We start from the raw sequence: 112,817 nt of genomic DNA, 5'->3' as shown, positions 1-112,817 counted from the left end.
GTGGAGCTCGACCTGCGCGACGCCGACGACGCCTTCCGCACCTACCGGGCCTGGTTCTACGCGCTCGCCTACGGCGACCTCGACGGGCTGGGCGCCAACACCGCGTGGAACGTCGAGCAGGGCCGCACGGTGACCGGCGCCGACCTGGCCCGCGCCGAGCGCGCCCGCAGCCGCCTCTACCAGCGGATGGCCGCCTTCTTCGACGACCACGACGTGCTGATCGCGCCCGTCAGCCAGGTGCCGCCGTTCCCGGTCGAGGACCCGTACGTGCGTGAGATCAACGGGATCGAGCTGCCCGACTACCTGACCTGGATGCGGTCGGCGTACTGGGTGAGCGTGCTGCACGCGCCGGCCGCGTCCGTGCCCGCCGGGTTCACGCCGGAGGGGCTGCCGGTCGGGGTGCAGATCGTGGGGGCGCCGTTCGAGGACGCCAGGGTGCTGCGGGTGGCCCGGGCGTTCGAGCAGGCCACCGGCCACGGCCTGCGCCGCCCGCCGCTCTGAGGAGCGGGCGGTCAGCGGTCCGGCGGCGGCAGCGGCGGCGCCAGCCCGTACGGCCGCCGCAGCGGTGAGTCGCGGTAGCCGTGCATGCCCTCCAGCAGCCCGAACAGCCCCACCGCCAGCAGCGGCCAGAACACCAGCACGCCCTTGGCCGTCAGATGCAGCGGCCCCGGCGTCAGCTGCGCGCCCGGGGCCGCCGCGGCCTCCACCGTGACCACGCCGATCGTGAACGCCGACCCCACCCAGAGCGTCACGTACGCGCCGAGGACCCCGCCCGCGCAGAGCCCGAGCAGCGCCGCGAGCTGGCGGCGGCGGCTCAGGAACCAGGCGAGGGCCCCGCACGCGAGCCCGAGCGCGCCGGTCACGGTGGCGAACCAGCCATCGGCGGCGATCAGCGCCTGCGTGGACGGGTCGGCGAGCACGGTCGCCTCCTGCGTGACCAGGTACGGCGGCCGGGGTGACAGGGCCGACCAGACCAGCCCGGCGGGCACCCCCAGTGCGGCGAGGGAGAGGACAGTGACCGCGAAAACGCGTACTTCCCTCGCCACGCCACTCCCCTTCGCGTTCTGAGTCTCTGCCAGACCGATGGTATCTCCCGGTTAGGCTCACTTCGTGATTGAAGAGAAGGTCTGGCTCATCGAACCCTCCGGCCCGCTCCGGGGCGACGTCGTCGTGCGCGGCTCCAAGAACGGCGTGTCCAAGCACATGGTCGCCGCCATGCTGGGCAGCGGCGAGAGCAGCATCCACAACGCCCCCGAGGTGGGCGAGGTCGGCATCACCGCCGACATGCTGCGCGCCCTGGGCATCAGCGTGGAGATCGGCCGGACGGAGATCCGCATCGAGCGCGGCCCGGAGATCAGGCCCCGGGTGCCCGACGCGTTCACGGGGCTGAACCGCATCCCGATCCTCATGCTCGGCCCGCTGCTGCACCTGGCGGGCGAGGCGTTCGTGCCGCTGGTGGGCGGCGACCCGATCGGGCGGCGGCCGGTCAACTTCCACGTGGAGGCGCTGCGCGCGATGGGCGCCGAGGTGGAGGTCGGCGACACCGGCATCTACGCCAAGGCCAAGCGGCTCAACGGCACCCGGCTGGAGCTGCCGTACCCGAGCGTCGGCGCGACCGAGACGATCCTCATGTCGGCGGTGCTGGCCGAGGGCAAGACCGTGGTGAAGAACGCCGCGATGGAGCCCGAGGTCGTGGAGCTGGCGCTGTTCCTGCAGCGGATGGGCGCCCGCATCGAGCTGTCGCCCGACCGGCGCATCGTCATCGAGGGCGTCGAACGGCTGCGCGGCGCCTCCACCTGGCTGGCCGGCGACCGCATCGAGGCGTTCTCGTACCTGGCCGCCGGGCTCGTGACGGGCGGCGAGGTGCGCGTGCACGGCTGCCCGCAGGACCGGCTGGTCACCGCGATCACCACGCTGGCCCGGATGGGCGCCCAGTTCGACATCAACGACGAGTACGTGTGCGCGACCGCCCCGCCCGAGGGGCTGCGCGCGGCGGCGGTGCAGACCGACACCCACCCCGGCTTCATGACCGACTGGCAGACGCCGCTCATGGTGCTGTTCACGCAGAGCCAGGGCATGTCGGTGCTGCACGAGACGGTCTTCGAGAACAGGCTCGTGTACGTGCCCGCGCTGCAGAGCATGGGCTGCGAGATCGAGGTGTTCGACCAGTGCCTGGGCGGTCCCGCCTGCCGCTACCACGACACCAACGCCCGCCACTCGGCCGTGGTGCGCGGCGTGTCGCAGCTCAAGGGCGCCGACGTGGTGCTGCCCGACATCCGGGCCGGCTTCTCCGCGGTGCTGGCGGCGGCCGTGGCCGACGGGCAGTCGACGCTGCGCGGCGTGCACCACATCGAGCGCGGCTACCACCGCCCGTTCGAGCAGTTCGAGTCGCTTGGTCTGAACATCCGCAGAGGAGAGTAAAGAGTTAAGAGCGGGTCGTTTGCCGGTGATCGGGTGGTAGCAGATCATCTGCGTGACTGTGCTCAAATCCATCACCAGGCTCGGGGCGGCGGGGGCGCTCAGCGGGGTGCTGGTCGCGGCACTGGCCGCGCCCGTCGTGAGCGGAGCCGGGATCGGCGCCAAGAGCGTCGCCGACACCTTCAACGACCTGCCGCCCGCGCCCCGGGAGGAGCCGCTGTCGCAGGTCACCCGGCTGGTCGACCGCACCGGCCGGACGTTCGCCCAGTTCTACGAGGCCAACCGCACCGTCGTCCCGCTGGACAAGGTGTCGGCGGTGATGCGCCGCGCCATCGTCGCCATCGAGGACGCCCGCTTCTACGAGCACGGCGGCCTCGACGTCATCGGCACGCTCCGGGCGCTGATCACCAACACCCAGGCGGGCGGCATCAAGCAGGGCGGCTCCTCGCTCACCCAGCAGCTCGTCAAGAACATCCTCGTCGAGAGCGCCCGCACCGAGGCGGAACGCGACAGGGCCCGCGCCCCCAACCTCGCCCGCAAGATCACCGAGCTGCGGCTGGCGCTCGCCCTGGAACGCAAGTACCGCAAGGACGAGATCCTGGAGAAGTACCTCAACATCGCCTACTTCGGCGCGGGCGCCCACGGCGTCGAGGCCGCGGCCAGGCGGTTCTTCTCCACCACGGCCGCCGAGCTGACGCTCACCCAGGCGGCCACCCTCGCCGGCGCCGTCCGCGCCCCGTACTCCACCGACCCGTCCATCGGCCAGGAGCACCGTGCCCGCCTGAAGATGCGCCGCGACCTCGTCCTCGACCGGATGGCCGGGCTCAAGCTCATCACCCAGGCGCAGGCGGCCGAGGCCAAGGCCAGCCCGCTGAACATCCGCCTGCGCCCCGAGCCCGGCGGCTGCGCGCAGAGCGACCACCCCTACTACTGCCTGTACGTGCACCGCGAGCTGATGACGAACGAGGTGTTCGGCGCCACGGCGGACGTGCGTCGGGCGCGGCTCGCCCGAGGCGGCCTCGTCGTCAGGACCAGCCTCGACCCGCGCGCGCAACGGGCCGCCGACCAGGCCATCCGCCAGCGGGTCTCCGCCGAGGACACCGAGGTGGCCGCCGAGGCCATGATCGAGCCCGGCACCGGCTGGATCAAGGCGATGGCCGCCAGCAAGCGGTTCGGCCGCAACCCCGGCAACAAGAAGAACGGGCCGAGGACCACGTTCAACCTGGTCGCCGACGTGCGGCACGGCGGCGGCCAGGGACTCCAGGCGGGCTCCACGTTCAAGGTGTTCACCCTCGCCACGGCGCTCCAGCAGGGCTGGCGCTTCGACGACGGCTTCGACACCCCCGGCGTGATGACGCCGTCACAGGGCTACCGCGACTGCTCGGGACGCCCGGTCAACGACCCCGGCACCGAGATCCACAACGCCAGCGGCGAGGGCAAGGGCGGCCCGCACAGCATCTCCACCGGCACCTGGAAGTCCGTCAACATCTTCTACATGATGCTGGAGCGCAAGGTCGGGCTCTGCAACGTGGTCAAGACCGCCAAGGCGCTCGGCGTGACCCGCGCCGACGGGGCTCCGCTGCGCGAGGTGCCGACCTTCACGCTCGGCGTCAACGAGATGGACCCGCTCACCGTGGCCGCGTCGTTCGCCGCCTTCGCCGCGCGCGGGCGCTACTGCGAGCCGCTCGCCATCACCGAGATCGTCGACCGCGACGGGCGGCGCACCCACGTCTCGCCCGCCTGCGAGCAGGTGATCGACCGGCAGGTGGCCGACGCCGTCAACTGGGTGCTCACCGGCGTGTTCGACAAGGGCACGATGAAGGGCCAGGACCTGGACCGGCCCGCCGCCGGCAAGACCGGCACCAACAACGGCTACACCTCCGCCTGGTTCGCCGGCTACACGCCCCACCTGGCGGCGGCGGTGAGCGTCGGCGACATCCGCGGCTCCTACAAGCACCCGCTCACCGACGTGCGCATCGGCGACCAGTACTACGGCTCCGTCCAGGGCGCCTCGCTGCCGGGGCCCATCTGGGTGGACTCCATGCGCGCCGCCCTGCGCCACACCGAGGCCAAGGGGTTCCCGGGGCCCGACATGAGCCGCTTCGGCGGCGGCAACACGCCTGGCCTGGAGGAGGGCGAGGAGGAGGCCGGCGAGGACAACGGCCGCCGCGGCCGGCACCGCGCGTACGCCAAGCGCCACCGCAAGCTCCTCCGCTGGCTCTTCGGCCACGGCGCCCGCCCCCACGAGTCGCGCGCCCACGAGTCGCGCGCTCACGAGTCGCGCCCGTACGAGGGCCCGCTCCGTGAGGGCCGCCCGCCGGAGGCCCGCCGCCGCCACGGTGACGGCCACCGCCGCGACACCGCCCCCCGCCACCGCCGCGACCGCCACTGACCCGCCCGCTCCGGGGGTCGGGGCCGCGCCCGGTGGCGGGCCGTCATCCGGTGGAGGTCAGGCGCGGACGGGGCGGCCGGGGCGCGCGTCCGGGACGAGGGCGCCGTCCTGGACGACCGGGACGCCGCCCACCAGCACGTGCCGGAACCCCGTGGAGGGGAGCGCCGTGGCCGCGTAGGTGGCCCGGTCGGTGACCGTGTCCGGGTCGAAGACCGTGAGGTCGGCGTCGGCCCCCGGCTGGACCCGCCCCTTGCGTGCCAGCCCGGCGACCTGGGCGGGCACGAGCGTGCACCGCCGCACGGCCTCGGCGAGCCCGAGCATCCCCTGCTCGCGCACGAGCCGCAGGGTGCGCCCGTACGTGCCGGCGGTGCGCGGGTGGGTGACGGCGTCCGGCGGCAGCGGCCATTCCAGCCGCCGGGCCGGGTCGCCGCCGTCGCGCCACAGCAGGGGCACGGCGTCGGTGGCGACCGCCGCGTCCTCGAAGTCGAGCGCCCGCCGGATGTAGGCGAACTCGGCGGGCGAGTCCTCGTCCAGCAGGTGCACGAACGCCGCCGACCCGGGCTCCTCCTGACGGACGCGGCGGAGCTCGGCGGCGTCGGCCATGCGCCGCCCGGTGGACAGCAGCCCGATGGAGTGCGGGGTGAGCCCGCGCCGGTGCAGCAGCTCGGGCGCGAGGAAGGCGGCGCCGACGCCGGTCATGCCGGCGCCGTACGGGTACGCCTCGGTGGTGACCCGTGCCCCTTCGGCGCGCACGCGCTCGACCAGGGCGAGGACCCGGTCGACGTGCCGGATGGAGGTGCTGTTGACGTGGCAGTAGTGCATGTGCGCGCCGGTCTCGACGGCGGCGCGGACGATCTCCTCGGCGCCGTCGACGGGCGTGCCGGCGTCCATCTCGACGAGCTCGCGGGCATGGGTGTACGTGGGCCGTCCGGCACCGGCGGCGAGCGCGGCGACGGCCAGATACTCGTCGGGCCCGGTGCGGGGCGCGTAGCCGACGAGGACGCCGATGCCCAGGGCGCCGTCGGCGAGGTCGGCCTCAAGGAGGCCGACGATCCGCGCGACCTGCTCGGGGGTCGCGGGCCGCTGCCAGGCGTCGACGGCGATGTTGGCGAACAGCGTCTCCAGCCTGCCGGTGGGCTCGACGCCGGCGAGCACGGCCATCCGGGCGGCCGCCCACGAGGTGGCGAAGCCGTAGTTGAGCGGCCGTCCCTCCTCGGCGGCGGCGCGGTAGGCGGCCGACACGGGCAGGCTGCCGGCCTCCAGCTCCAGCACGGTGGTGACGCCGTCGAGCGCCTGGAGCCGGTGCCCGGCGAGGTCGGCGCTGTGGCTGTGCAGGTCGACGAAGCCGGGGCAGACGGTCAGCCCGGTGGCGTCGACGCGGGTGGCGCCGTGCAGCGGTCCGGCCGACACCTCCCGGATCGTGCCGCCGCTGACGCCGACGTCGCGGATCCCGTCGAGCCCCGTCTCGGGGTCGATCACCCGCCCCCGGGAGATCACCAGGTCGTACGTGGTCACGAGGCCCTCCCGAGGGTGAAGCGGTCGGCGCGCTGCGGCACGATGAGCGCGATCAGCGCGCCGAGCACGGTGGTGCCGATGAGCAGCCCGAACGCGGCGCTGTAGGAGTACTGGTCGACGAGCCAGCCCATGAGCACCGGCGCGATCACGCCGGCGAGCTGCCCGCCGACGTTGACGACGCCCATGCCGGAGCCGATCACCTCGGGCGGCAGGGCGCGGACCGGCATGCCGAGGATGCCCATGGTGGACAGCCCGGCCACGGCCATCGCCAGCGTCTGGAAGAGCGTGAACCCGGCGGCGGTCTCGGCGTTGATCATGACGAGCAGCAGCACGGCGGTGCACAGCAGCAGCGGGATCACGTACAGCCTGGCCCGGTCGTGGAAGTAGCGGTCGAACAGCCAGCCGCCGAGCAGCGTCGTCGCCGTCATGACGAGCTGGGGGAGCGCGGCGAGGAAGCCGGTGTTGAGCAGGGAGATGCCGCGGGCCTCCATGAGGTAGCTGGGCACCCAGGTGATCATGCCGTAGCCGAGCATGTTCGTGGCGCAGAACAGCGCGGCGAACTTCCACACGGCGGCCGAGCGCAGCACGGCCGCGAGCGGGATGGCGGGCCGGGCGGCGGGGCCGGTGGCCTGGGCGGCGCCGGTGAGGTGGCCGGGCAGCGCGCGGGGGAGCAGCGACCACAGCAGCACGCCGATCGCGACGCCGGCCACGGCCGCCACCAGGAACGTGTCACGCCAGCCGAACACCAGCAGCAGCGGCGCGGCGATCAGCGGGGCGAGGCCGCCGCCGAGCACGTTGGAGGCGAGCATCGCGCCGGCGGCGGTGGCCCGCCGCTCGGGCGTGGTGCGTTCGGCGATGGCCTTGAACGACGCGCCGGGGAACAGCCCCTGGCCGACGCCGAACAGCGCCCGGATCACCAGCAGCGCGGCCAGCCCCCACGCGAGCCCGGTCAGCGCGGTGAACGCCGACCACAGCACCAGGGAGGCGACGAGCAGCCGGCGCGCCCCGAACCGGTCGGCGAGCATGCCGCCGGGGATCTGGCACAGCAGGTAGACCAGCGAGAAGACGGTGATCAGCCAGCCCTGCTCGGTCTTGGTGAGCGCGAACTCCGCGCCGATGAACGGCAGCGCGACCGCCATCATGACGCGGTCGACGTAGTCGATCACCCACACGCCGGCGAGCAGCGCGATGGTCAGCGTGGCGGTCTTGCGGATCTTGGCGGGCGTCCAGGTGGTTGCCGGGGTGTTTTCGGCCAGTCCCATACGGTCTCCGGTGTTGCGGCGTTTCTGCATTGTTCATACGGAAACGCCGCGACCGCTTGGTGCGTCCGGACGAAAGTCGGCTCAGGTGTTGTGCGCTGCGACGAGGTCAGCCCGTCTTTCCGATGGGCGCGGTCACCGCCCGGGTCAGCGCGATCAGGTTGGCGGGGGCGGTCTCGATCTGCAGCCCGCGCTTGCCCGCCGAGAAGTAGATGGTGTCGAACTCCAGCGCCGAGGAGTCGACCACGGTGGGCAGGAGCTTGCGCTGCCCGAGCGGGCTGATGCCGCCGACGACGTAGCCGGTGACGCGCTCGACCTTGGCGGCGTCGGCCATCGCGGCCCGCTTGCTGCCGGTGGCGGCGGCCAGCGCCTTGAGGTCGAGCTTGCCGGCCACGGGCACCACGGCCACGGCCAGGCCGCTCTCGACCTCGGCGACCAGCGTCTTGAAGATCCGCTCGTAGGGGACGCCGAGCGCGTCGGCCGCCTCCTCGCCGTAGGCCTGCGCCGAGGCGTCGTGCTCGTAGGGGTGGAGGGTGAACTCCGCCTTGGCCTTGTCGAGCGCCACGGTGGCCGGCGTGCCGCCGCCCTTGCTCTTCTTGCTCACGGAGACCCAGTGTAGCGAATCTACATTGTAAAGGCGCGGCCCGGGGTGTACCCGAGCGCCCGCCGGAACGCGTCGATGAACGCGCTGGCCGACGCCCATCCGCACCGGTGCGCCACGGTCGTGACGCTCACCCCGTCGGCGAGCAGCAGCAGCGCGTGGTGCAGCCGGAGCTGGGTGCGCCACTGCGGGAACGTCATGCCCAGCTCGGCCCGGAACAGCCGGGCCAGCGTCCGGTCGCTGGTGCCGGCGTGGGCGGCGAGCCTGGCCAGCGTCCGGTTGTCGGCCGGGTCGGCGTGCAGCGCCGCGCACACGGCCGCCAGCCGCGCGTCACGCGGGGTCGGCAGGTGGAACGGCTGCTCGGGCGCCCGCCGGAGCTGATCGACCAGCACGGCCAGCAACCTCGCCCGCTCCCCTCCCGCCGTGAAGCCTCCTGCCGTGAAGCCTCCGTCCGCGGGGCCTCCGTCCGCGGGGCCTCCGTCCGCGGGGTCCCCGGTCGCGGCGTCGTCGTCCGGCTGGTCGGTGTAGGCGATGATCAGCTCGCGCAGCAGCGGCCCGACCGCGAGCACGGCGGGGCGCGTCAGGCCGGGCGGGTTGCCGGTGAGCCCGATCAGCCGCAGGTCCGTGCTGCCGTGGGCGCGATGCTCGTGGACGGTCCCGGCCGGGATCCAGATCGCCCGGTTGGCCGGGGCGACCCAGGTGCCGGCGTCGGTGGTGACCGACAGGACGCCGTGGCGGGCGTACACGATCTGGTGGGTGTCGTGCCGGTGGGCGTCGATGCCCGCGCCGGCGGCGAGCGGGCGGATGCCGGTGGGCGCACGCGACAGATGGCGGATTTTCATGACTGATTGGCATTTTATCGGAAGCGGGCCACGACCGCCCGGCGGCACGATCGGGGGCGTGCGGGTGAACAGGGTCGCGGTGCTGGCCGCGGGGCATGCGGGCGTGGACGTGTATCAGGGCGCGGTTCCGGCGATGGTGCCGTTCCTGGTGGCCGAGCGGGGTTACGGGTACGTGGCCGCGTCGGGGGTGGTGCTGGCGGCGACGCTGCTGTCGTCGATCGTGCAGCCGGTGTTCGGGGCGCTGACGGACCGGTGGCGGATGCCGTGGCTGATCCCGGTCAGCATGACGACGGCCGGGCTCGGCGTGGCGCTGAGCGGGGTGTCGGAGTCGTACCCGCTGACGTGGCTGGCGGTGGCGCTGTCGGGGCTGGGGGTGGCGGCTTACCACCCGGAGTCGGCGCGGCTGGCGCGGATCGCCAGCGAGGGCAGCGACGTGCGGATGAGCTGGTTCTCGCTGGGCGGCACGCTGGGGTTCGCCTCGGCGCCGATCCTGGTGACGCCGCTGCTGGCGGCGGGCGGGCTGGCGGCGTCGCCGTTCCTGGTGGTGCCGGGCGTGGCCGGGGCGGTGCTGACGCTGGTGGTGATGCGCTCGCTGGCGGGGCCGGGGGAGCGGGGATGCGCGGCCGGGCCGGCGCGGGGGCGTGACGACTGGCCGTCGTTCGCCCGGCTGACGCTGGTGATCGTGTTCCGGTCGGTGGTGTACGTGGGGCTGAGCGCGTTCGTGGCCCTGTACATGGGAGGCGGGGCGGCGGGCGCGGTGGCGCTGTTCGTGCTGTTCGCGGGCGGCGCGGTGGGCACGGTGCTGGGCGGCAGGCTGGCGGCGCGGATGGGGCGGGTGCGGGCGATGCGGCTGGCGTACGCGCTGAGCGTCCCGGCGGTGGCGGGCGTGGTGCTGGCGCCCGGACCGGCCGCGTACGTGTTCGTGGCGGCGGCGTCGATCACCCTGTACGCGCCCTTCTCCCTGCACGTGACGCTGGGCCAGGACTTCCTGCCGCGCCGGGTGGGCACGGCGAGCGGGGTGACGCTGGGGCTGGCGGTGAGCGTCGGCGGGCTGGCGAGCCCGCTGGTGGGGGCGCTCGCGGAGGCGACGTCGCTGCGGCTGGCGCTGGGCTGCCTGATCGCGTTCCCGGTGCTGGCGTGGCTGCTGTCGCTCACGCTGGCCGAGCCGGTCCGGGCCGACGCCCCTGCCGGCGCCCCTGCCGCCGATCAGCGCTGACCGATCAGCGCTGACCGGTCAGCCTGTCGCGGACGCGCCCGGGCTCTCGCCGCCGGGCGCGCGGACCTCGCGGGGCTCGCGGTCGGGGCGCAGGCCGCGCCAGGACGGGTGGCGCAGCCGGTTGTCGCCGGTCATCTCGGCGTACTGGACCTCGCCGACCAGGACGGGGCTGACCCAGTGCGCGTCGCGGGCGTGCTCGCGCGGGACGGGCTCGTCGAAGGGCGGGTCGGGACGTTCCAGCGGGGCGAGCCTGCGGTGCAGGTCGCGGAGCATGGCCTGGGTGAAGCCGGTGCCGACGTGGCCGACGAACAGCAGCCTGCCGCCGTCGTCGTAGGAGCCGAGCAGCAGCGACCCGATCGTCCCGGCCCGGCGGCCGGCGCCGGGCTTCCAGCCGCCGACGACGACCTCCACGGCGCTGACGTTCTTGACCTTGGTCCACTCGGCGGTGCGCCGGCCGGGCCGGTAGGGGGAGGTGAGCCGTTTGCACACGACGCCTTCGAGGCCGAGACGGCGGGAGGAGGCGAAGGCGTCCTCGGCGTGGTCGTGGAACCAGACCGGGACCTGCCAGCGGAAGCCGGGCGTGAGCGTGCTCTCCAGCAGGTCGCGCCGGGCGGTGTAGGGGAGGGCGATGGCGGGGTCGTCGCCGAGGTGCAGGATGTCGAAGGCCAGGAAGGTGACGGGGACGGTGCGGGCGAGCTCGGCGACGCTCAGCGGGTTGCGCTGGTGCATGCGCGGCTGCAGGGCGCCGAAGCTGGGCCTGCCCGCCTCGTCGAAGGCGACGATCTCGCCGTCGACCACGGCGGGCCGGCCGCCGGTGGCCCCGGCCATGAGCTGGAGCTCGGGGTAGGCGGCGGTGATGTCCTTGGCGTTGCGCGACATGAGCCGGACGGCGCCGCCGTCGACGTAGGCGAGGGCGCGGACGCCGTCCCACTTCATCTCGACGGCCCAGTCGTCCTCGTCGGTGGTGGGCAGGGAACCGAGCTGGGCGAGCATCGGCGCGTAGGTGGGCAGCGGCGCCATGCACCCAGGCATACCCCGGCGCGCGCGCCGCCAGTGATCGCCGGGGGTTTACAGATGGTCAAGCCACGGGGTCGGGTTTCTCCTCGACGAGCTGGGCCAGGTCGACGCCGTGCCGGCCGAGTTCGTCGACGGACGAGCAGTAGCCCTGGAGGTAGGCGCGCCCGCCGACCTGGTGAGAGACCCGGAGCACCGGCCGGTCGCCGAGCACGATGGCCTCGACGACGACGCCGTCGGGCCCACGCCAGATTCCCATGCGGGCAAGCGTACGGGAAGGAACATAAAGGACAAGTAATGTCAAAGTACGTTTCAAGTGGTCCGGGTCAGGGAAAAACCCTGGCCAAACCGTGGACGTGTTTGCCCGCGACCCCGCCGGGCAGCACCCGGCCCAAGCTTCACCCCAGCCGTGGATCCACCGCCCACGGCGCCCCGCACTGGCGCTCGGCCCGGGCCAGGGCGGAAACGGTCGTGAGGTCGCGTGCCCCCGTCGCGACCTCACGACCGGGCCACCGCATGCACCCCTGTGCCAGCCCTGTGCCGCCCCTGTGCCGCCACTGTCCCGTCCCCGTCGCGCCACGCGACTGTCCGTAGTGTGGACAGATCCGGATCCGGGGATCGGACTCCGTAGACTGTCAGGGTGATTTCCCGTATCGACATGCGCGGTTCCCTGCCGGCGAACCTGCGCGACGTGCTGCCCCGCGCCGAGCTCGACGTCGAGGCCGCCCTGGAGAAGGTGCGGCCCATCTGCGAGGACGTGCGCCATCGCGGGGCGGCAGCCGTACGGGAGCTGACCGCCAGGTTCGACGGAGTCGAGATCGCCACCACCCGCGTCCCCGCCGAGGCCATCGCCCGCGCGCTGGACGAGCTGGACCCCGCGGTCCGGGCGGCGCTGGAGGAGTCGATCAGGCGGGCCAGGCTCGTCCACCGCGACCAGCGGCGCGGCGACGTCACCACCGAGGTCGTGCCCGGCGGCACCGTCACCGAGCGGTGGGTGCCCGTCGACCGGGTCGGCCTCTACGTCCCCGGCGGACGCGCCGTCTACCCGTCGAGCGTGGTCATGAACGTCGTGCCCGCGCAGGAGGCCGGGGTGGCCTCGCTGGCCGTCACCAGCCCCGCCCAGAAGGAGCACGGCGGCCTGCCGCACCCGACGATCCTGGCCGCGTGCGCGCTGCTCGGCGTCGACGAGGTCTACTCGGCGGGCGGCGCCCAGGCCGTGGCCATGTTCGCCTACGGCACCGAGGAGTGCGAGCCCGCCACCATGGTCACCGGGCCCGGCAACATCTGGGTCGCCGCGGCCAAGCGGCTGCTCAAGGGCCGCATCGGCATCGACTCCGAGGCCGGCCCGACCGAGATCGCGATCCTGGCCGACGAGACGGCCGACCCCGTCCACGTGGCGGCCGACCTGATCAGCCAGGCCGAGCACGACGTGATCGCCGCCGCCGTCCTGGTCACCACCAGCCCCGAGCTCGCCGACGCGGTCGAGAAGGAGCTGCCCGGCCAGGTGGCGGCCACCCGCCACTCCGAGCGCATCACCGAGGCGCTGGCCGGCCGCCAGTCGGGCATCGTGCTCGTCGACAGCCTCGACGACGGGCTCAAGGTCGTCGACGCCTACGCCGCCGAGCACCTGGAGATCCACACCGCCGACGCCGCCGCGGTGGCCGCCCGGGTGCGCAACGCCGGCGCGATCTTCGTCGGCCCCTGGTCGCCGGTCTCGCTCGGCGACTACCTCGCCGGGTCCAACCACGTGCTGCCCACCGGCGGCTGCGCCTGCCACTCCAGCGGCCTGTCGGTGCAGTCGTTCCTGCGCGGCATCCACGTCGTCGACTACACCCGCGAGGCGCTGGCCGGCGCGGCCGCGCACGTGTCGGTGCTGGCCGACGCCGAGGACCTGCCCGCGCACGGCGCCGCCGTGCGCGCCCGCTTCGACGGGCAGGTGCCGTCGTGAACCTCTCCGACCTGCCCATCCGCGACGACCTGCGCGGCAAGTCGCCCTACGGCGCGCCGCAGATCGACGTCCCGGTCCGGCTCAACACCAACGAGAACCCCTACCCGCCCTCTCCCGAGCTGGTCGCCGACCTGGCCGAGGAGGTCGGGCGGGTGGCGGGCGACCTCAACCGCTACCCCGACCGCGACGCCGTCGAGCTCCGCGCCGGGCTGGCCGCCTACCTGGGCCACGGCCTGACCACCGAGCAGGTGTGGGCGGCCAACGGCTCCAACGAGATCATCCAGCAGATCCTCCAGGCGTTCGGCGGCCACGGCCGCACCGCGCTCGGCTTCGAGCCGTCCTACTCGATGCACCCGATCATCACGACCGGCACCAACACCGAGTGGATCAAGGCGGCGCGCGAGGACGACTTCTCGCTCGACCCCGGCAAGGCCGTCGCGGCGATCGGCGAGCACCGGCCCGACGTCGTCTTCCTGGCCTCGCCCAACAACCCGACCGGCACCGCGCAGCCGCTGGCGGTGATCGAGGCCATCCTGGAGGCCGCCCCCGGCATGGTGGTGGTCGACGAGGCCTACGCCGAGTTCGCCCGCGAGGGCACGCCGTCGGCGCTCACGCTGCTGCCGCGTCACCCCCGGCTGATCGTCACCCGGACGATGTCCAAGGCGTTCGCCATGGCGGGCACCCGGCTCGGCTACCTGGCCGCCCACCCGGCCGTGGTGGAGGCGCTGCTGCTGGTGCGGCTGCCGTACCATCTGTCGGCGCTCACGCAGACGGCGGCGCGGGTGGCGCTGCGGCACCGGGCCGAGCTGCTCGGCACCGTCGACGCGCTGCGCCGCGAGCGTGACGACACGGTGGCGTGGCTGCGGTCCAAGGGGCTGGCGGTCGCCGACTCCGACGCCAACTTCGTGCTGTTCGGGCGCTTCCCCGACCGGCGCGCGGTGTGGGAGGGGCTGCTGGCCCGGGGCGTGCTCATCCGTGAGGTGGGCCCGCCACAATGGCTTCGGGTGTCGATCGGCACCGGCGAGGAGATGGCGGCCTTCCGTGCCGCCCTGGAGGGAGTCCTGTGAGTCGCGTAGGCCGCGTCGAGCGTACGACGAAGGAGACGTCGGTCCTGGTCGAGGTGGGTCTCGACGGCACCGGCACGGTGGACGTGTCGACCGGGGTCGGCTTCTACGACCACATGCTGGCCCAGCTGGGCAAGCACGGGCTGTTCGACCTGACGGTCAAGACCGAGGGCGACCTGCACATCGACTCCCACCACACGATCGAGGACACCGCGCTGGCCCTGGGGGCGGCGTTCCGCGAGGCGCTGGGCGACAAGTCGGGCATCAGGCGGTTCGGCAATGCGTCGTGCCCGCTCGACGAGTCGCTCGCCGAGGTCACCGTCGACCTGTCCGGCCGCCCCTACCTGGTGCACTCCGAGCCCGAGGGCATGGCGCCGATGATCGGGCCCGACTACGACACGACGATGACCCGCCACATCCTGGAGTCGTTCGTCGCCCAGGCGGCGATCTGCCTGCACGTGCGCGTCCCCTACGGGCGCAACGCGCACCACATCGTCGAGGCCCAGTTCAAGGCGCTGGCCAGGGCCCTGCGGGCCGCCTCCGAGCGCGACCCGCGCGCCACCGGCGTGCCCAGCACCAAGGGCGTGCTGTGACCGGCAACGTGATCGCCGTCGTCATGGTGTTCCTCGGCATGTTCCTGGTCGGCGGCGTGGTCTCGCTGTACAAGCAGGGGCTCAAGATCGGCGCCGCGATCTGCGGCGTCGGCGCCGCCATGGCGATCACCGCGGGGGTGATGTGGTGGTGAGCCGCGTCGTCGTGCTCGACTACGGATCGGGCAACCTGCGCTCGGCCGAGCGCGCGCTGGCCAGGGCCGGCGCCGACGTCACGGTCACCGCCGACTTCGACGCCGCGCTGGAGGCCGACGGCCTCGTCGTGCCCGGCGTCGGCGCGTTCGCCGCCTGCATGGCCGGGCTCAAGGGCGTGCGCGGCGAGCAGATCATCGGCAGGCGGCTGGCCGGCGGCCGGCCCGTGCTCGGCATCTGCGTCGGCATGCAGATCCTGTTCGCCCGCGGCGTCGAGCACGGCGTGGAGACCGAGGGCTGCGGCGAGTGGCCCGGCGCGGTCGAGCGCCTGGAGGCGCCGGTGCTGCCCCACATGGGCTGGAACACCGTCAAGGCCCCCCAGGGCAGCGTGCTGTTCGCCGGCCTCGACGCCGCCACCCGCTTCTACTTCGTGCACTCCTACGGCGTGCGCGAGTGGGAGCTGCGACCCGGCGACGGGTTCGCCGAGCCGGTGGTGACCTGGGCCGAGCACGGCGTGCCGTTCGTCGCCGCCGTGGAGAACGGCCCGCTCATGGCCACCCAGTTCCACCCGGAGAAGTCCGGCGACGCCGGGGCCGCGCTGCTGGCCAACTGGCTCGGCACCCTTGAGTAAGGAGCGGGCGCGCCGCCGCGCCGAGCGTGAGGCCGAACGGGCCCGGGCCATGCGGATCAACGAGGAGCGCCAGGCCCGCCGGGCGCGCCGCCGCGCCCGCCTGACCCGGCTCGTCCCACGCCCGGTGCGGGTGGCCCGCCAGGGCGGCCTGCTCGCCCGCCGCCACCGCGCGCAGAACGCGGTCGTCGCGCTCGCTTTCCTGCTCGTCCAGGCGCTCGCCTGGCTGCTGTGGGGCTCGCCGTTGCTGAGCTTCGGCGTCCTCGTCTTCTCACTGCTGCTCTTTCCCGTGCTCGTGACCCTCGCTTTCGACCGGAGGACCTGATGTCGCTCGTTTTGCTCCCCGCCGTGGACGTGGCCGACGGCCAGGCCGTACGCCTCGTCCAGGGTGAGGCCGGCACCGAGACCGGCTACGGCGAGCCGCTGGCCGCCGCGCTGGCCTGGCAGGAGGCGGGCGCCGAGTGGATCCACCTGGTCGACCTCGACGCCGCGTTCGGCCGCGGCTCCAACCGTGAGCTGATCACCGACCTGATCGGCCGGCTGGACGTGAACGTGGAGCTGTCCGGCGGCATCCGCGACGACGCCTCGCTCGCCGCCGCGCTGGCGACCGGCTGCCGCCGCGTCAACATCGGCACGGCCGCGCTGGAGAACCCCGAGTGGTGCCGCCGGATCATCGCCGAGCACGGTGACAAGATCGCGGTCGGCCTGGACGTGCGCGGCACCACGCTCGCCGCCCGGGGCTGGACCGAGGACGCCGGTGACCTGTGGGAGGTGCTGGAGCGGCTGGAGGCCGACGGCTGCCAGCGCTACGTGGTCACCGACGTCACCAAGGACGGCACCCTGCGCGGCCCCAACCTCGACCTGCTGCGGGAGGTGTGCTCGCGCACCGACAGGCCCGTCGTGGCCAGCGGCGGAGTCTCGTCCCTCGACGATCTGGTGGCACTGTCTTCTCTCGTTCCCGTCGGCGTGGAAGGTGCCATCGTGGGCAGGGCCCTGTACGCCCGGGCGTTCACGCTGGAAAGCGCGCTGGCCGCGGTGGGCGAGTAGTGACGCCGGGAGGGGGCGTGATGGGCACCATGAGCATGGAAAGCACCGGCATGCGGGTGTTCTCCGGAGGCGTCTGGGAGGAGAAGTACGGTTACGCGCGCGCGGTGGTCGTGGGCAACCGGGTCATCGTCTCGGGCTGCACCTCCACCGTCGACGGCGAGGTCCGTCACGTCGGCGACGCCTACCGGCAGAGCCGCACCGCGATCCAGATCGCGCTGGAGGCCGTGGAGATGGGCGGGCTGGCCCGCCAGGACGTCGTCATGGTCCGCTACTACGTGGTCGAGCACCGTCACTTCGACCTGGCCGGCCAGGCCATCGCCGAGTCGTTCGGCGACGTGCGGCCCGCCTGCACCGGGGTGCGGGTGGCCGGGCTGGTGGACCCGCGGATGCTTGTCGAGATCGAGATAGAGGCACACCGAGCATGACCGTAGCCGTGAGGGTGATCCCCTGCCTGGACGTCGACGCCGGCAGGGTCGTCAAGGGCGTCAACTTCGCCAACCTGCGTGACGCGGGCGACCCGGTCGAGCTGGCCAGGCGCTATGACGAGGAGGGCGCCGACGAGCTCACCTTCCTCGACATCACCGCCTCGTCGGGCGAGCGCGGGACCATGCTCGACGTGGTGCGCCGCACCGCCGAGCAGGTGTTCATCCCGCTGACCGTCGGCGGCGGGGTGCGTTCGGTCGACGACGTCAACCGGCTGCTGCGGGCCGGGGCCGACAAGGTGTCGCTCAACACCGCCGCGATCGCCAGGCCGGAGCTGCTGACCGAGGCGTCGCGGCGCTTCGGCGCGCAGTGCGTGGTGCTGTCGGTCGACGCGCGGCGGGCGCCGGGCACGGCGAGCGGCTTCGAGGTGACCACCCACGGCGGCCGGCGCGGCACCGGCATCGACGCGGTGGAGTGGGCCGCCCGGGGCGAGGAGCTGGGCGTGGGCGAGATCCTGCTCAACTCCATGGACGGCGACGGCACGCTCGACGGCTACGACCTGGAGATGCTGCGCGCGGTGCGGGCCGCCGTGCGGGTGCCGGTGATCGCCAGCGGCGGCGCGGGGCGGCTGGAGGACTTCCCGCCCGCCGTCGCCGCGGGCGCCGACGCGGTGCTGGCGGCCAGCGTCTTCCACTTCGGCACGCTGAAGATCGCCGAGGTGAAGGAGACGCTGCGGACGGCGGGCCACCCGGTCCGCTAGAACACCCGCATGTGCTGGAACAGCTCGTAGGAGGCGTCGCGGGCGGCGAACGCCGCCGCCTCGGACCGTTTGACGGCCAGGTAGGCGGAGGCGCGCAGCGGCCCGAGCGCCTCCATGAGCACCGGGTCGGCCTCCAGCGCGTCGAGGGCCTCGGTCAGCGACGACGGCAGCCGCGGGTAGCGGCCGGGCCGGGTGTCGGGGTCGACGTCCACGGCCTCGCCCGGGTCGAGCCTGCGGCGGACGCCGTCGAGCCCGGCGTGGATGACGGCGCCGAGGGCCAGGTAGGGGTTGGCCGAGGAGTCGGAGGGCTTCAGCTCCAGGTTGGGCTCGCCGCTCTCGCCGAGCGGGGAGCAGATCCGTACGGCGGCCTCGCGGTTGTCGGGGCCGTGCACGGCGTAGGCGCTGGCCCACATGCGCGGCGCCAGGCGGCGGAAGCTGTTGACGCTGCCGCAGGTGAGCGCGGTCAGCGCGGGCAGGTGGGCGAGCAGCCCGCCGACGAACCAGTCACGCACGGCGCCGCCACTGTCACCGTCGCCGCCACTGTCACCGTCGAAGAGGTTACGGGATTCGCGCCACAGGGACAGGTGCAGGTGCGCGCCGTTGCCCGCCTGGTCGGCCAGCGGCTTGGGGGCCAGCGACGCCCACATGGACATGCGCAGCGCCACGCCGCGCACGGTCTCGCGGTAGAGGACGTGGTTGTCGGCGGCCCGCAGCGCGGGCGCGTGCCGCACGGTCAGCTCCTGCTGGCCGGGGCCGAGCTCCGGATGGTAGTGCTCGACCCGCAGCCCCTGCGTCTCCAGGGCGCGGATCAGCTTGATCGTGTAGTCGTGGGCGGTGTCGAAGCCGTGACCGGCGTAGCACAGCGAGTCGTCGAGCGGCACCAGCCGGTCGGGCCCGCCGGACGGGTCGGGCAGCCGCCGCCCCAGCGTGAACTCCGGCTCGAATGCGGCCAGCAGCGTGTAGCCCTCGCCGGCGAGCAGCGCGATCGCGTCCTTGAGGAAGGTGCGCGGGCAGGCCGCCCAGGGCGAGCCGTCGGGAAGGCGCAGATCCGACAGCATGGCCGCGGCCCCCGGCGCGTGGGGGAGCGGGACGTACGTCGACGGGTCGGGGACGATGCGGACCTCGCCCACCGGACCCAGGTGCTCGACCTCCTGCAACTGGTCGAGCATGTTCATCGCCATCATGGCCACCGTGTGCCCGATGCCCGTGTTGAGCCGTTCCGCGAGGCGCGACCGCGAGGCGGCCTTGCCCCGGATGACGCCGCCGTGGTCGGCGTACAGGAACCGGATCAGCTCGACGCCCTCGAGCTCGGTGCGCTCGAGGATCCGCCTGACCGCGGGGTCAGGCTGGACGGGCTTGGCAACGGCTGGGCGATCTCTCATCCTGTCTGCGTAACACGACTTGGCAGCGCGGGGAAGCCAATTGACGCAGACAGGACCGCGCTTCAGGTCAAAACACTGCTGAAGAAGACAGCCAGTTGATTGGCTCCTTGGACGATCCCATCGAACACACCGTTGACCGCGGCGGCGGCTTCGGCCGGCCGGGTGAACAGGTAGAAGATCACGAACGCGACGGCCACGTACGTGATCACCTTCTTGACCTGCATGGGGGGCCTCCTGCAGTCCATTCCCAGCCGTATATACCCGGATCTGGGCGGTCACTAGGCATCTTCTGTGAAGATGTTCATGATCCTAACCGGGGGGCTTGTTTCCTGTGTCATCGTACGGCCTGCGGGCGTGGCGGGGGCGCCATACGGGCCGGTGGTTCGGTGATGTGACGGGAGCGACAGACCCTGGATGGATAGCGGCACTCTCCAATGGCTAGACTTTCCGCAATCCGCGAGAAGGGAGCCGCGAGCGTGCGCATGGCCGGTCTGAGCGCCGCCACCGGGGTGCCGGTGCCGACGATCAAGTACTACCTGAGGGAGGGGCTGCTGCCGCCCGGCCGGCCGCTGGCCCGCAACCAGGCCGAGTACGGGCCCGCGCACGTGCGGCGGCTGAAGCTGGTGCGGGCGCTGGCCGATTACGGCGGGCTGAGCATCGCCGCGATCGCCGGGCTGGTGCGCCACCTGGACGACCCGGGCGTGAGCGCGGGCGAGCTGCTGGCCGAGGCGCAGCCCGCCGTGGCCGCGCCCGAGGAACCCGGCCCCGCCCCGGGCTCCGGCGCCGCGGCGGAGCGGGCGCGGGACCGGGTGGCCGCCCTGCTGGCCAGGAAGGGCTGGGACCGCCTGGCGGATCATCCGTCGGCGGCCACGCTCACCGGCGTCCTGGCGAGCCTCCTGGAGCTGGGGCTCGACGACGTGCTCGACGGACTGGACGACTACGCCGAGGCGGCCGAGGCGGCGGCCTCGGCCGACGTGCGCATCCTGGGGGACGTGACCGACCGGGAGCGGGCGGTCGAGGTCGTGGCGCTCGGCACCCTGCTCGGCGACACGCTCATCGCCGCCCTGCGCAGGCTCGCCCAGGCCCGCCTGGCGGAGGCCACGTACGAGAGCTAGACGTACGGGAGCTAGACGCCCAGGCGGGCGCTGCGCAGCCGCTCGACGGCGCCGGGGTCGCCGGTCAGGTCGACCCTGGCGTGCGCCTGGCGGCCGAAGCAGAACAGCAGCAGCTCGCCCGCGTCGCCCGTCACCTCGACCTTGGGGCCCTCGCCCGCGCCGCCGAGCAGCACCGAGCGCGCCCCGCCGGAGCCGCGCCGGTGCAGCACCACGCCCACGGGGGCGCGGCGCAGCATCAGCTTGGCCATGGCCGACAGCCGCTTCCAGATGTGGTCGTCGAAGTCCGCGGGCAGCTCGCGCGGCTCCCAGGAGGGCTGGGCGCGGCGCACGTCCTCGTGGTGGACGAAGTACTCCAGCGTGTTGACGGCCGAGTCGAGGAAGGGCACCAGCCCGTAGACGCCGCCGGGCCTGCGGACGAGGGCGACCAGCTCGGGGAAGGGGTGGCGGTCCTTCAGCGACTGCTGCACCGAGGCCGTGCGGCCCGACAGCGCCCGGATCGCGATGCCGGGCAGCGCGTCGAGCCTGCGCTCGCGCAACACCAGGTGGGCGGCCAGGTCGTAGGAGTCCCAACCCGCGCAGAGCGTCGGGGCGCCGGGGCCGAGCCGGTCGAACAGATCGCAGAGCGCCGCGCGTTCGTCACGAGCATGAGTCACATGCCAACCTTACGCCAGGGGAATAACGGGATGATCAGACGTGATACTGACTTACGTAGCTATAGCGGGCAGTGAAGGGAAGCTTCAGGAGTGGCGAACAAGGTCACCTCGGCCGTCATGCGTCAAGGGCTGCGTGTCCTTGGGGTGGCCATTCGTACGGAGAAGGCGATGTTCGCCGCCGCGGTCGTGGCGAGCGCGCTCTACGGCGGCATGACCGTCGCCTCGGCCTGGGCACTCGGGTGGGCCACCGAGCACGTCGTGATGCCCGCGTTCACCGCCGGCGAGACCGCGGCGGGCGCGATGTGGACCGGCGTCCTGCTCATCCTCGGCACCGCCCTGCTCAAGTCCATCGGCGTGGCCGGGCGGCGCATCCTGGCCGGCGTCATCCAGTACCGGATGCAGGCCCGCTCCCGCCGCGACGTCACCAAGCAGTATCTGCGGCTGCCGCTCGCCTGGCACCACCGCCACCCCACCGGCCAGCTGCTGTCCAACGCCAGCGCCGACGCCGAGGCCGCCTGGGCGCCGCTCGCGCCGCTGCCGATGGCCGTCGGCGTCGTCGTCATGCTGCTCACCGCGGCCGTCGGCATGCTGCTCACCGACCTCATGCTCGCCCTGGTCGGCTTCCTCATCTTCCCGGCCATCGCCGTGCTCAACCTCGTCTACCAGCGCAGGCTCAGCCCGCTCGCCACCCGGGCCCAGCAACTGCGCGCCGAGGTCAGCGAGATCGCGCACGAGAGCTTCGACGGCGCCCTCGTCGTCAAGACGCTCGGCCGCGAGGACCTGGAGACCGACCGCTTCCGCCGCCGCGCCCACGAGCTGCGCGACGCCAACATCGCCGTCGGCAAGGTGCGCGGCCTGTTCGACCCGCTGCTGGAGGCGCTGCCCACGCTCGGCGTGCTCGCCGTCCTGGCCGTCGGCGCGCTGCGGCTGTCCACCGGCTCCATCGAGGCCGGCCAGCTCGTCCAGGTCGCCTACCTGTTCACGCTGCTGTCGTTCCCGATCCGGGCGCTCGGCTGGGTGCTGGCCGAGCTGCCGCGCAGCGTCGTCGGCTGGACCCGCGTCCAGGCCGTGCTCGACGCCGAGGGCTCGATGGACTACGGCCAGGCCGCCGCCGACCGCGACGAGCCCGCCGCCCTGGCCGTCTCCGGCGTCTCCTACTCCTACGGCGACGCCGAGGTGCTGCACGACGTCACCTTCGACGTGCCCGCCGGGCGTACCGTCGCGCTCGTCGGCCCCACCGGCTCCGGCAAGTCCACGCTCGTCCAGCTGCTCGTCCGCCTCGTCGACCCCGACTCGGGCCGCGTCGCGCTCGACGGCGTCGACCTGCGCGACCTCGCGTACGGCAAGCTCGCCGAGTCGGTCGCGCTGGTGCCGCAGCAGACGTTCCTGTTCGACGACTCCGTACGCGGCAACATCGCGCTCGACCTGCCCCTCGACGACGACGAGGTGTGGGGCGCGCTGCGCGTCGCCCAGGCCGACGGCTTCGTCACCCGCCTCGGCGACGGGCTCGACACCCGCGTCGGCGAGCGCGGCGCCTCCCTGTCCGGAGGCCAGCGCCAGCGCCTCGCGCTGGCCCGCGCCGTCGTCCGCCGCCCCCGCCTGCTCATCCTCGACGACGCCACCTCCAGCGTGGACCCGCAGGTCGAGGCCAAGATCCTGTACGGGCTCCGGGACCGGGCACAGGCCTCGACCGTCGTGGTCGTCGCCTACCGGATGGCCACCATCGCCCTCGCCGACGAGGTCGTCTTCCTGGAGCACGGCCGCGTCGCCGACCGCGGCACCCACGACGAACTGATCAAGCGGTGCGAGGGCTACCGCAACCTGGTGACGGCCTACGAGCGCGAGGAGGCCGAACGGGCCGCCCTCGACCTCGACGCCGGCACTCGACTCGGCACCGACGCCGAAGAGGAAGGGGTCAGCGCGTGACCGCCGAGACCGCCGAGTCCGCTGAGTCCGTGCGCCAGGGCATCGGCGCGAACGCCGACAGCTCGGCCTGGGCGACCATCCGCCGGGGGCTCTCGCTCACCCCCGAGTTCCGCCAGGGGCTGGCGGTCACGCTCGCCCTCGCCGTCGTCGCCACCATCGGCAAGATCATCGTGCCGATCGCCGTCCAGCAGACGATCGACACCGGGCTCAAGGACGGCGTCCCCGACCTGCCCTACATCTACCGGACCGTCGCCCTGTGCGCCGCCGCCGTGCTGCTGACCGCGCTGGCCGCGTACATCATGAACGTCCGCCTCTACAAGGCCACCGAGGCGTCGCTGGCGACGCTGCGGGTGCGCGGCTTCCGCCACGTCCACGACCTGTCGGTGCTCACCCAGAACACCGAGCGGCGCGGCGCGCTCGTCTCCCGCGTCACCAACGACATCGACCAGATCAGCACGTTCATGCAGTGGGGCGGGCTGATGATCATCGTCGCGCTCGGCCAGCTCCTGGTCGCCAGCGTGCTCATGCTCGTCTACTCCTGGCAGCTCACCCTGCTCGTGTGGCTGTGCTTCGTCCCGCTGATGATCGCCCTGCCGCGCTTCCAGCGCTGGCTGTCGCGCGCGTACACCACCGTCCGCGAGCGCACCGGCGACATGCTCGCCGCCGTCAGCGAGTCCGTCGTCGGCGCTGCCGTCATCCGGGCGTACGCCACCGAGCGGCGCACCGCCGAGCGCATCGACAAGGCCGTGAACGCCAACCGCGCCGCCCAGGTCAAGGCGCAGACCATCGTCGGATTCGTCTTCCCGCTGACCGAGATCGTCGCCGCCCTGGCCATCGCCGGCATCGTGCTGCTCGGCGTCCGGCTCGGCCTGTCCGGCGACATCACACAGGGGCGGCTGATCGCGTTCCTGTTCCTCATCACGCTGTTCGTCTCACCCATGCAGACCGCCACCGAGGTGCTCAACGAGGCGCAGAACGCCGTCGCCGGCTGGCGGCGCATCCTCGGCGTCATCGACACCCCCGCCGACGTCGCCGACCCCGGCGAGAACGGCGTCGAGCTGCCGCGCGGACCCATCTCCGTCGCCTTCGAGGACGTCCACTTCGCCTACCCCGGCGGCCCGCCCGTGCTGCGCGAGCTGTCGGTGGAGATCCCGCCGCGCTCGCGCGTCGCCGTCGTCGGCGAGACCGGCTCCGGCAAGACCACGTTCGCCAAGCTCCTCACCCGGCTCATGGACCCCGTCGGCGGGCGCGTCACCGTCGACGGCCACGACCTGCGCGACATCCGCTTCTCCTCGCTGCGCGAGCGGATCGTGATGGTCCCGCAGGACGGGTTCCTGTTCGACGGCACGCTGGAGGACAACATCCGGTACGGCAAGCCGGACGCCACCCGTGAGGAGATCCTGCTCGCGCTGACGGAGCTGGGCCTGGCCGACTGGCTCGACGGCCTGCCCGCCGGCCTCGACACGCCCGTCGGGCAGCGCGGCGAGTCGCTGTCGGCGGGGGAGCGGCAGCTCGTCGCGCTGGCCCGCGCCTACCTGGCCGACCCCGACCTGCTGCTGCTCGACGAGGCCACCTCCGCCGTCGACCCCGCCACCGAGGTGCGGCTCGCCCGCGCCCTCGAAGGCGTCACGCGCGGACGCACCGCCGTGTCGATCGCGCACCGGCTGTCGACGGCCGAGAACGCCGACGAGGTGTTCGTGTTCGACGGCGGCCGGCTCGTCCAGCGCGGCCCGCACGCCGAGCTCGTGACCGAACCCGGCGTCTACGCCGACCTGCACGCCTCCTGGGTGTCGGCCGCCCGCTCCTGACCCGCGCGCTCACCCCCGCGCGACGCTGAAGGTCACCGTCGTGCCGACCGGCCCCGACACGATCGTCACGTGCTCGCACAGCAGCCGCACCAGCCACAGCCCCCTGCCGCCCGCCTCGAACCCCGACGGCGGCGGCAGGGCGCTGCTCCAGCCGCCCATGCCCGGCCCCTCGTCGGCCACCTCGCACCACAGCCGCCCGTGCTGCCACCACACGCGCACCGTCCCGCCGCCCCCGCCGTGCAGCACCGCGTTCGTGATCACCTCGTTGACCGCCACCACGAAGTCCTCCAGGCGGCGCCCGCCCAGCCCCTCACCCGACACCCGCTCGGCCAGCGTGCGGCGCAGCGCCGTGATGCGCCCCCGGGCGAACGAGGCGCACAGCACCTGTCTACACATCGCCGACCCGGCGGACGGTGACGACCGCGTCCCCCTTGATGAGCTGCAGCAGCCGGGCCAGCCGCGCCCCGCACACCACCACCGTCCGCCCCGGCGGCCTGCGCACCGCCATCGCCACCAGAAGCTGCGCCGAGCCCGCGTCGGCGAACGCCAGCCCCGCCGCGTCGATCACCACCTCACCCGGCTCCTCCCGCAACGGCTCCAGCACCGACGCGAACGCCTGCCGGTTCGTCAGATCGACGTCGCCCCACAGCCGCAGCGCCCCTGCCCCGCCCGGCGCCGCATAACGCAGCGCCGCCTGCCCCGGCGTGATCGGATGCGCCGACGCCGCCCGCTCCACCGCCTCCCGCGTGAACACCCGCCGGTCGTACTGGCACACCAGAGCCATCCGATGCCGACCGAACAGCGCGTTGGCCGCCGACTCCAGCGCCACCTGCCCCGGCTGGTCGCAGGCCCCCCACGACGCGTCCACCAGCGCGTAGAGCCCCCGGCAGCCCTGCTTGCCCGCCAGCTCCACCGCCGCCGCCAGCCCGCCCAGCGCCTTGCCCGGATCGAGCCGCCCGTCGGTGAAGTGCGTGCCCGCCCCGTCCAGGATCTCGATCCGCCCCGACGACTCCGCCGCCGCGAACCCCGGCACCAGCGGCCCCAGCCACTCCCGCGTCAGCCCCGGCGAGTCGGCGTGCGTGATCAGCAGCACCTTCGCCCGGCGGCGCAGCCCGTTGAGCGTGAACAGCCGGGCCGCCGCCCGCCGCTCGCCCTCACCGCGCAACGGCAGGCACACATGATCGCCCAGCTCGGGATCGAGAACGGAGCCCGGTGACACGATGGCGCACCCCCTGCCGTAGGTCGCCCCGAAACTACTCTCCGGAGCGTCATCACGTACCGCGTTCTGTGTAAAACGCACGGTGACGACGCGCTGTAAGGTGTACCTTCGTCGCGGGCCGCCTTACGGCGGGGCGTGAGGAGCATGGCGTTGGACATTCTGCAGATGACCCGTCGGCGGCACGGCGAGATGGTGGTCGTCAGCCTCGCCGGAGAGGTCGACGCCGACAACGTGACCGAGGTGCGCGAATGCCTCGACCAGGCCGTCCGGACCCACGGGCCGCGCCTCGTCGTCGACCTCAGCAAGCTCACCTTCATCGACACCACCGGGCTCGGCGTCCTCGTGCGCCAGCTCGCCAGCCTGCGCGACCGCGACGGCACCATGGCGCTCGTCGCCCCCGACGGCCAGGTGCTGCGCCGGCTGCGCCGCACCAACCTGGCGCCGCTGTTCCCCATCTACGACACGCTGTCGCAGGCCCTCGCCTGACCGCCGCCGGGACCGCGCCGGACGCCTGGTTGAATGAGGGCATGTCCCTTGACCCCACCATCGCCGCGCGGCTCAAGCGCAACGGCGACGGGCTGGTGCCCGCGATCGTCCAGCAGTACGACACCGGCGAGGTGCTCATGCTCGCCTGGATGGACGACGAGGCGCTGCACCGCACCCTGACCACCGGCAGGGCCACCTACTGGTCCCGCAGCCGCGCCGCCTACTGGGTCAAGGGCGACACCTCCGGCCACGTCCAGCACGTCAGGTCCGCCGCCCTCGACTGCGACGGCGACACCGTGCTGCTCCAGGTCGACCAGGTCGGCGCCGCCTGCCACACGGGCGACCGCACCTGCTTCGACGCCGCCCCCCTCCCCGTCGCCGAGCCCCAGGCGACCTGATGCCCGCCCCCGACCACCCCACCCCGGACCGCCCCTCCGCCCCCACGGTCTCGCCGCCCCCTGAGGGACCGGGCGCGCCGGCGGGGTCCCCTGCGGCCGGTGACGCCGTACGGGCCGCGTCCCCTGAGGGACCGGGCGCGTCGGCGGGGTCCCCTGCGGCGGGTGACGCCGTACGGGCCGCGTCCCCCGCGGCGGGTGGCACCGTACGGGAGCCGTCGGCGCCGGAGCGGGACCAGCCGGGGGCGGGGTCCGCTTCTACGGGCTCGCCGTCCCCTGAAGGACCGGACGCGTCGGCGGGGTCCCCTGTGGGCGATGGCGCCGGGCGGGCCGGGCGGGAGCGGTGGGTGTGGCTGGCCGTGGCGGCGGGCGGGTGCCTGCTGGTGCTGCTGGCCGCCAGCCGCCCGTGGGCCGCAGGAGTGCGGGAGGCCGGGGCGGCGGCGGAGCTCGTGGCGCCGACCGGCGGCGACCTGGGGCCGGCGTTGACGCCGCTCGCGCTGGCCGGGCTGGCCGGCGTGGTGGCCGTGCTGGCCACGAAGGGAGCGGGCCGCCGCCTGATGGGCGCGCTGCTGGCGCTGTGCGGGCTGGCCGCCGGCGCCGCGACGTGGGCGGCCACGGGCGCCGACGGGGTGGTGGACTGGCTGCGGGAGCGCAACGTGCTCGCCGGGACGGCCGGGCTGACGTGGGACGACGTGGTGGTGTGGCCGGTGCTGTGCGGGCTGGGCGCCGCGCTGGTGCTCGCCGGCGGGCTGGCCGTCGTGGTGCGCGGCGGCCGGTGGGCCGGGATGTCCGCCCGCTACGAGCGCGACCCGGCCCGCGCGCCCCGTGCTGCCGACGGCGACAGAGCTCTGTGGGATGCGCTCGACCGTGGAGACGATCCGACCGAATCGCGCTAGGTTTGCGTTCGTTTGATGGTCGGATTCGTCGCCGCGGGGCGACCACACGAGGAGTCGGACGGATGAGCTACGGGGACCAGGGCAGCGGCTACGGAGCTCAGCCGCCCGGCGGTGGTTACGGTCAGCAGCCCCCCACCGGGGGCGGATACGGCCAGCAGCCGCCCAGCGGCGGCGGTTATGGCCAGCAGCCGCCGAGCGGGGGCTACGGTCAGCAGCCGCCGAGCGGGGGCGGGTACGGCCAGCAGCCCTACAGCGGCGGATACGGTCAGCAGCCGCCCAGCGGCGGCCCGTACAGCTATGGTCAGCAGCCCCCGAGCGGCCCGTACGGCTACGGCCAGCAGCCGCCGCCCGGCCCGGGCTACCCGCCGCCGTACGCGCCGCGGCCGACGAACGGGATGGCGGTCACGTCGCTGGTGCTCGGCATCGTGGGCCTGCTCTTCTGCGGCCTTACGAGCATCCCGGGCGCCATCGTCGGCCACATCGCGATGGCGCGCATCAAGCGCACCGGGGAGCAGGGTCAGGGCATGGCGGTGGCCGGCCTGATCACCTCCTACATCACGATCGTGCTGTGGCTGATCCTGTGGATCTTCTTCGGCGGGATCTGGCTGGCGTTCCTCGGGATCGCCTCGACCGCCACCTACACCAGTTGACGACCGCCTGACCTGGAATAACTTGCGGTAACGCGACGAATGCAGGCAGATTACAAGTTGTCCGCAAGGTGAACGTTGTTGCATGTCGCCGATGGTTTGTCGCTAGGCTGCCGCGCGCAAGTCGCCGCGAACATGACGACATGAGGAGTTCTAAGGATGAGTTACGGAAATCAGGGCGAAGGCGGTTACGGCGCCCAGCCCCCGGGCGGCGGCTACGGTCAGCAGCCGCCGAGCGGCGGCGGCTATGGCCAGCAGCCCCCGAGCGGCGGCGGCTATGGCCAGCAGCCCCCGAGCGGCGGTGGCTATGGCCAGCAGCCGCCGAGCGGTGGCGGTTACGGCCAGCAGCCGCCGAGCGGCGGTGGCTATGGCCAGCAGCCGCCCAGCGGCGGCTACGGCGGTTACGGCCAGCAGCCCCCGAGCGGTGGCGGCTACGGCGCGGGCGGCTACGGCGCGCCGCAGACGCCGCCGGACAACCACCTGGTGGCGGCCATCCTGACCACCATCTTCTGCTGCCTCCCGCTCGGCATCGTCTCGATCGTCAAGTCGTCGCAGGTCAACCAGAAGTGGGCGGCCGGCGACTACCAGGGTGCGGTGGAGGCCTCCGAGGAGGCCAAGACGTGGTGGAAGCGCGCGCTGATCTTCGGCCTCATCGCCGAGGTGCTCATCGTGGTGGCGTACGTCCTGTTCTTCGTCGTCCTCGTTGCCAGCACCAGCAGCAGCTACTACGGATGACCATGCCTGACGCGAACATCGAGCGGCGCGGCGCCGACCGGCTCAGGTCGGTGCTTGCGCCGCTCGGCGTGGCGGCCGCGGCGGGAGCCGTGTTCGGCGTCGTGGGCCTGATCGACCCCAACGAACCGGGGCACTATCCGACCTGCCCGTTCCTGTGGGCGACCGGCCTGTACTGCCCGGGATGCGGGACGCTGCGCACGATCCACGCGCTGGCGCACCTCGACCCGGTGGCGGCGGCGGGGCTCAACCCGCTCGCGCTGGCCATGGTGCCGTTCCTGCTGTTCTGGTGGGGGCGCTGGCTGGTGCGCTCCTGGCAGGGCAGGCCGAGACGCACCACGCTGGCGCATCCCGCCTGGCTGTGGGCGTTCCTGGCGGTCGTGCTGGTCTACTGGGTGGTCCGCAACCTTCCGTTCGGGGCGTTCCTGGCGCCGTAAGGCGAGCCCTGTGACGATGTGGGCCCGCCGGGCCGATACCATCGCAAGACAAGGCAGGGAGCGGACGCGAAGCGAACTCCCGGCCTCCACCCCCACTGCCGACCGGAGGGACCCCAAGCGCGTGAGTGAGCGGACCGAAGGACCGAGTGTCCTCGACGACATCCTCGACGGGGTGCGCGCCGACCTCGCCACACGTCAGCAGGCCGTGCCGCTTGACGAGCTCAAGCAGCGGGCCGAGCGGGCCCCCGCGTCGCGTGACGCGCTCGCCGCGCTCGGCGGCGACCGCGTCTCGGTGATCGCCGAGGTGAAGCGCTCCAGCCCGTCCAAGGGCGCGCTCGCCGCCATCGCCGACCCGGCCGCGCTCGCGGCCGACTACGAGGCCGGCGGCGCGCACGTGATCAGCGTGCTCACTGAGCGGCGCAAGTTCGGCGGCAGCCTGGACGACCTGGCCGCCGTGCGGGCCCGCGTCGACATCCCCATCCTGCGCAAGGACTTCATCCTCACCTCCTACCAGCTGTGGGAGGCGCGGGCGCACGGCGCCGACCTGGCTCTGCTGATGGTCGTCTGCCTGGAGCAGCCCGCGCTGGTGTCGCTGATCGAGCGCGCCGAGTCCATCGGGCTCACGCCGCTCGTCGAGGTGCACACCGAGGAGGAGCTCGAGCGCGCGGTCGCGGCCGGCGCCCGCGTCATCGGGGTCAACGCCCGCAATCTGAAGACACTCGAGGTCGACCGGGATGTCTTCGCGAAGCTGGCGCCGAAGATCCCCGATAATGTGATCAAGATCGCTGAGTCGGGAGTGCGGGGTCCGCACGACCTGCTCGCCTACGCCAGGTCGGGCGCCGACGCCGTGCTGGTGGGGGAGAGCCTGGTCACCGGCAAGGATCCGCGCAGGGCCGTGGAGGCGCTGGTGACCGCCGGCGCCCACCCCGCGACCCGCCCCGACCACGGAGCAGAGGGATAGCAGTGGCAAACGAAGGCTCCATCCTCACGGCCGCCGACCTGGCGGGCAACGGCGTCCACGGCGACGACCCGGACGTGCACGGCAAGTTCGGCATCTTCGGCGGGCGCTACGTGCCCGAGGCGCTCATCCCGGCGCTCGACGAGGTCGCCGCCGTCTACGCCAAGGCCAAGAACGACGCGCAGTTCCTGAGCGAGTTCGACCACCTGCTGCGCACGTACGCGGGACGGCCGACCACGCTGACCGACGTGCCGCGCTTCAGCGAGCAGGCAGGCGGGGCGCGGATCGTGCTCAAGCGTGAGGACCTCACCCACACCGGCGCGCACAAGATCAACAACGTGCTGGGCCAGGCGCTGCTGACCAAGCGGCTGGGCAAGAAGCGGGTGATCGCCGAGACCGGCGCCGGTCAGCACGGCGTCGCCACCGCCACCGCCGCCGCGCTGCTCGGCCTGGAGTGCGTCATCTACATGGGCGCCGTCGACTGCGAGCGCCAGGCGCTCAACGTCGCGCGGATGAAGCTGCTCGGCGCCAAGGTCGTGCCGGTGACCAACGGCTCCCAGACGTTGAAGGACGCCATCAACGAGGCGTTCCGCGACTGGGTGACCAACGTCGACACCACCCACTACCTGTTCGGCACCGTCGCCGGGCCGCACCCGTTCCCGGAGATCGTCCGCGACTTCGCCCGCATCATCGGCGTCGAGGCCCGCCGCCAGATGCTGGAGCTGACCGGCGCGCTGCCCACGGCGGTCTGCGCGGCCGTCGGCGGCGGCAGCAACGCCATCGGCATCTTCCACGCCTTCATCGGCGACCAGGGCGTCCAGCTCCACGGCTACGAGGCGGCCGGCCACGGGCTGGAGAGCGGCGAGCACGCGCTCACCCTCACCGCCGGCTCGGTCGGCGTGCTGCATGGCTCGCGCACGTACGTGCTGCAGGACGACGAGGGCCAGACCATCGAGTCCCACTCGATCTCGGCCGGCCTCGACTACCCGGGCGTCGGCCCCGAGCACGCCTGGCTCAAGGACAGCGGCCGCGCCGCCTACCACGGCGTCTCCGACGACCAGGCGATGGCCGCCTTCTCGCTGCTGGCCCGCACCGAGGGCATCATCCCGGCCATCGAGTCCTCCCACGCGCTCGCCGGCGCCCTGGAGCTCGGCCGCGAGCTCGGCCCTGAGGCGACCATCCTGGTCAACCTCTCCGGCCGCGGCGACAAGGACATGGGCACGGCCATGAAGTACTTCAACCTCTGACGACCCGCAGCGGGGCGGGGCTCGACGACCTGAGAACGGGACCATCAATGACGACTCTCCAGACGGTGTTCGCCAAGGCGAAGGCGGACAACCGGGCCGCGCTCATCGGCTACCTGCCGGCGGGCTTCCCGACCAAGGACGGCGCCGTCGCCGCCGCCGCGGCACTGGTCGAGGCCGGGTGCGACGTCATCGAGATCGGCCTGCCCTACTCCGACCCGCTCATGGACGGGCCCACCATCCAGGACGCCGTGCACCGTTCGCTGCTCAACGGCACCCGCATCGCCGACGTCCTGCGCACGGTCGAGGGCGTGGCGGCCACCGGCGCGGCCACGCTCGTCATGACCTACTGGAACCCGATCGACCGCTACGGCGCCGACCGCTTCGCCCGCGACCTCGCCTCGGCGGGTGGCACCGGCACGATCACCCCCGACCTCACGCCGGAGGAGTCGGAGCCGTGGCGCACCGCCTCCGCCGGGGCGGGGATCGACACGGTGTTCCTGGTGGCGCCCAGCTCCACTGAGGAGCGCATCAAGGCCGTCGCCGCCTGCTGCACCGGCTTCGTCTACGCGGCCTCGCTGATGGGCGTCACGGGCGCCAGGGAGACGGTCAACGTGGCGGCCGAGGACCTGGTCAAGCGCACCCGCGAGCACACCGACCTGCCGGTCTGCGTCGGTCTCGGCGTCGGCACCGGCGCCCAGGCGGCGCAGGTCGCCGGCTACGCCGACGGCGTCATCGTGGGCTCGGCGTTCATCCGCCGCATCCTCGACGCCCCCGACGAGGCCGCCGGTCTCGCCTCGATCGGCGAGCTGGCCCGGTCGATGGCCGAGGGCGTCCGCTCCCGCGTCTGACCACCGGGGCGCCCGCTCCTGCGTCTGACCACCGGGGCGCCCGCTCCTGCGTCTGACCACCGGGGCGCCCGCCTGGCGGTTCGCCGCCTTCGCCGGGCCCGCCTGCCAGGGCCCGGGCGCGTCGACGCCGCCCGGCCCGGTCACGCCGCTCACCACCACCGAGCCGGCCGGTCGCACGATCGGCCGCATGGCCCGGGCGTGCGGCCGGGGCAGCGCCTGCCTGGAGGACGAGACGTACGCGATCTTGCCCGAGTTGCTGGTCGCGCTGCGCCACAGCCGCGCCGACGAGCACCCGCACGGCGACCCGGTGCTGGCCGGGCCGGGCCGCGACGCCTGCCTGCCCGTCTCCGTCGCCGAGCACGCCAGACGCCCCGGGCATGCCGCTCGCCGACCCGCGCCGGGCCGTCCGGCGGCCGGTCGGGTGCAGCCCTGAGGACCATCTGCTGTCGATCCGGCTCAACCGGGCCAAGGGTCTGCTCGCCGGGGCACCGACCCTGCCGGTGGCCGCCGTCGCCCGCCGGGTCGGCTACGACGACGCCGCCTGTTTCACGCGGCTGTTCGCCCGGCGCGCGGGGCAGCCGCCGAGCGAGTTCCGCGCCCAGCGGAATCGGGGTTTCGCCGCAGGTGAACCGCGGGACGGCGGCACTTAGCCGACCCTTATCCCGAGCGTGATCGGATAGGTCCCGGTACTGTGCGCCTTCCGCACGGAGAAAGAGGAGATGGCTCGTGAACGCGTCACAGGCGTCACACACCGCGAGATCGGCGATACCCTGGGTGACGACCGTCGCCCGGCTGGTCCTGGGCGGAGTGCTGATCGCGGCCGGAGGGCTCAAGATCGGCAACCCGGCCGACTCGGTGGTGGCGGTCAGAGCGTACGAGTTGCTGCCCGAGCCGCTGGTCACGACCGTGGGTTACGCCCTGCCGATCGTGGAGGTCGTCGTCGGGGTGCTGCTGATCGTGGGCCTCATGACGAGGGTGGCGGCCGTCGTGGCCGCGCTGCTCATGCTCGCGTTCGTGTTCGGCATCGCCTGGGCGTGGGCCAACGGGCTGCGGATCGACTGCGGCTGCTTCGGCGGCGGCGGCCAGCTCGGCGCCGGGCAGGAACCGACCTACCTGCTCGACATTGTGCGCGACTTCGGCCTCGTGCTGCTGGGCGCCTGGGTCGTGCGTTTCCCGCCGGGCCGCTTCGCGCTGGACCGGCCGCTGGGGCTGGCGGGTGCCGAGCACCCCTTGGACGATGAGGAGAACAGTGATGGGCAAGGCTGAGCGGTCGAAGACGGCGCGGGAGAAGATCAGGGAGCAGCAGGCCGCCGAGCGTGCCCGTGAGCAGCGCAAGAAGGTCGTCACGTACGTCACGGCCGGAGCCGTGGCCATCGCCGCCATCGGCGCGGGGATGTGGTACTCGATGAGCAGGTCCCAGTCGGAGCAGGCCGGGGCCGATCTCGCGCCGGTCACCATCCAGGCCGACGGCAGCGTCATCATGGCCAAGGACGGCGTGACCAAGCCGGTCGTCGACATCTACGAGGACTTCCAGTGCCCGGCGTGCAAGGAGCTGGAGCGGGTCAGCGGCCAGACGTTCAAGAACCTGGCCGCCGAGGGCCTGGCCAAGGTCGTCTACCACCCGATCACGATCTTCGGCCAGGAGCCGACCAAGGGCAACTCGGTGCGTGCCGGGGCCGCGGCCCGCTGCGTCCCCGACGGCAAGCAGTGGGTGGCCTTCCACGACCTGCTGTTCGAGAACCAGCCGAGCGAGACCGTCGAGGGCTTCAAGACCGACCAGCTCATCGAATGGGGCAAGGAGGCGGGCGTCACCGACCCCGGCTTCGAGACCTGCGTCACGTCGCAGAAGCACGCCCAGGCGCAGCTCGACTACAGCGACAAGATCAACAAGCGGGAGAACCTCGAAGGCACCCCGACGGTCAAGGTCGACGGCCAGATGATCGACAACAGTGTGGTCTTCACCCCCAAGGATCTGCGCGATACGGTCACCGAGGCCGCCAAGTAGCCTGACGTCCGCTACCCTCACCTGACATGCCCCTAGCCTCGATTCCCAGCCCCGCCGAGGGGGTCTGGTATCTCGGAATCATCCCGATCCGGGCCTATGCCCTGTGCATCGTGCTCGGCGTGATCGTCGCCGTCTGGCTCAGCGAGCGCCGCTGGCGCGACCGCGGGGGCCAGAAGGGCACGATCATCGACATCGCCGTCCCGGCGGTGATCTTCGGTCTGATCGGCGGCCGCCTCTACCACGTCATCACCGACTGGCAGACGTACTTCGGCGAGCGCGCGATCAAGGAGCCGATCCAGGCCCTGTACATCTGGGAGGGCGGTCTCGGCATCTGGGGCGCGATCGCGCTCGGCGGCGTCGGCGTGTGGATCGCCTGCCGCCGGCGCGGTCTGTCGCTGAGCGCGGTGGCCGACACGGTCGCCCCCGGCATCGCGTTCGCCCAGGCCATCGGCCGCTGGGGCAACTGGTTCAACCAGGAGCTGTACGGCTCGCCGACCACGCTGCCGTGGGGCCTGGAGATCGACCAGGCACACGGCGGCGAGCCCGGCGTCCTCTACCACCCGACGTTCCTGTACGAGTCGCTGTGGAACCTGCTGCTCGGCTTCGCCCTCCTCTACGCGGGCAAGCGGTTCACGCTGCGCCACGGGCGGCTGTTCGCCCTCTACGTGGCGGGTTACACGCTCGGGCGGTTCTGGATCGAGGGGCTGCGCATCGACCCGGTGGGCGGGGTCGACCACGCCGTCGAGCTGTTCGGGCTGCGGATCAACCAGTACACCGCGCTCGCGCTGTTCATCGGCGCGCTCGTCTACTTCTGGGCGACCCGTAACAAGACGGGCGAGGAGGTCGTCGCCTCCCCGGAGGCCGACGCGACGGCCGACGCGACGGCCAGCGCGGACGCCGTACCGGCTTCGGGCGACGGCGGCGGGGACGACCCGGCCGACCCCGCCCACGAGGCCGACCAGGCCGACGACACCCCCGGCGACACTCCCGACGACGGGAAGTCCGACGGGTCCGACGCGGCCCCACGCGACGTCGCGGAGGAGAAGAACGCGCGATGAACGACCGCGCGGAGATCCACCACGAGCATCGCGACGTCAACGGCGGCTGGCTCAGGCCGTCGGTGTTCGGCGCGATGGACGGCCTGGTGTCCAACTTCGCGCTCATCGCCGGTGTCGCGGGCGGCACCGCCAACACCAAGGTCATCGGCCTGGCGGGCGTCGCCGGGCTGGCCGCGGGCGCGTTCTCGATGGCGGGCGGCGAGTACGTCTCCGTCGCCAGCCAGAAGGAGCTCGCCCAGGCCGAGATCCAGGTCGAGGCCCGCGAGCTGGCCCGTCACCCGGAGGACGAGCTGGCCGAGCTCGCCCAGTCCTTCACCGACCAGGGCGTCGAGCCCGCCCTGGCCACCGAGGTCGCCAGGCAGCTCTCCCGCGACCCCCGCCGGGCGCTGGAGGTCCACACCCGCAACGAGCTGGGCGTCGAGCCCGGCAAGCTGCCCTCACCCGTCCTGGCCGCCGTCTCGTCGTTCGTCTCGTTCAGCGTGGGCGCGGCGCTGCCGCTGCTGCCGTACGTGTTCGGCGCGGTCGAGCTGTGGGTGCCGGCGGTCGTGTCGTGCGTGGCGCTGTTCACCGCGGGCGCCGTCGTGTCCGCCGTGACCGCGCGGAGCTGGTGGTACTCGGGGCTGCGCCAGCTCGTCGTCGGCGTGGTCGCGGCCGGGCTGACGTTCGGGCTCGGCAACCTGATCGGGGCGTCGGGGCTGTGACCGAGACCAGGGCCCGCAAGAGGCGCCGCGCCGCGCCCGCCCCCCGCCCGCCCAAGACACCGCGCGCCGGCCGCGCTCCCCGGCCCGACTTCGAGCTCTCGCTGCTGACCCGATGGGGGCTCCGGCCCGAACAGCAGCGGACGCTGGCCGTCATCGCGACCGTGGCCGCCGCCCTCGTGGCCGTCGCCGCGCTGGTCGCCGTCATCGCCTCCCTCGGCTCCTACACGCCCCCGGCGCGCACCGGCGGCTCCGTCCCCGAACGCGACACGGCGCTGCCGCAGGTGTTCCACGGCTGGGCCTCGCCCAAGCTGTTCCAGCCGGTCGCCGACCGCGCCAAGGACCCCAAGCCGCTCACCGCCAAGGAGGTCTTCGGCCAGAAGACGCTCCCCGGCGGCAAGAAGCTCTCGCTCAAACTCGTCGCCAGCCAGGTCGACGCCGACTGCTCGGCCGCGCTGTGGGGCGCCGACCTGCTCGCCCGCGTGGCCGACGCCGGCTGCACCCAGGCCGCCCGCGGCCTCTACACCACCGCCGACGGCCGCTACGTCGGCCAGTACACGCTGCTCAACCTGCGTGACGGCGAGGCGGCCGGCGAGCTCGTCGAGGTGCTGAAGACGCTCTACCGGGGCGGCTGGACCATCCCGCTGGAGAGCACCCAGGCCGCCTACCCGGCCGGCGGCTACACCGAGGCGGGCGGCTACGCCCTCGGCCACTACGTCGGCCTCGTCTGGCTCGGCCGCGCCGACGGAGCCGAGCCCACGGTCAAGGACGACTACGTCTCGCTCGCCCTCACCCTGAGAGGCGCCGAGAAGGCCCTCTACCGGCGCGTGGTCGCCATCACCGGCCCCGGCGGGTGACAGGGCGGCGACCGGGTCCCGTCGTCATGGGGATGGCGACGGGGCGCGGTTGTGTGGTGGCATGGGGCGTACGGGGGCGATGGTGTGGTCTGAGAGAACGGGGGTTGGCGTGAGGTGGGGGATCTGATGCCGGGGCGGGTCGTGATCGCGCTGGTGGTGGCCGGGGTCGCGGTGCTCGGGGCGGGGGCCTGGCTGTGGCTCGGGCGCGACGCGCCCCGGCCCGCCGCCTTCCACGGGACGCCGACGTCGGCCATGTACGCGCCGGTCGACTCCCGGGCCGACGACGCCGCGCCGCTCACCACGGGTGAGCTGTTCCGCGCCGGGGCGCTCGGCGAGCTGGCCCGGGGCGAGGTGGAGGAGCTGGCCGACTGTGACGACGCGCTGTGGGGTGCCGCCGCGTCCGGATGCACGCAGGCGCTGCGGGCCACCTACACGGGCGGGGCGGTCGCCGGGCAGTTCGTCATCTTCAACCTGCCGGACGGGCGCGCGGCCGACGCCCTGGTCACGGCCCTGCGCCGCGACGGGTTCGTCCGGCAGGCGGTGCCCTTCGACCCCGCGCGCAGCCGCGCCGAGGTGCGCGCCCTTGGCCATTACGTGACCGTCAGCTGGGTCGGAGCCCGGGGCACGGCCGACGCCGACCTGGTGCCGCCGCTCATCGCCCTCGACTCCCTCGGCCAGGCCATCCAGTCCCGCGTCCTCGCCGCCACGTAGCCCCTCCGGCCCGTGTGGCCTCTGTGGGCCGTGCGGTTACCCCCGCCGCTGCGGCTCTGTGTCCCCTGCCCCTGCGGTGGTCCTGGCTACCCGCGGGTGCCGCACCTTGGCCGCCCATGCTTGCACCTGGACGGGCCCGCGCCCCTGGCTGTCTGGTCGCCGTCCATTGGAGGCCAGTCTGCGGCCTGCGCCGGCGTCGCAGCCCCTGTGGTGGCTCGCCCGGATGGGTGGCGTCCCTCGGCAGTTCGTTGCGTTTGTCGGGTCCCGTCAGAGGGGGGTGTGGAGGAGGGTGAGGGTGGTGGCGATGTGGGTGGGGAGGGCGGTGAGGCGGTGGAGGGGGGCCTCGACGGGGGAGAGGGCGTCGGACCAGGGGGCGGTCTGGCGGATGAGGGTGCGGGCCTCGTTCTTGGTGAGGGCGCCGTCCTGGGCGCGGGCGGCGGCGATGAGGCCCTCGCGCCAGGAGTTGGCGAGCTTGGCGTGCCCGTTGTCCAGGATGCGCCGCAGGAGCAGCCCCTCGGGGTCGGCGGGGAGGGGTCGGCGGGTGGCGTGCAGGACGGTGCCGGAGGCGGTGAAGTCGTAGACCGGCGCGAGGGCGGCGGGGATGGCGGGCGGGGCGGCGAGGTGGACCTCGACGTGGGCGGCGCGGGTGGCGAGCAGGAGGCGGGGGAGCGCCGCCTCCAGCCCGGCCGGGACGGCGATCGCCACGTGCTCGACGGCGGCGGCGTACGGCTTGGCGAGCCAGGTGGAGAGCTTGACCCGGGTGTGGGGCAGCGAGGCCGGCCAGTCGCCGACGAGGAGGTCGGCGGGGCCCTCGGGCTGGGCGGGGGCGCCGGCGGCGGGGGCGGACTCGACGGACTGGGGGCCCTGGGTGTAGATGGCGGTGGCGGCGCGGTCGAGGCGGGCCGCGGCGGCGGGCCGGGTGCGGGTGGTGGGCCGCAGGATGTACAGGTCGGCGGCTGACCCGATGGCTTCCGCGCCGAAATAGCGGTTGAAGTCGGGATAGATGGCCTCGTAGGCGAGGTTGAGGGCCGACAGCGCGTTCTGCACCTTGAGGGCCAGCGCCGGGGTCCGCTCGCTGGCCCCGTACGCGAGCAGGACGCGCCCGTCGTCCTTGACGCCCTCGACGGCGCGGGCGACGAACAGGCCGATGCCCTCCGGCGTGTAGGGCGGGTCGGTGATGGCCAGGTCGTGGTCGCGGGCGGAGGCGGGCAGGGTGAGGCGCAGGTCGGCCCAGCGGGTGCGGACGCCGAGGTCCTGCTCGTCGATGTAGGCCAGGATGCGGTCGTCGACGTCGGCGACCGTGACGTCCGTCTCGGGGTGCACGAGCTTGACGGCGAGCGAGGTCAGGTCGTGGTCGCCGACGCAGAGCAGGCGGGCGCCCGGCAGCCAGAAGCGGGCCCCGAGGAGCAGGGCCCGGCGCAGGATCGTGTCGGGCGTGGCGGCGACGTGGTCGAGCGTGTGGCGGGCGCGCGGCGCGCCGGCGACCAGCTCGCGCAGCCGTTCCAGCACGGCCTCGTAGTGCGGCACCAGGTGGCCGACCGGGTCCTCGGGCGGCGGCGCGACGGCCAGCAGGTCCTGGAAGGCGGGCCGGTGCGTCTCGGCCACGCGGAAGCGGTCGCCGGAGCGCTCCAGGTCCAGGACGCCGAGCAGCGACTCGATCGTCCGCCGTGAGGTCGCGGTGTGCCTGACCAGCGTGGCGAGGGTCCACCACCGGCCGTCGCAGAGCGACGCCAGCGCGTGCCTGAGCCGCCTGCCGTCGACGCCCGCCTCGGCCAGCAGCCGTTCCACCCCGTCGCGTTCCATGCGGGCAACCCTATCGAGGGCTTCCCCGTGTCCAGCCGCACCAACCCGGCGGCACTGATCCGGCGGGGCCGTGTCCGGAATGCGGGGGAGCCAGAAGCCCCCGCTGTTCCGGGGTTTGGGACATCTCCGCTCGCATACCGGGATGTCATGAATGTTCGCACTGTGGATGCGGTGGGCACCATTCGGGCAGCGTGCGGTAACCTCTATCCACGATATGCAGCAGGGCCAACGTCGTCCCCGCCTGTGGAGCAGTCCAAGACAGACGAAGACGACGGGAGGGATTCAATGCCTGCTGCCCACCTCGGGTTCCCCGAGCCCCAGGGCCTCTACCACCCCGCCAACGAGCACGATGCCTGCGGCGTCGCCATGGTGGCCGACGTGCACGGCCGCCGGGAGCACGGGATCGTGGTCAAGGCGCTGACGGCGCTGTGCAATCTCGATCACCGGGGGGCCAAGGGTAGCGAGCCGGACACCGGCGACGGAGCCGGCATCCTGACGCAGATCCCCGATGAGCTCTACCGCGCGGTGGTGCCGTTCGCGCTGCCGGAGGCGGGCCGCTACGCCACGGGCGTGGCCTTCCTGCCGATCGACCCCGAGGCGCGCCGGATCGCCACCGGCATGATCGAGGAGATCGCCGCCGAGGAGGGCCTGACCGTGCTCGGCTGGCGCGACGTGCCGGTCGACCGCGACCTGCCCGGCCCGAGCGCCAGGGCGGTCATGCCGCACTTCGGCCAGCTGTTCGTGGCCGCGCCCGGCGGCGAGGCCGGGATCGGCCTGGACCGGCTGGCGTTCTGCCTGCGCAAGCGTGCCGAGCACGAGGTCGACGTCTACTTCCCCTCGCTGTCGGCCCGTACGGTGGTCTACAAGGGGATGCTCACGCCCGACCAGGTCGAGCCGTTCTTCCCCGACCTGTCGGACGAGCGTTACGCCACCGCGATCGCGCTGGTGCACTCGCGCTTCTCGACCAACACGTTCCCGAGCTGGCCGCTGGCCCACCCCTACCGCTACATCGCGCACAACGGCGAGATCAACACGGTACGGGGCAACCGCAACTGGATGCGGGCCCGCGAGGCCATGCTGGAGTCGGGGCTCATCCCCGGCGACCTGCAGCGGCTCTTCCCGATCTGCGACCCGGACGCCAGCGACACCGCCTCCTTCGACGAGGTGCTGGAGCTGCTGCACATCGGCGGGCGCAGCCTGCCGCACGCGGTGCTCATGATGATCCCGGAGGCGTGGGAGAACCACACCGAGATGGACCCGGCGCGCCGGGCCTTCTACGAGTTCCACTCCTCGATGATGGAGGCGTGGGACGGCCCGGCGTCGATCACGTTCACCGACGGCACGCTGGCCGGCGCCGTGCTCGACCGCAACGGCCTGCGTCCCGGCCGGTTCTGGGTGACCGCCGACGGCCTGGTCGTGCTCGCCTCCGAGGCGGGCGTGCTGGACTTCGCGCCGGAGGACGTGGTCCGCAAGGGCCGCCTGCAGCCCGGCCGCATGTTCCTCATCGACACCGCCCGCGGCAAGATCATCGAGGACGACGAGATCAAGGCCGAGCTCGCCGCCGCGCTGCCGTACGCCGACTGGCTGCACGCCGGGCTGGTCCGCTTCGAGGAGCTGCCCGCGCGGCAGCGGGAGATCCCCACCCACGAGGCGCTGGTCAGGAGGCAGCAGACCTTCGGCTACACCGAGGAGGAGCTGCGGATCATCCTGTCGCCGATGGCCCGCACCGGCGCCGAGCCGATCGGCTCGATGGGCACCGACACGCCCGTGGCGGTGCTGAGCGAGAAGCCCAGGCTGCTGTTCGACTACTTCACGCAGTTGTTCGCCCAGGTCACGAACCCGCCGCTGGACGCCATCCGGGAGGAGCTGGTCACCAGCCTGGCCAGCGTGCTCGGCCCCGAGGGCAACCTGCTCGACCCGGGCCCGGCCTCCTGCCGGCAGCTCGTGCTGCCCTACCCGGTGATCGACAACGACGAGCTCGCAAAGATCATCCACATCAACGACGAGCACGACCTGCCCGGGTTCCACCCGCATGTGGTCTCCGGCCTCTACCAGGTGGCGGGCGGCGGCCAGACGCTGCTGTCGCGGCTGGAGGAGATCAAGGCCGAGGTGTCGCAGGCCATCGCCGACGGCGCCCGGATCATCGTGCTGTCCGACCGGGGCTCCTCCGACAGCCTGGCGCCGATCCCGTCGCTGCTGCTGACCGGGGCCGTGCACCACCACCTGATCCAGGAGAAGACCCGTACCAAGATCGGCCTGGTCATCGAGACCGGCGAGGCCCGCGAGTGCCACCACATGGCGCTGCTCATCGGCTACGGCGCCGGCGCGGTCAACCCGTATCTCGCGATCGAGACCGTCGAGGACCTGGTCGAGACCGGGGTGCTGGAGCTCGACAAGCGCAAGGCCGTGCGCAACCTGATCAAGGCGTACGGCAAGGGCGTCATCAAGGTCATGTCCAAGATGGGCGTGTCCACCGTGGCCTCCTACACCGGCGCGCAGATCTTCGAGGCGCTCGGGCTCAGCCGGCAGGTCATCGACTCCTGCTTCACCGGCACCACCTCGCGCCTGGGCGGCGTCGGCTTCGACGTGCTGGCCCGCGAGACGGCCGAGCGGCACCGGCACGCGTACCCGAGGGCCGCCAACGCGCACCGCAGGCTGCAGGTCGGCGGCGAGTACCAGTGGCGGCGCGAGGGCGAGCCGCACCTGTTCAACCCCGAGACCGTCTTCAAGCTGCAGCACGCCACCCGCACCCGGCGCTACGAGATCTTCAAGGAGTACACCGAGCTGGTGGACTCCCAGGCCGAGCGGCTGATGACGCTGCGCGGCCTGTTCAAGCTGCGCAAGGGCAACCCGATCCCGATCGACGAGGTCGAGCCGGTCTCGGAGATCGTCAAGCGGTTCTCCACGGGCGCGATGTCGTACGGCTCGATCTCGGTCGAGGCGCACGAGACGCTCGCGATCGCGATGAACCGGCTGGGCGGCAAGTCCAACACCGGCGAGGGCGGGGAGGACCCCGAGCGGCTGTACGACGCCACGCGCCGGTCGGCGATCAAGCAGGTGGCCTCCGGCAGGTTCGGCGTCACCAGCGAGTACCTGGTCAACGCGGCCGACCTGCAGATCAAGATGGCGCAGGGCGCCAAGCCCGGCGAGGGCGGCCAGCTCCCCGGCCACAAGGTCTACCCGTGGATCGCCAAGACCCGCCACTCCACGCCCGGCGTCGGCCTCATCTCGCCGCCGCCGCACCACGACATCTACTCGATCGAGGACCTCGCCCAGCTCATCCACGACCTGAAGAACTCCAACCCGGCCGCCCGCGTGCACGTCAAGCTCGTGGCCGAGGTCGGCGTCGGCACGGTCGCGGCGGGCGTGTCCAAGGCGCACGCCGACGTGGTGCTCATCTCCGGCCACGACGGCGGCACCGGCGCCTCCCCGCTGACGAGCCTCAAGCACGCCGGCGCGCCGTGGGAGCTCGGCCTGGCCGAGACCCAGCAGACGCTGCTGCTGAACAACCTGCGCGACCGCATCGTCGTGCAGGTCGACGGCCAGCTCAAGACCGGCCGCGACGTGGTCATCGCCGCGCTGCTGGGGGCCGAGGAGTACGGGTTCGCCACCGCGCCGCTGGTCGTGTCCGGCTGCGTGATGATGCGCGTGTGCCACCTCGACACCTGCCCGGTCGGCGTCGCCACGCAGAACCCGGAGCTGCGCAAGCGCTTCGCCGGCAAGCCGGAGTTCGTGGTCAACTTCTTCGAGTTCATCGCCGAGGAGATCCGCGAGTACCTGGCCGAGCTGGGCTTCCGCTCGCTGGACGAGGCCATCGGGCACGTCGAGATGCTCGACGTGAGCGCGGCCGAGCACCACTGGAAGGCCGGCGGCCTGGACCTGTCGCCGATCCTGCACCGCCCGGAGCTGCCCGAGGGCACCCCGCTGCGGCGCACGGTCGAGCAGGACCACGGCCTGCGGCACGCGCTGGACAACACGCTCATCCAGCTCGCCGAGGGCGCGCTCAACGACGGCACCCCGGTCACGCTGGAGCTGCCGATCCGCAACGTGAACCGGACCGTCGGCACCATGCTCGGCTACCAGGTCACCAAGCGCTACGGCGGCGCCGGGCTGCCCGACAACACGATCGACATCTCCTTCACCGGGTCGGCGGGCAACTCGTTCGGCGCGTTCGTGCCGCGCGGCATCACGCTGCGGCTGACCGGCGACGCCAACGACTATCTCGGCAAGGGCCTGTCGGGCGGGCGGATCACGCTCCGGCCGCACGAGTCGGCCCCGCTGGACGGCCACATCATCGCCGGCAACGTCGCCCTGTACGGGGCCACGTCCGGCGAGGTGTTCATCCGCGGCGTCGTCGGCGAGCGGTTCTGCGTCCGCAACTCGGGCGCGACCGCGGTCGTCGAGGGCGTCGGCGACCACGGCTGCGAGTACATGACCGGCGGCCGGGCGGTCGTCCTCGGCCCCACCGGGCGCAACTTCGCGGCGGGCATGTCGGGCGGCGTCGCCTACCTGCTCGACCTGCGGCCGGAGCGCGTCAACCGGGAGATGGTGGCCGTCGAGGCGCTCACCGCCGAGGACGCCGACTTCCTCAAGGAGACGGTGGAGCAGCACTTCGCCGAGACCGGCTCCCCGGTGGCCAAGCAGCTGCTGGCCGACTGGGACGCCGCGCTCGGCAGGTTCGGCAAGATCATGCCGACCGACTACAAGCGGGTCATGCAGGCCGCCGAGGCCGCCCGCATCGAAGGCAGGGACATCGACGAGGCCGTCATGGCGGCCGCGGTCCAGGGTTAAGGAGGCGTACCGCATGGCCGACCCCAAGGGTTTCCTCACGCACGACCGCGAGCTGCCGGCGCGCCGCCCCGTGGACGTCCGCATCGGCGACTGGCAGGAGGTCTACCAGGACTTCCCGCAGGAGAAGCTGACCAAGCAGGCGTCGCGCTGCATGGACTGCGGCATCCCGTTCTGCCACAACGGCTGCCCGCTGGGCAACCTCATCCCGGAGTGGAACGACCTCGTCCACCGCACCGACTGGCGGGAGGCGATCGAGCGGCTGCACGCCACGAACAACTTCCCGGAGTTCACCGGCAGGCTCTGCCCGGCTCCGTGCGAGGCGGCGTGCGTGCTCGGCGTCAACTCCGACCCGGTGACGATCAAGCGGGTCGAGGTCGAGATCATCGACCGGGCGTTCGACGAGGGCTGGGTCGTCCCGCAGCCCCAGTCGACGCGCACCGGCAAGAGGGTCGCGGTCGTCGGCTCCGGCCCGGCCGGGCTGGCCGCCGCCCAGCAGCTCACCCGCGCCGGCCACGACGTGGTGGTGTACGAGCGGGCCGACCGCATCGGCGGGCTGCTGCGCTACGGCATCCCCGAGTTCAAGATGGAGAAGCGGCACATCGACCGGCGCCTGGCCCAGATGCGGGCCGAGGGCACCGAGTTCCGCACCGGCGTGGACGTGGGCGTCGACATCACGGCCGCGGAGCTGCGCGAGCAGTACGACGCGGTGGTGCTGTCGGGCGGCGCCACGGCCTGGCGTGACCTGCCGGTGGCCGGGCGCGACCTCAAGGGCGTCTACCAGGCGATGGAGTACCTGCCGCTGTCCAACAAGGTCCAGGAGGGCGACTACGCGGTCTCGCCCGTCTCGGCCGAGGGCAAGCACGTCGTGGTGATCGGCGGCGGCGACACCGGCGCCGACTGCATCGGCACGGCGATCCGGCAGGGCGCGGCCTCCGTCACCCAGCTGGAGATCATGCCGAGGCCGCCGGCCTCGCGGCCCGGCAGCCAGCCGTGGCCGACGTTCCCCCTGCTGTTCAAGGTGGAGAGCGCGCACGAGGAGCTGGCCGACGCCGGTGGTGAGCGCGTGTACGCGGTCTCCACCACCGAGTTCACCGGCGACGCCGACGGCAACGTGCGCGGGCTGCGCCTGGTCGAGGTCGAGGGCCCGCAGAACGGCTTCAAGCCGATCCCGGGCACCGAGCGGGAGATCCCCGCCGAGCTGGTCACGCTGTCGATGGGCTTCCTCGGCCCGGAGAAGGGCGCGCTGCTCCAGGACCTGGCCGAGCTGGCCGGCGACGGCTTCTACGACGCCCGTGGCAACGTCGCGCGGGACAGGACGTACATGTCCAAGGTCGACGGCGTGTTCGTGGCCGGTGACATGGGGCGCGGGCAGTCGCTGATCGTGTGGGCGATCGCCGAGGGGCGTGCCGCCGCCAGCGGCGTCGACCGCTACCTCACCGGCGAGACGGCGCTGCCGTACCCGATCCTGCCGACGGCCCGCCCGCTGGTGTAGGTCGTTCCGCGAACGCCCGTCCCCATCGGGGGCGGGCGTTCGGCGTCGAGTTGCATCACCCGGTCAGTGTCGGGAAGATGCAGTTTCTGGGGGAGTGCGGGGGATGGAGGAAATATGCGAAGAATCGCCTCCGGCTTCGCGGCCCTGGCCACGGTGACGGCGCTGGCCGGCTGCTCACCCACGGGCGCCGCCGCGGGACCCGCCACCGACTACCTCGTCTTCTACGCCGAGGGCGGGCAGGCCGGCGCGCTCGACCGCATCGGCGCCGCCGGAGGCACCGCCGTCCTCACCGAACCCAAGCTCGGGTACGTGCTCGCCCGCGCCTCCGGGACGCGGTTCGCCGAGAGCGTCGGCGCGGACCCGGCCGTCGTCGGCGTCTCCGCCGACCGCCGCATCGGCCACGCCCCGTCGGCCGCCACCGTGCACGGCCCTGCCAAGAAGGCCTTCCCCGACGCCTCCGCCTTCACCGGCGACGGCGAGAGCGCCGGCGACCCCCTCTCCCCCCGCCAGTGGGACATGATGATGATCGGCGCCGACCGCGCCCGCGCCAAGGCCCCCGGCAGCGACAAGGTCCTCGTCGGCGTCATCGACACCGGCATCGACGGCAGCCACCCCGACATCGCCGCCAACTTCAACCGCGAGCTCAGCCGCAACTTCGTCACCGACAAGCCCGAGGACGAGAACGGCGAGACGCTCGACGGCCCCTGCGAGGCCGACGACTGCAAGGACCCCGTCGACCGCGACGACGACGGCCACGGCACCCACGTCGCCAGCACCATCGCCTCCCCGGCCAACGGCATCGGCGTCATCGGCGTCGCCCCGCGCGTGCAGCTCGTCAACATCCGCGCCGGCCAGGACTCCGGCTTCTTCTTCCTCAAGCCCAGCCTCGACGCCCTCACCTACGCCGGCGACATCGGCGTCGACGTCGTCAACATGAGCTACTACGTCGACCCGTGGCTGTTCAACTGCCGCGACAACCCCTCCGACAGCGAGAAGGAACGCCTCGAACAGCGCGCCATCATCACCGGCATGCAGCGCGCCCTCGACTACGCCCGCGGCAAGGGCGTCACGCTGATCTCCGCGCTCGGCAACGGCTCCACCGACCTCGGCCGCCCCAAGACCGACAAGGTCAGCCCCGGCTACCCGCGCGGCGGCGAACGCGTCCGCGAGGTCGACAACTCCTGCCTCAACGTGCCCGCCGAGTCCGAAGGCGTCATCTCCGTCGCCGCCGTCGGCCCGTCGGGCCGCAAGGCCATCTACAGCGACTACGGCATCGAGCAGGCCGACGTGGCCGCCCCCGGCGGCGACACGCTCGACGGCAAGGACGCCTCGCCCACCCGCTCCATCCTCGCCGCCGCGCCCGAGGCGATGCTGCGCGCCAAGGGCCGCATCGACAGGGACGGCAAGCCCCGCGGCACCGACGTCGTCCGCGACTGCACCCGGCGCCCCTGCTTCTACTACCAGTATCTCGACGGCACCTCCATGGCCGCGCCGCACGCCACCGGCGTCGCCGCCATCCTCATCAGCCGCTTCGGCAAGCCCGGCCCCGGCGGCCTCACGCTGGCGCCCGGCACCGTCGAGCGCTACCTGTACGAGACCGCCACGGACAAGCCCTGCCCGACGCCGCGCGCGTACGTCTACAAGGTGTACGGCGAGAGCACCACCCACGTGTGCGAGGGCGACACCGCGCACAACGGGTTCTTCGGCAGGGGCATCGTCAACGCGTGGGAGGCGGCGACCTTCGAGCCATGATCTACCGCCTCGTCGCGGAACTGGCGATGGCGGCGCACTTCGCCTTCCTCGTCTACATGGTGGTGGGCGGCTTCCTGGCCTGGCGCTGGAGGCGTACCATCTGGGTGCACCTCGCCGTCGCCGGCTGGGGGCTGCTGTCGGTCGTCACCGGCGTCGAATGCCCGCTCACCCTGGTCGAGGACTGGGGGCGGCGCAACGCCGGGCTCGCCGGGCTGCCCGCGAGCGGCTTCATCGACCACTACATCGAGGGCGTCATCTATCCGGAGGAATACACGAACTTGGCACGCCTGCTGGTCGCCGTTGCCGTCCTGTTCTCCTATGTCGGGTACGTTCTCCGTCGTCAGTGACTGCCAAGTGGTCTGTACCAATTAAGGTAGGACTCGTGACTCGTCGCGCGAAAATCGTCTGCACCCTAGGCCCCGCCACATCCTCTCCCGAACGCCTGCGCGAGCTCATCGCCGCCGGCATGGACGTGGCACGGTTCAACCTCAGCCATGGCAATCATGACATGCACAGAGAGGTCTACGACCGGGTCAGGGAGGTGGCGGCCGAACTCGGCCGCGGCGTAGGCCTGCTCGCCGACCTGCAAGGCCCCAAGATCCGCGTCGGCAGGTTCGAGGAGGGCCCGGTCCGCCTCGGCTTCGGCGACGTCTTCACCATCACCGCCGAGGACGTGCCCGGCGACCGCGACCAGGTGTCGACCACCTACAAGGGGCTGCCGGGCGACGTGCGCCCCGGCGACACCATCCTCGTCGACGACGGCCGCCTCGTCCTGGAGGCCACCCGCGTCGACGGCGAGCGGGTCATCACCCGCGTCGTCATCGGCGGCATGATCTCCGACAACAAGGGCCTCAACCTCCCCGGCATCAACGTCAGCGCCCCCGCGCTCACCGACAAGGACGAGGCCGACCTGCGCTGGGCGCTGCGCACCGGCTTCGACATGATCGCCCTGTCGTTCGTCCGCCGTCCCTCCGACGCCGACGTGGTGCGCAACATCATGGAGCAGGAGGCCGTCCGCCTCCCGCTGCTCGCCAAGATCGAGAAGCCGCAGGCCGTCGAACGCCTCCCCGAGATCGTCGAGGCCTTCGACGGCATCATGGTCGCCCGCGGCGACCTCGGCGTCGAGCTGCCCCTGGAGCAGGTCCCGATCGTCCAGCGCCGCATCATCGAGCTGTGCCGCGAGAAGGCCCGCCCGGTCATCGTCGCCACCCAGATGCTCGACTCGATGATGAACGCGCCGCGCCCCACCCGCGCCGAGGCCTCCGACGTCGCCTACGCCGTCATGGACGGCGCCGACGCCGTCATGCTCTCCGGCGAGACCTCCGTGGGCAACTACCCGATCGAGGCGGTCTCCACCATGGACCGCATCGCCTGCGCCGCCGAGAAGTCCTCGCTGCACGCCACCCACACCCTGGAGCGCATGCCCGAGACCACCGGCGGGGCCATCGCCCGCGCCGCGGCCGAGGTCGGCGCCATCGTCGGCGCCAAGGCGCTGGTCGCCTTCACCATGTCGGGCGAGACCGCGCGCCGCCTGGCCCGCTACCGCTCCCCGATCCCGCTGCTCGCCTTCACCTCCGCCGCCCACGTGCGCGGCCAGCTCTCGCTCACCTGGGGCGTCGAGACCTTCCAGGTGCCGTTCGTGCACCACACCGACGACATGGTCCGCCAGGTCGAGGCGTCGCTGCTGTCGCTCGGCCGGCTGGAGAAGGGCGACAAGGTCGTCATCGTCGCCGGCTCGCCTCCCGGCACCCCCGGCTCCACCAACGCCCTGCGCGTCCACACCATCGGCTCCGCGGTGTCCCACACCCACTGACCGCCCGAGCCGGCACGAGAAGGCGGAAAGAGCCACCGGCCCTTTCCGCCTTCATCCGTCTCGTCCCTGCTCGCCCGTGCTCGCCCGTGCCCGGCCGCCGGGCTAGTTCGCGTGCAGGGCCGCGTTCAGCTCCACGCCGCCGCCCTTGCGCGGCAGCGCCTCCACCGCGCCCGACTGCGAGTTGCGGCGCAGCAGCACCCCGTCGGAGCCCGACAGCTCCATCGCCTTCACCACGCGCCCGTCGGGCAGCGTCACCCGCGTGCCCGCCGTCACGTAAAGACCGGCCTCCACCACGCAGTCGTCACCCAGCGAGATGCCCAGGCCCGCGTTGGCGCCCACCAGGCAGCGCTCGCCGACCGAGATCACCTGCTTGCCGCCGCCCGACAGCGTGCCCATGATCGACGCGCCGCCGCCCACGTCGGAGTCCGCGCCCACGACCACCCCGGCCGAGATCCGGCCCTCCACCATGGCCGTGCCCAGCGTGCCCGCGTTAAAGTTCACGAACCCCTCGTGCATCACCGTCGTGCCGCTCGCCAGGTGCGCGCCCAGCCGCACCCGGTCGGCGTCGGCGATCCGCACCCCCGAAGGCACCACGTAGTCGACCATCCTCGGGAACTTGTCCACCCCGTAGACCGTCACCACGCCCCGCGCCCGCAGCCGCAGCCGCGTCCGCTCGAACCCCTCCACGGCGCACGGCCCGAAGTTCGTCCACACCACGTTGGCGAGCTTGCCGAACACCCCCTCCAGGCTCAGCCCGTGCGGCCGCACCAGCCGGTGCGACAGCAGGTGCAGCCGCAGATAGGCGTCATGCGCGTCGGCGGGCGGCTCGGACAGCTTGGCGATGCCGGTGCGCACCGCCACCACCTCGACCCCGCGCGCCTCGTCCGGGCCGACCAGCGCGGCCAGCTCGCCCGCCTCGCCGGCGGGCAGCCGCTCGGTGCCGGTGACGGGCGGCTCGCCCAGCTCGGGAGCGGGGAACCAGGTGTCGAGTACGGTGCCGTCGGAGGCGACGGTGGCCAGCCCGACGCCGTACGCGCCGGTCACGGTGGGATCGATAGCAGTCACGTGCCACAAAATACCGCGATCCGCGGCCCGGCCCCGCCCCAGCGCGCCGGGCCGCGACCGCTCAGAGCGCGCCCAGATCCGCCGACAGCCAGTGCTCGGGGCGCATCCGGAACGTCACCAGGGCGTTCAGGTCCGAGCCCTCCACATAGCCCGCCACGGCCTCGGCGGGCAGGTAGCGGGCCGCGATCCGGGTCAGCTGCGCCAGCGTCGTCGGCCCCTGCGCCACGACCGGCCCCTCCACCGACACGTACCGATAGGTGGGGCTCGTCCGCTGCACCAGCAACGTGAACCGGCCCGCCTTCGCGATCAGCCGGGCCTTGACCGAATCGGCCCCCGTCAGGAACTCCACCGCCCCGCCCGGCTCGTAGTCGTACCAGACCGGCACGTTCAGCGGAGCCCGCCCCGGCCCGGCGTCGACGGCCACACCCGCGATGTGCGACTCGGCCAGGAACTTCTCCCGCTCCTGCGCGCTCAACCCCACCAGACCCACCTCCACGGTCACACTCAAGATCAACCTTGGTATTCCCCGCCGTCCCCGGTCAAACGTCCCATAACCGACGTCGCCCCCGCAGTCTTTACCGATCCTTGACCTCGGACTCAGTACTTGGGCCCCACATGCAGATCGAGCAGCGCGACCGCCTCCCGCCGGGCCACCGACAGCTCGTTGTGCTTGTTGTGGCGCCACGCCACCCCCAGCACGTCGAGCGCCCGGCCGCAGAGAGCCAGGATGTCGCGCGACTCGTTCCTGAACAGATAGCGCGGATAGGCATAGCAGCGCTCCCCGTGGCGCACCCGGTTGACGCCCCGGTAGCCGTCGGAGTGCATCAGCCCCCGCACGAACAGCCCGGGATGCGTGTCGACGATCTCCTGCTGCCAGCCCTCGAGCGTGATCGGACGCTGGTGCTTCAGCCCCGGCCCGTGCTGGGGGAACAGGCATGGCCAGTGCTTGGAGTAGCTCTTCACCTCGGTGCAGCCGCGGCGCCGGCGGCGGCTGACGGCCGACTGCGGCATGACCCGCGCCATCACCTGGGCGGTCTCCTCGATCAGGCCGGGCCAGGCGTCGTCGCACTGCACGGCCAGCTGGTAGACGGCCCTGCGGCAGCGCACGATGTGGCCGTCGCCCAGGTAGAGGCCCAGGAGGTGGGCATAGGACGGCAGGTCGAGACGCTGGCCATGGCAGCGTGGGCAGGTGGAGCGGCGTGACTGCTCCAGGGCCCGGTCCGTGCTCGCCCGCCACCGGCGCAGGCTGCTGACGGAGACGCCGCATCGCGCCGCTATGTGCCGATCGGACAAGCCCTGGGCCGAGAGCCGAAGAGCCAGGGCCACGGTCTCGCGGGAGTGCATGCGGTGAGTATGCGTGACGTCATCGACAGTTTCTGGGGGAGTGCCGGAAGCGGGATTCGAACCCGCACGCCCTTTCGAGCAGACGCTTTTGAGGCGTCAGTGTCTGCCATTCCACCATTCCGGCATATTTCCGGACTTGTCCGGAGCTTGTCGTGCCTCACCTCTGATGGAGACCAACGGAGGGTGCCGACGTCGCTCTAATCTACCGGACATCGGTACTCTTCTGCTCGTGAGTACGCAGCGGCGAGTGGTGATCGCGGAAGACGAGGCGCTGATCCGCCTCGATCTCAAGGAGATGCTCCAGGAGGACGGCTACGTCGTCGTGGGGGAGGCCGGTGACGGGGAGCAGGCGATCCAGCTGGCCACGGATCTGCGGCCGGACCTGGTGATCCTGGACGTCAAGATGCCGGTGCTCGACGGCATCTCGGCGGCCGAGCGGATCGTGGCGGAGCGGATCGCGCCCTGCCTGATCCTCACCGCGTTCTCGCAGCGTGACCTGGTCGAGCGGGCCAGGGACGCGGGGGCGATGGCCTATCTGGTCAAGCCGTTCACCAAGGCGGACCTGGTGCCGGCGATCGAGATGGCGGTGAGCCGGCACGAGGAGTTGGTGGCGCTGACCGCCGAGGTGTCGAGCCTGTCGGAGCGGCTGGAGACGCGCAAGCTGGTCGAGCGGGCCAAGGGGCAGCTGATGGCCCAGCACGGGTGGACCGAGCCGCAGGCGTTCCGGTGGATCCAGAAGGCGTCGATGGATCGCCGGTTGAGCATGCGTGAGGTTGCCCAGATCGTTATAGACGACGCGGCCGAGCGCTCGCAGTAGGGCACATATCAGGATATTTCGCGGCATGGGTTGTGATGCGGTCACGGATGGGCATCCAACCGGCCTCGGCGGCTATCGCGTGAGGTGTCCCGGCACTTCTGATGGGCGGACGGAAGCTCCCCTCATCACGAACGGAGACGCTTGCGATGATCCGCATTCTTCGCGCGCCCGCCGCCGTCACCGCGGCGTGCCTGGCGCTGGCGGCCTGTGGCGGCGGCACGACCCCCGGACCGGGCGCCGGATCGACCGGCGGACCGGCCGCCGGGGCGCAGTCCCAGGCCCCGAGCCGTCAGGGTGACGGGACGCTGACGATCGGCACCGTGCTGCCGCAGACGGGCACGCTGGCGTACCTGGGCCCGCCGGAGTTCGCCGGGGTCGACCTGGCGGTCAAGGAGATCAACGAGGCCGGCGGCGTGCTGGGCAGGCCGGTGGAGAAGATCCACACCGACTCGGGTGACACGACGACGAACATCGCCGCGCAGTCGGCGGACAAGCTGCTGGGGCAGAAGGTGGACGCGATCATCGGCGCGGCGTCGTCGTCGGTGTCGGAGTCGATCGTCGACAAGATCACCCGCGCCGGGGTCATCCAGTTCTCGCCGGCGAACACGTCCGACAAGTTCACCACGATCAAGGACGACGGCCTGTACTTCCGCACGGCCCCGCCGGACAAGCTGCAGGGGCGGGTGCTGGCCGATCTGGTGGTGTCGGACGGGCACGCGACGGTGGGCATCCTGGCGATGCAGGACTCGTACGGCTCCGGCCTGGCCGACCAGTTCACCAGGACGGCCGAGGAGGCGGGCGGCCAGGTGGTGGAGCGGGTGGACTACGACCCGAAGGCGGCGGACTTCGCGGCGGACGTGGCGAAGATCAAGGCCAAGAGCCCGCAGGCGATCGTGCTGATCGGCTTCCAGGAGACGGCCAAGGTGGTGCAGGAGCTGGTCAAGCAGGGGCTGACGGCGGACCGGCACCAGTGGTACATGGTCGACGGCAACATGTCGAACACGAACTTCCTGCGGGCGCCCCGGGGGACCCTGGAGGGGGTCAAGGGCACGATCCCGGGGGCGTCGGCCCCGGAGGCGTTCCAGAAGCGGCTGCTGGCGGTGGACCCGGACCTGACGGAGTTCACGTACGCGGCGGAGTCGTACGACGCGGCGAACCTGATCGCGCTGGCGGCGCTGGCGGCGGGCGACGACGCGGGGCGGCCGGCGGCGGCGAAGCTGGTCGAGGTGAGCCGGGGCGGCGAGAAGTGCCAGGACTTCGCGAGCTGCGCGGCGCTGCTGAAGGCGGGCAAGGACGTCGATTACGACGGGGTGAGCGGTCCGGTGGATTTCACGGACGAGGGTGATCCGTCGGTGGCGACCATCGGGGTGTATCAGTACGGGCCGGACAACAAGTTCGACGCGGGCAAGGCGACCGAATACCGCAAGGGAAACATCGCCGGCTGATCGGCACGGACCTGATGTCCGAAACGTCCGTGCTCGGGGCGGGCGTTTCGGACATCACGAATTAGCATAAAGTTCGCACAACAACCTCCCTTTTTCGTCGTTCGCCGTCATGCTGAAGTCGGAAAACGCAGCGGCGGGAGAGTTCCTCCGCTGGGACAAGGGGAGTTTCTTGATGATCCGCATTGCTCCGGCCGGACGCATGCTGGCTCTCGCGGCCGCCGCGAGCCTGGCCCTGACGGCCTGTGGGGGCGGCGACACCACCGCGCAGGAGAGCCCGTCCGCCGCGGCCTCCGACGCGGCCTCGTCCGCGGCGCCCGCGGCCAAGGGCGACGGCACGCTGACCCTGGGCACGCTGCTGCCGCAGACGGGGTCGCTGGCGTTCCTCGGCCCGCCCGAGTTCGCCGGCGTCGACCAGGCGGTCAAGGAGATCAACGAGGCCGGCGGCGTGCTCGGCAAGCCGGTGAACAAGATCCACACCGACTCGGGTGACACGACGACGAACATCGCCGCGCAGTCGGTCGACAAGCTGATCTCGCAGAAGGCCGACGCGATCATCGGCGCCGCGTCCTCGTCGGTGTCGGAGTCGGTCGTCGACAAGATCACCGGCGCCGGTCTGGTGCAGTTCTCGCCGGCCAACACCTCCGACAAGTTCACCACCATCGAGGACGACGGCCTCTACTTCCGCACCGCCCCGCCGGACAAGCTCCAGGGCCGCGTGCTGGGCGACCTGATCGTGGCGGACGGCAACGACACCATCGGCATCATGGCGATGCAGGACTCCTACGGCTCCGGTCTGGCCGACCAGGTGACGGCGACGGCCGAGGCGGCCGGCGCGCAGGTGGTCGAGCGGGTCGACTACGACCCGAAGGCGGCCGACTTCTCCGCCGACGTGGCCAAGGTCAAGGCCAAGAGCCCCAAGGCGATCGTGCTGATCGGCTTCGAGGAGGGCGCCAAGGTCATCCAGGAGCTGGTCAAGCAGGGCCTGTCGACGGACAAGGTCAAGTGGTACCTGGTCGACGGCAACATGTCGAACACCAACTACCTGGACATGCCCAAGGGCACGCTGGACGGCGTGAAGGGCACGATCCCGGGCGCCGAGGCGCCGACGGCCTTCCGCGAGAAGCTCATGAAGACCGACCCCGACCTGGACGACTTCACCTACGCGGCGGAGTCGTACGACGCGGCCATCCTGATCGCGCTGGCCGCCGAGGCGGCCAAGGACGACAGCGGCAAGTCGATCGCGGGCAAGCTGGCCGAGGTCAGCAAGGGCGGCGAGAAGTGCAAGGACTTCAAGACCTGCGCCGACCTGCTCAAGGCCGGCAAGGACATCGACTACGACGGCGTCAGCGGCCCGATCGAGTTCGACGACGCCGGTGACCCGGCGGTCGCCACGATCGGCGTCTACCAGTACGGCAAGGACAACAAGTACGCCGCCAAGGCGCTGGAGTACCGCACCGGCAACATCGCCGGCTAGCCGCCGCCCAGGTCGCAGACGTCGGCCGCGTAGCGGATGAGGCGTTTCTGCACCTGCTCGGGCGGCGTGAGGATGACGACGCGTTCCTCGCCCCCGTCGACGCTGGCGCGGGCGGGGAACATGAACGCCTTCTTGGCCTCGGCGAACGCGTGCGCGTCGCAACGGGCCGGGGTGATCTCGAACGGCACCTCGGCCCGCTGCGCGGAGGCGTCCAGCGTGGCCCGCAAACTCTCCCCGCCGGTGACGAGGTAGTGCGTGGTGCCGCCGACGGAGTGCACGGTGACGGCGCCGGGGCCACGGCGGGTGAGCGTGAGCGTGGTGCGCATGGCGTCGCCGTGCTGCTTCCACTCGGGGCCGAAGGCGAGGTCGGCGGCCTGCCTGATGAGGTGTTCCGAGCACTCGTCGCGCACGAGCCTGGCGAGCACCGGGTCGGGGTGGGGCACCGGGAAGACGACGCGGCGCAGCTTCTGCTCGGAGCCGGTGCGCACGTGGGCCACGACGGTGGCGGGCCGCACCTCGGGCAGCCCCTGAGCGGGACAGACGGCCTTCCCATAAGGAATGGGGAGATCAGTCCTCGCCGTCCGTTTGATGGTGGAATCAGTCTTTTGTGCGGGAACCGTGGTCAATGACGGTGTCACGAGTTGAAGATCCGCGAAATACACCGGGGTGTCGCTCGTATTCCGTACGGCCACCTGTAACCGGTGCGCGGCCTCGTCCGAACGCCATTGTCCCAGCGTGACCGACACGCCCGCGGGCGGCTCGGCGGACGGCGCGGGGGGCGGAGGCGAGCTGCACCCGGCGGCGAGGACGACCAGCATGCCGATGGTCCAAATGCGCTTCACGTCCTTCACATTAGGCACACCCCGGGCCCAGTCGTAAGTTGAGGACTGATTACGACTCCGCATCCAAGTGCCGACAGTTCATCTGCGCATCTGGCCCCGATGTCCAGGCATTTTGTACGTTTCCGTCATTCGATCGGGAACGCTCGGCGGTGCTGACGGATCCCGGCCTGGAAATGAAGGAGATTACTTCATGATCCGCATTGCTCCCGTGGGACGGGTGCTGGCTGTCGCGGCTGCCACCAGCCTCGCCCTGACAGCTTGCGGTGGCGGCAGCAACACCGCCACGCCTGAATCCCCCTCGGCCGCCCCATCCTCCGCGGCCCCCGCGGCGAAGGGCGACGGCACGCTGACCCTGGGCACGCTGCTGCCGCAGACCGGATCGCTCGCCTTCCTCGGCCCGCCCGAGTTCGCCGGCGTCGACCTGGCGGTCAAGGAGATCAACGAGGCCGGTGGCGTCCTGGGCAAGCCGGTGAACAAGATCCACACCGACTCCGGCGACACCACCACGAACATCGCCTCGCAGTCGGTCGACAAGCTCCTGACGCAGAACGCCGACGCCATCATCGGCGCCGCGTCCTCGTCGGTGTCGGAGTCGGTCATCGACAAGATCACGGGCGCCGGTGTGGTCCACTTCTCCCCGGCCAACACCTCCGACAAGTTCACCACGATCGAGGACAAGGGCCTGTACTTCCGCACCGCGCCGCCGGACCAGCTCCAGGGCCGCGTGCTGGGTGACCTGATCATCTCCGACGGCAACGCCTCCATCGCCATCATGGCGATGCAGGACTCCTACGGCACCGGCCTGGCCGACCAGGTGGCCAAGACGGTCCAGGACGGTGGCGGCCAGGTCGTCGAGCGGGTCGACTACGACCCGAAGGCCGCCGACTTCTCCGCCGACGTGGCCAAGATCAAGGCCAAGAGCCCGCAGGCCGTCGTGCTGATCGGCTTCGAGGAGACCGCCAAGGTCATCGGCGAGCTGATCAAGCAGGGCATGCCGGCCGACAAGGTCAAGTGGTACATGGTCGACGGCAACATGTCGAACACCAACTACATCAAGATGCCCAAGGGCACGCTCAAGGGCGTCAAGGGCACCTACCCCGGCGCCGCCTCGCCCGACGAGTTCCGGCAGAGCCTGATGGCGGTCGACCCCAAGCTCGAGGACTTCACCTACGCCCCCGAGTCCTACGACGCCGCCAACCTGATCGCGCTGGCCGCCGAGGTCGCCAAGAGCGACGTGGGCGCCGACATCGCGGCCAAGCTGGCCGAGGTCAGCAAGGGCGGCGAGAAGTGCACCAACTTCAAGACCTGCTCGGAGCTGCTGAAGGCGGGCAAGGACTTCGACTACGACGGCGTGAGCGGTCCGGTCGAGTTCAACGACGCCGGTGACCCGGCCGTCGCCACCATCGGCATCTACCAGTACGGCGACGACAACAAGTACCCCGTGAAGGCGCTGGAGTACCGCACGGGCAACATCGAGGGCTGATCCCCGCCCCAAATGTGAAGGGCCCGGTCTTCCCCCCTGAGACCGGGCCCTTCGGCATGCTCAGCGGCAGCCCGCCTCGATCTGCCCGGCCGCCGCGCGATAGCGCTTGAGCAGCGCCACCTGCCGCTCGCGCGGCGTGCGCGACTTCGACAGGTCCGCGGTCGTGGACTCGACCGTACGCACCGCCGTGCCGAGGGAGTCCGGCAGGCGGGGGCCGAACTGGCGGGTGATGCCGTGCACCTCGGCCAGCCGGCCGATGACGGCGTCCTGGAAGTCCTGCTCGTCCTCGTGGCCCGCGGGTTCGAGCAGCAGGCCCGCGTAGCCGATGGCGGAGACCACGCGCGCGCACGGGTCGTCGTCGGGGTCGCCGCCGGTGCTGTAGGTGCCGGTGGAGGGTGAGGGACCGCAGGCGGCGGTCAGGAGGACGAGGAGCGCCGAGGCCGCGAGACGTTTCACACCGCCCATTGAAGACCGCCGGCCGCCAACGGAGAAGGGGCCCCCGCAGGAGCCCCTTCCCGTGCCTTGTCGTCCGTGCCTCACGCCTTGGCGAGCGTGCCCAGATACAGCTCGATGACCTTGGGGTCGCGGGCGAGCTGCCGGCCGGTGCCGGTGTAGGCGTTGCGGCCCTGGTCGAGCACGTAGCCGCGGTGGCAGATCTGCAGGCAGCGCCGGGCGTTCTGCTCCACCATGATCACGGTCACGCCGGCCTTGTTGATCTGCTGGGCCTGGATGAACACCAGGTCCTGCAGCTTGGGCGACAGACCGGCCGACGGCTCGTCGAGCAGCAGCACCGACGGCTCGGTCATGAGCGCCCTGGCCATCGCCACCATCTGCCGCTCGCCGCCCGACAGGGAGCCGGCCCGCTGCTTGCGCCGCTCCTTGAGCGCCGGGAACAGCTCGGCGACGAACTCGAAGCGCTCCTTGAACTTGCCGGGCACCTGGAAGGCGCCCATCTCGAGGTTCTCCTCGATGGTGAGGCTGGGGAAGACGTTGTTGGTCTGCGGCACGTACCCGACGCCCCGTGCGACCAGCTCGTGCGCCTTCATGTTCGTGATGTTCTCACCCTTGAGCGTGACGCTGCCGCTGCGGATGTTGACCAGCCCGAACATGGCCTTGAGCAGGGTCGACTTGCCGGCGCCGTTGGGGCCGATGATGCCGATCAGCTCGCCGTCGCCCACGTAGAGGTCGGAGCCGTTGAGGATGTTGACGCCCGGCAGGTAGCCGGCGATCAGCTCGTCGCAGCGCAGGACGGCGTTCTCGGCGCCGGCCACGTGCGCGCTGCGGTCGGTGACCGCCGACGTGGACTCGGGGACGGCGTTCACTTCTTCGTCTCCTCTTCGAACTCGGCCTCGAGCGCCTGCTCGGCCTCGTGGAGCTGTTCGGCGAGCTCGCCCTCGTCGAGCGGGGCGTCGTGGTGGGCGCCCAGGTAGGCGTCGATGACCCGCTCGTCCGACATGATCGTGTCGGGCGGGCCCTCGGCGATGACGGCGCCCTGGGCCATGACGACGACCCAGTCGCTGATGTCGCGGACCATGTCCATGTCGTGCTCGACGAACAGCACGGTCATGCCCTGCTCGCGCAGGTCCTTGACGTGCCCGAGCAGCGACTGGGTGAGGGCCGGGTTGACGCCCGCCATCGGCTCGTCGAGCATGACCAGCTCCGGCTGGACCATGAGCGCGCGGGCCATCTCCAGCAGCTTGCGCTGGCCGCCGGACAGCGACCCGGCGAAGTCGTCGCGCTTGGCGTCGAGCTTGAAGCGGACCAGCAGCTCCTCCGCCCGCTCGGTGATCTCGTCCTCCTGGCCGCGCCAGATCGCCGGCACGAGCGCCCGCCAGAAGTTCTCGCCGCGCTGCTTCTGCGCGCCCAGGCGCATGTTCTCCAGCACGGTGAGCTTCGACAGCGCCTTGGTGAGCTGGAACGTGCGCACCATGCCGGCGCGGGCCACCTTGTGGGCGGGCACGCCGTTCATGTTGCGGCCGTTGAACGTCCACTGGCCGGAGTCGGCGGTGTCGAAGCCGGTCAGCTGGTTGAAGAACGTGGTCTTGCCGGCGCCGTTGGGGCCGATCAGCGCGGTGATGGAGCCGCGCTGCACCTCGACGTGCTGGACGTCGACGGCGGTCAGGCCGCCGAAGCGGCGCACCACGTTGTCCACGACGAGGATCGGGTCCGGCTTGGCCACCCCGGGGTCGTGGGCGAGGTCCTTGAAGGCGGCCAGGGCGGCGGCCTTGCGGTCGGTGGTGGTTTCAGCGTGCATCGATTGCTATCTCCCTCTTGTCACCGAAGATGCCCTGTGGCCGGAAGACGAGCAAGAGGATGAGTCCCAGCCCGACGAGGAGGAAGCGGAACGGGCCCACCTGGGTGGAGTCCAGGAAGGTGATCGCGCCCGACTCGACCGCACCGCTGAGCACGCCGTTGACCAGCACCAGCAGCACCCAGAAGATCGCCGAGCCGACGACCGGGCCGAACACCCGGGCCGCGCCGCCGAGGATGACGATCGTGTAGGCGAAGAAGGTGGTCTCGGTGCCGAAGATGTCCGGCTGCACCGAGGCGTAGGCCAGGCCGTAGATGAAGCCGCCGAGGCAGCCGATGACGCCGCCCAGGATGAGCGACTGCATCTTGTACGAGAAGACGTTCTTGCCGAGGCTGCGCACGGCGTCCTCGTCCTCGCGGATCGCCTTGAGCACGCGGCCCCACGGGCTCTTCATGAGCAGGAAGACGATGGCGCAGGAGAGGGCGACGAGGATCCAGCCGACGACGAGCACCCACAGCGTCCGCTCGCCGAACAGCAGCCAGCCGAACCCGTACTCCCCCTCGGGGAAGGGGTTGAGCGCGTAGAAGCCGTCGGAGAAGCCGCGCCGGCCGTCGGAGCCGCCGAAGACGTCCTTGAACGCCACCGAGCGGAACACCAATCGGACGATCTCGGCCGCCGCGATGGTGACGATGGCCAGGTAGTCGGCGCGCAGCCGCAGCGTGGGGATGCCCAGCACGAGCGCCAGCAGGACGGCCGACAGCAGGCCGACCCCGATGCCGATCCAGAACGGCAGGCCGAGCACGGTGACGGTGACCGCCAGGCCGTAGCCGGCGACGGCGAGGAACGCCGACTGCCCGAAGTTGAGCAGGCCGGTGTAGCCGAAGTGGATGTTGATGCCGATCGCGGCGAGCGCGTACCAGACCGTCTCGACGCCGATGGCGGCCTTGACGGTGGTGGAGATGATCGTGATCCAGTCCATGGTTCCCCCCGTCAGCCGATCCGCTCGCGGCGGCCGAGGATGCCCTGCGGCCGGAAGAGGAGCACGATGATGAGCACGGCCAGCGCGCCGACGCTCTTGAGCTCCGGCGGCACCCACAGCGTGGAGACCTGGATGAACAGGCCGACGATGATGGAGCCGACCAGCGCGCCGAACGCCGTGCCGAGCCCGCCGAGCGTGACGCCGGCGAAGATGAGCAGCAGGATGTCCTGGCCCATGGTGAACTTCAGGTTCTGCGACAGGCCGAGCATGATGCCGGCCAGCGCGGCGATGGCGCCGCCCATGGTCCAGATGATGCGGATGACCCGGTCGACGTTGATGCCGGAGGAGGCGGCGAGCGCCGGGTTGTCGGCCACGGCGCGGGCGGCCTTGCCGGTGCGGGTGCGCAGCAGGGCGACGCCGACGACGACCAGGACGATCAGCTCGATGCCCATGGCGACGAAGTTCTTCGGCGCCGCCGAGATCGGGCCGACCTGGATGCCGGGCTGGGCGTTGTACTGGGCGAACGCCTCGCTCTGGCCGCCGAACAGGATGAGGAAGAGGTAGCGCAGGAAGATCGCCACACCGATTGAGACGATCATCATGGCGATGATGCCGGTGCCGCGGCGGCGCAGCTGGCCCCAGAAGAACCTGTCCTGCGCGTAGCCCAGCCCGCCGGCGAGGATGACCGCGATGATCGCGGCGGGGATGAGGTGCAGGCCGATGCCGGTGTTGAAGGCGTAGGCGAGCAGTGCGCCGAGCGTGACCAGCTCACCGTGGGCGAAGTTGGTCAGGCCGGTGGTGCCGTAGATGAGCGACAGGCCGAGCGCCGCCAGGGCGATGATCAGCCCCAGGTTGAGACCCTCGAAGGTGAGCTGCGCGGCCCGTTCCCAGAAGGCGCTGCCCCCGCCGCCGGGCTGCGCGGGCTCCTCGCCCGCGGCGGTCTTGGGCTGCAGGGCGAACAGCACGCTCGCCGGGTTGCCCTCGTAGACGGTCGGCGTGCGGACGTTCTTGCCGCCGACGATCTGCAGGTCCGCGGGGAGGGTGCTGACATCCAGCGTGACCTTGAACTTGCCGGGCTTCTCGACCGGCACCTCCCATGTGCCCTTGGCGTCACTGGTGACCTCCTGAACGGGTTGTCCGCTCTCGGTGGTCACGACGATCTTCACGCCGTTCACTGGCTGGCCTTGGTGTTGGAGTGTTCCCCTCAGGCTCTGTTCCGGATCCGCCGCATGGGCAGGAACGGCGAGCAGGAGAATGAGTCCACCCAGGAAGGCCGTGAACGCGATCACGGCTCTGCGCAATGGTGCTCCCTCAGATAGGTCAAGGCGGGGTTGTGCCCCTCCATCTCGACACGCGGGCATCGCAGGCACGACTGGGATGCTGTGGCGGGAGCTTATTCCGGGTACGCCCGGTTCAGTATGGTTCGTCACCAATTAGTGACATGCGTGTGTCACTTGTGTGAGCAAACAACGCGGCAGGTCAGGGGCTAAATGAGCGGACACGCCTGGCGCGGTGACTAACGAATCGCTAACGATACAAGCGGAATTCATAAAAACGAGCCCGGGGGAGACCTTTGGTGCCGTATGAGGCTTCCCCGGCCTCACCCGTTGTCTACTCGGCCTCCCCGCGGGCTCCGCTGGGGACAACCGTAGCGATCCCCGGGCCCTGTGCGCAAAGGGGCTGGTGCGATCAGGCGTCGCGCAGCATGCAGGTGAGGCGGGAGGTGCACACCCGCCGCCCCTGCTCGTCGGAGATCTCGATGTCGTACGTGGCCAGCGTGCGGCCGCCGTGCAGCCGGGTCGCCACCCCCGTCACGTGCCCGGAGGTCGCCGGACGGTGGTGGGTGGCGTTGATCTCGATCCCCACCGCGATCCTGCCGGGGCCGGCGAAGAGGGCGGCCCCCGTCGAGCCGAGCGTCTCGGCCAGCACCACCGAGGCGCCGCCGTGCAGCAGGCCGTACGGCTGCGTGTTGCCCGCCACCGGCATCCGCGCCACCACGCGCTCGGCGCTCGCCTCCAGGAACTCGATGCCCATCCGGTCGGCCAGCGTGCCCTCGTGCACGGCGGTGAAGGAGGCCGGGTCTATCTGCGTCAAGGGGACGCCTCCAGTCTTTCGAGCTCGGGTTTTCTGTCGCAGTTGGAGACTAGGCTGCCTGTGTGCCGAAGAGTGAAGTGACCCCCAGCCGACCCTGCCTGCTGCTGCTTGACGGGCATTCCCTGGCTTATCGCGCGTTCTACGCGCTGAAAGACGCCAACCTGATGACCACCGACGGTCAGCACACCGAGGCGGTCTACGGGTTCACCTCGATGCTGACCAACATCCTGCGTGACGAGCAGCCCACGCACGTGGCGGTGGCCTTCGACCGATCGGAGCCGACGTTCCGGCACGAGGAATACTCCGATTACAAGGCCAACCGCAGCGAGACGCCCGAAGACTTCCGCGGCCAGATGCAGCTCATCTACGAGCTGCTCGACACGCTGCGCATCCCGCGCCTGTCCAAGGCCGGCTTCGAGGCCGACGACCTGATCGCCACGCTGGCCACCCGCGCCGGTGCCGAGGGCATGAGCGTGCTCATCGTCACCGGCGACCGCGACGCGCTGCAGCTCGTCAACGACGACGTCACCGTGCTCATGACCCGCCGCGGCATCAGCGACATGACGCGCTTCACGCCGGAGGCCGTCCAGGAGAAGTACGGCCTCACCCCGGTGCAGTATCCCGACTTCGCGGCGCTGCGCGGCGACCCGTCCGACAACCTGCTCAGCATTCCCGGCGTCGGCGAGAAGACCGCGGCCAAGTGGGTGCGCGAGTTCGGCTCGCTGACCGAGCTCGTCGACCGGGTCGACGAGGTCAAGGGCAAGGTCGGCGACAAGCTGCGCGAGCACGTCGCCCAGGTGCTGATGAACCGGCGGCTCACCGAGCTGCTGCGCGACGTCCCCCTGGAGGCCGAGCTGGCCGACCTCAAGCAGGGCGCCTGGGAGCGCGAAGAGGTCAACAAGCTGTTCGACACCCTGCAGATCCGCGGCGAGCTGCGCGAGCGCGTCTTCAAGACCCTCGGCACCGGCGAGCAGGAGCCCGACCAGGGCTTCGAGGTCGAGACCGTGATCCTCGGCCCCGACCGGGTGGCCGGCTGGCTGTCGGCGCTGCCCGAGGGCCGCGCCGGCGTGGCGTTCAAGGGCGTCTACGGCAGCGGCACCGGCCGCGTCGACGCCATCGCCATCGCCTCCCCCGACGGCACCGCCGCGCACATCGACCCGGTCAAGCTGACCGAGGCCGACGAGGCCGCGCTGCGCGCCTACCTGGCCGACCCCGCAAGGCCCAAGGCCGTCCACGACGCCAAGGGCCCCATCCTGGCGCTGTGGGCGCAGGGCATGGAGCTGCGCGGCCTGTCGTGCGACACCGCGCTGGCGGCCTACCTGGCGATGCCGGGGCAGCGCACGTTCGCGCTCGAGGACCTCGCCCGCCGCTACCTCAACCGCGACCTGCGCGCCGAGGAGGAGTCCGACGGCCAGGCCGCCCTGTTCGGCGACGACGAGGACGCCCCCGCCAAGGACCTGGCCCTGCGCGCCCACGCGGTGCGCGAGCTGGCCGACGCCCTGGAGGGCTTCCTCGCCGGGCGCGGCGGCACCCAGCTCCTGAGCGACGTCGAGCTGCCGCTGCTGACCGTGCTGGCCGAGATGGAGCGCGCCGGCATCGCCGTCGACAGCGAATACTTCGCCGGGCTGGAGGCCGAGTTCGGCGCCGCCGTCAAGCACGCGGTCGAGGAGGCCCACCGCTCCGTCGGCGAGCAGTTCAACCTCGGCTCGCCCAAGCAGCTGCAGGAGGTGCTGTTCGTCAAGCTCGGCCTGCCCAAGACCAAGAAGATCAAGACCGGCTACAGCACCGACGCCGACCAGCTCGCCTGGCTCGTCACCCAGACCGAGCACGAGCTGCCGACGATCATGCTGCGCCACCGCGACCAGACCAAGCTGCGCACCACGGTCGAGGGCCTGATCAAGGAGATCGGCGACGACGGCCGCATCCACACCACCTTCAACCAGATCATCGCCGCCACCGGCCGCCTGTCGTCGGAGAAGCCCAACCTGCAGAACATCCCCATCCGCACCGCCGAAGGCCGCCGCATCCGGCAGGGCTTCGTCGTCGGCGAGGGCTACGAGACGCTGCTCACCGCCGACTACAGCCAGATCGAGCTGCGCATCATGGCCCACCTGTCGGGCGACGAGTCGCTGATCGCCGCGTTCGAGTCGGGTCACGACTTCCACCAGGCCACCGCCGCCCGCGTCTTCGACCTGCCGCCCGAGCAGATCGACGGCGAGCTGCGCGCCCGCATCAAGGCGATGAACTACGGCCTCGCCTACGGATTGTCCGACTTCGGGCTGGCGGGCCAGCTCAACATCCCGGTCGCCGAGGCACGGGCCCTGAAGGAGGAATACTTCGAGGAGTTCGGCGGCGTGCGCGACTTCCTGCACGACATCGTCCGCCAGGCGCGCACCAACGGCTACACCGAGACCATGATGGGCCGCCGCCGCTACCTGCCCGACCTCACCAGCGACAACCGCCAGCGGCGGGAGATGGCCGAGCGGATGGCGCTCAACGCCCCCATCCAGGGCTCGGCGGCCGACATCATCAAGGTCGCCATGCTGCACGTCCGCCAGGCGCTGGCCGAGGAGGGGCTGGGCTCGCGCATGCTCCTCCAGGTGCACGACGAGCTCGTCTTCGAGGTGGCTCCGGGCGAGCTGGAGACGCTGCGGCAGCTCGTGAGCGACCAGATGAACGCCGCCTACCAGCTCCGGGTTCCCCTGGAGGTCTCCGTCGGCATCGGCCGCACCTGGGAAGACGCCGGCCACTGACCCGCACCCCCGGGGAGGTCCCGCCCGGCGCGGGCCCTCCGCCCGGGGCGCGCCCACGGTCCAGACCCCGTCCGGGGTGGGGGGCGCCCGCGCGCCCTCTGGGCGGCCGCCTGGCGCGGCGCGGGCCCTCCGTGCGGGGCTGGCCTGGCCCCGTCCTGGGTGAGCGGCCGCCTGCGGGGCCCCGGCCCCGGCGCGGCGTGGCTGCTCTCCGCCTGGAGAGGGCCTTCCGCGCGGCGTGCGCCCTCTGGGCGGCCGCCTGGTACGGCCCCCAGGTGGCGTGCGACCTTCCAGGCCCTCGCCCCGGCTGGGAGGCCCTCCGACGGGGGGCCCTCCGCGGAGTGGGCCCTCTGGGTGGCCGCCTGGCGCGGCGCGGGCCAGGGTGTGCGGGCGCCTGCGGGCCCGGCTCCGGCACGGCGTGGGCGCTCTGGGTGGCCGCCTGGCGCGGCCCCCGGGTGGCGCGCCCCCTTCCAGGCCCTCTCCCAGCTGATCGGGCCCTCGGCCGGCGTGCGGCCTCCAGGCGGGGCAGGCTCTTCCCGTCGTGCCGCCTCCCCGTAGGCCGATCCCCTCGGGGTGTGGTCGGCCCCGGCGCGGTGGGGCCCTCTGGGCGCTTGCGGGGGTGGTTGCCTTCGGGTGGGGCGTCGGGGCAGGTGGTGCCGGGGTCCTGGGTGGGTTGCGGTGGGGGTGGGTTTCGTCCTGGTTCGGCGGGGCATGGCACTTTTTTCGTGATCCTTTGGATTACGCTGAGGGAAGCTTTCCCCGAGTGGCACAGGAGTTTTGTGCAGTCCCTTACGCGGATCATCGGCGTGACGAACGTCCTGGTCGTGGTCACGGCGATCGTCGGGCTCTGGCTGGTGCCCGGCGACCGGCCCGTGGCGGCCCCGCCCGCGCGGGCCCAGGAACGGTCCACGGCGGCGCCGACGGGCCCGGCGGTCGGCGAGGTGGCCGAGCCGCCGGGCGTCGTGGCGACCCCCGAGTTCGCCAAGCAGGTCAAGGCCAACGAGCTCGGCAAGATCCCGGTGCTGATGTACCACCGGCTGGTCGGCAAGCGGCGCTCGTCGATCGACCGCACGCCCGCCCAGTTCAGGCAGGAGCTGGAGAAGCTCGCCAGGAAGGGGTACGTGCCGATCAGCGCGGCGGAGTTCGCGGCGGGCGACATCCGGGTGCCGGCCGGGAAGTTCCCGGTCGTGCTCACGTTCGACGACGGCCATCCCAGTCATTTCGCGCTGGACGCCGCCGGGAAGCCCGCCCGGGACACGGCGGTGGGCATCCTGCTGGACGTGGCCGCGCGCCATCCGGGGTTCCGGCCGGTGGCCACGTTCTGGGTCAACCAGGCGCCGTTCGGGCTGCGGAGCGAGCGGGAGCAGGAGGCGGCGGTGCGCTGGCTGACCGGCAACGGGTTCGAGGTGGCCAACCACACCTGGTCCCATCCGGACCTGCGCTCGCTCGCCACGAAGAAGGTGCGCAAGCAGATCGCCAGGCTCGACCGGATGCTGGGCCGGCTGGGCGTGGACAAGGTGACGACGCTGGCGCTGCCGTACGGGTCGATGCCGCGTTCGAAGAAGGCGGCCCGGCAGGGGTCGTGGGAGGGCACGCGCTACGACTACGACGGGGTGTTCCTGGCCGGGGCCGAGCCGTCCGTTTCGCCGTACGCGAAAAAGTTCGACAGGGGCGCGATCCAGCGGATCCAGAGCAACGGCAAGAAGGGCGAATGCCGCAAGTGGTGCTCGCAGTACTGGCTGGAATGGCTGGACAAGCACCCAGGCGAGCGGTATGTGTCCGACGGCGACCCGGAGCGCGTCTCCATCCCTCGTCGGCTTCGGGGTAATATCGAGGCAAAGCACAGGCCCCGGGTCAACGCTTACTAGCCGCGGTGGATGTGCCGGTTGGATTGACCCCGTGGCGATGGTCTCATATGCTGATCGCTGCGCTGTGGGCTCGCGCGCGCCTCAGACGGAGCGGGCTCGCGCTCGGTCACGTCGATGTCGTAACTCCTCGGCTTGATGCGGAAGAGGGCCTGCCGCGCATCGCCACATCGACATCTGTCCGCGTTCGGAGCAATTCCACACATGACGTCCAGCACTGAGGCCACCTCGAGCACCCCGCAGGTAGCGGTCAACGACATCGGGTCCGAGGAAGCCTTCCTCGCCGCGATCGACGAGACCATCAAGTACTTCAACGACGGCGACATCGTCGAGGGCACCGTCGTCAAGGTCGATCGAGACGAGGTTCTTCTCGACATCGGCTACAAGACCGAGGGTGTCATCCCCTCGCGCGAGCTTTCGATCAAGCACGATGTCGACCCTGCTGACGTCGTGGAGGTCGGCGAGCACGTCGAGGCCCTGGTTCTCCAGAAGGAGGACAAGGAGGGCCGCCTGATCCTGTCCAAGAAGCGTGCTCAGTACGAGCGCGCCTGGGGCACGATCGAGAAGATCAAGGACGAGGACGGCATCGTCACCGGCACCGTCATCGAGGTCGTCAAGGGTGGTCTCATCCTCGACATCGGCCTCCGTGGCTTCCTCCCGGCGTCCCTGGTCGAGATGCGCCGTGTCCGCGACCTGCAGCCGTACGTCGGCCGCGAGCTCGAAGCCAAGATCATCGAGCTCGACAAGAACCGCAACAACGTGGTTCTGTCGCGCCGTGCCTGGCTTGAGCAGACGCAGTCGGAAGTTCGCCAGACCTTCCTCAACACCCTCCAGAAGGGCCAGGTCCGCAAGGGCGTCGTGTCCTCGATCGTCAACTTCGGTGCCTTCGTGGACCTGGGTGGCGTCGACGGTCTGGTCCACGTGTCGGAGCTGTCCTGGAAGCACATCGACCACCCCTCCGAGGTTGTCGAGGTCGGCCAGGAGGTCACGGTCGAGGTCCTCGACGTCGACATGGAGCGCGAGCGCGTCTCCCTGTCGCTCAAGGCCACCCAGGAAGACCCGTGGCAGCAGTTCGCCCGCACCCACCAGATCGGCCAGGTCGTGCCGGGCCGCGTCACCAAGCTGGTGCCGTTCGGCGCGTTCGTCCGGGTCGAGGAGGGCATCGAGGGCCTGGTCCACATCTCCGAGCTGGCCGAGCGCCACGTGGAGATCCCGGAGCAGGTCGTCCAGGTCGGCGACGAGATCTTCGTGAAGATCATCGACATCGACCTCGACCGTCGCCGGATCAGCCTGTCCCTCAAGCAGGCCAACGAGGGCGTGGGCACCGAGGTCGAGTTCGACCCGACGCTCTACGGCATGGCGGCGACCTACGACGACCAGGGCAACTACATCTACCCCGAGGGCTTCGACCCGGAGACCGGGGAGTGGCTCGAGGGCTTCGACAAGCAGCGTGAGGAGTGGGAGCGGCAGTACGCCGAGGCCCAGCAGCGCTACGAGGCCCACCGCAAGCAGATCGAAGAGGCCCGCAAGGCCGAGGCCGAGGCCGGCGAAGCCGCTCCTTCGTCCTACAGCGGTGAGTCGCAGCCCCAGTCGAGCAGCTCCTCGTCCGCTCCGGCGGCCGGCGCTCTCGCCTCCGACGAGGCTCTCGCGGCTCTGCGCGAGAAGCTCGCGGGCGGCCAGAGCTGAGCTAGCTGATCGCTGAACGAAGGCCCCGTACGGATCTCCGTACGGGGCCTTTCGTCATCCCGGAACCGGACCGCCCACGCCGGGAAACGGGCCTCCCGAAATGGCCTCATGCGGAAGCATCCTTTCCGCATGGGGCGGCATCGTGGGCCCCATGAACGACATCACGCCTTTCCGCGTCGACATCCCCGAAGCCGACCTTGACGACCTGCGTGACCGCCTGCGCCGCACCCGCTGGGCGCGGCAGCTTCCCGGTGGCGGATGGCGGCGCGGCGTCCCGGTGGACTACCTGCGGGAGCTGGCCGCGTACTGGGCCGACGGTTTCGACTGGCGGGCGCAGGAAGCCAGGCTGAACGCGTTCCCGCAGTACACCACCGAGATCGACGGGCAGCGGGTGCACTTCCTGCACGTGCGCTCGCCCGAGCCCGGCGCGCTGCCGCTGATCCTCACGCACAGCTGGCCCAGCTCGGTCGCCGAGTTTCTGGAGCTGGCCGGGCCGCTCGCCGACCCGCGCGCGCACGGCCTCGACCCGGCGGTGGCCTTCCACGTGGTGGCGCCCTCGCTGCCCGGCTTCGGCTTCTCGCCGTTCCCCGAGCCCGCCGACGAGCGGCCCTGGTCCGTCGCCCGGGTGGCCCGCGTCTGGGCCGAGCTGATGGCCCGGCTCGGCTACGAGCGCTACGGCGCGCACGGCAACGACGCCGGCGCCCTGGTCACGCCCCAGCTCGCCGCGCTCGACAGCGAGCACGTGGCCGGCGCGCACATCACCGCCGGCCTCGGCATCCCCACCGGCGACCCGGCCGAGCTCGCCGGCGCGACCGAGGAGGAACGCGCCGAGCTGGAGGCGGCGACCGCCTGGATGGGCCAGGGCAGCGGCTACGGCCCCTACCTGGCGGCCCGCCCGCAGACGCTCGCGCACGGCTTCGCCGACTCGCCCGTGGCCCAGCTCGCCTACCTGGTCGAGCGGTACAAGGAGTTCGACGGCTGGCCGGAGGAGATCCCCGCCGAGCCGATCCCGCGCGACCTGCTGCTCACCAACGCCTCCCTCTACTGGCTGACCGGCACCGGCGGCTCGTCGTCGTGGACCTACTACGAGGGCGCCGCCGGCCTGCCCGTTGACCAGACGGCCGTGCCCACCGGCGTGTCGCACGGCGGCCCGGCCGCCTTCGCGCGGATCGCCGGGCGCAAGAACACGCTCACCCACTGGGGCGGACGCCACAGCCCCAGCCACATGGTCGCCATGGCCGTCCCCGGCGACGTGGTGGCCGACCTCCGCGCCTTCTTCGGGAGCCTGCCGCTGAAGTAGGGTGCTCGGATGGACATCCAGCGGGCGGCGGGCGCGGACGCGGGCGAGATCCTCACCCTCCAGCGGGCCGCGTACGTGAGCGAGGCCCAGCTCTACGGCGACCCGTACATCCCGCCGCTGGTGGAGTCCGTCGAGCAGGTCCGCAAGGCCATCGAGGCGGGGGTCGTGCTCAAGGCCGTCGAGTCCGGCCGCGTCGTCGGGGCGGTGCGCGGCACCCTGGCCGGGACCACGTGCCTGGTCGGGCGGCTCGTGGTCGCCCCCGACCGGCAGGGCAGGGGCCTGGGCACCGCGCTGCTGACCGCGCTGCACGAGCGGGTGCCGGAGGCCGAGGCGTTCGACCTGTTCACCGGCCACCTGTCGGAGTCCAACCTGAGGCTCTACCGTCGCCTGGGCTACCGCGAGACGCACCGCGAGCGGATGGACGACCACCTGACGCTGGTCCACCTGCGGCGCGGGTAGGCTGCGGGCGTGCTGAAGATCGGACTCACCGGCGGCATCGGGTCGGGCAAGAGCGAGGTGGCCAGGCGGCTGGCCGCCAGGGGCGCCGTGGTCATCGACGCCGACCGGATCGCCCGCGAGGTCGTCGAGCCGGGCACGCCCGGCCTGGCCCGGGTGGTGGCGGAGTTCGGCGACGGCGTGCTGCGGGCCGACGGCTCGCTCGACCGGGAGAAGCTCGGCGGCATCGTCTTCGCCGACCCCGACCGGCTCGCCGCACTCAACGCCATCGTCCACCCGCTGGTGGGGGAGCGGGTCGCCCGGCTGCAGGGCGAGGCCGACGACGACGCCATCGTCGTCTACGACGTGCCGCTCCTGGCGGAGAACAAGCTCGCCCCCATGTACGACGTCGTCATCGTGGTCGACGCGGCCGACGACGTCCGGGTCGCCCGCCTGGCCGAGCACCGCGGCATGGCCGAGCACGACGCCAGGGCCCGCATCGCCGCCCAGGCCACCCGTGACGAGCGCCTGGCCGTGGCCGACGTGGTGATCCCCAACGAGGCGGGCCTGGACGAGCTGGAGGCGCGCGTCGCCGAGGTGTGGGACGACCTCGTCAGGCGTGCCGCCCGCGCCTGACCGGCCGCGTCGTCGGGCGCCGCCGTCAGAAGGGCGCGTCGAGCGGCACCTGGCGGACCCCGGGCAGGTGCGCGTCCAGCTCGCCGAGCTCGAAGCGGGCCATGCCGAGCACGTGCCAGAACTGCCCGGCCGTGTCCCCGTGCACCTTGTAGCGTCCGTCCGGAGCCAGCGCCGCCCACCCCTCGGCCAGCCCCAGCAGCGTCGTACGGCGCTCAGCGCCCTCCCAGAGGATGACCACGCCGTCGTCGCCCGCACTGGCCAGCAGGTCGGAGACAGGGCTGTAGGCGACCGACCAGACGCGCCTGGTGTGTCCTGGCAGCGTGTGCAGCAGCCGCCCGGTGGCGGCGTCCCATACGCGCACGGCGCGGTCGTCGCCGCCGGTCGCCAGCCGCTCGCCCGCGGCGTCGAAGCTGACGCTCCACAGCCGTCCCGCGCTCGCCCGCATCGTGTGGCGCAGCGCCGGCTGCCACGGCTGGCCGGGACGCAGCTCCCACAGCATGGCCAGCCCGTCGTTGCCGCCGCTCGCCAGCCGGCGGCCGGATTGCGAGAACGCCACCGAGTAGACGCGGTCGGTGTGCCCTTCGAGGGTCGCCACCCGGCCGCCCGACTCCACGTGCCACAGCCGTACCAGCCGGTCGTCGCAGCCGGTGGCCACGTAGCGGCCGTCGGGGCTGAAGGCGATCGAGCGGACCCGGCCGCGGTGGTCGCCGAGGTTGGTGACCATGCGGCCGGTCGAGCGCCACCAGATCCGCACGCTGTCGTCGTCGTTGGCCGTGGCCAGCATGTTGCCGTCGGGGCTGAACGCCTCGGCCCACACGTGGTCGGTCTCGACGTCGAGCTCGCGCTCGTAGTCGCCGGTGGCGGCGTTCCAGAAGTGCACGCCGCCGTCGTTGCTGGAGGCGGCCAGCACCGGCCCGGCCGGTGAGAACAGCGCCGACACCAGCCGGTCGGCGCGGCCGGGCACCTCCCGCAGCAGCCGCCCGGCGCGCGGCTCCCACACGCGCACGACGCCGTCGTTGCCGCTGGTGGCCAGCATCGAGCCGTCGGCGCTGAAGCGCACCGAGGTGATCCGCCTGCCGTGGCCGCGCAGCACCCGCTGGCACTGCCCCGACACCGGGTCCCACAGCCGGACGGTGCCGTCGTTGCTGCTGGTGGCGAGCTGCTCGCCGTCGGGCCGCCAGGCGAACGGCCACACCGAGCTGCGGTGCCCGGTCAGCTCCACCCGGTGCGGCGAGCCGACCGGCTGCAGCCGCACCACGCCGCCCGCGTCGCCGGTGGCCAGCGTGTGGCCGTCGGGCGAGAACGCCACCTGGTAGACGGCGGCGGCGTGGGTGGTGTGCAGGCCGCGGAACTCTCCCTCCGGGTCCCACAGCCGCACGTCGCCGGAGGTGTCGCCGGTGGCCAGCAGCGATCCGTCGGGGGAGAACGTCACGCAGTAGAGGCTGCCGCGGTGGCCGGTGAGCGCCGCCCGCGACGTCCACGTACGGGTCTCCCACACCCGCAGCGTGCCCGCCTCGTCGCCGGTGGCCAGCAGCGTGCCGTCGGGGCTGTGCACGGCCCGGAACACCGAGCCGCGGTGGCCGTCGAGGGTGCCGGTCAGCTCGCCACCGGCCAGGCTCCACACCCGCACCACGCCCGCCGAGTCGCCGGTCACCAGCGTCGAGCCGCCGAACGAGGCCGTGTAGACGGGCGCCTGGTGCCCGGCCAGCTCGTGCACCAGGTCGCCGGTGGCGGTCTCCCAGACCCGCACCACGCCGTCGCCGCCGCCCGCCGCGACCAGCTCGCCCGACGGGCTCAGCCGCAGCGGCCACACGCCGTCGGCGTGCCCGGTGAGCTGCCGCAGCGGCTCGCCGGTGGCCGAGTCCCACAGCCGTACGGTGCCGTCGCTCGCGCCGGTGGCCAGCAGCTCGCCGGCGAACGCGACCGCGTAGACGCGGCCGCCGTGGCCGTGCAGCGTGCGCACCGGCAGCCCGCCCGCGCACAGCAGCACGTCGCCGTCCTCGTTGCCGATGGCGATCGTGGAGCCGTCGGGGCTGTAGGCGATCGGCTCGGGCAGCCGGCTGGTCTGGAAGTGATAGCCGTACGGGACGCCGATCGCGGCCGGGGCGAGCTGGATCTCCACCGGCTGGCCGGGGGCCACGGCCGCGCCCGGCAGGTGGGGCAGCGTGCCCGTCACGTTGATGAGCGCGGCCCGGTGCCAGCGGACGCCCTCGACCGAGGCGTCGCTCAGGTCGGAGCGGGCCAGCCGGGCCCCCGACAGGTCGGCGCCGCGCAGGTCGGCCCCCGCCAGCACCGCCCCGTCGAGCCGGGCCCCGGTCAGCTTCGCGTCACGCAGGACGGCCCTGGTCAGGTTGGTGCCCGCGAGCGTGGCCCCGCTCAGGTCGGCGCCCGTCAGGTCGACCTCCTGAAGGTCGCGCGCCGACAGGTCCTCGCCCTTGAGATTGGCGCCGCGCAGGTCGGCCTTGGCCGGGGTGCGCAGCCTGGCCGCGATCTTGACGGCGTTCGCGCGGGCCACGTCGTCGGCGGGCGGGTCGGCCACCCAGGCGCGCAGCGTGCGCACGTCGGCCAGGTCGCACAGGAACTCGATGCTCAGCGCCGACAGCGGCCCGCGCGACAGCGCGGCGGGGGAGTCGAGGGTGGCCGCGACGTGCCGGGCGATCAGCCACTCCATCACCGAGGCGTGGATGAACCCGAACATGCCCTCCTCGGTGCGCACCAGCAGGCTGCCCGACCCCACGGCGTGCGCGGTGTGGGCGACCGTGAGCTGGCCGCTGGCCAGGTCGGCCAGCGTCTCGGCGATCTCCGTCAGCTCGTCCAGGCCCAGCAGCGACTCGCCGGAGTCCCACAGCCGCAGCGCCAGCGCCGTCACCGCCCGCAGCAGCTCGTCCCTGGTCAGCGAGGCGGGCGAGCCGGGCACCTTGGCCCGGCGCTCCTCGAAGGCCAGCCACGACTGCAGGATCTCCTCGTACAGCAGCGCCGGGCTGAGCGTGTGGCGGGCGCCGGCCACCATGCGCAGCCGGTCGGTGTCGAGGTCGGCGATGAAGCTCAGCATCCGCGGGTTCTGCGCCAGCGCCAGCAGGTCCTTGATGCCCTCCATGAGCGACATGCGGGCGCCGGCCTCGTCGCCGTCGTCGAACCGGTTGGCCAGGTAGGAGCGGATCTGGTCGTGGGTGAAGTCCTCGACGCCGAGCACCCGCCGCTGCGGCAGCACGCCCACCATCTCGCCCAGCGACGTCAGCACCTGGCTGTGCGACTTGAAGTGCTGGGTGCGGCTGGCGACCACGATCTTGGCCTTGTCCTCGGCGGCGGCCAGCAGCGTCGCCAGGTGGTCGGCGGCCCTGTCGTAGGTGAGCCGGGTGACCAGCTCGTCGAACCCGTCGAACAGCAGCACGATCCGGCCCTGGCGCAGCAGGTAGCGGAACGCCTTGAGGTCGATGAACTCCTCGCCGTGGTTGGCCAGGTGGGCGGCCACCAGCCCGTCGACGGAGTGGGCCTTGTCCAGGGCGCGCAGCTCGATGAAGATCGGCGTCAGGTGCGGCAGCTCGACCGGGATGCGCCGGGCCAGCTCGCGCAGCGCGAACGTCTTGCCGTGGCCGAAGTCGCCGAGCAGCAGCAGGAACCGCCCGTGGTCGGCCGACAGCAGCCGCATCAGCTCGTCGGTCAGGCCGTCCTTGACGTGCTGGCCGGGCCGGTCGAGCTCGCGGTAGCGCTGCGGCACGTACAGCTCGGGCGGGTAGCGGTGGTCGGCGGCGAGCCTGGCGGTCTGCTCGCCGACGTAGCCCGACAGGTCGAGCAGCCCCTGGAACTCGGTGAAGCTGCGCAGCCGCACGCCGCGCCGCATGAGGTCCTCGCGCAGCGCGCGGGCCGGGGGCGGCCCCTGGTAGACGAGCTCGGCGGCCAGCTCCGCCGCGTGCGCGCGCCGGACGAAGTCGGCCGCGTCGGCGGGCGTGAGCTCGCCCACGTGCGCGCCGATCATGAGCTGGCGGACGAACCCGTCCTCCGGGTGGGTGACCACCAGGTGGCCGGGCAGGCGGCGGATGCGGGCCCGCTCGTGGCGGGCCTCGCACACCTCGGTGATGCGGTCGAGCAGCAGGTCGACGGGGCTCGGCTCGCGCTCGCCCGAGCTCGCGGCCTGCGCGGGAGGCGGCGTGCCGGGGGTCTCGCCGGTGAAGGTGGCGCGGGCGGCCCGCCAGGTGCGCCGGGAACGTTCCGGCGCGCCGCCGTCGGGCAGCCACACGCGCGTCTCGGCGGGGGTGAGCTCGACGACGTGGTGGCGGCCGGCGCGCGGCGCGGCGATCGCCGCCTCACCGGCCTGGCCGGGGCCGTGGAACAGCAGGTTGAGCCGGTGGGCCAGCAGCCGGTCGAAGGCGGGCGCGTCGTGCAGCGCGGCCGGCGGATGGCCCATCACGCCCAGCCGCAGCCACGCCCGCTCCTCGTAGGGCCGCAGCCGCTCGGCGAACCAGGCGGCCTGCGCCTCACCGATCAGCGGGTAGGCGTCGCGCTCCAGGTGGCTCATCGCCATCGTGGAGTTGAGCCCGGCCACGACCACCTGGAGGTCGGGCACCTCGAACAGCGTCCACGGCTGGCCGCCGTCGAACATCCGGTCGTCCAGCCCCTGGTAGACCTCGCCGAACAGGCCCGCGAAGTGCCGCCACTTGGGCCAGTAGGGGGGCTGCGGGGTGACGTCGTCGGCCTCGCACGTCAGGAAGTAGGCGCTCGCGGCGGCCTTGGTGACGTCGCGCGGACCCGGCACGATCACCAGCCGGTGCGGCTCCAGCCCGATGAGCAGCCGTAAGTCGGTGACGAACTGGGTCGCCTGGCCGAACTGGCCGAGGCTGCCCGACTCGGTCAGGTCGCCGCTGACCACCATCAGGTCGGGTCGCGGCATGCCCCGGTCGTACATGGCGGTCAGGTCGGCCCAGATCCGCGCCTGGAGGTCCTCGGGCGTGAAGGGCTCGCCCGGCTCCGGCAGCGCCCGGCCGAAGCGCGGTCCGGCGATGTGCAGCACGGCGAGCGATTCGCGGCGCTCCCGGGGCCCGGTGGCGGGCGGGAACTTCGGCGCGGAGACCGGCGTGCGCCGGGCGCGGGCCGGGTCGGCGGGCGGCGGCAGCGTCGGCACCGCGGCGGGCGGCGCCCCGGCGGTGGGGAACGCGGGCGCGGCCTGCGGCTTGGCCCGGCCGGCCAGCGCCTCGCCGACCCGGCCCAGCAGCGCGGCCCTGGCCTGCCCCGGGTCGGTGACGCCCAGCAGGTCGACCCAGGTGATCGTGGACAGCAGCCCTTCGAGCTGCACGTCCTCCAGCCGGATCGTGACGAGCTTGTTGGAGGGGTTGTCCGGGTCGGCGCGCAGCGCGGCCTGCCACTCCAGGCGGCCGTAGCGCGAGCTCAGGTAGTTGCGCGACAGCACCGCCACGACGAGCTGCGCCTCGCTGACGCCGCGGTCCATGAAGTCGATGAAGTTGGTGCCGGGCACGAAGTCCCACGCCTGGATCATCGTGCGATATCCGGCCGCCTCGAGCTCCCAGGCGATCCAGGTCGCCCAGGCCGTGTCGGCGGGGGAATAGCTGACGAAGATCTGGGTCGGCCTGCCGTCACGTGCCATCTCCCCAGTATCGCCCGGAGGATCGGAGTTTCCCAGCACGTGTGCGATCATCGTCGGGTGTTGCGGCGTCTTGGCGTGCTCGACTGGATCCGGGTCGGGTTGCTCGCGCTCGGCCTGCTCTTCGTGGCGACCGGGCTGCTGCCGCTGGCCGAGGCCACGGCGAGCCTGACCGAGATCGGGCCGCTGCTGGTGTTCCTGGTGGGCGTCATCGTGCTGGCCGAGCTCACCAAGGAGGCTCAGGTCTTCGACGCGATCGCGGCAAGAATGGCGGTTCTCGGGCGCGGCAACTATTTCGCCCTTTTCTTGCTTTGTACGGTCTTTGCGTCATTTATTACGATATTTCTCAATCTTGATACGACTGCGGTGTTGCTCACGCCGGTGATGCTGGCCCTGGCCCCCAAGGCCCGCATCGCGGCGCTGCCGCTGGCCATGACCACGATCTGGTTCGCCAACACCGCCAGCCTGCTGTTCCCGGTCTCCAACCTGACGAACCTGCTGGCCATGCACCGCATCGAGCTGAGCCCGCTGGAGTTCGCCTCCTTCATGTGGGCGCCGCAGGCGGTCGCGATCGCGGTCACGATGGCGTTCCTGTGGGCGTACTTCTGGCGGCGCGGGCGGCGGCGCGACCTGCGCTACACGCCGCCGCTGCTGGAGCCGATCGCCGACCGGGCGCTGTTCACCGCCGCGTCGGCGGCCTGTGTGCTGTTCATCGTCGCGCTGCTGGCCAGGGTCGAGGTGTGGGCCGCGGCCACGGCGGCGGGGCTCGTCGTCGTGGTGGCGTTCGCGGTGCGCGACCGCAAGCGGCTGACCTGGCGGCTCGTGCCCTGGCAACTGCTGATCTTCGTCACCGGGCTGTTCCTGGTCGTGCCCACGCTCAGCCGCTACGGCCTGGACGACCTCATGCACTGGATGCTCGGCGACGAGCGCGACCCGTACCGGACGGCGGCCGTCGGCGCGGGCCTGGCCAACGTGGTCAACAACCTGCCCGCCTACAAGGCGCTCGAAGGCGTCATCCCGGCGGGCGACCGGGGGCAGCTGTTCGCGCTGCTCGTCGGCACCAACGTGGGCACCGTCGTCACCCCGTGGGCGTCGCTGGCCACGCTGCTGTGGTTCGAGTCGTGCCGCCGCCACGACGTCCGGGTGCCGATGCGGCGCTTCCTGCTGACCGGCGCCGGGCTGGCCGTCACCGGGGTGCTGGCGACCACGTGGGCGCTGGTGGCCTTCGGCTGAGGGACCGGGAGCCGGGGAAGTCGGGGACAATGGTCGCCATGGCCAAATCACCTCTGATCAGATGTTTCGGTCTTGCCCTGGTGGCGGCGGCAGCGTTGACCGGCTGCGGCACGTCCGGCTCCGCCGCCTCGGTGCCCACCCCCTCCAGCTCGGCGTCCACGCCCTCCCAGAGCCCGGCGAGCTCCGGAACCCCGCAGAAGGTGGTGCGCAAGGTCAAGCTGGAGGTGCTCGGCAAGGGCGAGGCCGTCCAGCCGATCGCCTACAACGCCGACGAGAGCGGCACCGAGACCGCGGCCACCCTGCCCTGGTCGAGGACGGCCGACATCGAGCTGACCGGAGCCGAGCAGGAGGTCGGCCGGCTGGTCTCCATCGTGGCCGGCTCCGTGCGTGACAAGAACGGCCAGTTCAGGCCCGCGCCCTGCCGCATCACCGTCGACGGCGAGCGGGTCGTCACCGCCAAGGGCCTGTGCAAGTATCTCCTCAAGTAGTGCGGCGGCGCACCGTCGCGACGCGGCGAGCGCGGCGCCTGACGCGGCGCTCGTCCTCCTCGGCCGGCCTGTCCGGCCTCTCCTCCGACGGCCGCGGCCCGACCACGGCCGCGAACCACGGATGCGCCCACTCCCTGCGCTCGCCGCCGCTCATGCCGCCGCTCATGCCGCCGCCCGTGGCCCGGGATAGGCGCCCGCCACGGCCTCCAGCGCCCAGCGCATGCGGGTGACGAAGGCGTCCGGGTGGTCGCCCGCCTCCTGCGCCACGTAGGCGGCGCATCCGGCGTGGCCGCCGCACGCGCACAGCCTCCGGTCGATCGCCGCCCGGATCTCCCTCGCGGACACGGCGCCGGACGCGGTGTCGGACGGCTGCACGGCGGAGGCGAAGAGCACCTGCGCGAGCTCCGTCACGCTCAGCCGGGTCAGCATGGTCGCCATGGTGTTCTCCTCTCCACCGGTGCCGCCGGAACGCGCACCTGTTAGTGAGACGTCGAAAGGCGCGGAAAGTTATCGACATTCCGCGCCGGACCTTCAAGATTTTTACGAATTCAAGATCGTCACGCCAGGAGCGACAGCAGCCCCGGCATGGCCTTCGGGTGGGCCGCCACGAAGCTGCGGTCGGCCGTGCCCTCGATGCTCTCGTCGAACGGCCCGCCGTCGAGCGCCCGGATCTCGGCGCCCGCCTCCCGTGCGATCAGCACGCCCGCCGGCAGGTCGATCAGCTCCGCGCGGTAGCCGATGATCGCGTCGATGTCGCCGCGCGCCAGCATCGCCCACGTCAGCAGCGGGGCCCACAACTGCAGCACCCGCCTGGCAGCCAGCTCCAGCCTCGTGCGCAGCGCCCGCGCCGCAGCGTCGTGCCTGGTCACAGCATACCCCTGGGTCCAAGCCAGCAGCGGCCCATGTGGTGCGGACCGGTGCGGAAGGGACATCCGGGCGCCCGAGGAGTCCAGCGTGCCGCCGTCGCGCACCGCAGACCACGTACGGGACGTCACCGGGTCGTGCACCACCCCGAGCACCGGCCGGCCGCCGTGGCACAGCGCCAGCCCGACCACGTACGCGGGCAGCCCGATCGCCACGTTGTTGGTGCCGTCGAGCGGGTCGACCAGCCACGTCCACTCACTGCCCGAGACGCCCAGCAGCCCCGACTCCTCGGCGATGACCGCGTGCGACGGGTAGGCGGTGAGGATCCGCTCCAGCAGCAGCTTCTCCGACGCCAGGTCCAGGTCGGTCACCACGTCGCCGGAGCCGCCCTTGGCCCGCACCCCCACCGCGCCCGCGGCGCCGTCCACCAGCAGCCGCCCGGCGGCCTCGGCCGCCTCGACGGCCAGCGTTCGCGCGCGGTCCAGGTCCATCGGCACCCCTCAGCTCAGGCGGGCGGTGATCAGGCGTACGGCGAGCGCCGTCTCCCGGGCGTCGAGCGGCTGCCTCGACACGTGGTGGTCGCCCGCCCCGAGCGGGCCGAGCGACAGGTCGCGGCTGCCCGGGCGGCCCCGCCCGAGCGCGACCGTGGCGGCCTCGCCGCCCTCCGGCACGACGCTGCTGTGGAAGCGGCCGGCCGGCAGCGTGTAGGTGTCGCCCGGCCCGAACGACTCCACCAGGCCGGTGCGGTGCCGGACCGTGCGCGGGGTGGGCGAGATGCGGTCGCCGTCGGCGGCGCTGACCACCTCGAACACCCGGTGCGTCGCGTCGGGGCCCGCGTCGTCGAGCACCGCGTGCACGTTGCGCACCTGGCCGTAGAGCACGTGGCTGACCAGGTCCCAGCTGTGGCAGTGGATCTGCGAGGTGGTGCTGGTCGCCGGCGCGAGCGAATCGGACCACAGATGGATGCATACCCCCTCGCCGCCGTCACGCTCCAGCGGGAGGCAGACGAATCCCAGGGGGTGCCGCACGGCCCGGACCTCGCCGGAGACCGCCTCCAGCGCCCACGCCCTGGCCCGGCCCCGGACGACCTGCTCGTAGACGCCCGCGTAGCTCATGACCCGTGCCCGCGCGCCGGCTCGCCGTACGGGTCGACGGCGCGCAGCGCCTTGCGCGCGATGTCGACCACGTCGCGCCCGTCATAGGACTTGGGGAGCGGCATCCCGATGCGCTCGAACAGGTCCTGCACCTCCTCGATCGTGGGCTCGTCGCTGAGCGGCACCCGCTTGTACATCTCCAGCGGCACCCGGCGCGCCTGCTCGAAGCTCAGGCGCAGCTCGGTGTCGCCGTTCTCGTAGTAGAAGGTGTCGGCCAGCGCCGTCATCGCCATGTTCGGGTCCTCGACGGTCATGATGAGGCGGCTGCTGGACAGGTCCCAGCGGAACGTCGTCATCGTGGCCGACAATCCCACGCCGATGTCGAGCAGCCCGTAGCGCTGCCGGTGCCAGAACGCGGCCAGGATCGTCGCGTACGACTCCTTCCTGGCCCGGTCGGTGGTCCACGTCTCGCCGGTGCCGTCGGGCAGGTCCGACAGCGAGCGGCGGTAGTGGGCGTACGTCTCGCACACTTCGGCGTCGGTCGGGTCGATGATCTCGATCCGTACGGTGAGGTGGCGCTTGTCGCGGCGGGCGGCGGCCACGCACACGGGCAGCGTGACGGCGCGCAGGTAGGTGCCGGTGCCGCCCTTGAAGCTCCACCGGGAGGTGTCGCGGCGGGCGTCGGCGTGCGCCTGGGCGATCTCCTGGGAGCTGCCGAGCACCCGGACGAGCTGGAGGGCGTCGAGCGCCTTGCGGGTGCCCTGCACCAGGTTCTCGATCTGCTCCAGCCGCTCCAGCCGGACGGGGAGCTGGGCGAGCGCGCCGGAGGTGATGGTCTCCTCGACGGGGGCCTGCCGCGCCCGGTCGCGCAGCAGCGCGGTCGCCACCAGGGCCAGGATCACCAGGGTCGCGGCGCTGACGAGCTGCGCCTGGACGCTCGGCGGGACGATGTCGTCGGGCATGATGCCCAGCACGCCGACCACGATGGCCAGCGCCAAGGCGATCGCCACGTCCGCGTTCTGGGCCGCCCAAGGGGCGATCCGCCGCAACGCCCCCACGAACCGTGCCATCGCTCGCCCCGCATCCCGACGATCAGTCAGTCCCGGGGTCATGGTAACGAGCGCGTCAGGTCCCTGCCAGGCGCGGAAGGCGTACCTCTCCATGAAGGACGGGAGGGCGGCGCGGACGCCGCCCTCCCGTCGCGGGGCCGGCTAGAACCAGCCGCGCCGGCGCGCCATCTGCTCCAGCCCGTGCTGGAGCGCCTGGTCGACGGCCGCCGGGGCGTCGCCGTAGCGGACGGTGAAGCGGTTGTAGGAGTCGTGACCGGAGGTCAGGAAGCCGCCGCGCTGGTCGGCCTCCAGGATGACCTCCATCTGCCTCGGCCCGGCGATGAACGTCAGCTCCAGCTCGTTGAAGTGACGCCGCCACTGGCCGCCCGCGTAGTACTCGATCTCCTGGAAGAACGGCATCGTCGAGCCGTGCAGCGTGCCCCGCTCCAGGTCGGCCTTCTTGAACTGGAAGCCGAGCCGGTCCAGGGCGCGGATGACGTGCTCCTGCGCCGGCAGCGGGGTGACGAACAGCGGGTCGAGGTCGCCCTTGTCCAGGGCCCCGGCCAGCGCGAGCTCGGTGCGCACGCCCAGCCGCATGCCGGGCAGCGCGTGGCCGCCGATCGCGCTGATCGGCGTCTCCCACGGCACCGGGATCTCGAACGGCTGCCCGTGCTCGGCCTTGGCGGCGAGCTGGAACGGGCCGGCCACCGCCTGGCGCAGGAAGCTGTAGGTCGTCTTGTACTCGTTGTCGCCCGACTCGACCTCGACCACGGCGGTCAGGTCCAGGTAGATGCCCTCCACCTTGTAGTCGGAGCCGCCGCCGCGGAAGTTGACCACCCCGCGCAGCGGCTCGCCGGGGCGCACGGTGGCGTTGGTCAGCACCGTGTCTACTTCGACGCCCGCGCCGAACGCGGCCATCAGCTTGCGGAACACCATGGGTCCTCCTTAGGGGGTCGGCGCCTGGTCCTTGCCGTTGGCCGAGAAGCGGGGGAGAAGCTGGGCCAGCAGCAGGGTGGACAGCGCGGAGTCGCCGCCGCCCTGCTGGGTGCGGACCACCAGCGGCTGCGGGGCGTTCTCCGCCAGTTTGGCGCCCACGTCGAGGCGCTTGCGGGCCAGCTCGTACTGCAGCACGGCCCGGTTGTCGCGGTAGGACTCGGCCAGCCGGCGCAGCGCCTTGGCCTCGTTCTCGGCGGCGGTCAGCTCGGCCCGGCCGCGCGCCTCGATCTCCCAGCGCACCCGCTGCGCCTCGGTCTCCTGCTCCTCCAGCATGCGCGCCACGTCCTTGCGCGCCTTGTTGTGGGCGGCCTTGACCTCGACCACGCGGGCGTCGCGGGTCTTCTTGGACCGCTCGATCTCCATCAGCAGCGTGTCGATGCGGCGCTTGCGGGTCAGCTCCCATTCGCGCTCGTAGGCCGACAGCTCCTTGGCGACCTTCTCGCGGGTGGACAGGTGCTGCTGGTACTGGTCGGGCAGCTGCACGTCGGGGATGTTGGCGCCGGTGACGCGCACCCCGTAGCGGCCGAGCTGGCGGTTGAGCGCGTCCTGCATGTCGCCGACGTCGGAGCCGCGCAGGTCGTAGGCCCGCTCGGTGTTGACCCTGCGGCTGCGCTGCCGGATGGCGTCCTGGACGGCGCTGGACAGCACCAGGTCGAAGTTGCCGGCGCCGATCGTGCGGACGAACGCCACCGGGTCGACGATGCGGAACTTCAGGAAGAACTCGATCGACTTCAGCGGCACGTTCTCGGCGGTCGGGCAGGCCACGATCGGCGCCGAGTACGGGATCTCGGTGGAGGTGTCGACGACCGCGTCGACCCGGTCCCACGGCAGCCACAGGTAGTGGCGGCCAGGGGGCAGCGTGCCGGTGATGGCGCCCCAGTGGCTGCGCACCCCGGTGGTGCCCTCCTCGATCTCGATGATGGCCCGGCGCCACACCGTCAGCAGCGCCACGAGCAGGAAGAACAGCGCGGCCAGCGCGGCCATGACGGTCCAGTCGGTCAGCACCGCCATCCCGGCGAAGTAGACCGCGACGAACACCAGCGCCATCCAGGAGAAGCCGCGCCGGTCCTTGGGGATCACGACGGGGACGAGCTGGCCCTGCTCGCCGCCGCGCAGCAGCTGGCGGATCTCCGACCAGGACGCCAGCGACTCCTTGATCTTCGAGAACTCGCGGCTCATCGGACCTCACCCTCGATGCTCTGGGGGACGGCGCCTTCGGGGGCGGCGTGATGGCGGCCCTCGGGGGAGCCCAGGACGGCGAGGTCCGGGTCGGGCGCCTCGGTGACCTCGTCCTCGACCTTCTTGAGCAGGGCGCCGATCTCGGCCTCGCGGCCGGAGACGCGCCTGCCGATCTCGGCCAGGCGGGAGCGGATGGCGGCCATGTCCTCGGGCGTGAACAGCACCGCGGCCTTGCTGCCGACGAGCTGCTGGGCCAGCTCCAGGAAGTCGATGTCGCTGTTCTCGCCGACGTGCACGACTTGGGGCAGCCGGCCGGAGACCGTCTCCAGCTTGTCCAGCAGGTCCTGCTGGAAGCGGTAGTCGAGGATCTCGGGGGCCTCGGCCGCGCTGAGCGCCCGGATGTCGAGCGCCTGCGCCTCCAGCAGCGCCGAGTTGGCCTTGGCGGAGGACTCGGCCTCGACCAGGCGCTGCCTGGCCTGCGCGGTCGCCTGGTGGGTGGCCCGCTCCAGCGCGGTGTCCATGCGGGCCTGGTAGCCGGCGATCTCGGCCTGGATGGCGCTGAGCGTCTCCTGCAGCCCGGCCAGCTCCTTGATCAGGTCGCCCTCGTTCTGCTCCTTGCGGAGCTGGAGCTCGTACTCGTAGGTGTACGCCTCCTTGGCCACGCGGACCATCTCGGGGGCGGCCAGGTCCATGCGGTATTCCTGGCTGGACGGCTCGGCGTGCGTGATGTTGACGTCGGTCAGGCGCACGGCGGGCAGGAACTGCTGGTTGAGGTTGTCGAGCATGCCGACCGTGCTCTCGCCCACCAGGTCGTAGATGTCCTCGGCGCGCTGGGCGTAGATCAGCGACCGGGTGACCTCGCTGATGGCGTTCTGCAGCTTGGACTGGAAGCCGCTCACCGAGCCGAGCACGAAGATGAACTCGGCCGGGTTCTCGATCCTGAACTGCAGGAACAGGTCGACGCTCGCCTTCACACCCTGCTGGGTGGGCGCCTCGCTGATGGGCGCGTTGAAGGGGTACTCGCGGGTGGTGTTGACGATGTAGCTGACCCGCTTCCACGGGTTGAGCAGCGTCACGCGGCCCGGGTCGGCGATGTGCACGAGCTTGCCGAACTTGGTGATCAGGGCCTTGCAGCCCTCGGGCACCATGACCACGCTGCGCCGCCACCACAGGAACACGGCCGCCAGCACCAGCACGACCCAGTAGTGGGGGCCGAAGAACAGCTCTGTGTTGGGGATGACGTTGCCGAGGGCGCCGATCAGGCCGAGCACGATGAGGATGCCCAGCGGCACGATCACCTTGGCGGTGTTGCCCTTGGGGATCACCACCGGGGAGATGACGTGCATGCCGTTCTCGGCGAAGCTGCGGTTGACGATCTCGCCGGCCTCGTTGAGCGACGCGGTGCGCGCCTCGATCTGCGTGCCGATCGACACGCCGCCGTCACGGGCGGCGGCGAAGTCGTGCGGGTTGAGGGCGAAGCCCTGACCCTGCCCGCCGAGCTGGCCTGCCTGCTGGGCGACCTGCCCGACGGCCTGGCTCATGGCCTGGCGTACGTTTCCTCCTTGGGCGACCGCTTGGGCTACGCCCTGGCCTGCCTGGATCAAGGCCTCTCTGGGTCGTGACATCGCACCTTCCTCTTCCGCTACAGGCGGATTCGACCGTATCGGGTGCGACTTAAAGATCGCTTGCAATCGAATGTCATAGAAGTATTGCGATCAATAGTATGTGTGCTATCAATGTAGTACACCTACTATACGGAGGGGGTCATGGGCGCTGCTACGACACTGGATGGAGACATCACTGTGATGAAAGCCGCCTCCGCCATCGAGGTCCGCGACCTGCGCATGAGCTACGGGACCCACGAGGTGCTGCGCGGCGTCGACTTCCGGGTGGCCCCCGGCGAGGTGGTCACGCTGCTCGGCCCCAACGGCGCGGGCAAGACCACCACGATCGAGATCCTCGAAGGCTTTCGCGCCCCGTCGGGCGGCCACGTGCGGGTGCTCGGCACCGAGCCCGTCAAGGGCGACGAACGCTGGCGGGCCCGCCTCGGCGTCGTCCTGCAGTCCTGGCGCGACCACGGCCGCTGGACCGTCCACGGCCTCCTCGACCACCTGGGCCGCTACTACGCGCCCTACTCCGCCCCCGGCCGTCGGCGCCCGACGCCCACCGCCGAGCTCATCGAGGCCGTCGGCCTGACCGGGCACGCCGGGCAGCGCGTCAGCCGGCTGTCCGGCGGCCAGCGCCGCCGCCTCGACGTGGCCATCGGCATCGTCGGCCGCCCCGAGGTGCTCTTCCTCGACGAGCCGACCGCCGGCTTCGACCCGCAGGCCCGCCGCGACTTCCACGACCTGGTGCACCGGCTGTCCGACCTGGACGACACCACCATCCTGCTCACCACGCACGACCTGGACGAGGCCGAGAAGCTCGCCGACCGCATCCTCATCCTGGCCGGCGGCCGGATCGTCGCCGACGGCAGCGCCGACAAGCTGTCACGCGAGGCCTCCCGCGACGCCCAGGTCCGCTGGAGCCGCGACGGCGAGCACTTCGTGCACGCCACCGAGGACGCCACCGGCTTCGTACGCGGCCTGTTCCAGCAGTACGGCGACCAGATCGGCGACCTGGAGGTCCGGCGCGCCACGCTGGAGGACACCTACATGGCCATCCTCAAGAAGGAGGAAGGATGAACCCCACCGCGCACGCCGCCCGGCTCGGCCTGGCCAGAGGGTGGATCGAGTTCCGGCACGCCCTCGCCAACCCCCAGGACATCGGCTTCACGCTCGTCACCACGGCCGCGTTCGTCACCGTGCTCTACTTCCAGCGCGGCGCGACCGTGCCCGGCACCGGCCTGTCGCTCGCCGCCGCCACGATGCCCGGCATCCTCGGCCTCGGCGTGGCCTTCAACGGGCTCATGGGCGCCGTCGGCTCCCTGTCCGTCGAACGCGAGGACGGCACGCTGCTGCGGGCCAAGGCGCTGCCGCAGGGCATGCTCGGCTACCTGGTCGGCCGCGTCGTGTCGGTCTCGCTCTCCGCGCTCGGCAGCCTCCTGCTCGTGTCCGTCGCCGGGCTGATCCTGCTGCCCGAGCTCGCCGCCGCCGGAGCGGGCGGCTGGCTCACCGTGCTCTGGGTGGCGGTGCTCGGGCTGACCGCCATGCTGCCGTGGGGCGCCGTCATCGGCTCGCTGAGCGCCAACCCGCAGACCGCCGCCGGGCTGTCGATGCTCTGCTTCGGCGCGCTCACCGCCATCTCCGGCATCTTCTACCCGATCACCGCGCTCGCCGGCTGGCTGCAGGGCCTGGCCCAGGCGTTCCCGATCTACTGGCTGGGGCTCGGCATGCGCTCGGCCCTGCTGCCCGGCGCGGCGGCCGCCGCCGAGCTGGGCGGCTCCTGGCGCACCCTGCCCACGATCGGCGTGCTGCTGGCCTGGACCGTGGCCGGACTCCTGCTCGCGCCGCCGATCCTGCGCCGGATGGCCCGCCGCGAGTCGGGCTCCCTCATGCAGTCGCGGCGCGATCGGGCACTGCAGCGCATCGGCTGAGAAGATGGGCGACGATGAGCGAGACCGTCTACAACCGCATCGCCCTGCTCCGCGCCGAGCGGGGCGTCAGCCGCAGGCAGCTGGCCGACGCCCTGGGGGTCCACTACCAGACCGTCGGCTACCTGGAGCGGGGCGAATACAGTCCCAGCCTCTACCTGGCGCTGCGGATAGCCGAATACTTCGAGGTGCCGGTGGAGGTCGTCTTCTCCACCGCGCCCTTCCCCCGCATCGGGGAGCGGACGGCCTGACCGATTCTGTCGGTCGGGCCGCCTACAGTGGGCAGCATGCGACCGGTCACAGATTTGCAGCGGAAGGTGGCGCCGTTCGAGGTCGTCACCGAGATGACTCCCTCGGGCGACCAGCCGACGGCCATCGCCGAGCTGGAGCGCCGCGTCAAGGCCGGCGCCAAGGACAGCGTGCTGCTCGGCGCCACCGGCACCGGCAAGACCGCCACCATCGCGTGGCTCATCGAGCGGCTGCAGCGGCCCGCGCTCGTCATGCAGCCCAACAAGACCCTCGCCGCCCAGTTCGCCAACGAGCTGCGCGAGATGCTGCCCAACAACGCGGTCGAATACTTCGTCTCCTACTACGACTACTACCAGCCCGAGGCGTACGTCCCGCAGAGCGACACCTACATCGAGAAGGACTCCTCGATCAACGACGAGGTCGAGCGGCTGCGCCACTCGGCCACCAACTCGCTGCTCACCCGCCGCGACACCATCGTCGTCGCCTCCGTCTCCTGCATCTACGGCCTGGGCACCCCGCAGGAGTACGTCGACCGCATGGCCCGGCTGCGCGTCGGCATGGACGTCGACCGCGACCAGCTCCTGCGCCGCCTCGTCGACATGCAGTACACCCGCAACGACCTGGCCTTCACCCGCGGCACGTTCCGGGTGCGCGGCGACACGATCGAGATCATCCCCAAGTACGAAGAGCTCGCCGTGCGCATCGAGATGTTCGGCGACGAGATCGAGAAGCTGTCCACGATGCACCCGCTGACCGGCGAGGTCATCACCGAGGACGAAGAGCTCTACATCTTCCCCGCCTCCCACTACGTCGCGGGCGAGGAGCGCATGGCCGCCGCCGTCGCCGGGATCGAGGCCGAGCTGACCGACCGGCTGGCCGAGCTGGAGCGCCAGGGCAAGCTGCTGGAGGCCCAGCGGCTGCGCATGCGCACCACCTACGACATCGAGATGATGCGCCAGATCGGCACCTGCTCCGGCATCGAGAACTACTCCCGCCACATGGACGGCCGTCCCGCCGGCAGCGCCCCCAACACGCTGCTCGACTACTTCCCCGAGGACTTCGTCCTGGTGCTCGACGAGTCCCACCAGACCGTGCCGCAGATCGGCGCCATGTACGAAGGCGACGCCTCCCGCAAGCGCACGCTCGTCGACCACGGCTTCCGGCTGCCGTCCGCGATGGACAACCGGCCGCTGAAGTGGGAGGAGTTCCTGGAGCGGATCGGCCAGACCGTCTACCTGTCGGCCACGCCCGGCCCGTACGAGCTCGGCCGCGTCAAGGGCGACGTCGTCGAGCAGGTCATCCGGCCCACCGGCCTGGTCGACCCCGAGGTCGTCGTCAAGCCCACCAAGGGCCAGATCGACGACCTGGTGCACGAGATCCGCGAGCGGGCCGACCGCGACGAGCGCGTCCTGGTCACCACGCTGACCAAGAAGATGGCCGAGGACCTCACCGACTACCTGCTGGAGCTCGGCATCCGGGTCCGCTACCTGCACAGCGAGGTCGACACGCTGCGCCGCATCGAGCTGCTGCGCGAGCTGCGCGTCGGCGAGTACGACGTGCTCGTCGGCATCAACCTGCTGCGCGAGGGCCTCGACCTGCCCGAGGTGTCGCTGGTGGCCATCCTCGACGCCGACAAGGAGGGCTTCCTGCGCTCCGAGACGTCGCTCATCCAGACCATCGGCCGCGCCGCCCGAAACGTCTCCGGCCAGGTCCACATGTACGCCGACAAGGTCACGCCGTCCATGGAGCGGGCCATCGACGAGACCAACCGGCGCCGGGCCAAGCAGGTCGCCTACAACGAGGCCAACGGCATCGACCCGCAGCCGCTGCGCAAGAAGATCGCCGACATCCTCGACTCGCTGCAGCGCGAGGATGCCGACACCCAGCAGCTCATGGGCGGCGGGCGCAGCCAGTCCCGGGGCAAGGCCCCCGTCCCCGGCTTCGCCGCCGCCAAGGCCGGCCAGCACGCCAAGGCCATCGCCGGCGAGCTGCCGAGGGCGCAGATGGAGTCGCTGATCGAGTCGCTCACCGAGCAGATGCACCAGGCGGCGGCCGACCTCCAGTTCGAGGTCGCCGCGCGGCTCCGCGACGAGATCAAGGAGCTCAAGCGCGAGCTTCGCGACATGCGCGAGGCCGGCATCAGCTAGCCCTCTGGAGGACGACGTGTCGCTCGACCTGTTCGCCGGCATCCCCGTCACCGACTACGCCGCCGCGCTGCCCTGGTACGAGCGGCTGTTCGGCGGGCCGCCCTCGTTCCTGCCCAACGACATCGAGGCGGTGTGGGAGGTGGCCCCCGGCCGCTACGTCTACATCGTGCAGGCGCCCGAGCGGGCGGGCAGCGCGCTGGTGCTGGCGTTCGTCGACGACCTGGACGCCCGGGTCGCCGGCCTGGCCGCCCGCGGCCTGGAGCCAGCCCGCCGCGAGACGTACGAGGGCGGCGTCACCAAGGTCACCTACCGCGACCCGGAAGGCAACGAGGTCAGCTTCGGCGGCGCCCTGGCGCCCCGGGCATGAGGGAGGGCCCGCGCCGCGTGGTGGCGTGGGCCCTTGACGGACGGGTGGGCGGGGTCAGCTGGTGGAGCTGTTCTTGGTGACGTCGCCGGTGGCCGCGTCGACCGTCACCTCGTGCTTGGTGCCGTTGGGGGTGACGACGTCCGACTCCCAGACGGTCTTGCCGTTGCTGCTGTCCAGGTTCAGCTCGGTGATGCGCCCCTGCGGGACCGAGGCGGCGATCTTGTCGGCGGCCTGGGCGTAGGTGAGCTTGGCGGCCTTGACCCGCTCCAGGTGCTTCTGCTTGTCCTCGGCGTCCGACTCCTCGGCGGTGGGGCCGTTCACCACCTGGCCGCTGGCGCCGTCGACGTCCATCTGCTGCTCGGCGCCGGTGTTGTCGACGACCTGGACCTCCCAGAGCTTGCCGCCCTCCTCGCTCTCGATGGAGATGAGCGTGGAGTTCGGGACCGCGGCGAGTGCGGCCTCGGCGGCCTTCTTGAGATCGGCGACGCCTGCCGTGGTGGCGCCCGGCGAGGGGCTGCCGTCGGTGGGGGAGGGCGTCGCGTCCGTGCCCGTGGGCGCGGCCTCGGGGTCCGTCGGCGAGTCCTCCGGGTCCACGGGCGGGCTCCCCGGGTCGACGGGCATGTCCTCCGTGCCGGTCGGCGCGGGGGCCGGCGACCCGGCCGCCTGAGCGGTCCCGGTCTCGCCCGGCGCGGCCGGGCCGCAGCCCGCGCCGGTCAGCAGTGCGGCGCTCGCCAGCGTGGCGCCGATAATCTTGTTGCGCTTGGTCTCCCCGTTCATGCGGGGACGACTGCCCGGAATGTGCTGGTATATCACCCGGTCAAGGACTGTTGTACGGTTCCCGGCCCGCGCATGACGCTCGCTCAGTCGAGCGGACTGGCGTGACGCGGCTCGTACAGGCCGATCGTGGCGCCGCTGGGCAGCGTCAGCGTCGTCGCCAGGCCGTACCCCTCGTCGGTGACGGGACCGGTGGCCACGCCCCGCGAGGCCAGACCGGCGACGGTCCCGGTGATGTCGTCGCACATCAGGTGCAGCGTCACCACCGGATCGGCGTCGGTCGGATGGACGCCCAGCTCGGCCGGCGGCGTCCTGAAGATCAGCCACCCGGCCCCGGACGCCGCGTCCTCCACGTGCGGCCACCCGAGCACGTCACGCAGGAACGCCCGGTCCGCCTCCGGATCCCGGCTGTGGAACAGCAGATGCAGTCCGCGAATCACCCTCACAGTGTCGCGCCCGGCGCTCCGCACGGGAAGAACCCACGCCCCAGCGGGCTCAGCGTCTGACCTTGTCCAGATCGAGGTCGATGTCCACCGGGAAGCCGATGTCGGCGCGCAGGCGGCCGCAGTGGATGCCGGTGGGGACGTACGCCTTGACGGCGGGCTCCAGCTCGAACGTGTGGACGACGGGCCGTTCGTCCTCCAGCTCGACACGCCAGAAGTACGTGATCCCCGCGCTCGAATACTTGCCGGGCTTGGTCGTTCGATCCCTGTCGCGGGACTCCTCCGACACCACCTCGACGACGAGGTGGACGTCCTCAGGCTTGAAGCCGGTCAGGCCGACCCGCTGGGCCGCGGTGTCCTTCACCAGGAGGATGTCCGGCTCGGGACGCTGCCGCAGCCCCAGGGTGACGGTCATCTCGCGGACGACGACCAGATGCTCGGGAGGCGTGAGCTCCCGTTCGAACAACCTGAGCGCGAGCATGTGGAACAACGTCTGGGGGGACCGCAGGACGAGGGATCCGTCGATCAGCTCGACGTGCCCGGGCGCGCCGGGAGGGAGACGGTCGAGCATGTCGGCGGTGAGAGGTCCAGGAGAGGACCATTCCGGCAAGGCCGTGCTCATCGATGCGCCTCCTGAACGGTGACCCTCTGACGGGATCATGCCACGATCCGTGGTCGTCAGGAGGGGTCGCGGCGTTCCTGCATGGTCTTGCGGTAGAGGTCGTCGATCTCGTCGAGGGGGTCGGGGGCGGGGCGGCGGGACTCGATCTCCAGGTTGGTGCGCGTGTCGAGGTCGTCGATGCCCGTGGCCGAGTGGTGGACCTGGTCGCTGAGCAGGTCGGCGCGGATGCGGGCGCACATGGCCGTCAGCCTGGCCTGGTGCTGGCGCAGCCGGTCGAGCGTGGCGTGGTCGACGTACGGGGAGAGGCGGCGCTGCTGGGCGTACATGCCGAGCTGGCCGTCGTGCACGTCGGCCTGGGCGGTCAGGTCGGCCAGCAGACGGGGCAGGTCGCCCAGCCCCCAGCCCTGGGCCTGTGCCTGCTCGACGGCCTGGCGGGTGAGCGACACCTCGCGGCGCAGGTCGAGGCGGAGGCGCTCGACCTCGGCGGCGTCGCCGGTGCCCATCGCGTTGACGTGCGTGGTCAGCCGGGTCGTGGCCTGCTTGGCCTTGGTGGCGGCCTTCCTGCCGAGCTTGACCAGGAGGTAGACGCCGACCCCGGCCAGCAGCAGGAGGAACGCCAGGATCACCAGCACGATGAGGACGATTTCGCTGATCGTGGCCACCTCCTGTTGAGTTCTCGCCTTGAGAATAGCCGTGCCGAGGGCACGCACCAACGCACGGACCAACGCGCGGGCGGCCGCTCCGGGTTCCCGCCGCCGTTGATCACCTCAGGCCGAGCTCGTCCGGATACGGGGAGAGGAACGTCTGGTCCCGTACGTAGCCGGCAGCCTCACCCCGGGCGAGGTGGCGCAGCAGGGCCAGCGGCACGCCGAGCGCCACCCTGCCCGCCTGGTAGGAGGCGATGGCCTCGGCCAGCTCGGCGCGGCCGGCCGGGTCGAGGTCGTCGCCGAGCATGCCCAGGCAGTGCTGCAGGACGTTGACGTTGCGCCCGGCCGACGTCCTGGCCGCCATCGCGGTGCGGAAGGCGGCGCCGTACGCGGCGGCGAGCTCCGCACGCGGCCTGGCGCCCGCCTCGGCCACCAGGCGGCCGGTCTCGCGGTAGCCCGTGGGCGAGTGGGCGAGCAGCTGCATCTTGTGCCGCGCCTGGAAGGCCACCAGGTCGCGAGGCTGCCAGTCGCCCCGCAGCAGCTCGCGCAGACGGGCGTGCGCGAAGATCCGCTCGGTGAACGTCTCGCGCAGGACGGCGTCGTCGAGCCCGCCCTCGTCCTCGATCACCGCGTCGGCGGCCGGGCGGCGGGCGCTGGACCCGGTGAGGACGTACCCGTCGGCGGCCGGGCCGATCCCGCTCCCGGGGCGGATCGGCAGCCAGTCGACGTACGGCCCCAGATCGTGGAGGAAGCGGGCGCGGCCGTGGCCGCCGTCGCGCCGTACGGGCTCGGCGAGCAGGCGGCTCGGCACCGCCACCCGTGGCCGGCCCCACGCGCGCTCCCCGGACATGCCCCACGGCTGCCCGCGATCCGCGCCCCCACGCATGACGGGCGGAGCCGGGGGAACAGGTGTGGCATGCCGTTGTGCCTGGTCACAGGGGCGACCGGCTATATCGGCGGGCGGCTGGCCCCCGAGCTGCTGGCCGCCGGTCATGACGTGCGGTGCATGGTGCGTTCGGCCGGGCGGCTGCGCGACCTGCCGTGGGCGGCGCGTACGGAGGTGGTCGAGGCCGACGCCACGGACGCCGGGCGGACGCGGCGGGCGCTGGACGGGGTGGAGGTCGCGTACTACCTGATCCACACGATGGGGGCGAGTGGCCGGTTCGCCGAGCGGGACCGCCTGGCGGCGCGGACGTTCGCGGCGGCGGCGGCCGAGGCGGGGGTGCGGCGGATCGTCTACCTGGGCGGTCCGGCCGCCGGCGAGGCGCTCTCGCCGCATCTGCGGTCGCGGGCCGAGGTGGGGGAGATCTTCCTGGGGGGCGCGGTGCCGGCGGTGGTCCTGCGCGCCGCGATGATCATCGGGTCGGGGTCGGCGTCGTTCGAGATGCTGCGCTACCTGACCGAGCGGCTGCCGGTGATGACGACACCGCGCTGGGTGCGGAGCCGCACCCAGCCGATCGCGGTACGGGACGTGCTGCGGTATCTGGTCGCGTGGGCGGAGGTGCCGGGGACGGTCAACCGGGGGTTCGACATAGGCGGGCCCGATGTCCTGACTTATGCCGACATGATGCAGGGGTACGCCGCCGTGGCCGGGCTGCCGCCCCGGCTGATCCTCCCGGTGCCGCTGCTCAGCCCCCGGCTGTCGAGCCTGTGGGTGGGGCTCGTCACGCCGGTCCCGGCGAGCATCGCCCGCCCGCTGGTGGAGTCGCTGCGCAACGAGGCCGTGTGCGGCGAGCACGACATCGCCCGCCACGTGCCCGACCCCGAGGGCGGCCTGGTCGGCTTCCGCCGGGCGGTGTCGCTGGCGCTGATGAAGATCAGGGAGGCCGACGTCGCCACGCGCTGGTCCTCGGCGTCCACGCCCGGCGCGCCCAGCGACCCGCTGCCCACCGACCCCGACTGGGCGGGAGGCAGCCTCTTCGTCGACGACCGCAGCCTGGCCGTGCCGTCGAGCCCGGAGGCGCTGTGGCAGGTGATCGAGGGCATCGGCGGCCGCAACGGCTGGTACTCGCTGCCGGTCGCCTGGAAGCTCAGGGGGCTGGCCGACCGGCTCGTCGGCGGCGTCGGGCTGCGGCGCGGCCGGCGCGATCCGGCGCGGCTGCGGGTGGGCGACACGATCGACTTCTGGCGGGTGGAGGAGGTGCTTCCCGGCCGGCTGCTGCGGCTGCGGGCCGAGATGCGGCTGCCCGGCCTGGCCTGGCTGGAGCTCGGCGTCACCCGCTCCGGCGGCCGGACGGTCTACACCCAGCGGGCGATCTTCCACCCGCACGGGCTGCTCGGCCACCTCTACTGGTGGGCGATCTCGCCCTTCCACGGCCTGATCTTCGGCCGGATGCCGGTCAACGTGGCCGCCGCGGCCCGGCGACGGGAACGGTCCCGGTCCTGAGGCCCGTACCGCCGTGGTGAGGGGCCGGGGAGCCCGGCGGCGCGGGTGCGCCGCCGGGCCCGTGTGCGGGCGCGGGCGGGGGCCACGACGAGTCCGCACGTCATCGGACGGTACGGGACGGGCGGGCGCGGGCGGATCAGCCCCGAGGGGGATGACGGGTCAGCCCGCGGGATGATCCGGCGGGACGCTAGCCGGGCTGCCGCCTGCGCCCGGCGCGGTAGCGGCGCACCTTGCCGATCGTCCACCAGGCGGCCAGCGCGAACAGCGCCAGCAGGACGATCACCAGCAGCGGCAGGAAGATCGCGACCAGGCTCATGCCGAGCGCGCCTGTGTCCTCGGCCACGCTCGCCACCGGCGCCCCGGCCCCGGCGGTGCCGGCGTTGACCACGGGCCTGGCCGCCGTCTTGAGCGCGTGCACGGCCAGCGCGACCACGATGCCGAGCAGCCAGGACGCCCACGGGTTCTCGGTCATCCAGGTGGAGCGGTCGAGCTCGGCGGCGGCGCTGGTGGCGCTGAAGACGACGCCGCCGGACGCGGGCCGTACGACGGTCTGGATCAGGTCGTTGACGGTGTCGACGGCGGGCACCTTGTCCAGCACCATCTCCGCCGCCAGCAGCACGGCGATGATCGCCAGGACGCCCCAGTGGGACAGCCACGCGTAGCCGTCGGGCAGCCGCACCCGGTCGGTCAGGTTGGCCAGCACGCCCACGACGAGCAGCGGGATGTAGGCGTTGAGCCCGGCGGCGGTGGACAGGCCGAGCCCGGTCAGTGCGGCGAGCATGCCCCTAGTCTGCCCGGGCGGCCTCGTCCATGAGGCGCCCGAGCCCGTGAGCGGTGAACTCGGCCACGGCGCGCTCGTACTTCTCCATGCCCCACGACCAGAAGTCGAAGTCGATCGTGTCGTTGGCGCCGTCCTGGATGGAGGCCCACAGGGTCCAGCCGTACTTGGCCATCAGGCCGAGCAGCCGGGCGCGGGCGATCTTGTGGCGCAGGCGGCGGCCGTAGTAGGCGGTGACGAGCTCGTCGAGCTGGTCGAGCGACAGGTCCGACTCGCTCCACACGTTGCCCAGCTCGAAGCAGGCGTCGTTGTTGCCGGCGTACTCGTAGTCGATGAGCCACAGCCGCCGGCCGTCGTCGATGATGTTGCCCGGCAACAGGTCGTTGTTACACGGAACAGTGCCTTCTGCCCTTATTTCCAGACATTTACGGAGTTGCTCAACAACGGGCATGAACTCCAGGTACCGGTCCGGCAGCCGGAACCCCCGCTCCCGCACGATCTCCAGATAGCGCCGCTGCACGTCGAACATGTCGAAGTCGCGCACGAACCGGGGCCCCGCGTGCAGCCGCCGGCACGCCTCGGCCACCCGCGGCAGGTTGGCCGAGTCGCGCACGTCGTCCTGCGTGAACGTGCGCCCCGGGATGAACCCCACCACCAGCACCCCCTCGCCCGGCAGGTAGGCGTGCACCGGCGCGCCCACGCCCGCCCGCGCGGCGGCGATCGAGGAGGCGTGCTCGGCGTCGCGGTCGATGGCCAGCAGCGACCCGTCGCTGGCCCACACCCGCACCACGTACGCCCCGCCGGGGGTGGTGACCTTGTAGTTGTGGTTGGTCAGGCCGCCGGGCAGCTCCTCCACGGAGCGCGGCACGCCGGCCAGCAGGGGGATGCGGTCGAGGATCTCGAGCACGGCCATGGTCGATGCTAGCTCCGCCCCGCTAAACGGTCTAGACCTTTTACGGCCCGCCGGTTAGCCTCGCGGGCATGAGCGACTCGGCGCGCATCGTGATCATCGGGGGCGGCGTCGGCGGCGCCTCCGTCGCCTACCACCTCACCAAGCTCGGCGAGCGGGACGTCGTCCTGCTGGAGCGCGACGAGCTCACCAGCGGCTCGACCTTCCACTCGGCGGGCCTGGTCGGCCAGCTCCGCGCCGATCCGACGCTCACCCGGATGAACCAGTACTCCGTCGAGCTCTACCGCACCCTCGACGCCGGGTGGACGGAGTGCGGCGGCATCAAGCTCGCCTCCACCCCGGAGCGGATGGCCGAGATCCGCCGCCAGATCGGCTGGGCCCGCACGTTCGGCCTGCCGCTTGAGGAGATCTCCGTCGCCGAGGCGGCCGAGCTGTTCCCGCTGATGAGCACCGAGGGCGTCGTCGGCGCCGCCTACCTGCCGACCGACGGCCAGATCGACCCGTCACGGCTGTGCTACGCGCTGGCGGCCGGGGCCAGGGAGGGCGGCGCGCGGATCCGCACCAAGGTCCGGGTCCTCGGCCTGGACGTCGAGCGCGGCCGGGTCACGCGGGTGCGCACCGACCAGGGCGACATCGACTGCGAGGTGGTCGTCAACTGCGGCGGCATGTTCGCCGCCGAGATCGGCCGGATGGCCGGGGTGCGGGTCCCGATCGTGCCGATGTCGCACCAGTACGTGGTCACCGACGGCTTCCACGAGCACGCCGGGCTGCCCACGCTGCGCGACCCCGACCTGCTCGTCTACTACCGGCAGGAGGTCGGCGGGCTCGTCATGGGCGGCTACGAGCGCACCTGCGCGCCGTGGACGGCGGGGGAGTCGTCCTACGACGCGATCCCGGCCGGCTTCAACGGGCGGCTGCTGGCGGAGGACTGGCCGAGGTTCGAGGAGATCTCGGAGAACTCCCGCGTCCGCGTGCCCGCGATGGCCGACGTCGGCATCCGCAAGCTCATCAACGGCCCGGAGGCGTTCACCCCGGACAACGAGTTCTGCCTGGGCGAGACCGAGGTCGGCGGCTTCTACGTGGCCGCCGGGTTCTGCGCCCACGGCATCGCCGGCGCGGGCGGCATCGGCAGGGTGATGGCCGAGTGGATCGTCGACGGCGAGCCCGGCATGGACGTCTGGCACATGGACGTCCGCCGCTTCGGCGCCCACTACCGCTCCCCGTCCTACACGCTGGCCCGCGCGGTGGAGAACTACGAGACCTACTACGACATCCGCTACCCCGGCGACGAGCGCGCGGCGGGCCGCCCGCTGCGCACCTCGCCCGCCTACGGCTGGCACGCCGCCCACGGCGCGGTCTTCGGCGAGAAGGCCGGCTGGGAGCGGGTCAACTACTACACGTCCAACGAGCCCGCGGGCGACGGCGTCCGGCCGCGCGGCTGGGCGGGCCGCAACTGGTCGCCCGCCGTCGCCGCCGAGCACCACGCCACCCGCACCACGGCCGGGCTGTTCGACGAGAGCTCGTTCGCCAAGATCGAGGTCACCGGCCCCGACGCCGCATCGCTGCTCGAGTGGGTGTGCGCCAACCGCGTCGCCCGCCGGGTCGGCGATGTCACCTACACCCAGGCGCTCAACCGGCGCGGCGGCATCGAGTGCGACTTCACCGTTACCCGGCGCGGCGAGCGGGAGTTCCTGGTCGTCACCGGCACCGCGTTCGGCTCCCACGACCTCGGCTGGCTGCGCAAGCAGGCCCGGCTGCGCGGCGCCGACGTCCGGATCGCCGACGTGACCGGCAGCCGCGCCTGCTTCGCGCTGTGGGGGCCGCGCGCCCGCGACATCCTCGCCACGCTCACGCCCGATCCGCTGGACTTCCCGTTCATGACCGCGCGCGAGCTGACCGTGGGCGACGTGCCGGTGCTGGCGCTGCGGGTGACGTTCGTCGGCGAGTTCGGCTGGGAGCTCTACTGCTCCACCGAGTACGGGCTCGGGCTGTGGCGGACGCTGTGGCGGGCGGGTGAGCCGTACGGGCTGGTGGCGGGCGGCTACCGGGCCATCGACAGCCTGCGCCTGGAGAAGGGCTACCGGGTGTGGGGCGCCGACATCGGGCCGGAGACCACGCCGTACGAGGCCGGGCTGGGCTTCTGCGTCAAGCTCGACAAGGACTTCCTCGGCCGCGACGCGCTCGACCCCGACCCGCCGCGCCGGCTGCGCCGCCTGGCGCTCGCAGACCCGCGCGCCGTGGCGCTCGGCAACGAGCCGGTCCGCCTCGACGGCCGCGTCGTGGCCCGGGTGACCTCCGGCGGCTACGGCCACACCGCCGGGCAGTCGATCGCCTACGCCTACCTGGAGAAGGACGCGGACGACGCTTCCGGGGTGGAGGTCGAGGTGGAGGGCGCCTGGGTGCCCGCGACCGTCGTCACGTGACGCCGCTGCGCACCGAGATCCGCACCCGGTCGGGCCTGAACAGGTCGCGGGCGTGCTCGACGGGGGCGCCGTCGGCCGCGTAGGCGGTCCGCTCGACGCGCATCAGCGGCGCCCCGGGCTCGATGCCCAGCTCGGCCGCCTCGGCGGGCCCGGCGATGACCGGGTCCAGGTGCTCCAGCGCGGTGCGGGGCGCCAGGCCGTACCCGTCGGCCAGCAGCGCGTACAGCGACCCGGTCAGGTCCTGGGCGAGGAAGCCGGGCAGGGCGGGGAAGAAGGAGCGTTCGAGCGCCAGCGGCGAGCGCCCGGCCGAGCGCACCCGCGCCACCTCGTGCACCGGCGAGCCGGGCTCGACGCGCAGCGCGGCGGCCACGGCGGCGGGAGCGGGCACGGTGGCGGCCGTCAGGATGCGCGCCTCGGCCCGCAGGTGCGCGCGCCGCACCTGCTCGGTGAACCCGGTCAGGCCGGTCAGGTCGCGTTCGATGCGCGGCTCGGCGACGAACGCGCCGCCGGTCCGGCCCGGCACCCTGACCAGCACCCCGTCGCGCTCCAGCGTGGCCAGCGCCTGGCGCAGCGTCATCCGGCTCACGCCGAGCCGGCCCGCCAGCTCGCGCTCGCCGGGCAGCCTGTCGCCCGGCGCCATGTCGCCGCCGGCGATCGAGTCGAGCAGCCAGCGCTCGATCTGCACGTGCGCGGGAACCCCGGTGCCGCGTTCCAACTCGGGAGGATTCCCGACCATTCGGGCATCGTAGCCGGTCACCGGGACAGCCCGGCCAACCGCTCCACCGCCTCCGCGAACTCGTACACCATCGCGTAGACCACCTCGCGGGCCGGCCGCACCCGGTCGAGCTGGCCGACGACCTGGCCGACGAAGTAGGTGGCCAGCTCCACCGCGCCGGGCTCGCCGCGCTCGGCCGCCGCGCCGATCCGCGCCATCGCCCGCTCGGCCACCAGCATCTGCAGCGGCATCCCGAGCGGCCCCGGGCTGTCCTCGCCGGAGTCCCAGGCGTCGGTCCAGGCCGAGCGGAGCTGCCGGGCGGGCTTGCCGGTGCGCGAGCGCGAGCGGACCGTGTCGAGCGAGGAGGCGGCCAGCAGCTTGCGCCGGACGGCGGGGGACGTCTCGGCCTCCTCCGTCGTCAGCCAGACCGACCCGCACCACACGCCCTGCGCGCCGAGCGCCATCGCCGCCGCCATCTGCCGGCCGGAGGCGATCCCGCCCGCCGCGAGCACCGGGACCGGCGCGACCGCGTCCGCCACCTGCGGCACCAGCACCATCGTGGAGATCTCGCCGGTGTGCCCGCCCGCCTCGGCGCCCTGCGCGACGACGATGTCCACGCCAGCCGCCACCTGCCTGCGCGCGTGCTCCACGGTGCCGACCAGGGCCGCCACCGGCACGCCCGCCTCCCGCGCCCGCGCCACCAGCTCCGGCGGCGGCGGCCCGAGCGCGCTGGCGATCAGCCCGATCGGATGCCCGAGTGCCACCTCGGCCAGCCCGGCCGCGCCCGCCGCCGTCACCCGCCTGCCGAACTCGTCCGCGCCGTCGCCGTCCCGCTCCGGGCCCGCCTGCACGCCGTGCCTGGCCAGCAGGCGCGCGACGAAATCACGGTGCCGCTCGGGGATCGCCCGCGCCACGCTGCCCGCGTGCCCGGCCGCGTCGACCCGGCCGGGCACGAGCACGTCCACCCCGTACGGCCGGCCGCCCACCTGCCGGTCGATCCAGGTCAGCTCGGCGTCGAGCCGCTCGGGGGTGTACGCGATCGCGCCCAGCACGCCGAACCCGCCCGCGTTGGTGACCGCGGCCACCACGTCACGGCAGTGGCTGAAGGCGAACAGCGGGAACTCGATGCCCAGAAGCCGGGTGATGGCGGTCCGCATGCACCGACGCTAACCGCCAGAAGGATGTTCGGTCCAGGGTCAGTCGACCGCCAGCGCCACCGCTGGATCGTGCCAACCGTGCTCCGGGTCGTAACGCCGCACCAGCCGCGCCGGCACCCCCGCCACCACGCTGTGGTCGGGGAACTCGCCGCGCACCACCGCGCCGCCCGCCACCACGCACTGGCGGCCCAGCCGGGTGCCCGGCAGGATGATCGCCCCCGCGCCCAGCCACGAGCCCGAGCCGATCGACACCGGGCTGTTGCGCGGCCACTGCCTGCCGATCGGCACGTCCGGGTCGTCGTAGACGTGGTTCTGGTCCGTGACGTACACGTACGGGCCGGTGAAGACGTCGTCGCCGATGTCGATCGACTGGTGGGCCACGATGTGCGTGCCCCGCCCGATCGAGCAGGACCCGCCGATCCGCAGGATCGAGCCGGGGCCCAGATCCACGCCCGGCCACATGCCGCACGAGATCGACACCCGCTCGCCGATCAGCGTGTGGTCGCCGATCTCGATCCAGCGCTCCCCGAAGATCGCGCCCGGCGGGAAGGCGATCTTCGCGCCCTCGCCCAGACGGCGGAACCCGTGACCCGCGGGCGTCTCGGGCGTGATGGCACCCGCGTCGCGGATCGCGGCGTAGGCCCGGTGGATCAGCGTGCCGAACGCCCGCCGTACAAGTGACATAGGGACCAAAGTTACCGCTAGGTCATCCTGTTCGGGCATGTCGGGGGCGTTGTTTGATATCCTGAGAGCCCGTGGACACATCGGCCACACCTCGAGCCACGGGAGCCTCCTTGCGCAGCGCATCGCAAACCAAGCATCTGTTCGTCACCGGCGGTGTCGCCTCCAGTCTCGGCAAGGGCCTCACCGCCTCCAGCCTGGGCCGTCTGCTCAAGGGCCGCGGGCTCCGGGTCACCATGCAGAAGCTCGACCCGTACCTCAACGTCGACCCCGGCACCATGAACCCGTTCCAGCACGGCGAGGTCTTCGTCACCGACGACGGCGCCGAGACCGACCTCGACGTCGGCCACTACGAGCGCTTCCTCGACACCGACCTGCACGGCTCGGCCAACGTCACCACCGGCCAGGTCTACTCCAACGTCATCGCCAAGGAGCGGCGCGGCGAATACCTCGGCGACACCGTCCAGGTCATCCCGCACATCACCAACGAGATCAAGGACCGCATCCGGGGCATGGCCGGCCCCGACGTCGACGTGGTCATCACCGAGGTGGGCGGCACCGTCGGCGACATCGAGTCGCTGCCGTTCCTGGAGGCCGTCCGCCAGATCCGCCACGAGGTCGGCCGCGACAACGTGTTCTTCCTGCACGTGTCGCTGCTGCCCTACATCGGCCCGTCCGGCGAGCTCAAGACCAAGCCGACCCAGCACAGCGTCGCCGCGCTGCGCAGCATCGGCATCCAGCCCGACGCGATCGTGCTGCGCTCCGACCGGCCCGTGCAGACCGCCATCAAGCGCAAGATCAGCCTCATGTGCGACGTCGACGAGGACGCCGTCGTCAGCGCCGTCGACGCCGCCTCCATCTACGACATCCCCAAGGTGCTGCACTCCGAGGGCCTCGACGCGTACGTGGTGCGCCGCCTCGGCCTGCCCTTCCGCGACGTCGACTGGAAGGAGTGGGAGCAGCTCCTGCGCCGCGTGCACCGCCCGGCCAAGGAGGTCACGATCGCCCTCGTCGGCAAGTACATCGACCTGCCCGACGCCTACCTGTCGGTCACCGAGGCGCTGCGCGCCGGCGGCTTCGCCTGCGACGCCCGCGTCAACATCCGCTGGGTCAAGAGCGACGACTGCGAGACCCCCGAGGGCGCCGAGCGCGAGCTCGACGGCGCCGACGGCGTGCTGATCCCCGGCGGGTTCGGCGTGCGCGGCATCGAAGGCAAGATCGGCGCCATCCGCCACGCCCGCGAGAACAAGATCCCGCTGCTCGGCATCTGCCTCGGCATGCAGGGCATGGTCATCGAGGCCGCCCGCAACATGGCCGGCATCACCGACGCCAACTCCGCCGAGTTCGACCCCGACACCAAGCACCCGGTCATCTCCACCATGGCCGACCAGGAGGACGTCGTCGCCGGCGAGCGCGACATGGGCGGCACCATGCGCCTGGGCAGCTACACCGCCAAGCTCGGCGAGGGCACGCTGGCCCGCCAGCTCTACGGCGGCCGGGCCAAGGCCGACGAGCGCCACCGCCACAGGTACGAGGTCAACAACGCCTACCGCGACAAGCTGGAGAGCGTCGGCCTGGTCTTCTCCGGCCTGTCGCCCGACGGCCGCCTGGTCGAGTACACCGAGCTGCCCGCCGACACGCACCCGTTCTTCATCGGCACCCAGGCCCACCCCGAGTTCCGCTCCCGGCCCACCCGCGCCAACCCGATGTTCAAGGGCCTCGTCAACGCGGCGCTCGCCTACGCCGACAGCCGCGTGAGCGCGAAGGCGGCCAAGTGAGGATCCAGGACACGCCCGAGCGCTGGGACGTTCTCGAAACCAAAAAGCGCTTCTCGGGACACGTCATCGAGGTCGTCACCGACACCGTCCGGATGCCCGGCGACGACCACGCCGACCGCGACTACGTCGTCCATCCGGGCTCCGTCGCGGTCCTCGCCCTGGACGAGCAGAACCGCGTCCTGCTCCTGCGCCAGTACCGCCACCCGACCCGCCATCTGCTCTGGGAGCTGCCCGCCGGGATCCGCGACGTGCCCGGCGAACCCCTGGTCGAAGGGGCCGCCCGCGAGCTCGCCGAGGAGGCCGGCTACCGGGCCGCCACCTGGCACACGCTCGTCGACCTCTACTCCTCGCCCGGCATGTCCGACGAGCGCATCCGCGTCTTCCTCGCCCGCGACCTCACCAAGATCCCGGACGAGGAGAACGGGTTCGTGCACCGCCACGAGGAGATCGGCATGCCGGTCGAATGGGTGCCCCTCACCGACGCCGTCGAGAAGGCCCTGATGGGAATGATCCACAATTCCCCGGCCGTGGCCGGTATCCTCGCCGCATACACGGCTTCGGTTGAGGGGTTCGGCCTGTTGCGCCCCGCCGACGCGCCCGAGGCCTGACGACCGGAAGGACCATCGTGGAGGCGGTGCTCTCCAGCTACCTCGCCCATTTGGCGGTGGAGCGGGGCCTGGCTGCCAACACGCTCGCCTCCTACCGTCGCGACCTGCGCCGCTACCTGGAACACCTGCGCGCCCGCGGCCGCCTCCGCCTCGACGAGGTGGGGGAGGCCGACGTGCGCGCCTTCCTCGCCGCCCTGCGCGAGGGCGACGGCGACCACCCGGCGCTCGTGGCCAGCTCGGCCGCGCGCGCCGTCTCCGCCGTGCGCGGCCTGCACCGCTTCGCCCTGCGCGAAGGCGTCACCGCCCACGACCCCGCCGACCAGGTACGGCCGCCGCGCCAGCTCCGCCGCCTGCCCAAGGCCATCGCCGTCGACGAGGTCGAACGCCTCATCGCCGCCTCCGGCCCCGACGGCGCCCCCCTCACCCTGCGCAACCGCGCCCTGCTCGAAGTCCTGTACGGCACCGGCGCCCGCATCTCCGAAGCCGTCGGCCTGGCGGTCGACGATCTGGAGGACGACCAGGTACGGCTGCGCGGCAAGGGCGGCCGCACCCGCATCGTCCCCCTCGGCCGCTACGCCCGCGCCGCCCTCGACGCCTACGTCGTGCGCGCCAGGCCCGGCCTGCTCGCCCACGGCCGCGGCACCTCCGCCGTGTTCCTCAACGCCAGAGGCGGCCGGCTGACCCGCCAGGGCGCCTGGGAGGTGCTCCAGGCCGCCGCCGTGCGCGCCGGCCTCGCCGGGATCTCACCCCACGTGCTGCGCCACTCCTTCGCCACCCACCTGCTCGACGGCGGCGCCGACGTCCGGGTCGTCCAGGAGCTGCTCGGCCACGCCTCCGTCACCACCACCCAGGTCTACACGCTCGTCACCGTCGACAAACTTCGCGAGGTCTACGCGGCGGCGCATCCACGGGCCCGCCAGTGATCTATAGTCTTTTGGGTCGTGCGGCACATCGGCGTGCCGCCTTGCCGCGTTAAGTGGTGACGCCATAGTGTCCGTCCGGACGGTCCGGTTCGGGATCGTCAGGGAGGTTCGAGCTGGTGACTGTGAAGACCAACGGTTCGGCCCCGGGGACCCCCGACAACCCCTGGGGAGACACGAAGACCAACGCGCCCTCCACGGGCGTCAACCTGGGCCCGACCCAGCGCCCCCGGCCGGTGTTCCCCGAGCCCGCGCCGCGCGACGTCCACGGCCCGGCCCGCGTGGTCGCCATGGTCAACCAGAAGGGCGGGGTCGGCAAGACCACCACCACCATCAACCTCGGCGCCGCCCTCGTCGAATACGGCCTCAAGGTGCTGCTCGTCGACTTCGACCCGCAGGGCGCCCTGTCCGTCGGCCTCGGCATCAACCCGCTCCAGCTCGACCTCACGGTCTACAACCTGCTGATGGAGCGCAACGTCACCGCCGAGGACGTGCTGCTGGAGACCGGCGTCGAGGGCCTCGACCTGCTGCCCAGCAACATCGACCTGTCCGCGGCCGAGGTCCAGCTCGTCACCGAGGTCGCCCGCGAGCAGGTGCTCGGCCGCGTCATCAAGCCGCTGCTGCCGCACTACGACGTCTGCCTCATCGACTGCCAGCCGTCGCTCGGCCTGCTCACCATCAACGCGCTCACCTGCGCCCAGGGCGTCATGGTGCCGCTGGAGTGCGAGTTCTTCGCGCTGCGCGGCGTCGCCCTGCTCATGGACACCATCACCAAGGTCCAGGAGCGGCTCAACGAGGACCTCGAGATCGAGGGCCTGCTCGCCACCATGTACGACGCCCGTACCCTCCACGGCCGCGAGGTGCTCGCCCGCGTCGTCGAGGCGTTCGGCGACAAGGTGTTCCACACCGTGATCAACCGTACGGTGCGCTTCCCCGACGCCACCGTCGCCGGCGAGCCCATCACCACCTTCGACCCCTCGTCCCTGGGCGCCAACGCCTACCGTGAGCTGGCGCGCGAGGTGCTCTCGCGCTGGCCCGCGGCTGCGACAATGGCCAGGTGACCGAGCAGCAGCAGGGATTCCAGGTCCACCTGGACGTCTTCGAAGGCCCCTTCGATCTGCTCCTCGGCCTGATCGCCAAGCACAAGCTCGACATCACCGAGGTCTCGCTGTCCCAGGTGACCGACGAGTTCATCGCCTACATCCGGTCCCGCGGCCCCGAATGGGACCTCGACCAGACCAGCCACTTCCTGCTCGTCGCCGCCACGCTGCTCGACCTGAAAGCCGCCCGGCTGCTGCCCTCCGGCGAGGTCGAGGACGAGGAGGACCTCGCCCTGCTGGAGGCCCGCGACCTGCTGTTCGCCCGCCTCCTGCAGTACAAGGCGTACAAGGAGGTGGCCAAGGTCTTCGCCGGGCGCATGGCCGACGAGGCGCTCCGCTTCCCCCGCACCGTCCCCCTGGAGCCCCAGTTCGCCAACCTGCTGCCCGAGCTCATCCTCGGCATCGGGCCCGAACAGCTCGCCCGCATCGCCGCCAAGGCCTTCACCCCGAAGCTGCCGCCCACCGTCAGCGTCGGCCACATCTACCAACCACTCGCCAGCGTCCGCGAACAAGCCGCTATCCTGGTCGAGCGGCTGCGCCGCATGCGCAGAGCCACCTTCAGGGCCCTGGTCGCCGACTGCGAGGGCACCTTCGAGGTCATCGCCCGCTTCCTCGCCGTCCTGGAGCTCTTCCGGGAGTCGGCGGTCACCTTCGACCAGCTCGAACCGCTCGGCGACCTGCACGTCACCTGGACGGGCGCCGACGACGGCGACGTCTCGGTGGGGGACGACTACGAGGAGAGCGCGGAGAAAGCAGCAGATGACTGACCACCCCCAGGCCCCTCGCGGCGCCGACCGCATCCCCGCCTGGATGACCCTCCCCGGCGCCCTGACCGACCCCCAACCGGAGCCTCCAGACGCCGGCACGGCGGGCAACGAGACGGTGGAGCCCGGCGCGGCGGTGTCCCCGGACGAGGTGGCTGACCTTCTTCCGGAGGCGGACGACGTGCCGCCCCTTCCCGGCGCCGGGACGGCGGAGCCCGGCGCGGCGCGTGCGGTGGGGGAGGCGGCTCAGGGGTCCGGGGAAGGGCCCGGGCTCAAGGCGGCGCTGGAGGCCATCCTGCTCGTCGTCGACGAGCCGGTGGCCGAGGTGACGCTGGCGCAGGTGCTGGAGAGGCCCACGCACGAGGTGGCGGCGGCGCTGCGGGAGCTGGCCGAGGAATACACTGCCGCCGGGCGGGGTTTCGATCTGAGAGAGGTCGCGGGCGGCTGGCGTTACTACACGCGCGCCGACTGCGCCGGGCTGGTCGAGCGGTTCGTACGCGACGGCCAGCAGACGCGGCTGACCCAGGCCGCGCTGGAGACTCTCGCGGTCGTGGCCTACCGGCAACCGGTGAGCCGCGCCCGTGTCGCCGCCGTACGCGGCGTCAACAGCGACGGCGTCATGCGGACGCTCGTCGCGAGAGGGCTGGTCGAAGAGGCCGGCACCGACCCGGAGAGCCAAGCGGTGCTCTACCGGACAAGCTCATACTTCCTTGAACGTCTGGGACTGCGGGACATCAGCGAGCTCCCCGAGCTCGCGCCCTTCCTCCCCGACGACGTGGAAAACCTCGAGGAGACGACAAAGTGATCAACAGGCGAAGCACCCCGTCCGGTGAGGGACGCGGTCGAGGACGCGCGGGCGGCTCCGGCCGCGGCGGGCGTCCCGCCTTCCGCTCGGACGACAGCCGCGGCGGACGCCGCGACGACTTCCGTGGCGGTTCCCATCGAGATGGCGAACGCGGCGGCCCCCGCCGCGACGACACCCGCGGCGACGCGCGCCGCGACGACTTCCGCGCCTCCCGCCGAGGCGAGCGCGGCGGCTTCCGCGACGACCGCGGCGGCCGTGACGACCGCGCCGGTTCGCGCGGCGGCGGCGGCTTCCAGGACCGCTCCGGTTCGCGGAGCGGCGGCTATCAGGACCGCGCGGGCTCGCGCGGTGGCGGGTTCCAGGACCGCGCGGGTTCGCGCGGTGGTGGGTTCCGGGACGGTTCCCGTGGCGGGGACTCGCGGGGCCGTGACGACCGGGCCGGCTACCAGGGGGACCGGCGCGCCGGGGCCCCGAGCGGGCGCGGTGACCGTGACAGGTTCCGCGACGGTGAGGGTTTCCGCGGCGACCGGCGCGGGTCCCGCGACGAGCGGGGCGGGTTCCGTTCCGAGGGCCGGGGCACGGCTGAGCGCGGGTTCAGGGACGAGAGCGCCCGTGACGGGCTGCGCGCCGACCGTGGCGGCTCCCGCGCCCGCTACGGCCGCCCCGCCACCCGAGACGCCCGCGAGCGTACGGGCTTCAGCGGCGGCGACCGGAACGAAGGCCGTGACCGCTTCGAGAGCCGTGACAGGTTCGAGAGCCGTGACCGTGCCGAGGGCCGCGACAGGTTCGAGGGCCGCGACCGCTACCAGGGTGGCGACCGCTCTGACGGGCGTGACCGCTACCAGGGCGGTGACCGGTATGCCGGGCGTGACCGGTACGAGGGGCGTGAGGGCGCCGGGCGCGGCTCCGGGGAGACCCGGGGGCCGCGCGAGGAGCGTGGCGGGTTCCGGGCCGATCGGAGCGGGCGCAGGGACGACGCGGCGCGCGGCGGATCGCGGGGCCGGTTCGGCCGGCGTGACGACTCCGGGCGCGGCGGGCGTACCTCCGGGCGTGACGGCGTGCAGACCATCGGCGGCGCGCGCCGCGACGGCGGGAGGCGCGACGGCGGGTTCGGCGGCCCCGGCGGCTCAGGCGGCGGCCGGGGCGAGGGCGGGCCGGCGCGTGACCGGTTCAAGACGGCGCGGCAGCCCATGCGCGACCGTGACTTCTTCCCCGACGGCTACACCGACGAGCGTGACACCACCGAGGTGCCGGACGGCGTACGGCTGCAGAAGGTGCTCGCCCAGGCGGGCGTCGCCAGCCGCAGGGCCTGCGAGGAGATGATCGGCGACGGCCGGGTCACCGTGAACGGCCAGGTGGTGCGCAGGTTCGGGGCCAAGGTGGACCCGGCCACGCAGGTGATCCACGTCGACGGCAAGCGCATCCCGACGGCCCCCGACCTGGTCTACTACGCGCTGAACAAGCCGATCGGCGTCGTGTCGACGATGGACGACCCGCAGGGCCGGCCGTGCCTGGCCGACTTCGTGGAGGAGCTGGCGCCGAGGCTGTTCCACGTGGGCAGGCTCGACACCGAGACCGAGGGCCTGCTGCTGCTCACGAACGACGGCGAGCTGGCCAACCGGCTGACGCATCCCAGCTACGGGGTGCAGAAGAAGTACTGGGCGAAGGTGCCCGGGCCGATCCCGCGTGACCTGGGCCGCAGGCTCAAGCAGGGGATCGAGCTGGAGGACGGCCTGGCCAGGGCCGACAGTTTCGCGATCGTGCAGGAGCACGGCCAGCAGGCGCTGGTCGAGGTGGTGCTGCACGAGGGCCGCAAGCACGTGGTGCGCCGCATGCTGGAGGAGGCGGGCCACCGGGTGATCGATCTGGCGCGGATCGAGTTCGGGCCGGTCAAGCTGGGGCGGACGAAGCCGGGCACCGTCAGGGCGCTGTCCCTGAAGGAGGTCGGCGAGCTTTACGCGGCCGTGAAGCTGTAATCTGGCCGCGACGCAGGAGCCCGTGCGACCCTCCGCACGGGCTCTCCCGCTTATCGAAGGGGCGAAGCGCATGGTGCGGGCGATCCGCGGGGCGATCCAGGTGGATGCCAACGACCGTGGCTCGATCATCGAGGCCACGACCGAGTTGGTCACCCAGATCATGGAGCGTAACGAGCTCACCACGGATGACGTGATCAGCGTGCTGTTCACGGCGACGCCCGACCTGACCGCGGAGTTCCCCGCGCTGGCGGCGCGCAAGCTGGGCTTCCACGAGGTGCCGCTGATCTGCACCACGGAGATCGACGTGCCGGGCGCGCTGCCGCGGGTGGTGCGGCTGATGGCGCACGTCGAGACCGACCGGCCGCGCTCGGCCGTCCAGCACGTCTACCTGCGGGGCGCGGTCGCGCTCCGGCAGGACATCGCTCAATAGGATCCCGGGACGACGACATGGCCACCGAACTGCGCACCGTGCTGGTTGTGGGCACCGGTCTCATCGGCACCTCGCTGGCGCTGGCGCTGCGGCGCAAGGACGTGCGGGTGCTGCTCGCCGACCGCGATCCGGGCGCCGTGCGACTGGCCCGGGAGCTGGGCGCGGGCGAGGAGTGGCAGCCCGGGGGCCAGGATGACGGGCCGGCGGCGGATCTCGCGGTGATCGCGGTGCCGCCGGGCCAGGTGGCGACCGAGCTGCTGGAGCTGCAGAAGCGCGGCGTGGCCCGCTTCTACACCGACGTGGCCAGCGTCAAGGCGGAGCCGATCGAGCAGGCGGCGCGGCTGGGCTGCGACCTGGCGGCCTACGTGGCCTCGCACCCGCTGGCCGGGCGCGAGCGGTCGGGGCCGGGGGCGGCGCGCGCCGACCTGTTCCTGGGCCGTCCGTGGGCCTACTGTCCCACCGGCGAGGCGTCGGGCGAGGCGGTCGCGGCGGTGCTGCGGCTGATCGAGCTGTGCGGCGCCAACCCGGTCGAGGTGGACGCCGCCGACCATGACCGGGCGGTGGCGGTCGTCTCGCACGCGCCGCACGTGGCCGCCTCGGCGGTGGCCGCCCGGCTGGCCGACGCCTCCGACGTGGCGCTCGGGCTGGCGGGGCAGGGCGTGCGTGACGTGACGCGGATCGCGGGCGGCGATCCCGGGCTGTGGCTGGGCATCCTGTCGGGCAACGCGGCCCCGGTGGCCGAGGTGCTGGAGGCGGTCTCGCGTGACCTGGCCGACGCCGCGTCGGCGCTGCGCGCGCTGGCCGGGGGTGACGGCACGGCGGGCGGCGAGGTGACCCAGCTGCTCAAGCGCGGCGTGGCCGGTCACGGCCGCATCCCGGGCAAGCACGGCGGCCCGGCGCCGGCGTACGTGGTGGTCCAGGTCGTCATCGGCGACCGTCCGGGCCAGCTGGCCCGGCTCTTCCAGGTGTGCGACGAGGTCGGCGTCAACGTCGAGGACGTCCGACTGGAGCACGCGCCCGGCCTGCCGCTGGGTGTGGCCGAGCTGTCGGTGCAGCCCGATTCGGCGGCCCGGCTGAGCCAGGCGCTGGTCGAGCGCGGCTGGCAGGTGCCCTAGATCGCCGAAGGGCCCCGGTGGACGTCCACCGGGACCCTCCGAAGCGCCGACGGGTCAGCGCTGGGTGACCGCCTGGCTCACGGCGTTGGGGCCGTCGTACTGGCGGTCGGGCATGGCTTCCAGCGCCTTCAGCGTGGCCTGGTCGGCCCCCTGGCGGCGGGCGGCGGCGATCAGGTCGGCCTTGGTGGCCGGGTAGTCGACGCCCTTGAGGTGCTTCTGGAGCTGGATCGGATTCGATGCAGTAGTCATGGCTCTTTGTTACCCGACTGTCACGATTTGTAACCATTGCCCAGAAGGCGACGGGCGCGTTCCACCTCGGGCGGCAGCTCCCGGCGCTGCGCCAGGGCCCGCCGCAGCCGGGGGAGCGCCGTACGCAGGCCGTGCCAGCCGCGCGGGCCGCGGCGTACGGCGTCGAGCGAGAGCAGCGCCACCACGCGCCAGGGGCGGCGCAGGACGGCGGTGAGGACGGCGTTGCGCACGGCCAGCGACTGGCGGCCGGCCGGGTCGCGGGGCGGCGCGGGGTGGTGGTGGGCCACCACGTCGTCGACGTAGGCCAGCCCCCAGCCGCGCGCGGCCAGGTCCACCGCCAGGCGCTCCTCCTCCCCGAAGAAGAAGACGACGTCGTCGAACCCGCCCGCCTCCAGGAAGGCATCCCTGCGCACCACCGCCCCGCAGGCCAGGAAGCCCAGGACGCTCGGTCCCGGCAGGTCGGCGTCGACGCCGAGCGGGGAGTCGCGCATCAGCTCGCTGACCGGGTCGAGCCGTTCCCCGGGGCCCACCAGCACCCGCGCGCCGAGCAGGGCCAGCCGCGGATGGGCGTCGAACAGGTCGGCGGCCCGTTCCAGCGCGCCTCCGGCCCACCAGGAGTCGTCGTCGGCGAAGGCCACGTCCGGCGTCTCGGCCAGCTTGACGCCGATGTTCCTGGC

The 112,817-nt window shown here is 72.3% G+C and carries 110 protein-coding genes and 1 tRNA gene (2 of these 111 only partly in view); 66 read left to right on the top strand and 45 right to left on the bottom strand.

Annotated elements, in window-relative coordinates:
- Window positions 1–501, top strand: the end of a protein-coding gene (locus ACWDXC_RS23600; RefSeq protein ID WP_449985367.1) for an amidase. The gene continues 870 nt to the left of window position 1, outside the view; only the last 501 of its 1,371 coding nucleotides appear in the window; its start codon lies off the left edge, out of view; it ends in the stop codon at window positions 499–501.
- Between the two features lie 11 nt (window positions 502–512).
- Here the strand turns inward: ACWDXC_RS23600 and ACWDXC_RS23595 are convergent, their stop codons facing one another.
- Window positions 513–1,046: a hypothetical protein gene (locus tag ACWDXC_RS23595; RefSeq protein ID WP_357592648.1), complete on the bottom strand. Its 534-nt coding sequence runs from the start codon at window positions 1,044–1,046 to the stop codon at window positions 513–515.
- Window positions 1,047–1,110: 64 nt separating this feature from the next.
- Here ACWDXC_RS23595 and murA point away from each other — a divergent pair, with 64 nt between their 5' ends.
- Both murA and ACWDXC_RS23585 read left to right on the top strand, forming a co-directional pair.
- Complete coding sequence (gene murA, locus ACWDXC_RS23590) at window positions 1,111–2,421, top strand: UDP-N-acetylglucosamine 1-carboxyvinyltransferase (protein ID WP_308125670.1); 1,311 nt, start codon at window positions 1,111–1,113, stop codon at window positions 2,419–2,421.
- A gap of 52 nt (window positions 2,422–2,473) precedes the next feature.
- Entirely contained in the window at window positions 2,474–4,810 is a 2,337-nt protein-coding gene (locus ACWDXC_RS23585; protein WP_449985363.1) for a transglycosylase domain-containing protein, read from the top strand.
- Window positions 4,811–4,867: 57 nt separating this feature from the next.
- Here ACWDXC_RS23585 and ACWDXC_RS23580 read toward each other — a convergent pair whose 3' ends face one another.
- From ACWDXC_RS23580 to ACWDXC_RS23565, 4 genes are all read right to left on the bottom strand, one after another.
- Complete coding sequence (locus tag ACWDXC_RS23580) at window positions 4,868–6,325, bottom strand: amidohydrolase family protein (RefSeq protein ID WP_449985360.1); 1,458 nt, start codon at window positions 6,323–6,325, stop codon at window positions 4,868–4,870.
- A complete protein-coding gene (locus ACWDXC_RS23575; RefSeq protein ID WP_364172226.1) occupies window positions 6,322–7,587 on the bottom strand; it encodes an MFS transporter in 1,266 nt (421 codons plus the stop codon). Before ACWDXC_RS23575 ends, ACWDXC_RS23580 begins: the two co-directional genes overlap by 4 nt.
- Before the next feature lie 106 nt (window positions 7,588–7,693).
- Window positions 7,694–8,188 (bottom strand): Cys-tRNA(Pro) deacylase, encoded by a 495-nt coding sequence (gene ybaK, locus ACWDXC_RS23570; RefSeq protein WP_449985357.1) that lies wholly within the window; start codon window positions 8,186–8,188, stop codon window positions 7,694–7,696.
- 20 nt (window positions 8,189–8,208) lie between these two features.
- Entirely contained in the window at window positions 8,209–9,027 is an 819-nt protein-coding gene (locus ACWDXC_RS23565; protein WP_449985355.1) for an AraC family transcriptional regulator, read from the bottom strand.
- Between the two features lie 58 nt (window positions 9,028–9,085).
- Here ACWDXC_RS23565 and ACWDXC_RS23560 point away from each other — a divergent pair, with 58 nt between their 5' ends.
- Entirely contained in the window at window positions 9,086–10,243 is a 1,158-nt protein-coding gene (locus ACWDXC_RS23560) for an MFS transporter (protein WP_449985353.1), read from the top strand.
- An 18-nt stretch (window positions 10,244–10,261) separates the two neighbouring features.
- On the opposite strand, the gene ligD is transcribed toward ACWDXC_RS23560, so the two are convergent.
- Complete coding sequence (ligD, locus tag ACWDXC_RS23555) at window positions 10,262–11,263, bottom strand: non-homologous end-joining DNA ligase (RefSeq protein ID WP_357592660.1); 1,002 nt, start codon at window positions 11,261–11,263, stop codon at window positions 10,262–10,264.
- 58 nt (window positions 11,264–11,321) lie between these two features.
- Window positions 11,322–11,516, bottom strand: a complete 195-nt coding sequence (locus tag ACWDXC_RS23550; RefSeq protein ID WP_219502377.1) for a hypothetical protein — start codon at window positions 11,514–11,516, stop codon at window positions 11,322–11,324.
- A gap of 381 nt (window positions 11,517–11,897) precedes the next feature.
- Between ACWDXC_RS23550 and hisD the strand changes: the two genes are divergently transcribed.
- Genes hisD through hisF form a run of 9 tightly spaced genes read left to right on the top strand, consistent with a single transcriptional unit; the run spans window position 11,898 to window position 17,870 of the window.
- A complete protein-coding gene (gene hisD / locus ACWDXC_RS23545; protein WP_449985349.1) occupies window positions 11,898–13,205 on the top strand; it encodes a histidinol dehydrogenase in 1,308 nt (435 codons plus the stop codon).
- Window positions 13,202–14,272, top strand: coding sequence for a histidinol-phosphate transaminase (locus ACWDXC_RS23540; protein ID WP_449985346.1), 1,071 nt, complete (start codon window positions 13,202–13,204; stop codon window positions 14,270–14,272). The genes hisD and ACWDXC_RS23540 overlap by 4 nt, the downstream gene beginning before the upstream one ends.
- Window positions 14,269–14,862, top strand: coding sequence for an imidazoleglycerol-phosphate dehydratase HisB (hisB, locus tag ACWDXC_RS23535; protein ID WP_219502383.1), 594 nt, complete (start codon window positions 14,269–14,271; stop codon window positions 14,860–14,862). Before ACWDXC_RS23540 ends, hisB begins: the two co-directional genes overlap by 4 nt.
- The gene (locus ACWDXC_RS23530) at window positions 14,859–15,014 is read left to right on the top strand and encodes a hypothetical protein (RefSeq protein WP_219502385.1); all 156 of its coding nucleotides are present in this window, start codon (window positions 14,859–14,861) and stop codon (window positions 15,012–15,014) included. Before hisB ends, ACWDXC_RS23530 begins: the two co-directional genes overlap by 4 nt.
- Window positions 15,008–15,643 (top strand): imidazole glycerol phosphate synthase subunit HisH, encoded by a 636-nt coding sequence (gene hisH / locus ACWDXC_RS23525; RefSeq protein ID WP_449985343.1) that lies wholly within the window; start codon window positions 15,008–15,010, stop codon window positions 15,641–15,643. The genes ACWDXC_RS23530 and hisH overlap by 7 nt, the downstream gene beginning before the upstream one ends.
- The gene (locus ACWDXC_RS23520) at window positions 15,636–15,965 is read left to right on the top strand and encodes a hypothetical protein (RefSeq protein WP_219502390.1); all 330 of its coding nucleotides are present in this window, start codon (window positions 15,636–15,638) and stop codon (window positions 15,963–15,965) included. The genes hisH and ACWDXC_RS23520 overlap by 8 nt, the downstream gene beginning before the upstream one ends.
- A complete protein-coding gene (gene priA / locus ACWDXC_RS23515) occupies window positions 15,965–16,687 on the top strand; it encodes a bifunctional 1-(5-phosphoribosyl)-5-((5-phosphoribosylamino)methylideneamino)imidazole-4-carboxamide isomerase/phosphoribosylanthranilate isomerase PriA (RefSeq protein ID WP_449985340.1) in 723 nt (240 codons plus the stop codon). Before ACWDXC_RS23520 ends, priA begins: the two co-directional genes overlap by 1 nt.
- A 29-nt stretch (window positions 16,688–16,716) precedes the next feature.
- On the top strand, window positions 16,717–17,112 hold the full coding sequence (locus ACWDXC_RS23510; RefSeq protein WP_449985337.1) for a Rid family hydrolase: 396 nt from the start codon (window positions 16,717–16,719) through the stop codon (window positions 17,110–17,112).
- On the top strand, window positions 17,109–17,870 hold the full coding sequence (gene hisF / locus ACWDXC_RS23505) for an imidazole glycerol phosphate synthase subunit HisF (protein ID WP_449985335.1): 762 nt from the start codon (window positions 17,109–17,111) through the stop codon (window positions 17,868–17,870). The genes ACWDXC_RS23510 and hisF overlap by 4 nt, the downstream gene beginning before the upstream one ends.
- Here hisF and ACWDXC_RS23500 read toward each other — a convergent pair.
- Both ACWDXC_RS23500 and ACWDXC_RS23495 read right to left on the bottom strand, forming a co-directional pair.
- Window positions 17,867–19,252 carry a glutamine synthetase family protein gene (locus tag ACWDXC_RS23500; protein ID WP_449985333.1) on the bottom strand — a complete coding sequence of 462 codons (1,386 nt, stop codon included), beginning with the start codon at window positions 19,250–19,252 and terminating at the stop codon, window positions 17,867–17,869. The genes hisF and ACWDXC_RS23500 overlap by 4 nt on opposite strands.
- Window positions 19,253–19,314: 62 nt before the next feature.
- Window positions 19,315–19,476, bottom strand: a complete 162-nt coding sequence (locus ACWDXC_RS23495) for a hypothetical protein (RefSeq protein ID WP_197094029.1) — start codon at window positions 19,474–19,476, stop codon at window positions 19,315–19,317.
- Between the two features lie 258 nt (window positions 19,477–19,734).
- Here ACWDXC_RS23495 and ACWDXC_RS23490 point away from each other — a divergent pair, with 258 nt between their 5' ends.
- Window positions 19,735–20,367 carry a MerR family transcriptional regulator gene (locus tag ACWDXC_RS23490; RefSeq protein ID WP_449985816.1) on the top strand — a complete coding sequence of 211 codons (633 nt, stop codon included), beginning with the start codon at window positions 19,735–19,737 and terminating at the stop codon, window positions 20,365–20,367.
- Window positions 20,368–20,378: 11 nt separating this feature from the next.
- Here ACWDXC_RS23490 and ACWDXC_RS23485 read toward each other — a convergent pair whose 3' ends face one another.
- A complete protein-coding gene (locus tag ACWDXC_RS23485; protein WP_364172208.1) occupies window positions 20,379–21,020 on the bottom strand; it encodes a TIGR03085 family metal-binding protein in 642 nt (213 codons plus the stop codon).
- A 117-nt stretch (window positions 21,021–21,137) separates the two neighbouring features.
- On the opposite strand from ACWDXC_RS23485, the gene ACWDXC_RS23480 reads away from it, so the two are divergent.
- Window positions 21,138–22,946, top strand: a complete 1,809-nt coding sequence (locus ACWDXC_RS23480) for an ABC transporter ATP-binding protein (RefSeq protein ID WP_449985814.1) — start codon at window positions 21,138–21,140, stop codon at window positions 22,944–22,946.
- Entirely contained in the window at window positions 22,943–24,754 is a 1,812-nt protein-coding gene (locus ACWDXC_RS23475; RefSeq protein ID WP_449985329.1) for an ABC transporter ATP-binding protein, read from the top strand. Before ACWDXC_RS23480 ends, ACWDXC_RS23475 begins: the two co-directional genes overlap by 4 nt.
- A 9-nt stretch (window positions 24,755–24,763) precedes the next feature.
- Here ACWDXC_RS23475 and ACWDXC_RS23470 read toward each other — a convergent pair whose 3' ends face one another.
- Entirely contained in the window at window positions 24,764–25,150 is a 387-nt protein-coding gene (locus tag ACWDXC_RS23470; RefSeq protein ID WP_449985327.1) for an ATP-binding protein, read from the bottom strand.
- The gene (locus ACWDXC_RS23465) at window positions 25,143–25,973 is read right to left on the bottom strand and encodes an MEDS domain-containing protein (protein WP_449985326.1); all 831 of its coding nucleotides are present in this window, start codon (window positions 25,971–25,973) and stop codon (window positions 25,143–25,145) included. Before ACWDXC_RS23465 ends, ACWDXC_RS23470 begins: the two co-directional genes overlap by 8 nt.
- Window positions 25,974–26,123: 150 nt before the next feature.
- Between ACWDXC_RS23465 and ACWDXC_RS23460 the strand changes: the two genes are divergently transcribed.
- From ACWDXC_RS23460 to ACWDXC_RS23380, 17 genes are all read left to right on the top strand, one after another.
- Window positions 26,124–26,459 carry an STAS domain-containing protein gene (locus tag ACWDXC_RS23460; RefSeq protein ID WP_219502415.1) on the top strand — a complete coding sequence of 112 codons (336 nt, stop codon included), beginning with the start codon at window positions 26,124–26,126 and terminating at the stop codon, window positions 26,457–26,459.
- Window positions 26,460–26,500: 41 nt separating this feature from the next.
- Window positions 26,501–26,857: a phosphoribosyl-AMP cyclohydrolase gene (gene hisI / locus ACWDXC_RS23455; protein WP_364172202.1), complete on the top strand. Its 357-nt coding sequence runs from the start codon at window positions 26,501–26,503 to the stop codon at window positions 26,855–26,857.
- 305 nt (window positions 26,858–27,162) lie between these two features.
- On the top strand, window positions 27,163–27,750 hold the full coding sequence (locus tag ACWDXC_RS23450; protein WP_449985323.1) for a Trp biosynthesis-associated membrane protein: 588 nt from the start codon (window positions 27,163–27,165) through the stop codon (window positions 27,748–27,750).
- A gap of 62 nt (window positions 27,751–27,812) precedes the next feature.
- A complete protein-coding gene (locus tag ACWDXC_RS23445; protein WP_449985321.1) occupies window positions 27,813–28,400 on the top strand; it encodes a DUF4190 domain-containing protein in 588 nt (195 codons plus the stop codon).
- Window positions 28,401–28,556: 156 nt separating this feature from the next.
- Window positions 28,557–29,132, top strand: coding sequence for a CD225/dispanin family protein (locus tag ACWDXC_RS23440; RefSeq protein WP_449985319.1), 576 nt, complete (start codon window positions 28,557–28,559; stop codon window positions 29,130–29,132).
- Between the two features lie 2 nt (window positions 29,133–29,134).
- Window positions 29,135–29,566: a DUF2752 domain-containing protein gene (locus ACWDXC_RS23435; protein ID WP_449985316.1), complete on the top strand. Its 432-nt coding sequence runs from the start codon at window positions 29,135–29,137 to the stop codon at window positions 29,564–29,566.
- A gap of 121 nt (window positions 29,567–29,687) precedes the next feature.
- Window positions 29,688–30,527: an indole-3-glycerol phosphate synthase TrpC gene (gene trpC / locus ACWDXC_RS23430; protein WP_449985314.1), complete on the top strand. Its 840-nt coding sequence runs from the start codon at window positions 29,688–29,690 to the stop codon at window positions 30,525–30,527.
- Between the two features lie 38 nt (window positions 30,528–30,565).
- Window positions 30,566–31,771, top strand: a complete 1,206-nt coding sequence (gene trpB, locus ACWDXC_RS23425; protein WP_449985811.1) for a tryptophan synthase subunit beta — start codon at window positions 30,566–30,568, stop codon at window positions 31,769–31,771.
- Window positions 31,772–31,818: 47 nt separating this feature from the next.
- The gene (gene trpA / locus ACWDXC_RS23420) at window positions 31,819–32,619 is read left to right on the top strand and encodes a tryptophan synthase subunit alpha (protein ID WP_449985311.1); all 801 of its coding nucleotides are present in this window, start codon (window positions 31,819–31,821) and stop codon (window positions 32,617–32,619) included.
- Window positions 32,620–32,806: 187 nt separating this feature from the next.
- Window positions 32,807–33,052, top strand: a complete 246-nt coding sequence (locus tag ACWDXC_RS23415; protein WP_449985309.1) for a hypothetical protein — start codon at window positions 32,807–32,809, stop codon at window positions 33,050–33,052.
- On the top strand, window positions 32,997–33,269 hold the full coding sequence (locus tag ACWDXC_RS23410; protein WP_449985306.1) for a helix-turn-helix domain-containing protein: 273 nt from the start codon (window positions 32,997–32,999) through the stop codon (window positions 33,267–33,269). Before ACWDXC_RS23415 ends, ACWDXC_RS23410 begins: the two co-directional genes overlap by 56 nt.
- A 124-nt stretch (window positions 33,270–33,393) precedes the next feature.
- A complete protein-coding gene (locus tag ACWDXC_RS23405) occupies window positions 33,394–33,885 on the top strand; it encodes a MauE/DoxX family redox-associated membrane protein (RefSeq protein WP_219502457.1) in 492 nt (163 codons plus the stop codon).
- Window positions 33,872–34,624 carry a DsbA family protein gene (locus ACWDXC_RS23400; RefSeq protein WP_449985304.1) on the top strand — a complete coding sequence of 251 codons (753 nt, stop codon included), beginning with the start codon at window positions 33,872–33,874 and terminating at the stop codon, window positions 34,622–34,624. Before ACWDXC_RS23405 ends, ACWDXC_RS23400 begins: the two co-directional genes overlap by 14 nt.
- 26 nt (window positions 34,625–34,650) lie before the next feature.
- Complete coding sequence (gene lgt, locus ACWDXC_RS23395) at window positions 34,651–35,682, top strand: prolipoprotein diacylglyceryl transferase (RefSeq protein ID WP_449985302.1); 1,032 nt, start codon at window positions 34,651–34,653, stop codon at window positions 35,680–35,682.
- Window positions 35,679–36,383, top strand: coding sequence for a VIT1/CCC1 transporter family protein (locus tag ACWDXC_RS23390; protein WP_449985299.1), 705 nt, complete (start codon window positions 35,679–35,681; stop codon window positions 36,381–36,383). Before lgt ends, ACWDXC_RS23390 begins: the two co-directional genes overlap by 4 nt.
- Entirely contained in the window at window positions 36,380–37,237 is an 858-nt protein-coding gene (locus tag ACWDXC_RS23385) for a hypothetical protein (RefSeq protein ID WP_449985297.1), read from the top strand. Before ACWDXC_RS23390 ends, ACWDXC_RS23385 begins: the two co-directional genes overlap by 4 nt.
- A 126-nt stretch (window positions 37,238–37,363) precedes the next feature.
- Window positions 37,364–37,948 (top strand): hypothetical protein, encoded by a 585-nt coding sequence (locus ACWDXC_RS23380; RefSeq protein ID WP_449985294.1) that lies wholly within the window; start codon window positions 37,364–37,366, stop codon window positions 37,946–37,948.
- Window positions 37,949–38,215: 267 nt separating this feature from the next.
- Here ACWDXC_RS23380 and ACWDXC_RS23375 read toward each other — a convergent pair whose 3' ends face one another.
- Window positions 38,216–39,751 (bottom strand): bis-aminopropyl spermidine synthase family protein, encoded by a 1,536-nt coding sequence (locus ACWDXC_RS23375; protein ID WP_449985292.1) that lies wholly within the window; start codon window positions 39,749–39,751, stop codon window positions 38,216–38,218.
- A 285-nt stretch (window positions 39,752–40,036) separates the two neighbouring features.
- On the opposite strand from ACWDXC_RS23375, the gene gltB reads away from it, so the two are divergent.
- The 5 genes from gltB (at window position 40,037) to pyk (ending at window position 49,599) form a co-directional block, all read left to right on the top strand.
- Entirely contained in the window at window positions 40,037–44,542 is a 4,506-nt protein-coding gene (gene gltB / locus ACWDXC_RS23370; protein WP_449985290.1) for a glutamate synthase large subunit, read from the top strand.
- Between the two features lie 13 nt (window positions 44,543–44,555).
- Complete coding sequence (locus ACWDXC_RS23365) at window positions 44,556–46,034, top strand: glutamate synthase subunit beta (protein WP_449985287.1); 1,479 nt, start codon at window positions 44,556–44,558, stop codon at window positions 46,032–46,034.
- A gap of 114 nt (window positions 46,035–46,148) precedes the next feature.
- Window positions 46,149–47,786, top strand: coding sequence for a S8 family peptidase (locus ACWDXC_RS23360; protein ID WP_449985285.1), 1,638 nt, complete (start codon window positions 46,149–46,151; stop codon window positions 47,784–47,786).
- The gene (locus tag ACWDXC_RS23355; RefSeq protein ID WP_449985282.1) at window positions 47,783–48,133 is read left to right on the top strand and encodes a DUF2784 domain-containing protein; all 351 of its coding nucleotides are present in this window, start codon (window positions 47,783–47,785) and stop codon (window positions 48,131–48,133) included. The genes ACWDXC_RS23360 and ACWDXC_RS23355 overlap by 4 nt, the downstream gene beginning before the upstream one ends.
- Window positions 48,134–48,168: 35 nt before the next feature.
- Window positions 48,169–49,599, top strand: coding sequence for a pyruvate kinase (gene pyk / locus ACWDXC_RS23350; RefSeq protein ID WP_219502484.1), 1,431 nt, complete (start codon window positions 48,169–48,171; stop codon window positions 49,597–49,599).
- Between the two features lie 102 nt (window positions 49,600–49,701).
- Here pyk and dapD read toward each other — a convergent pair whose 3' ends face one another.
- The 4 genes from dapD to ACWDXC_RS23330 form a co-directional block, all read right to left on the bottom strand.
- Window positions 49,702–50,664: a 2,3,4,5-tetrahydropyridine-2,6-dicarboxylate N-succinyltransferase gene (gene dapD / locus ACWDXC_RS23345; RefSeq protein WP_219502487.1), complete on the bottom strand. Its 963-nt coding sequence runs from the start codon at window positions 50,662–50,664 to the stop codon at window positions 49,702–49,704.
- A gap of 61 nt (window positions 50,665–50,725) precedes the next feature.
- Window positions 50,726–51,166 (bottom strand): pyridoxamine 5'-phosphate oxidase family protein, encoded by a 441-nt coding sequence (locus ACWDXC_RS23340; RefSeq protein ID WP_308125680.1) that lies wholly within the window; start codon window positions 51,164–51,166, stop codon window positions 50,726–50,728.
- Window positions 51,167–51,261: 95 nt separating this feature from the next.
- Window positions 51,262–52,008, bottom strand: coding sequence for a helix-turn-helix domain-containing protein (locus ACWDXC_RS23335; protein WP_449985278.1), 747 nt, complete (start codon window positions 52,006–52,008; stop codon window positions 51,262–51,264).
- 41 nt (window positions 52,009–52,049) lie between these two features.
- Window positions 52,050–52,132 (bottom strand) — tRNA-Leu (locus ACWDXC_RS23330).
- 105 nt (window positions 52,133–52,237) lie between these two features.
- On the opposite strand from ACWDXC_RS23330, the gene ACWDXC_RS23325 reads away from it, so the two are divergent.
- The 3 genes from ACWDXC_RS23325 (at window position 52,238) to ACWDXC_RS23315 (ending at window position 55,744) form a co-directional block, all read left to right on the top strand.
- Entirely contained in the window at window positions 52,238–52,825 is a 588-nt protein-coding gene (locus ACWDXC_RS23325; protein ID WP_449985275.1) for an ANTAR domain-containing response regulator, read from the top strand.
- Between the two features lie 146 nt (window positions 52,826–52,971).
- A complete protein-coding gene (locus ACWDXC_RS23320) occupies window positions 52,972–54,270 on the top strand; it encodes an ABC transporter substrate-binding protein (RefSeq protein ID WP_449985272.1) in 1,299 nt (432 codons plus the stop codon).
- A 172-nt stretch (window positions 54,271–54,442) separates the two neighbouring features.
- Window positions 54,443–55,744, top strand: coding sequence for an ABC transporter substrate-binding protein (locus ACWDXC_RS23315; protein ID WP_449985269.1), 1,302 nt, complete (start codon window positions 54,443–54,445; stop codon window positions 55,742–55,744).
- Here ACWDXC_RS23315 and ACWDXC_RS23310 read toward each other — a convergent pair.
- On the bottom strand, window positions 55,741–56,259 hold the full coding sequence (locus ACWDXC_RS23310) for a hypothetical protein (RefSeq protein ID WP_375071697.1): 519 nt from the start codon (window positions 56,257–56,259) through the stop codon (window positions 55,741–55,743). The genes ACWDXC_RS23315 and ACWDXC_RS23310 overlap by 4 nt on opposite strands.
- Before the next feature lie 517 nt (window positions 56,260–56,776).
- On the opposite strand from ACWDXC_RS23310, the gene ACWDXC_RS23305 reads away from it, so the two are divergent.
- Window positions 56,777–58,069 carry an ABC transporter substrate-binding protein gene (locus tag ACWDXC_RS23305; RefSeq protein WP_219502497.1) on the top strand — a complete coding sequence of 431 codons (1,293 nt, stop codon included), beginning with the start codon at window positions 56,777–56,779 and terminating at the stop codon, window positions 58,067–58,069.
- A 60-nt stretch (window positions 58,070–58,129) separates the two neighbouring features.
- On the opposite strand, the gene ACWDXC_RS23300 is transcribed toward ACWDXC_RS23305, so the two are convergent.
- The 6 genes from ACWDXC_RS23300 to ACWDXC_RS23275 all read right to left on the bottom strand — a co-directional run bounded on the left by ACWDXC_RS23300 (window position 58,130) and on the right by ACWDXC_RS23275 (window position 63,333).
- On the bottom strand, window positions 58,130–58,525 hold the full coding sequence (locus ACWDXC_RS23300) for a hypothetical protein (RefSeq protein ID WP_219502499.1): 396 nt from the start codon (window positions 58,523–58,525) through the stop codon (window positions 58,130–58,132).
- An 80-nt stretch (window positions 58,526–58,605) separates the two neighbouring features.
- Complete coding sequence (locus ACWDXC_RS23295) at window positions 58,606–59,391, bottom strand: ABC transporter ATP-binding protein (protein ID WP_219502501.1); 786 nt, start codon at window positions 59,389–59,391, stop codon at window positions 58,606–58,608.
- Complete coding sequence (locus tag ACWDXC_RS23290; protein WP_449985264.1) at window positions 59,388–60,323, bottom strand: ABC transporter ATP-binding protein; 936 nt, start codon at window positions 60,321–60,323, stop codon at window positions 59,388–59,390. Before ACWDXC_RS23290 ends, ACWDXC_RS23295 begins: the two co-directional genes overlap by 4 nt.
- Window positions 60,313–61,299: a branched-chain amino acid ABC transporter permease gene (locus tag ACWDXC_RS23285; RefSeq protein WP_219502506.1), complete on the bottom strand. Its 987-nt coding sequence runs from the start codon at window positions 61,297–61,299 to the stop codon at window positions 60,313–60,315. The genes ACWDXC_RS23290 and ACWDXC_RS23285 overlap by 11 nt, the downstream gene beginning before the upstream one ends.
- A gap of 11 nt (window positions 61,300–61,310) precedes the next feature.
- Complete coding sequence (locus ACWDXC_RS23280) at window positions 61,311–62,465, bottom strand: branched-chain amino acid ABC transporter permease (RefSeq protein WP_449985262.1); 1,155 nt, start codon at window positions 62,463–62,465, stop codon at window positions 61,311–61,313.
- A 523-nt stretch (window positions 62,466–62,988) separates the two neighbouring features.
- A complete protein-coding gene (locus ACWDXC_RS23275; RefSeq protein WP_364172912.1) occupies window positions 62,989–63,333 on the bottom strand; it encodes a hotdog fold thioesterase in 345 nt (114 codons plus the stop codon).
- Window positions 63,334–63,455: 122 nt separating this feature from the next.
- Between ACWDXC_RS23275 and polA the strand changes: the two genes are divergently transcribed.
- The 6 genes from polA to coaE all read left to right on the top strand — a co-directional run bounded on the left by polA (window position 63,456) and on the right by coaE (window position 72,065).
- Window positions 63,456–66,146 carry a DNA polymerase I gene (gene polA, locus ACWDXC_RS23270; protein WP_449985259.1) on the top strand — a complete coding sequence of 897 codons (2,691 nt, stop codon included), beginning with the start codon at window positions 63,456–63,458 and terminating at the stop codon, window positions 66,144–66,146.
- Between the two features lie 776 nt (window positions 66,147–66,922).
- Window positions 66,923–68,011, top strand: coding sequence for a polysaccharide deacetylase family protein (locus ACWDXC_RS23265; protein WP_449985256.1), 1,089 nt, complete (start codon window positions 66,923–66,925; stop codon window positions 68,009–68,011).
- Between the two features lie 201 nt (window positions 68,012–68,212).
- Window positions 68,213–69,694, top strand: coding sequence for a 30S ribosomal protein S1 (gene rpsA, locus ACWDXC_RS23260; RefSeq protein WP_219502519.1), 1,482 nt, complete (start codon window positions 68,213–68,215; stop codon window positions 69,692–69,694).
- 151 nt (window positions 69,695–69,845) lie between these two features.
- Window positions 69,846–70,994, top strand: coding sequence for an epoxide hydrolase family protein (locus ACWDXC_RS23255; protein ID WP_449985253.1), 1,149 nt, complete (start codon window positions 69,846–69,848; stop codon window positions 70,992–70,994).
- Window positions 70,995–71,003: 9 nt separating this feature from the next.
- Window positions 71,004–71,453 (top strand): GNAT family N-acetyltransferase, encoded by a 450-nt coding sequence (locus tag ACWDXC_RS23250; RefSeq protein ID WP_449985251.1) that lies wholly within the window; start codon window positions 71,004–71,006, stop codon window positions 71,451–71,453.
- A 9-nt stretch (window positions 71,454–71,462) separates the two neighbouring features.
- Window positions 71,463–72,065, top strand: a complete 603-nt coding sequence (gene coaE, locus ACWDXC_RS23245; protein ID WP_219502528.1) for a dephospho-CoA kinase — start codon at window positions 71,463–71,465, stop codon at window positions 72,063–72,065.
- A gap of 25 nt (window positions 72,066–72,090) precedes the next feature.
- On the opposite strand, the gene ACWDXC_RS23240 is transcribed toward coaE, so the two are convergent.
- Entirely contained in the window at window positions 72,091–77,664 is a 5,574-nt protein-coding gene (locus ACWDXC_RS23240) for a WD40 domain-containing protein (RefSeq protein ID WP_449985248.1), read from the bottom strand.
- Window positions 77,665–77,721: 57 nt separating this feature from the next.
- Between ACWDXC_RS23240 and ACWDXC_RS23235 the strand changes: the two genes are divergently transcribed.
- Together ACWDXC_RS23235 and ACWDXC_RS23230 are read left to right on the top strand one after the other, a co-directional pair.
- The gene (locus ACWDXC_RS23235) at window positions 77,722–78,894 is read left to right on the top strand and encodes an ArsB/NhaD family transporter (protein WP_357590942.1); all 1,173 of its coding nucleotides are present in this window, start codon (window positions 77,722–77,724) and stop codon (window positions 78,892–78,894) included.
- 38 nt (window positions 78,895–78,932) lie between these two features.
- Window positions 78,933–79,382: a hypothetical protein gene (locus ACWDXC_RS23230; RefSeq protein ID WP_357590940.1), complete on the top strand. Its 450-nt coding sequence runs from the start codon at window positions 78,933–78,935 to the stop codon at window positions 79,380–79,382.
- Here the strand turns inward: ACWDXC_RS23230 and ACWDXC_RS23225 are convergent.
- The 8 genes from ACWDXC_RS23225 to ACWDXC_RS23190 all read right to left on the bottom strand — a co-directional run bounded on the left by ACWDXC_RS23225 (window position 79,375) and on the right by ACWDXC_RS23190 (window position 86,189).
- A complete protein-coding gene (locus tag ACWDXC_RS23225; protein ID WP_449985245.1) occupies window positions 79,375–79,548 on the bottom strand; it encodes a hypothetical protein in 174 nt (57 codons plus the stop codon). The two genes, ACWDXC_RS23230 and ACWDXC_RS23225, sit on opposite strands and share 8 nt — an antisense overlap.
- The gene (locus ACWDXC_RS23220) at window positions 79,545–79,820 is read right to left on the bottom strand and encodes a hypothetical protein (RefSeq protein ID WP_219502547.1); all 276 of its coding nucleotides are present in this window, start codon (window positions 79,818–79,820) and stop codon (window positions 79,545–79,547) included. The genes ACWDXC_RS23225 and ACWDXC_RS23220 overlap by 4 nt, the downstream gene beginning before the upstream one ends.
- Window positions 79,821–79,939: 119 nt before the next feature.
- On the bottom strand, window positions 79,940–80,737 hold the full coding sequence (locus ACWDXC_RS23215) for an inositol monophosphatase family protein (RefSeq protein WP_219502550.1): 798 nt from the start codon (window positions 80,735–80,737) through the stop codon (window positions 79,940–79,942).
- 9 nt (window positions 80,738–80,746) lie between these two features.
- The gene (locus ACWDXC_RS23210) at window positions 80,747–81,361 is read right to left on the bottom strand and encodes a hypothetical protein (protein WP_364172157.1); all 615 of its coding nucleotides are present in this window, start codon (window positions 81,359–81,361) and stop codon (window positions 80,747–80,749) included.
- A complete protein-coding gene (locus ACWDXC_RS23205) occupies window positions 81,358–82,410 on the bottom strand; it encodes a hypothetical protein (protein ID WP_246644361.1) in 1,053 nt (350 codons plus the stop codon). Before ACWDXC_RS23205 ends, ACWDXC_RS23210 begins: the two co-directional genes overlap by 4 nt.
- Before the next feature lie 141 nt (window positions 82,411–82,551).
- Complete coding sequence (locus ACWDXC_RS23200; protein WP_449985240.1) at window positions 82,552–83,325, bottom strand: sporulation protein; 774 nt, start codon at window positions 83,323–83,325, stop codon at window positions 82,552–82,554.
- 9 nt (window positions 83,326–83,334) lie between these two features.
- Entirely contained in the window at window positions 83,335–84,564 is a 1,230-nt protein-coding gene (locus ACWDXC_RS23195; RefSeq protein WP_449985237.1) for an SPFH domain-containing protein, read from the bottom strand.
- A complete protein-coding gene (locus ACWDXC_RS23190; RefSeq protein ID WP_364172153.1) occupies window positions 84,561–86,189 on the bottom strand; it encodes an SPFH domain-containing protein in 1,629 nt (542 codons plus the stop codon). The genes ACWDXC_RS23195 and ACWDXC_RS23190 overlap by 4 nt, the downstream gene beginning before the upstream one ends.
- A 180-nt stretch (window positions 86,190–86,369) precedes the next feature.
- On the opposite strand from ACWDXC_RS23190, the gene ACWDXC_RS23185 reads away from it, so the two are divergent.
- From ACWDXC_RS23185 to ACWDXC_RS23165, 5 genes are read left to right on the top strand one after another with little or no spacing between them, the layout of a single operon-like run.
- Window positions 86,370–87,248, top strand: coding sequence for an ABC transporter ATP-binding protein (locus ACWDXC_RS23185; protein WP_246644362.1), 879 nt, complete (start codon window positions 86,370–86,372; stop codon window positions 87,246–87,248).
- Window positions 87,245–88,099, top strand: coding sequence for an ABC transporter permease (locus tag ACWDXC_RS23180; protein WP_449985232.1), 855 nt, complete (start codon window positions 87,245–87,247; stop codon window positions 88,097–88,099). Before ACWDXC_RS23185 ends, ACWDXC_RS23180 begins: the two co-directional genes overlap by 4 nt.
- Before the next feature lie 14 nt (window positions 88,100–88,113).
- Window positions 88,114–88,347: a helix-turn-helix transcriptional regulator gene (locus tag ACWDXC_RS23175; protein WP_219502572.1), complete on the top strand. Its 234-nt coding sequence runs from the start codon at window positions 88,114–88,116 to the stop codon at window positions 88,345–88,347.
- A 36-nt stretch (window positions 88,348–88,383) separates the two neighbouring features.
- Window positions 88,384–90,492 (top strand): excinuclease ABC subunit UvrB, encoded by a 2,109-nt coding sequence (gene uvrB, locus ACWDXC_RS23170; protein WP_364172149.1) that lies wholly within the window; start codon window positions 88,384–88,386, stop codon window positions 90,490–90,492.
- A gap of 16 nt (window positions 90,493–90,508) precedes the next feature.
- A complete protein-coding gene (locus ACWDXC_RS23165) occupies window positions 90,509–90,859 on the top strand; it encodes a VOC family protein (RefSeq protein ID WP_449985229.1) in 351 nt (116 codons plus the stop codon).
- Between the two features lie 54 nt (window positions 90,860–90,913).
- Here ACWDXC_RS23165 and ACWDXC_RS23160 read toward each other — a convergent pair whose 3' ends face one another.
- The 5 genes from ACWDXC_RS23160 to ACWDXC_RS23140 form a co-directional block, all read right to left on the bottom strand.
- On the bottom strand, window positions 90,914–91,636 hold the full coding sequence (locus ACWDXC_RS23160; RefSeq protein ID WP_449985226.1) for a PepSY domain-containing protein: 723 nt from the start codon (window positions 91,634–91,636) through the stop codon (window positions 90,914–90,916).
- An 83-nt stretch (window positions 91,637–91,719) separates the two neighbouring features.
- Entirely contained in the window at window positions 91,720–92,073 is a 354-nt protein-coding gene (locus ACWDXC_RS23155; RefSeq protein WP_449985223.1) for a VOC family protein, read from the bottom strand.
- Window positions 92,074–92,128: 55 nt separating this feature from the next.
- The gene (locus ACWDXC_RS23150; protein WP_449985220.1) at window positions 92,129–92,698 is read right to left on the bottom strand and encodes a Uma2 family endonuclease; all 570 of its coding nucleotides are present in this window, start codon (window positions 92,696–92,698) and stop codon (window positions 92,129–92,131) included.
- Window positions 92,699–92,754: 56 nt separating this feature from the next.
- Entirely contained in the window at window positions 92,755–93,360 is a 606-nt protein-coding gene (locus tag ACWDXC_RS23145) for a hypothetical protein (protein WP_219502589.1), read from the bottom strand.
- 100 nt (window positions 93,361–93,460) lie between these two features.
- Entirely contained in the window at window positions 93,461–94,195 is a 735-nt protein-coding gene (locus tag ACWDXC_RS23140; protein ID WP_449985217.1) for a YbgA family protein, read from the bottom strand.
- Window positions 94,196–94,261: 66 nt separating this feature from the next.
- Between ACWDXC_RS23140 and ACWDXC_RS23135 the strand changes: the two genes are divergently transcribed.
- Window positions 94,262–95,731 carry an SDR family oxidoreductase gene (locus ACWDXC_RS23135; protein ID WP_449985214.1) on the top strand — a complete coding sequence of 490 codons (1,470 nt, stop codon included), beginning with the start codon at window positions 94,262–94,264 and terminating at the stop codon, window positions 95,729–95,731.
- 187 nt (window positions 95,732–95,918) lie between these two features.
- On the opposite strand, the gene ACWDXC_RS23130 is transcribed toward ACWDXC_RS23135, so the two are convergent.
- Both ACWDXC_RS23130 and ACWDXC_RS23125 read right to left on the bottom strand, forming a co-directional pair.
- On the bottom strand, window positions 95,919–96,512 hold the full coding sequence (locus tag ACWDXC_RS23130; protein WP_219502597.1) for a DUF4126 domain-containing protein: 594 nt from the start codon (window positions 96,510–96,512) through the stop codon (window positions 95,919–95,921).
- A 4-nt stretch (window positions 96,513–96,516) separates the two neighbouring features.
- The gene (locus ACWDXC_RS23125) at window positions 96,517–97,422 is read right to left on the bottom strand and encodes a choline/ethanolamine kinase family protein (protein ID WP_449985210.1); all 906 of its coding nucleotides are present in this window, start codon (window positions 97,420–97,422) and stop codon (window positions 96,517–96,519) included.
- A 68-nt stretch (window positions 97,423–97,490) separates the two neighbouring features.
- Here ACWDXC_RS23125 and ACWDXC_RS23120 point away from each other — a divergent pair, with 68 nt between their 5' ends.
- A complete protein-coding gene (locus ACWDXC_RS23120; protein WP_449985208.1) occupies window positions 97,491–99,842 on the top strand; it encodes a GcvT family protein in 2,352 nt (783 codons plus the stop codon).
- On the opposite strand, the gene ACWDXC_RS23115 is transcribed toward ACWDXC_RS23120, so the two are convergent.
- The 3 genes from ACWDXC_RS23115 to ACWDXC_RS23105 are packed head-to-tail and all read right to left on the bottom strand — an operon-like array spanning window position 99,835 to window position 102,398.
- Window positions 99,835–100,578: a GntR family transcriptional regulator gene (locus ACWDXC_RS23115; RefSeq protein WP_449985205.1), complete on the bottom strand. Its 744-nt coding sequence runs from the start codon at window positions 100,576–100,578 to the stop codon at window positions 99,835–99,837. The genes ACWDXC_RS23120 and ACWDXC_RS23115 overlap by 8 nt on opposite strands.
- Window positions 100,579–100,595: 17 nt before the next feature.
- Window positions 100,596–101,714: an NAD(P)H-dependent flavin oxidoreductase gene (locus ACWDXC_RS23110; protein ID WP_449985202.1), complete on the bottom strand. Its 1,119-nt coding sequence runs from the start codon at window positions 101,712–101,714 to the stop codon at window positions 100,596–100,598.
- Between the two features lie 39 nt (window positions 101,715–101,753).
- On the bottom strand, window positions 101,754–102,398 hold the full coding sequence (locus ACWDXC_RS23105; protein ID WP_449985199.1) for an acyltransferase: 645 nt from the start codon (window positions 102,396–102,398) through the stop codon (window positions 101,754–101,756).
- Between the two features lie 110 nt (window positions 102,399–102,508).
- Here ACWDXC_RS23105 and ACWDXC_RS23100 point away from each other — a divergent pair, with 110 nt between their 5' ends.
- From ACWDXC_RS23100 to ACWDXC_RS23060, 9 genes are all read left to right on the top strand, one after another.
- Window positions 102,509–104,173, top strand: coding sequence for a CTP synthase (locus tag ACWDXC_RS23100; RefSeq protein ID WP_364172125.1), 1,665 nt, complete (start codon window positions 102,509–102,511; stop codon window positions 104,171–104,173).
- Complete coding sequence (locus ACWDXC_RS23095) at window positions 104,170–104,781, top strand: NUDIX domain-containing protein (RefSeq protein WP_449985196.1); 612 nt, start codon at window positions 104,170–104,172, stop codon at window positions 104,779–104,781. The genes ACWDXC_RS23100 and ACWDXC_RS23095 overlap by 4 nt, the downstream gene beginning before the upstream one ends.
- Before the next feature lie 17 nt (window positions 104,782–104,798).
- Window positions 104,799–105,704, top strand: a complete 906-nt coding sequence (locus ACWDXC_RS23090) for a site-specific tyrosine recombinase XerD (RefSeq protein WP_449985193.1) — start codon at window positions 104,799–104,801, stop codon at window positions 105,702–105,704.
- Between the two features lie 116 nt (window positions 105,705–105,820).
- The gene (locus ACWDXC_RS23085; RefSeq protein ID WP_219502618.1) at window positions 105,821–106,762 is read left to right on the top strand and encodes a ParA family protein; all 942 of its coding nucleotides are present in this window, start codon (window positions 105,821–105,823) and stop codon (window positions 106,760–106,762) included.
- The gene (locus ACWDXC_RS23080; protein ID WP_219502620.1) at window positions 106,759–107,568 is read left to right on the top strand and encodes a segregation and condensation protein A; all 810 of its coding nucleotides are present in this window, start codon (window positions 106,759–106,761) and stop codon (window positions 107,566–107,568) included. The genes ACWDXC_RS23085 and ACWDXC_RS23080 overlap by 4 nt, the downstream gene beginning before the upstream one ends.
- 229 nt (window positions 107,569–107,797) lie before the next feature.
- A complete protein-coding gene (gene scpB / locus ACWDXC_RS23075; protein ID WP_219502713.1) occupies window positions 107,798–108,370 on the top strand; it encodes an SMC-Scp complex subunit ScpB in 573 nt (190 codons plus the stop codon).
- Window positions 108,367–110,346, top strand: coding sequence for a pseudouridine synthase (locus ACWDXC_RS23070; RefSeq protein ID WP_449985189.1), 1,980 nt, complete (start codon window positions 108,367–108,369; stop codon window positions 110,344–110,346). Before scpB ends, ACWDXC_RS23070 begins: the two co-directional genes overlap by 4 nt.
- Window positions 110,347–110,416: 70 nt before the next feature.
- A complete protein-coding gene (gene aroH, locus ACWDXC_RS23065; RefSeq protein ID WP_219502624.1) occupies window positions 110,417–110,776 on the top strand; it encodes a chorismate mutase in 360 nt (119 codons plus the stop codon).
- A gap of 17 nt (window positions 110,777–110,793) precedes the next feature.
- A complete protein-coding gene (locus tag ACWDXC_RS23060) occupies window positions 110,794–111,891 on the top strand; it encodes a prephenate dehydrogenase (RefSeq protein WP_364172116.1) in 1,098 nt (365 codons plus the stop codon).
- Between the two features lie 54 nt (window positions 111,892–111,945).
- Here the strand turns inward: ACWDXC_RS23060 and ACWDXC_RS23055 are convergent, their stop codons facing one another.
- Window positions 111,946–112,140, bottom strand: coding sequence for a DUF2795 domain-containing protein (locus ACWDXC_RS23055; RefSeq protein WP_219502631.1), 195 nt, complete (start codon window positions 112,138–112,140; stop codon window positions 111,946–111,948).
- Between the two features lie 20 nt (window positions 112,141–112,160).
- Window positions 112,161–112,817, bottom strand: the 3' portion of a protein-coding gene (locus ACWDXC_RS23050) for a glycosyltransferase family 2 protein (protein WP_449985806.1). Its footprint extends 156 nt past the window's final position; only the last 657 of its 813 coding nucleotides appear in the window; its start codon lies off the right edge, out of view; the stop codon is at window positions 112,161–112,163.

It is taken from the genome of Nonomuraea sp. NPDC003214 (assembly GCF_053590035.1).
The sequence above is the reverse complement of the archived record's forward strand: the minus strand, read 5'-3'. Positions and strand labels throughout refer to the sequence as shown.

Bases quoted from the DNA above. Each gene is read 5' to 3' on its own strand.
- ACWDXC_RS23575 (WP_364172226.1), bottom strand. From the start codon at position 7,587: ATGGGACTGGCCGAAAACACCCCGGCAACCACCTGGACGCCCGCCAAG.
- ACWDXC_RS23565 (WP_449985355.1), bottom strand. From the start codon at position 9,027: ATGAAAATCCGCCATCTGTCGCGTGCGCCCACCGGCATCCGCCCGCTC.
- ligD (WP_357592660.1), bottom strand. From the start codon at position 11,263: ATGGCGCCGCTGCCCACCTACGCGCCGATGCTCGCCCAGCTCGGTTCC.
- ACWDXC_RS23550 (WP_219502377.1), bottom strand. From the start codon at position 11,516: ATGGGAATCTGGCGTGGGCCCGACGGCGTCGTCGTCGAGGCCATCGTG.
- priA (WP_449985340.1), top strand. From the start codon at position 15,965: ATGTCGCTCGTTTTGCTCCCCGCCGTGGACGTGGCCGACGGCCAGGCC.
- ACWDXC_RS23510 (WP_449985337.1), top strand. From the start codon at position 16,717: ATGAGCATGGAAAGCACCGGCATGCGGGTGTTCTCCGGAGGCGTCTGG.
- hisF (WP_449985335.1), top strand. From the start codon at position 17,109: ATGACCGTAGCCGTGAGGGTGATCCCCTGCCTGGACGTCGACGCCGGC.
- ACWDXC_RS23500 (WP_449985333.1), bottom strand. From the start codon at position 19,252: ATGAGAGATCGCCCAGCCGTTGCCAAGCCCGTCCAGCCTGACCCCGCG.
- ACWDXC_RS23495 (WP_197094029.1), bottom strand. From the start codon at position 19,476: ATGCAGGTCAAGAAGGTGATCACGTACGTGGCCGTCGCGTTCGTGATC.
- ACWDXC_RS23490 (WP_449985816.1), top strand. From the start codon at position 19,735: ATGGCCGGTCTGAGCGCCGCCACCGGGGTGCCGGTGCCGACGATCAAG.
- ACWDXC_RS23480 (WP_449985814.1), top strand. From the start codon at position 21,138: ATGCGTCAAGGGCTGCGTGTCCTTGGGGTGGCCATTCGTACGGAGAAG.
- ACWDXC_RS23470 (WP_449985327.1), bottom strand. From the start codon at position 25,150: ATGTGTAGACAGGTGCTGTGCGCCTCGTTCGCCCGGGGGCGCATCACG.
- hisI (WP_364172202.1), top strand. From the start codon at position 26,501: ATGTCCCTTGACCCCACCATCGCCGCGCGGCTCAAGCGCAACGGCGAC.
- ACWDXC_RS23445 (WP_449985321.1), top strand. From the start codon at position 27,813: ATGAGCTACGGGGACCAGGGCAGCGGCTACGGAGCTCAGCCGCCCGGC.
- ACWDXC_RS23440 (WP_449985319.1), top strand. From the start codon at position 28,557: ATGAGTTACGGAAATCAGGGCGAAGGCGGTTACGGCGCCCAGCCCCCG.
- ACWDXC_RS23435 (WP_449985316.1), top strand. From the start codon at position 29,135: ATGCCTGACGCGAACATCGAGCGGCGCGGCGCCGACCGGCTCAGGTCG.
- trpA (WP_449985311.1), top strand. From the start codon at position 31,819: ATGACGACTCTCCAGACGGTGTTCGCCAAGGCGAAGGCGGACAACCGG.
- ACWDXC_RS23415 (WP_449985309.1), top strand. From the start codon at position 32,807: ATGGCCCGGGCGTGCGGCCGGGGCAGCGCCTGCCTGGAGGACGAGACG.
- ACWDXC_RS23410 (WP_449985306.1), top strand. From the start codon at position 32,997: ATGCCGCTCGCCGACCCGCGCCGGGCCGTCCGGCGGCCGGTCGGGTGC.
- ACWDXC_RS23400 (WP_449985304.1), top strand. From the start codon at position 33,872: ATGGGCAAGGCTGAGCGGTCGAAGACGGCGCGGGAGAAGATCAGGGAG.
- lgt (WP_449985302.1), top strand. From the start codon at position 34,651: ATGCCCCTAGCCTCGATTCCCAGCCCCGCCGAGGGGGTCTGGTATCTC.
- ACWDXC_RS23390 (WP_449985299.1), top strand. From the start codon at position 35,679: ATGAACGACCGCGCGGAGATCCACCACGAGCATCGCGACGTCAACGGC.
- ACWDXC_RS23380 (WP_449985294.1), top strand. From the start codon at position 37,364: ATGCCGGGGCGGGTCGTGATCGCGCTGGTGGTGGCCGGGGTCGCGGTG.
- ACWDXC_RS23375 (WP_449985292.1), bottom strand. From the start codon at position 39,751: ATGGAACGCGACGGGGTGGAACGGCTGCTGGCCGAGGCGGGCGTCGAC.
- gltB (WP_449985290.1), top strand. From the start codon at position 40,037: ATGCCTGCTGCCCACCTCGGGTTCCCCGAGCCCCAGGGCCTCTACCAC.
- ACWDXC_RS23365 (WP_449985287.1), top strand. From the start codon at position 44,556: ATGGCCGACCCCAAGGGTTTCCTCACGCACGACCGCGAGCTGCCGGCG.
- ACWDXC_RS23360 (WP_449985285.1), top strand. From the start codon at position 46,149: ATGCGAAGAATCGCCTCCGGCTTCGCGGCCCTGGCCACGGTGACGGCG.
- ACWDXC_RS23355 (WP_449985282.1), top strand. From the start codon at position 47,783: ATGATCTACCGCCTCGTCGCGGAACTGGCGATGGCGGCGCACTTCGCC.
- ACWDXC_RS23335 (WP_449985278.1), bottom strand. From the start codon at position 52,008: ATGCACTCCCGCGAGACCGTGGCCCTGGCTCTTCGGCTCTCGGCCCAG.
- ACWDXC_RS23320 (WP_449985272.1), top strand. From the start codon at position 52,972: ATGATCCGCATTCTTCGCGCGCCCGCCGCCGTCACCGCGGCGTGCCTG.
- ACWDXC_RS23315 (WP_449985269.1), top strand. From the start codon at position 54,443: ATGATCCGCATTGCTCCGGCCGGACGCATGCTGGCTCTCGCGGCCGCC.
- ACWDXC_RS23305 (WP_219502497.1), top strand. From the start codon at position 56,777: ATGATCCGCATTGCTCCCGTGGGACGGGTGCTGGCTGTCGCGGCTGCC.
- ACWDXC_RS23290 (WP_449985264.1), bottom strand. From the start codon at position 60,323: ATGCACGCTGAAACCACCACCGACCGCAAGGCCGCCGCCCTGGCCGCC.
- ACWDXC_RS23285 (WP_219502506.1), bottom strand. From the start codon at position 61,299: ATGGACTGGATCACGATCATCTCCACCACCGTCAAGGCCGCCATCGGC.
- ACWDXC_RS23275 (WP_364172912.1), bottom strand. From the start codon at position 63,333: ATGGGCATCGAGTTCCTGGAGGCGAGCGCCGAGCGCGTGGTGGCGCGG.
- rpsA (WP_219502519.1), top strand. From the start codon at position 68,213: ATGACGTCCAGCACTGAGGCCACCTCGAGCACCCCGCAGGTAGCGGTC.
- ACWDXC_RS23255 (WP_449985253.1), top strand. From the start codon at position 69,846: ATGAACGACATCACGCCTTTCCGCGTCGACATCCCCGAAGCCGACCTT.
- ACWDXC_RS23250 (WP_449985251.1), top strand. From the start codon at position 71,004: ATGGACATCCAGCGGGCGGCGGGCGCGGACGCGGGCGAGATCCTCACC.
- ACWDXC_RS23240 (WP_449985248.1), bottom strand. From the start codon at position 77,664: ATGGCACGTGACGGCAGGCCGACCCAGATCTTCGTCAGCTATTCCCCC.
- ACWDXC_RS23230 (WP_357590940.1), top strand. From the start codon at position 78,933: ATGGCCAAATCACCTCTGATCAGATGTTTCGGTCTTGCCCTGGTGGCG.
- ACWDXC_RS23225 (WP_449985245.1), bottom strand. From the start codon at position 79,548: ATGAGCGGCGGCATGAGCGGCGGCGAGCGCAGGGAGTGGGCGCATCCG.
- ACWDXC_RS23220 (WP_219502547.1), bottom strand. From the start codon at position 79,820: ATGGCGACCATGCTGACCCGGCTGAGCGTGACGGAGCTCGCGCAGGTG.
- ACWDXC_RS23215 (WP_219502550.1), bottom strand. From the start codon at position 80,737: ATGGACCTGGACCGCGCGCGAACGCTGGCCGTCGAGGCGGCCGAGGCC.
- ACWDXC_RS23210 (WP_364172157.1), bottom strand. From the start codon at position 81,361: ATGAGCTACGCGGGCGTCTACGAGCAGGTCGTCCGGGGCCGGGCCAGG.
- ACWDXC_RS23205 (WP_246644361.1), bottom strand. From the start codon at position 82,410: ATGGCACGGTTCGTGGGGGCGTTGCGGCGGATCGCCCCTTGGGCGGCC.
- ACWDXC_RS23200 (WP_449985240.1), bottom strand. From the start codon at position 83,325: ATGGTGTTCCGCAAGCTGATGGCCGCGTTCGGCGCGGGCGTCGAAGTA.
- ACWDXC_RS23195 (WP_449985237.1), bottom strand. From the start codon at position 84,564: ATGAGCCGCGAGTTCTCGAAGATCAAGGAGTCGCTGGCGTCCTGGTCG.
- ACWDXC_RS23190 (WP_364172153.1), bottom strand. From the start codon at position 86,189: ATGTCACGACCCAGAGAGGCCTTGATCCAGGCAGGCCAGGGCGTAGCC.
- ACWDXC_RS23185 (WP_246644362.1), top strand. From the start codon at position 86,370: ATGAAAGCCGCCTCCGCCATCGAGGTCCGCGACCTGCGCATGAGCTAC.
- ACWDXC_RS23180 (WP_449985232.1), top strand. From the start codon at position 87,245: ATGAACCCCACCGCGCACGCCGCCCGGCTCGGCCTGGCCAGAGGGTGG.
- ACWDXC_RS23175 (WP_219502572.1), top strand. From the start codon at position 88,114: ATGAGCGAGACCGTCTACAACCGCATCGCCCTGCTCCGCGCCGAGCGG.
- uvrB (WP_364172149.1), top strand. From the start codon at position 88,384: ATGCGACCGGTCACAGATTTGCAGCGGAAGGTGGCGCCGTTCGAGGTC.
- ACWDXC_RS23160 (WP_449985226.1), bottom strand. From the start codon at position 91,636: ATGAACGGGGAGACCAAGCGCAACAAGATTATCGGCGCCACGCTGGCG.
- ACWDXC_RS23150 (WP_449985220.1), bottom strand. From the start codon at position 92,698: ATGAGCACGGCCTTGCCGGAATGGTCCTCTCCTGGACCTCTCACCGCC.
- ACWDXC_RS23140 (WP_449985217.1), bottom strand. From the start codon at position 94,195: ATGTCCGGGGAGCGCGCGTGGGGCCGGCCACGGGTGGCGGTGCCGAGC.
- ACWDXC_RS23135 (WP_449985214.1), top strand. From the start codon at position 94,262: ATGCCGTTGTGCCTGGTCACAGGGGCGACCGGCTATATCGGCGGGCGG.
- ACWDXC_RS23130 (WP_219502597.1), bottom strand. From the start codon at position 96,512: ATGCTCGCCGCACTGACCGGGCTCGGCCTGTCCACCGCCGCCGGGCTC.
- ACWDXC_RS23125 (WP_449985210.1), bottom strand. From the start codon at position 97,422: ATGGCCGTGCTCGAGATCCTCGACCGCATCCCCCTGCTGGCCGGCGTG.
- ACWDXC_RS23120 (WP_449985208.1), top strand. From the start codon at position 97,491: ATGAGCGACTCGGCGCGCATCGTGATCATCGGGGGCGGCGTCGGCGGC.
- ACWDXC_RS23115 (WP_449985205.1), bottom strand. From the start codon at position 100,578: ATGGTCGGGAATCCTCCCGAGTTGGAACGCGGCACCGGGGTTCCCGCG.
- ACWDXC_RS23110 (WP_449985202.1), bottom strand. From the start codon at position 101,714: ATGCGGACCGCCATCACCCGGCTTCTGGGCATCGAGTTCCCGCTGTTC.
- ACWDXC_RS23105 (WP_449985199.1), bottom strand. From the start codon at position 102,398: ATGTCACTTGTACGGCGGGCGTTCGGCACGCTGATCCACCGGGCCTAC.
- aroH (WP_219502624.1), top strand. From the start codon at position 110,417: ATGGTGCGGGCGATCCGCGGGGCGATCCAGGTGGATGCCAACGACCGT.
- ACWDXC_RS23060 (WP_364172116.1), top strand. From the start codon at position 110,794: ATGGCCACCGAACTGCGCACCGTGCTGGTTGTGGGCACCGGTCTCATC.
- ACWDXC_RS23055 (WP_219502631.1), bottom strand. From the start codon at position 112,140: ATGACTACTGCATCGAATCCGATCCAGCTCCAGAAGCACCTCAAGGGC.